Source organism: Virgibacillus sp. MSJ-26, from assembly GCF_018918075.1.
Classification (GTDB): Bacteria; Bacillota; Bacilli; order Bacillales; family Amphibacillaceae; genus MSJ-26.
Genome location: NZ_JAHLPW010000004.1, coordinates 1 through 115,343, shown reverse-complemented (window position 1 = coordinate 115,343; position 115,343 = coordinate 1). Strand labels below are relative to the sequence as shown.

Below are 115,343 nucleotides of genomic sequence, written 5' to 3'. Positions count from 1 at the left end.
AGTGGTATGGGTTTTTATCAATTAAGGTAATTTTTACATCGTCAGGAACTCCTTGCCCGAGTAACCCTAAAAGTGTCTTTAAACCACCATAGCCTCCACCTAGTATTACTAAGTTTTTCATTAGTATAATAACCCCCATCCTTACATATTAGTTAACTGTAAGGGCATTCTCCTTAAATCCTCAAAAACTATCCATCTCTAAGATTACCAAATATACCGCTATAAAACTAGAGAAATAGGCGAAAAAGATTATAATCTATCATAATCTGAGGCTTTATTCGGCAGGTGGTTGTAGTCAATTAGCTACTGATAAAATTGATAATAACCAAACACTCTAGAAAATGATTCGTTAACCATAGATATCGTTCACAATTTTATCAGAAGTTTAACTACCTTTATCATGTTATCAATGAAACATTTAAGGTATAATACAGGGTGGAAAGTAGGGAAATGAATGACAAGGATACTTTACTTTATTATAATCGTTTCATTTTTAGATACATTTATTCAGTTGCCAATAATTACGCCTTATGCTCTTGACCTGGGAGCATCACATCTTTTAGCAGGTTCTATTGTCGCTGTCTATTCGCTCACAAATATGGTGGGAAATATTTTCGGCGGGCATTGGATAGACAGATATGGCAGGAAACGTATGTTGTTTTTAGGAATGCTCTTTGCGGGGCTTATTCTTTTATTTTATCCAGTTGCACAAACAGGTTGGCAGCTTTTCTTTGTTCGTTTCTTTCACGGTTTAGCTGGCGGGATACTAATTCCTGCTGCTTTTGCTTATGTTGGGGATCAAACGAAAGCAAGTTCGCGAGGGAAAACCATGGCACTTACAGGTGCTTGTATTGGAACCGCAGCAATAATAGGGCCAGCTATTGGAGGAATTATGGCTGCCCGAGCAAAAGCTGATTATGTGTTTATTTTAGTAGCTGTTTTATTTTTTATTAGTTTATTTTTAATCTATAAATTTATTGAGGAGTCCTTTAAAACGACGGAAAAAGGGAAATTCAATTTCTCAGAATTTACGCCATTGTTAAAGCATCCATTAGTCATACAAGCATCACTTGCTGCTTTTGCCATTATGATTAGTAATGGGACACTTGCCTTTGCATTACCGTTAAAAGTAGATGAGATGGGCATGACATCTTCTACGACTGGAATGCTCCTGAGCACGTATGGGATTGTCGCTTTGATTGTTTTCTTAACCCCGTTGAATCGGATGTTTGATAAATTTTCTCCGGTCACTTTAGTCGTGACGGGAATAACTATCATTGGTTTTGTTCACATTATGCTTAATGTCATCTCGGTTTACGGATTAGTTATTGTGTTGATGGTTATTTATGGTGTTGGGTTTTCACTTGTTTTTCCGTCAATGAATCAAATTGTTACTGAAGCTTCCACTAAGGTGGACCGAGGGAAAGCTTATGGTGTCTTTTATGCCTTCTTCTCGCTAGGGTCTGTCGCAGGGTCGTTTGTTTCAGGTGCAACCAGTGATGCTTTAGGTCTGCCATTTTTATCAAGTGCCGTCACAATGTTGTTAGTAGGATTAATTGTTTTCTTGATAGCGAAAAAGTATAAGAAAAAGGAATCATAATAAAAAGAACATCAGCTGAAGTAAATTTCAGTTGATGTTTTTTTATGGTTAGACGTTTTATCTCTACTAATTATAGATTAACCATTTATCCCTAGGAGAATATTCTAAAATTACTGAAAGGGTAAAGCAGTTCATGATATACTTAAACAAAAAGGGAGGCTAGAAGTTGATGAGCGACGTAAAAAAGGCAGTGCAAGACTTTTATGCAGATGATTATTCATGGTGTTATGGATGTGGTCGTCTTAATGAAGAGGGACTTCATTTAAGAACAGGGTGGGAAGGTGAGAACACAATCACCATTTATGAACCACGTCCCGAACATAAAGCGATTCCTGGATTTATTTATGGTGGATTGATTGCATCGTTGGTTGATTGTCATGGAACAGGATCAGCGTCAGCGGCATTACATAAGAAAAATGGGCATGAACTGGGTGATGGGACGGAGCCACCTCGCTTTGTAACTGCTTCTCTTCATGTGGATTATTTAAAGCCAACTCCAGCAGGGGTTCCTTTAAAAGCCATTGGCACACCCGAAGAAATTCATCCGAAGAAGTGGAAAATACACACAAAAGTGTATGCAGGTGATGAGTGTGTTGTTAAGGGAGAAGTCGATGCTGCAGTTATGCCGGATACATTTATGAAAAAGTAATGACGAGAGGATCCTTTAAGAGACGTGGATTATTATTCTATGAAAGGACTTTTATATGACCGTTTTATTACGGTAATCAAAAGAAATGGACATTAAAAGGCTTTGGCTGGTTTTTAGGTGCGTTAGGGGTATTATTGACCATATATTTGGATGTATATTTAAAGGGAACCATCACTCCGTTATTATTAATTATCCAACTTTTAGCAGTATTGACGAGTGTTTATCAAGGGATCCACAATATGAATAAGCCTCAAAAAGCGTATGTTCGAGCACATGACGATCACCTTTCAATTTATCGGTCTTCGTGGACACCGCGAGAGAGGATAAGGTACGATAAAATAGAAGATTATTATACAGTAAGTTCGTTACTCGTTCTTCAATTGAAAAGTGGAAGAGAATCTCAATTTGATCTTGATTTGTTTTCAATGTCAGATGTAGAGGGTATAAAGAGATTAATTGAAACAAAGATTGAAAAGTAATGAAGGGGCGATAACTAATGAGCAAAAAAGTTAGAATTGGAAAAACTGATTTAGAGGTCACACCAGTCGGACTTGGAGCTAATGCTGTAGGAGGCCATAACCTTTATCCTAATTTAGATGAAGAGGAAGGGAAAAATGTAGTTAGAACAGCTATTGAACAAGATATGGACTTTATTGATACTGCCTTTAGTTATGGAAAAGGACGTTCTGAGGAACTTATTGGTGAGGTATTAAAAGAAACGGGCAGACGCCAAGATATTGTTCTCGCAACAAAAGGTGCACATATTTATAAAGGTGATCAAATCATTAAAACGAATGATCCTGATTTTCTAAAAGAAACAGTGGAAGCAAGCTTAAAACGACTTCAGACTGATTACATCGATTTATTTTATATCCATCATCCTGATGAAGAAACCCCGAAAGATGAGGCGGTAGGAGCATTGAAGGACTTGAAGGATGAAGGGAAAATCCGAGCAATCGGTGTATCTAATTTTTCAATAGAACAATTAAAAGAAGCAAATAAGGATGGGTATGTCGATGTGATTCAAGATCATTACAACCTATTAAATCGTGAAGTGGAAGATACGCTTTTCCCATATGTTTTAGAAAATGATTTATCATTTGTGCCTTTCTTCCCGTTTGCTTCAGGAATCTTAGCAGGCCACTATACAAAAGATACAACATTTAATGATTTCAGGAAAGATATGCCTCATTTCCAAGGAGAAGCCTTTCTAAGAAACCTGGAAAAAGTGGACAAACTTCGCAATTTAGCGAATGCGAGGGAAACTGAAGTGGCGAATCTTGTGCTGGCATGGTACTTATCACAAGAAGTTATTGATGTTGTTATCCCAGGAGCGAAACGTACTGAACAAGTTGAAAGTAACTTACGGACAATGGATGTTTATTTAAGCGAAGAGGAAAAAGAAGAGATCAGTCAAATCTTTAATGAAAAATAATATACTACGTTAAAAAAGAAGCTGCACCTTTAGAGGGGGACAGCTTCTTTTTAAAGTTAATCCATCATCTCACTTAAAATTTCAAAGGAACGAAGACGCTCTTTGTGATCATAAATGGCTGAGGCGATCATGATTTCGTCAGCACCGGTTTGCTCAATAAAGTCTTCAAGTTGACGCTTAACAGATTCAGAATCACCGATAATTGTTGCAGGTGAATCTAATGTTTTCCCAACAGCGGCCTTTTCTGTTTCTGTCCAAACTTCTTCCATGTCACGTGGTGGTTGGAATTTGGACGGTTGATTACGACGTAGGCTTAGAAACTGTTGCTGTTGTGACGACGCTAAATACTCGGCCTTTTCCTGTGTATCAGCCGCTATGATATTAACTGCCGGCATGGCATGTGGCTTTTCAAGAGATTCGGACGCTTCAAATTTATCACGATAAAGTTTCAGTGCATCGAATAGATAGTCAGGTGCAAAGTGGCTTGCAAATGAAAAAGGGAGTCCTTTATGGGCCGCAAGCTGGGCACTGAATCCACTTGATCCAAGTAGCCATAGTGGGACATGTGCACCTTTTCCAGGGATTGCTTTAACATGAGTCCTTGGTTCATCTGAAAAATAATCCTGAAGCTCATTCACTTGCATTGGAAAATCTTCTACACCTTCGTTTAAATTACGACGCAAAGCAAAGGCTGTCATTTGATCGGTTCCAGGTGCTCGTCCTAGTCCAAGATCGATACGCCCAGGGAAAAGCGCCTCTAACGTACCAAATTGTTCTGCAATCACAAGTGTTGCATGGTTAGGCAACATAACTCCACCAGACCCAACACGGATGTCTTTTGTTTGACTAGCTACATGGCCAATAATGACAGATGTTGCTGAACTCGCAATTCCTGGCATATTATGATGTTCAGCGAACCAGTAACGATTAAACCCCCACTTATCTGCATGCTGAGCAATGTCAACACTGTTGAGGAAAGATTCTCTTGCAGTTCCGCCTTCATTGATCTGTGCTAAATCAAGAATTGATAAAGGTATATTGTTAAATTTTTTCACATTTTTTGATAGCATTTGAGCCCTCCTATAATGTTTCCTTAATAGAAAATGATATCGGGTTTATGAGTAACCGTCCAATAATCCGTTTTGAAACGAAGTAGGTATGACACGAACTAACTAGACCTAACTACTTTAAATTGATTTTATTTTCAAGAATCATTTATTCTTTCAATGTTTTAAGTAGGTCTTTAGCATCTGCCCAAAGATGAGCGTACCCCTGTGCATAAACAATGGCTTCTCTTTCATCTCCCAACCCGATATACTCAAACTCTTGCTCTGGGATTTGTTTATTGCCAAGCAAGTAATCAATAACGTATGGGTTTTGAGTATCTGCTTCTTTTAGTAAGCGAATGGATTGAGTCGACAAACCTTCAGTGAAATAGCTGACTAAAGCTTTACTGAACAGAAATGCAGCTGTAATATCATCTTTGTATGCATTGAACAGTTTGTTAATAGATTTAAAATCTCTACACTGAATATAAAGAGGTAATATTAGTTCTCGAATACCTTGATTATCATTTGGGTTTAGTTCTAACAACTCCTCATACTGTTTAACGGCTTCCTCATCAAAGCCTGCTTGTTCAAGCGAGATGCCATAGGCTGCTTTTGCCCGCATATAGGGACGAGTTTCAATCAACCCCCAAAAATGGCCTTTGTTTTCCTGGAAAAACTCTTCACCCAAATCCTTTTCTCCAGCCTTAACCGCTTGTTGTACTCGTTTACGATATGCCTGCGGTGTAGAAGCCTTTTCGGCTAAAAGTAAGTAGGCATCAGGACTATTAGGATAAATATCCAAAGCTTGTTCTATAAGTTGGTCCTGTTCATTTCCATGTTTACTGAGCGCCTCATGAATTATTTCCTGTGCAATATAGCGAGGCTCTTGAGGTGTAGAAGGCATTGTTCCGCTTGCAAGCAAGTCATTAATATAATCACTCGCTTCCTGAGACGTTGCAAATTCCTTTTCAGATAATAAGTTCTGAATAGCCAACAAATCTCGTTCACTATTCAATGTACCCATATTTCTAGGGTCGCTTGGGAAAGTGGCTGAAGGTGTGGGCTGCTCAATGGTGTCACTATTTAATAAATCAAATTCATCGATGTGACTTGCCATCACCTCGGCCATTTTTCGATAATTGGCTGAGACAGTGCCAGCGTTTGTGTTATATTCTTTGGCAACTTGGGACTGGGTGATTGTTTCACCTTCAACAAAGGTGAGTTGAATCAAATACTCAAGCGCAGCAGCATGTGCCCCAGGCTTTTTAATGTCAGGGTTTTTTCTAAGACAATAAACATTCCAAAAAAGAACGCCAGATTGAATCAACTGTTCACTAAAGTTCTTGGCCAGCATATGATCCGCAAAAAGTTGGGCGGTCATTTTGTGACGATCATCAAACCATCGTAGTGTAAAGTCATCTTCAGACTTCAGAACGTTCGCTAAAAACTCAGGGTATACCTCAGAGAGTTTTTCTTTATTCAATTCTATTTCATCTAACACTGCTAGTATGCTTCCTTCTTCTTCAGCAGGAAATTGAAGCATACTGTAAAGGAAATCATGCATATTTACGTAAGGAATTAGCGTACCAGCCACAATATTACCTATCTCATAATCTAAATCATCATTAAATAAAGATTGATAGGTCTGAAAGTTTTTAAGATCCTGTAGTATCATATGTGGTACAGGGTGATCCTTAACAGATTCAATTTTAAAAACACTACAATGGGCTTCACCACGCCATGAAGAAAAAACATTTTTGGTTCGAGGATGTTTTATTTTATCTTTTTTTGTATTATAAAACACGTCAAAAATAGTTTTGTTATTTTTAATGGGCTCTTTTAAGACAATCCAAGCCGTTAATAGAGAAAGATACGCATCGACTTCTTCTTCATCACCTTCACTTAAATATGCTTCTACATACTGGTGAGATAACTCGACTAATCTATCGTTAAAATGAGTCACGGCAAAATCCATCAATTCCATGTTTAATTGCTCGAGTTCATTATTATATAGCCCTGGATTAAACTCAATGACATTATTTGCACCGCAACATTTTTTGTATTTTTTGCCACTACCGCATGGACATGGGTCGTTTCTTTTTGGTTTACTCATTACGAACACCTCACAAGTTATTCATTAACTTTCATTATGAAGGATGAGGCAGATGTGGACAAGGCTTTTAATGAAAAAAGACTTGCTACTTTGCCTCTCATTTTGTATGATTGTTAGATGAGTATCATGAAAAGAGGATTGAAAATGAGTAAACCATCCATTTACGGATTAACATATGAACAATTGACTGATTGGCTTGTTGAACGCGGTCAGAAAAAGTTTCGTGCCCAGCAAGTGTGGGGTTGGCTATACCAAAAGCGCGTAAAGCATTTTTCTGATATGAAAAATGTCAATAAAGATTGTATCGCTATGTTGGAAGAGAACTTTGTTTTACATTCACTTGAAGAAGAAATAAAACAAGAATCAAAGGACGGCACAATTAAATTTTTATTTAAACTGGCAGATGGCAACTTGATTGAAACGGTATTAATGCGTTTTAATTATGGTCTATCTGTTTGTGTGACGACACAAGTAGGCTGTAATATTGGCTGTACTTTTTGCGCCAGTGGTATCCTCTCTAAAAGTCGTGACTTAACTGGCGGGGAAATTGTTGAGCAAATAATGAAAGTTCAAGAACACCTAGACAATCAAGGAAAAGATGAGCGTGTCAGTCATATTGTCGTCATGGGAATTGGTGAGCCATTAGATAATTTCACCAACTTGATGAACTTTATTAATGTTGTGAATGATCAAGAAGGACTATCGATCGGCGCGCGCCATATTACTGTCTCAACAAGTGGTCTCGCACATAAGATACGAGAGTTTGCAGATCAAGAGTTACAAATCAATTTGGCTATTTCTTTACACGCGCCAAATGATGAACTTCGCACAAGTATTATGAAAATAAATAGAGCCTTTCCGATTGAAAAGTTAATGGCTTCGGTCGATTATTATTTAGAAAAAATGAATCGACGCATTACATTTGAATATATTATGTTAAAAGATGTAAATGACCATGAAAAGGAAGCAGAGGAGCTTGCTAAACTATTGCATCCGATTCGCCATCTAGCGTATGTTAACTTAATTCCTTATAACCCTGTGAGTGAGCATATTCAATATGAACGCAGTGAATCAGATGTGATTCAGCATTTTCATGAAACACTGAAAAAGAACCGTGTGCAGTCAGGTGTCCGCTGGGAAAATGGTGCTGATATCGATGCAGCATGCGGCCAGTTAAGAAGTAAGCAAATTAAGAAGAAAAGCGTTAGCTAAGAACCGAGAGACCGCTCCTCACGTTCAAAAGTTTGCGTGAGTTGCGAATTTTAATCGAGAGATCGCTCCTCACGTTCAAAAGTTTGCGTGAGTTGCGAATTTTAACCGAGAGATCGCTCCTCACGTTCAAAAGTTTGCGTGAGTTGCGAATTTTAACCGAGAGACCGCTCCTCACGTTCAAAAGTTTGCGCGAGACGCGAAATTTAATCGAGAGGACGCCTCTCACATTCAAAAGTAAGTGTGAGACGTGATTTTTAATCGAGAGCCCTCTCTCGAAGTAAGGTACGACACATACACATTCAAAATCACACCGAACAATGGGGTGTTTTAATCACTCCTTGTTCGGTTTAATTTAGGCTTAATATCTGTTGCTTAACTCACATAAAGTAAAACTACTTCCGTATTCGTATTTGAATAGGCTTTTTGCAGTCCTTTGTCTTTAATATTTTGCTTTGAGACAATCTTCTGTTTTAAAGGAATGGTAGCAGGACTCGTGAACAGGTCTTTATTTAACTCAATAGTTTTATCTGTTTTCCAGTTTGGAGTTAGAATCCGGTTGTCAGCAAAAATTTGTGGCAGCTTAATCCCTTTTTTAAAAAAATAATGCTCATCCTCTTTTGCCACTCCTGGCTCGTTCAGACAAATGTATAAAGATAAGTTATCAAAGAACTGTAAGATTTCATAGTGCTTTAAAAATACATCTTCTTTCGTATTCAATTGATCTTTAATTCGTTCTTGTCTCGCTCTTTCTCTCTCAACGAACCCCGTGGCTGAAGCATTTGAACTATTATTTAAAAAACGTGTATAATGTTCGCTGCATAAGAGGGCGGCATACAAGTCATTTTCCTCAACCATATTAATTCCATACTCGTATATAACTGTTTTTGGTTCTGTCGGATAGTTGGTAAATGAAAAGGGGCTCTGTTGTTGATCGTTCCAAAAAGGAGCCTCATCAAAAGGTATCCAACCACAATCATGTTGAGCAATGGCATACTCTAGGGAGGAAGAGTCTTCTTCAGGAAGCAAATGATTATGCAACTGCTGATATAGTCTTTTTGATATTTGTGCGTGATCATGCTGTTTAATCATAATGAATGCATCATTTTGTTCACGAATAATCATGAGAATCATCCTTTTGCCATAAAAATATTCACTCATGCTATTTTTAATCTAGTCTACGCAATTTTGTCTTGTTCATCAAATGTAAAAGTCACACATTCCCTTTTCACATAATTAGCCTGTTTGCAGCCAAACTATATATTAATTAACTTAAAAAGGAGTTTGGCGCTAATGGACTGGAGTTTTATATGGAAAACAATATTGATTGTCGTAGTCGGAACTGCCTTATTACGCATTGCAGGAAGGAAATCCATATCCCAACTGACGATTGCCCAAACAGTCATTATGGTCTCTATCGGTACATTACTCATCCAACCAGTTGTCGGAAAAAATGTCTGGTTTACCTTATTAATTGGAGCAATAATGGTCGGCACACTTTTATTGATGGAATATGTAGAGCTTAAAAGTGACACTCTTGAAAAGGTTATTACGGGTAAGTCAAAGGTCTTAATTGAAAATGGAGAACTTAATGAGAAGACAATGAGTCAATTGCGCATGACTGTTGATCAACTTGAGATGAAGTTACGTCAAAAAAATGTTTCTAAAATAAGTGATGTGAAAACAGCTACATTAGAAGCGAACGGTCAATTGGGGTTTATATTAAAGGATGAGGCCCGTCCTGTTACGAAAAAAGAGCTACAGCAATTATCACAGCAGATTAATATGTCTTTAAGTACACTTCTAGCTAATTCAACCAATTATATGCAGCAACAGCAATCAAGTGCATCTTATAATCAAATGGATAGTCAAAGAAAACAAGCATCAAGCAAACAATCTCAACATCAAACACAAGATATTTTTAAAGAGGTTGAAAAGGGAGGGCATGAACAAGCGCCTCCGAAATATTTACAATAGGGAAATATAAAATCAGCAGATTCAGTGCTTTTGAATTTGCTGATTTTTTTGGTAAACATAATAATTTTTCTGAATAGTGTTGCATGATTGAATAGTTTCCATTATATTTAGAATAACTCGATATTACATACATATATTTCAAACAGAAGAATTTGATTTGAAAGCAGGTATGATTATGAACGAACACTTATTTTTAAAGCAATTAACGATTGAACTGCGAGGACTGCCCGACAATGAAATTGAGGCTGTGCTCGAAGACTATAGAGATTATTTTTCTGAAGCACGTGGCAACGGGTTATCTGAAGAAGACACTGTTAAATCTTTGGGTCGTCCATTTGATATAGCTCAAGATATTAAGACATCGCAGAAGCAAGCTACTCAACATACAGAATCTCATGTTTCCTCTTCAACGCAATCAATTATTGTTATGATTTCTTTAATTCTATTTAACCTTATTATCGTACTAGGGCCAGCTATCGGAGTGATCGGAGGCTTTTTTGGAATTGTTATTTCATGTGGATTATTTACGATTTTACCAATACTTGTTAGCTTAAAATTATTTTTTGGTGCTGGACATTTATTTGAGTTATTTCTCTCATTTATTTTATGTGGTATTAGCATTTTGGTCTTCCCTTTTTTATTGACCTTAATGAAAAAAGGAAAGCATTATCTTAATCAATATGTGTCTTGGAATATAAGGCTAATGAAAGGGGAGGTATCGTGAGAATTATGGCTACTTTACTTATTGTTGTTGGTGTTATTGGTGTTATTTTAACAGGAAAGACCTTTTTTGGTAGGGAAGAGGTTGAGGATGAAGTCTCACTCTCATCAGACCATTTCGAACATATTGTGGTAGATGGTGATATGGGTAATGTCAAAGTCATTCCTTCAACATCAGATAATATAGAAATTAGTTGGAAAGGTTCTCTATATAATGCAAGATCAACTGACGAACTGGTGAGCATTGAAGAAAATAATACGGAATTAAAAGTGAACATAGGTAAAAAACGCTTTTTTAATTTTTCATTTTTTAACTTAAACTTTCGCAATAAACTACAAGTCTATCTTTATTTACCAGATAAGCAATTTAATTCTTTAGTCGTTAAAAATAATGTTGGCAATACAGAGGTAAATGGTATTCGCGTTGAAAACTTAACTACAGAAACTGATGTGTCCAACCTAACAATCGAAAATGTCTCGGCTAATTCCATTGTAGCTGAGACTGACGTGGGAAATCTTACTTTAAATGATGTTCAAGGTAAGATATACGCTAAAAGTGATGTCGGTAATATTATGATTAATATTAATGAGATCCAAGATGATATGGAAATAACTTCAAATGTAGGGAAAGTTGGTTTAACTGTTCCTGAAGTGCCAAATAATGTTACCTTCAATGCTGATTCATCTGTTGGCAATGTAAGGGTGTTTGGTGAACGAGGGAGTTATATTAACAAAAATGCAGAATACGTTGTTTCTATGACAACAGATGTTGGTAATATAAGGGTTGATGAAAAATAACTTTAATATAGAAATAGTTTCTTTTCTTTAAATTTACAATGAATTGAGTGATAGAATGAAAGCTCTACTAGTAATAGATGTTCAAAATGGTATTGTTAACTTTAGCAATTTTGATAAACAGTTAGCAAAAATAGAGGGTATTATAAGAGATTTTAAAGCTAGTGATCTCCCTGTCATTTTTATGCAGCATGTTGATGATATTGAAGAGAGTCCATTATTTAAAGGATCAGAAGGTGCAGAGTTACATCCTTCATTAAGTGATTATCCAGACTATATTTTTGAAAAAAAAACACCGAGTTCGTTTCATGGGACTGGGCTATCCGCTTTGTTAGGAAACTTAGGAGTAACCCAGCTTTTTATCAGTGGATTTAATACAGAATTTTGTTGTATGTTTACTGCAATAAGCGCATTTGACCGAGGATATGAAGTCACATTTATTGAAGATGCCACAGGGACGGTCAATAACGCAGACACATATGAAATGAATGGGCTTGACATTCCAGACTTCGTGGGAACTGCCTTACACTGGTCAAATGCTATAGAAGTATTAGATTATGAAGAGTACGTTGAACATTATAAATTAAAACTATCGTAAAAAATCCTATTCTTGGATTCTTAGATCTCAAGAATAGGATTTTTAATACTATATCTTAAAGTTCAAGTTCACTTTCATCAATTGCTGCTTCTTCTACCTCTTCAGGAATTTCAATAGGATCAATTTCATTGATATTAGAATATGTCGATTCGATTGATTGCACAATAGCAACACTTTCATCATCGATTTCTAAATCCATGTCCATATCCATATTAAACTGGGTAAGGTCGAAGGTTTCTTTATCTAAATACATTTCATAATTCATGTGATTTATTTTCATATGTTCGAACATATCAACGCCTTCTTCAGCCATTCCTTCTACAATTTCAGGAGGCATAAAGTCTCCGACCATTTCTTCCATCATTGATGTAAACTCATCGCCATCCACATCGATTTTCAAGATGAATTCATCATCTGTTTGTTCAAAATCAAAATCAGAGACAAACTGTTCAAACATTTTCAACTGATCTGCAGGGTCTTCCTGATTAGCCAGTTCATTAATGTCACCCATCATTCCTGTGTCGAGTTTGATCCACTCATCTAGCTGTTCTTCATACATATATAAGGCTTCATCAGTTACATACATTTCCATGTTAGAATCCATGTCTTCTCCATCCATTTGTGCGCTAGTTTTCATATCCTGATACATAGTAAGTGGATCGACTGTCATTTCTGTTTCACTTTGAATACTAGTCGTTATATTTTCCTCCCCATCAGGTGAGGTCATTTCTTGCTCCATGTTCATTGTTAATGCTGTACTCTCTAATGATTCAGCAGCTTTAAGAGCCTCTTCATATACTTCCATCACTGTTAATTCACTAGCATTCTCTTCTTCGTCTTCTTCATCCTCTTCATTCTCATCTTCGTCCACTTCAGTGCCTTCAGTATTCTCTTCCTCATCGGCATCGGCACTTTCTTCCTCCGCACTTGCATCTTCCACTGGTTCCGCAGTATCATTACAAGCTGCAAGTCCTAAAGTTAAAATAGATAATAATAAGACGTATAACCACTTTTTCAAACTTTTCATCCCCTTTGTTAATATACACACTATTAGTACGATACAAGATTGTAAAAGTTTCATCAATAGGTTGAAAATACTATATTATTCATAAAAATGAGCATTTTGTAGGAGTGTTCAATTGGAGATAGTAAAAAAACGCTCATTCAATATTATTGAATGAGCGTTTAAGTGATTGTTAAGAAGTATCTCATTTTAGTGATGTTTCATTTTAATTTTTTTCAGCCAAAAAGTCTCCATTTTCAAGCGTAGCTAAGTGGTGAATAGGTCACCGAGCTGAGTAACCTCCATCAATAGCAAGTTCAGCACCAGTTATAAATGATGCTTCGTCACTAGCTAAAAATAGAATGGCATTAGCAACTTCTTCTGGCTCGCCAATCCGCTGTAAAGGTGTCATAGCTTCAATCTGTGCTAAAGTCTCAGAGCTCGATTCTAATCCCTCTGACATAGGCGTTCTAATAATCCCCGGGAATACCGCATTAACTCTTACACCTGCATGTCCAAATTCACTAGCAGCTGCTTTAGAAATAGCTCGTACAGCCCCTTTTGAGGCTGAATAAGAATTTAATCCCATGCCCACTTGTGCGGTGACAGAGGATAGGTTAACTATGGATCCTTTTTGTTGCTTTTTCATATATGAACCTACATATTTCAATCCAAGCATGGTTCCAAAGCTATTGATTTTAGATAGGGGCTCCCAATCATTATAAGTTACTTGGTCAATTGGCTTTTCAGATGTAATTCCTGCGTTGTTTACGAGAATATCAATTTTGCCAAATTTCTTATCAACATGCTTAACGAGCTTTTCCCAACCCTCGTCTGACGATACATCAAGTTTCAATCCATGAACATTATCTTCATTTAATTTTTCTAAAGCTTCTTCATTAACGTCAGCAGCAATAACCGTTGCGCCTTCTTGTTTGAATGATTGAACTATACGATATCCAATTCCAGATGCTCCACCTGTTATTATGGCTACTTTGTCATCTAATCTTCCCATTTCAATAACCTCCATATTTTGTCTTCATCTTAATTATACTATAATGAAAAAAGCTATTTTAGCTTTCCCCTTATTTGTGAATAATAATACAAACTTTAGTCGAAAATAAGACATAAAAGGTGTGATCGAACAGATTTGTTAGATAGAAACGGTCGAAAATTGAATTAGTGGTCACGATTATTTTTAATTCATCTGGAAACAAAGGCACTAATTCAATTTGATATCGAAAAATGAGATATACGAAAAATCTTGGATTGAGTTAGGTTTAGTGTGCAATTAATACTTTCTGTTAATTAAAAATACCGAACTATTCATCGGATGGAATAGTTCGGTATTTTTGTGTGAGAAATATAAGAGTTCCTGTCCACGTCTATCCGGCCGCGGCCGCTTATGCTTTTGATTGTCTAGCTTTATCGTCCAGCCCCTCGAGGTCTTAAGCAATTAGTCTCTGTGGCAAAAAACACCACGACGACTCCTTGCTTAAGCTTGTCGGGGCTACCCGGACGCTTACGCTTTTGATTGTCTAATTAACTTCTGCGATTCTTTCGGGATGGGTGTATACGTTCATTTTATCATTTCTCACAAATCCTATTGCGGTGATTCCTAGGTCATCTGCTAATTTTAGAGCGAGATCGGTTGGAGCAGACTTGGACACTAAAATACCTATCCCTATTTTGGATATTTTCAAAAGAACTTCAGATGAAATTCTACCACTAAATACGATAACTTTATCTTTTAATGGTCTGCGATTTTTTAAAATATCGCCATATACTTTGTCTAGTGCATTGTGTCGTCCAATATCCGTTCGTATCGTTAAGATGCTATCTACAGTGGCAAGCGCTGCATTATGAACCCCGCCTGTGTTTTTAAACTGCATGGATAGGTCCTGGAGCTGTTCCATTAGTGAATAACATTGATTTACTGATATAGACAGTTGGCTTCTCACTGTTTTGGCTGTTTTTACATCACTTTTAAAGTAAAATTGTCTGCTTTTACCGCAACATGAGCCGATAAATCGTTTTGAGTGGTCATGTTCGGTGAGTTCTAGCGGTTTATTTAGCTCAACATAAGCAAAGCCATTTTTCTCATCGATGGATAGTGATGTAATGTCATCATTGAAGAGAATCATACCTTCTGAGGCTAGAAAGCCAACGAGCAAATCCTCCAAATCTGTTGGGGAGCAGACCATCGTTGCAAATTCTTGCCCATTCAACATAACAGTAAGTGGAAATTCAGTTGCTATGATGTCATCTTGTTCGGATGGGTTATCGCCATTAAAACGGACAATTTCCCATCCTTTTTGAACTGTATTGTTCATCCTCTCTCACCTTCATTCTTAATTAACTAATTTCCATTTCAAGCTCCTCTACACGTTTTTCAACGTATTTTGTATCCTTGTGGGCGTAATAAGTTTCTGCCTTTTCAACGATAACAGCGGCATGATACTCCGGAATGCCCGCATATTTCTCATACACGCCTTTCGCAATTAATGAGTTTCCTTCTGGCCAATGGAGTTCGACATTTCCTGATTTAATTGGTTCGAATTTAGCCCGGCCATTAAAAGACCCATATTTATTATAAACCACAATAGCATCGCCTTCATCTATATCATGCTTATTCCCGTCTTCTTTGTTCATTAAAACGTCATATCGATCAGCATCATTGAAGGGATCCTTTTCACCGTATATCATCGAGTTGAATTGTTTTCCACGTCTAGTCGTGACATAAAAATGTCCTTCTGGTTTTCGTAATTCTGGAATTTCAACTGGGATTAAGTGTCCTTTGCCATCGGGTGTCGGACAAATGCCATCTTCGCATAGCCACGCGCCTCCCCATTGAAAAAGGTCTCCTTTTTCTTTAAGGTGTTGGATGCCGTCATAATTTGGTGCTGCAAGAGCAATTTCGTCACGAACCGCATAAGCATCCTTGAAATCAATGAGGTGACTATCTTCAGGCTTGACTCTCTTGGCAAGATCCACATAAATTTCCCATTCTGATCTCGCCTCTTCTATGCGGGGGCCTTTAATTTCAGGTGAAAAGTAGACCATCCGTTCAGTTGATGTGGATGTCCCACCACCTGGCTGCTCATACCTAGTCATAGCAGGTAAAACGATGACCGCTTCTTTGGCATCTACGAAGGTTGACGTATTAAAAATAATATCTTGATGAACACGTATGTCTACGCTTTCCAGACATTTCTTAACAAAGTCAGGTTCAGGCATTGTTTCTAAGAAGTTTCCACCTGACATATAGTAGAGTTTAAGTTTTCGTTCATGATCTTCAGGTAGTAAGGCATTTTCTAAAGAGACACCAACGATATCACCTTGCCAGTCAGGAATGTCAAAATTCCATACCTTTTCTACCCGGGTTCTTCCCTCGTCGTTCATGCTCCCACCTGGTAATGAAAAGGGATCGGCACCCATTTCGCCTGAACCCTGTACGCCAGAGTGACCTCGAATAGGCATGAGGCCACAATGTTCTCGGCCTAAGAAACCACGCAATAAAGCAAGATTTGCGACTTGAGATATATTATCCGTGCCAAAGCGATGTTGTGTCAGTCCCATTGACCAGACAAATACAGCAGACTTTGATTTAGCTAACAGTTCAGCAAGTTCAATCATACGTTCTTTGCTTAAACCGGAAGATTTTTCTAGCTGCTCCCAGTTATATTTGGTGACCTGCTCTTTTAAATCATCTATTCCATTTACATGATTTTTAATAAATTTATGGTCGATTGCTGACCCATGCTGCTTATCTTCCATATCAAACCAATGCTTCATGATGCCGTGCATAAAAGCAATGTCTCCACCTATATTGACTTGATAGACATCATCAGCAATTTGCGTTCCAAATAAGGCAGATTCAGCGACAGATGGAATCCAGTAATTATCCATTGATGGCTCGTGATACGGATTGATTATAATAATTTTCGTTCCTTTTCTCTTGGCTGCATACATATATTTTGTTGACACTGGCTGGTTGTTTGCAGCTACAGAGCCCCAAAAAATAAGGACATCGGTTCCAATCCAATCTTTGTAATTACAGCTTGATGCTCCGATACCAACCGATCTTGTTAACGCGGTTTTAGATGGTGAGTGACAAATCCTGGAAGCGTTATCAATATTGTTCGTATCAAGATATCGGGCCACTTTAGCAGCGACATAGTAAGATTCATTTGTAATGCCGCGGGATGTAAGGTAAAAAGCATTTTGTTTTGGTTCAATTGTTTTCATTTTAGACGCGATCTGGTTCATTGCATCGTCCCAAGAAATGCGGCTGAAACGTCGTTCGCCTGGTTTCCTGATTAATGGATATGGAATACGGCCAAGTTTTCTGAGTTCTGTACTGCTCATTTTACGTAAATCATCTATATCGGCATGGAGAATATCTTCATCCATTGGCCCCATTGTATTCAGACGCAAGACATTTAAACGTGTAGTGCATAAATGAGGGCCTGTAAGTGTTTGGTCTTTTAATCCTTGCACACCAAGAGCGCATCCATCGCAAACTCCTTGAGTTAGAATCCGTGTAGCATATGGGAGATTATCTTTATTTTCCCAAACGACTTTAGCAGTATCACGAATATGATGTGGTTTAATTTTACCTAAACCAAATGGTATCTTACTCGCCCATAGGCTGGGCATGGGCTTTTTTGATAACTTAATTGGTCCGGTATGTTTAGTTTTCATGAAACACCCCTCCATTATAATATAAAAAATAAAATATTTTTAATAGTTAGAAAAATAACTTCCTAATTTACGAATGAAACGTTAATCATCATCCTCTATAATAGCTTAAAAAGCAGGCCGCAACAACTATATCAGACTAGGATATCGTATAGCGGCCCCTTTCAAAATGTTCGATGAGTATTTTTCAAACTTTAACTGCTTTTTTAACTGTGCGTTGATTGTGTGCCTTTTCTTTTTCCGTCTGTAATCGTTTGATATCTACGCGAATCCAGAGTGATAGAGCTAAAGCAATAGCAAACATGACGCCAAATATAATTAATGTTAAATTATAGCTCTGCGTTGTGTCATAGATAAGTGATAAAAGGACGGGACCAACAACACCAGCCATTGCCCAAGCAGTTAAAATATAGCCGTGAATCGCACCAAGTTGTTTTGTTCCAAATAGGTCGCCAATATATGCCGGTACAGAAGCAAATCCTCCACCGTAGCAGGTAAGAATAGCAAATAATAAAATTTGAAACATAAATGCGTTCGTGGTTATCGGTAATAAGAAATAAGCAACAACTTGAATGACAAAGAAGGCTGTATAGACATTTGGACGGCCAATATAGTCTGATAAGGCTGCCCATCCAAGACGCCCTCCACCATTAAATAATCCTAATAAACCAACCATGCCTGCAGCAGCAATCGCTGACATACCCGTAATTTCCTGAGCCATTGGGGAAGCGACAGCAAGTATAGCGATTCCACATGTTATATTGATGAAAAGCATAAACCAAAGCATCCAAAAACGTCTTGTTTTAATCGCTTGGTTAGCGGTAAGTTGGGATAAGTCTTCCTTGATTTTGCTTGTCCCATTTTCTTTTGCTTCTTCAAACCCTTTAGGAACCCATCCTTCAGGCGGTGGTGCAAGATATTGAGCAGAGGCAGTCATGACGATAAAGTAAATACCACCTAAGATAAAAAAGGTTGCATTCAATCCAACACTATCAATTAATGCAGCAGCTGCAGGACCACTTATTAATGCAGCAAAACCAAAACCCATGATGGCTAGTCCAGTTGCTAAGCCGCGTCGATCGGGGAACCATTTAACAAGTGTTGATACAGGCGCAATATAGCCTATACCCAGCCCAATTCCTCCAATAACTCCGTAAAACAGATAAAGCAATGGCAATGAACCAAGCATTGTTGCAATACCTGAACCTGCCACGCCTACGCCAAAAAAAAGGGCAGACAACATACCAGATTTACGCGGACCATTTCTTTCAACAAAACGTCCCATAAAGGCCGCTGACATCCCCAAAAAGAAAATGGCAAGACTAAATGCAAAAGATACTTGAGTTGTATCCCAACCAAATTGATCGACCATTGGGTTTGTGAAAACGCTCCAAGCATAAGCTGATCCAATAGAAATATGGATTCCCACTGCAGAAGCAGCAATGAACCACCGATTTTTTACTTTACGCATTCATAAATTCTCCTTTCGATAATGAATTTTTTAAATTTTCTTTTTTATTACCGAGAATACTACCATGACAGCGGATACAAAGCAACTATAATTTTCACAAATGTGTCACATATATAAGGAAATGAAAATAGTCTATTCAGTATTATCTTATAGTAAATAGTTAGCAAGAATTTAAAAGATTATTTCAATTCATTAAGAATGTGCTTGACTAAGTTTCCTAGTATGGTATAATTCTTGCTAACTTTTTTAAAATTTTAAATATATAAACAGGAGGAAAAGACATTGAAAAAAAGGCTACAAGTCATGGGGATTATTCTCCTTAGCATGCTAGTATTACTGGCATGTGATTCAGATGAAGCAAGTGGAGATGGAAATAAGTTTAAGATAGGTGTCACGCAGTTTGTCGAGCACCCATCACTTGATCGAGCCTATGAAGGCTTTCAGGATGCATTAGCAGATGCTGAGGTGGAGGTCGAATATGATTATCAGAATGCACAGGGCGATCAAAATAATGTAAAACCCATTGCGGACAACTTTGTTGCAGATGGGGTTGACCTTATTTTTGCTAATGCAACGCCAAGTGCCCAAAGTGCAAAAAATGCTACAGGAGATATTCCGATTGTCTTTACTTCTGTAACCGATGCTGTTGGGGCTGAATTGGTAGAGGATATGGATGCTGCAGGAGAAAATATTACTGGGGTTGTTGATTTGCATCCTGATGCTATCAAAGAAACAGTGAACTTTATCGATAAATATTTTAATAATGCGACAGTTGGATTGGTTTATAATTCAGGAGAGCAAAATTCAGTCGCTCAAATAGAAGCAGTACAAGAGGCGGCTGAAAATACAAATCTTGAATTTACTGAACGCACAGTATCTACATCTGCTGAGGTACAGCAAGCAACCTCTACAATTGTAGATGAAGCAGATGTTATTTATATAATAACGGATAATACGGTTGTTTCTGCTCTTGATAGTGTTGTTGGTGTGGCCAATGATCAGGAAATACCTCTCATCGTAGGTGAACCAGATTCACTTGCCAAAGGTGGGTTCGCTACCTACGGCATAGATTATTATTCAATTGGCTACCGGACAGGTGAAATGGCAGTAGATATTTTAACAGATGAAGACAGTCCAGAAGACATGTCTGTTGAATACCCACCTGAGATTGAAATGTTTATTAATAAAGAAGCGGCAGAAGAACAGGGAATTGAGTGGGATGAAGATTGGGATGATGCGGAATTTGTTGAGACTGAATCAGAATAATATGCTAATAGTGTTTTAAAAAGTTAAAATATACAGTTTGGCAGGAAGGAGAATCTTATGTTTTATGCTTTATTTGGTGCCGTTGAATCAGGTATCATCTATGCTATTATGGCTCTAGGTGTCTACTTATCATTTCGCGTACTAGACTTTCCAGATTTAACTGTAGACGGAAGCTTTGTAACCGGAGCTGCTGTAGCAGTTGTTATGATTGTTAACGGTGTTCCTCCAGTATTGGCTAGTCTCTTTGCTGCTGTAGCAGGATTTATTGCAGGTTGTATAACAGGTATTCTCCATACAAAGGGTAAAATAAACGCTTTATTATCTGGGATTTTAATGATGATTGCCCTTTATTCCATTAATTTGAGAATAATGGGCAAATCTAATATCTCATTGAGTGACACAACTCTTTTTAAGCAGGTAGAATCAAAGTCTTTCATTCAAAGTATCGATACGTTTGTCAATAATGGTTTATCATCACTTGGGGTAACTGGCCTGCCCAAAACTTGGTCAATTGTTATCATGATGATCTTCATAACTTTAGCGATTAAGCTCTTGATAGATTACTTTTTGAAAACAGATATCGGACTCGCTTTAAGAGCAACAGGTGATAATATCAAGATGATTCGCAGCTTCTCAGCTAATACCGATACTTTGATTATACTTGGCATTGGAATTTCAAATGCGCTCGTAGCATTATCTGGAGGATTGATTGCTCAATTAGGAGGTTTTGCTGATGCCCAGATGGGAGTCGGAATGATTATTATTGGCCTTGCTTCTGTTATCATTGGAGAGGCATTATTCGGTAAAAAGACAATTCCAAGAATCACTTTAGCTGTGATTGGTGGAGCAATCATTTATCGTATGGTCGTGACTCTAGCCTTACGTGTTGATTTCTTGGAAACCGGGGACATGAAAATGATTACTGCTGTTATAGTGATAGCCGCTTTAGTTGCTCCTAAAATAATGAGTACTCGTAAAGAGAAAAAGCGACGATTGGAAAAGCAAGCAATCTTAAAAAAGCAACGGGCAGGTGAGGTATAAATAATGCTTCGTTTAAGAGATGTATCAATGACGTTTAATGAAGGGACCTTTGATGAGAAAAAGGCTTTGCTTAATATTAATTTAAACTTACGAGAAGGAGAATTTGTCACAGTTATTGGAAGTAATGGTGCCGGCAAATCAACATTGATGAATGTTGTCTCAGGAAATTTATTCCCTGACGTTGGAGATATCTACATTAATAAAAAACAGGTTCAGACGTTGCCTGAATATAAACGATCAGCTTTAATTGGTCGTGTTTTCCAAGATCCGATGGCGGGAACGGCTCCTTCCATGACAATTGAAGAAAACCTAGCTATGGCATACACCCGCAATAAAAAGAGGAGTTTAAAGCTCGGAGTCACAAAGAAGAGAAAGGAACTCTTTCAAGATTATTTAAAAACTTTAAATTTAGGATTGGAAAATCGTCTAAAAGCAAAAGTGGGGCTTCTTTCAGGTGGAGAACGGCAAGCTCTCTCCTTGCTAATGGCAACCTTTACTGATCCTGATATTCTCTTGCTTGATGAACATACGGCTGCACTTGATCCATCTCGTGCTGAGTTAATTACTGCATTGACTAAAGAAGTGATCGAAGAATTCGGTTTAACCACTTTGATGGTAACCCATAATATGCAACAAGCGCTTGACTTAGGTGACCGATTAATCATGATGGATAAGGGTCAAATCATTTTGGATATTCACGGGGAAGAAAAGAAACAGTTGTCTATTGAAGACTTACTAAAAGAATTCCAACGTATTCGCGGAGAACAATTCGAAGATGATCGCGCTGTTTTAGGTTAATGTAATTAAAATATTATATCTTTTAACTCAAATGCGGTTGATATAAACTGCGACATAGTTGCTTTCTTTCCGCTCTGTTAAAGTAGGTGATAACACCCTCGCTACGGAAAAAACGCTACGCTTTCCGTGGGCGGCTGATGAGCCTCCTCGAGCTACGCTCTGCGGGGTCTCATCTAGGCCTCTGGGACTGCGCTAAATGCTCGTCCCACCGAAAACATTAGCTCCCACAAAGATTTTCGGTGGGGCGAAGCTTGCTGCAGCCCCAGGAGTCTCTGCGTTTTTCCTTCGCTGTTTTCAGCGTACTATCATTGTAAAGAATAATCTTATAACTGAAACAAATGACTTTAATAGTCTGGGTGAGCGCAGGGCGGTGACTCTTGCGGAAATAGCAAATGGTCTTCGATGGGGCGAACGATAGTGCAGTCCCACGTGCCTGAAGACCCCGCAGAGTGGTTTTCTCGAGGAGGCTGAAGCCGTGCCCGCGGAAAGCATCCGCCGGAGCGATTCCAGACGGTCGCGATTACGCTTGCTTTGAATGCAGTCCGTTAGTTACTGCACAGTTTATGGATTATGTGAATTAGTTTAACTTAATAAATACGATAGTACTGTAAAAGGCACATAACCTTATTGTTAATGGTTAGGTTATGTGGCCTTTTTTTGTGGAGCAAAGGTTATTAACTTTTTAAAATTTGATTTGTTTCCATTAAAACGTCTCTAATTCCTGTGTCTTGGATAACGCATGTTGCGTGAGAGTCGAATGGTGTTGGTTCGCGATTGACGATGACGAGATTAGCACCGTTTTGTTCTGCTAACATAGGAAACATATTGGCTGGTGTGACAGAGAGTGATGATCCTAGTACGATGAATAAATCAGCTTGCATCGTTATTTCTTCTGCTTTTAAAAAAGTGTCCTGTGGTAATGTTTCGCCAAATAGAACGATCCCTGGACGGATGGGTCCACCACAAGAACAGTGCACAGCACCTTCTCGATAGGCCTCATGATCCTGTTCCTTACCACAATCATGGCAATAGAGGGATCTGAATGTCCCGTGGATTTCCATAACGTTTTCACTTCCAGCATCATGGTGGAATCCATCAACATTTTGTGTCACAATACCATCGATTAAACCTTCCTTCTCCCATTCAGCTAAAATATAGTGACCTTCATGTGGGCTAATGTCTTTTATGTCATTTAAACGATAACGATAGAATTCCAAGAATTCATCTTGATTTGTTTCCAATGCATCAATATTTGCAAGTTCATCTGGATTAAATCTAGCCCATAATCCCCGTGACGGTGAGCGGAAGTCGGGCAGCCCACTCTCGGTAGACATACCAGCTCCCGTGAAAACGACAGTATGCCTTGACGACTTTAATAGATCAGTAAGTTTATTCAATCTAATCACTCCTCCTAAATAGTAAAAATAGAAGTCAAAGTTGAACACATCAATTGAAATGTCATTAAAAAACATGGTTTCACTTTGAGTGAAAACCATGTTTATATAGATCATCTATCTGTATTATACTACACCTTGGTCAATCATTGCATCCGCCACTCGTTTAAACCCTGCGATATTAGCACCAACTACGAGGTTACCAGATTGATTATGTTCTTCAGCGGCTTCAATACAACTTCGATAAATACTTTTCATAATGCGTTGCAGCTTCGTATCGACTTGATCAAGCGTCCAGCTAGAGAAAGAACTGTTTTGACTCATTTCCAGTGATGAAACAGCCACGCCACCAGCGTTTACCGCCATAGCTGGAGCGAATATAATATCATTCTCCTGCAAAATGCGAATAGCTTCTTCAGTGGAAGGCATATTGGCACCTTCAGCGATAATTTTCACGCCATTTTTAATAAGGGTCTGAGCCATTGTTTCATCAATTTCATTTTGTGTCGCGCAAGGAAGTGCAATATCACAAGGAATTGTCCAAATACCTGAACAACCTTCAACATATGTTGCGCTAGGATGGTGGTCGATATATTCAAAAATACGTTTTTTCTCAACTTCTTTAATTCGTTTCACTGTTTCAAGGTTAATACCATTGGGATCATAAATATAGCCATTGGAATCACTGCAAGCGACAACTTTTGCACCGAGTTCTATAGCTTTTTCCATGGCGTAAATAGACACATTTCCAGACCCAGAAACGACAATATTTCTGCCACCTAAATAGAGTCCAAAGCTTTTGAGAATCTCTTGGACGAAGTAAATCACACCATACCCGGTTGCTTCCTTTCGACCGAGACTGCCACCATAATGAAGTCCTTTTCCTGTAAGGACTCCGGCTTCATACTGTCCACGCAAGCGTTTATATTGACCGAAAAGATAACCAATCTCTCTAGCTCCAACACCAATATCGCCAGCAGGGATATCTTTATATGGACCAATATGCTTCGAAAGTTCCGTCATAAAGCTTTGACAAAATCGCATAATCTCTTGATCTGACTTTCCCTTTGGGTCAAAATCAGACCCACCTTTACCCCCACCGATTGGCTGGTTAGTTAATGCATTTTTAAATATTTGTTGAAAGCCTAAAAATTTCACAATACTCATGTTTACTGTCGGATGGAAGCGTAAGCCACCTTTATAGGGGCCGATAGCACTGTTAAATTGGACTCTGAAACCACGATTGACTTGTGTCTTTCCGGAATCATCAACCCATGGAACTTGGAAGACAACTGTCCGTTCAGGCTCAACGAGTCGCTCTAGGATATTATGCTCGATGTAAGTGGGATTTTTAATTAGAGTAGATTTGATGGAATTGAAAAATACATGGATCGATTGGTGAAATTCCTCTTCATGAGGATCGCGTTCTGTAACCTTTTTATAAACATCATCCAAATAAGTCTGGGTGTGATGTTCAATTTTTGATACAGATTGATTATACAAACTCATATGTGCATCCTCCCCTCTCTTTTATAAAGTGAAAAAGTTTCATTATTTAGCTTGTGGTCGTTACAAATAAGTAGTAGTTCGGGATTTTCTATCTTAACTACATCACTCATTCATCGATCGTTCATCGTATTGCTTTATAAAAAAATTCCAGTTTACGAGTCATGTCACTCCCCGTGCTTTTGTTCTTTAATAATATTTGGAATTTTTTAGATACAATCTATTTTACATGATTGAACTCATCTAATCAATATTAATTATAGATATAATTGATGACTTTATGAGATAATAAAGGAAAGGAGCGGGAAAATATGGAGTTAAGACAAATTATATATTTTATTGAAGTTGCCAAGAGAGAACATGTGACAGATGCGGCTAACGCGCTTCATGTGGCTCAGTCGGCAATTAGCCGTCAGATTTTCAACTTAGAAGCTGAGCTTGGGGTCGATTTATTCATCCGGGAAGGACGTAATGTCAGGTTAACCCCAATAGGTAGAATCTTTTTGGATCATATGGAAGAAGCTATTCAAGTTATTAACCATGCTAAGCAAGTTGTTGAAGAATATACTGATCCGCAAAGAGGAACTGTTCGAGTTGGTTTTCCAAGTAGCTTGGCTTCATATATTTTACCTAATGCCATTTCAGCCTTTCGCGAAGAGTATCCTGATGTTAATTTTAATTTAAATCAAGGGTCTTATCATGACTTAATTGATTCTGTTGTTCGAGGAGATATAAATTTAGCAGTCCTTGGCCCAATTCCGCAAAATAAGAGAAAATTAACAACAAAAATCTTATTTACCGAAAGGCTTATAGCTTTACTTCCTTCAAGTCACCCATTAGCTAGGAGAAGATCATTAACGGTTGGTCAATTGCAGAATGATGCGTTTGTAATGTTCCCAAAAGGGTATGTATTAAGAGATCTTGCTGTTGATGCATGCGCACAGCAAGGGTTTCAGCCTACTGTATCTTTTGAAGGAAGGGATATTGATTCTATTAAAGGACTTGTATCTGCCGGTCTTGGTGTTTCATTGGTTCCTGAAATCACATTATTTGATAGTATCCCTCGGACGACTGTTCGTATACCTATTGTTGATCCTGAAGTCACTCGAACCGTTGGTGTCATCAAAGCAAAGGGGCGAGACTTGCTTCCGACTGAAGAAGTGTTTTATGATTTTCTAGTACAGTTTTTCCGTCGACTCGAGGATTTTCAAAACTAGTAATTAAAAATTTGAAAATGATAGTTACATATGTTAGGCTTAATCTACAATATATAGGAAAAATAATAATGTACACACTATATATAGTGTTTCAAGTGTTGGTAACAAAGCATGTTTTAAAAGGGAATTCAGTGTAATTCTGAAGCTGTCCCCCCAACTGTAAGTGCTAACGAACGGATAAACCACTGTATCATCATGAAAGTTTCATGATACGGGAAGGTTCCTAGTAGGTTTGATGCGCGAGCCAGGAGACCTGCCAGTACTTGTCGATTTCATTTCCGGGGTGAAGGAAACTGAAACGGTAGAAATTTTATTATACATATTTCTGTCGTTTTTTAGCCGTTCACTCTTAACTAGAGGGAACGGTTTTTTAGTTATCCTCCCGAATGGCAATAAGTCACCAAAACGCTGAGGAGGTTTATTAAATGACACAAACAATTACCAGTGATTTGAAAAAGCAAGATGTATTAGGTGAAAAAATTGATCGCGCTGCAGAAGGATTAAAAGTTGATACTCACGAATACAAGGAAAAATGCTTTAGAGCACTATCTAACGTGACGAATCAAAGCCATTTGACAGATATGTTAATTAAAAATGCCATTGAAAATATTGATGAGGCCAGTCCTGATTGGACATTTTTAGCTAGTCGCCTATATTTAGAACAGCTTTATGAGCAGGCAGCAAACAATAGAGGATATTCAGGAGATAAGTATGGAGGTCTGTACCAGCTCATCACGCAATTGACTCACATGGGAATCTATACACCAAAATTACTAGATACATATTCACCCGAAGACATTGAATATTTTTCCGGGAAAATCAAGCCTGAACGAGACTTATTGTTTGATTATCTAGGTCTTTATACTTTTGCGACAAGGTATTTGGCTACAGACCATGAGAAAAACGTCTATGAATTACCACAAGAGCGATGGATGATTATCGCCATGCATTTAATGCAAAATGAAAAATTAGAAAAGCGCCGTGAGTTAACAGTGGAGGCGTATTGGGCATTAAGCAATCTTTATATGACGGTAGCTACGCCAACAATGAATAATGCAGGAAAGACACATGGGCAGCTGTCAAGTTGTTTTATTGACACCGTGGATGATAGTTTGCAATCAATTTATGACAGTAATACAGATATTGCCAAGCTTTCAAAAAATGGAGGCGGCATTGGCGTTTATATGGGGAAAATTCGTGCGCGGGGGAGTGCTATTAAGGGATTCAAGGGTATGTCTAGCGGTGTCGTACCTTGGATTAAACAATTAAACAACACGGCGGTGAGCGTCGATCAGCTCGGAACACGTAAAGGAGCCATTGCAATTTATCTCGATGTATGGCATGCCGATATTGAATCCTTTTTAGATTTAAAACTAAATAATGGAGACGAGCGGATGCGTGCACATGATATTTTCACAGGTGTCACATTACCTGATTATTTCATGGAACAAGTAGAAAAAAGAGGCGAATGGTATTTATTTGATCCACATGAAGTGAGACAAGTCATGGGATTTTCACTTGAAGACTTTTACGACGAAGAAAAAGGAAGTGGAAGCTGGCGTGAAAAATATCAAGCTTGCATTAATGAGGAACAATTAACTAAAAGAAAAGTTCCAGCCATTGAAATCATGAAACGGATTATGAAATCACAGCTTGAATCAGGAACACCGTTTATGTTTTATCGTGATGAGGTTAATCGAAAAAATAACAATTCTCATGAAGGCATGATTTATTGTTCTAATTTATGCACGGAAATCACTCAAAATCAATCACCAACCCAGTTTCTCGAGGAGTATGTGGAGCAGGAAAATACAATTGTAAAAAAGTATCAAACAGGTGATTATGTCGTTTGTAATTTAAGCTCTATTAATTTAGGGAAAGCAGTTCCTGCCGATGTGCTAGAACGTCTCATATCCATACAGGTTCGCATGCTCGATAATGTGATTGATATTAATACACTTCCCATTAAACAAGCCATGTTGACGAATAAAAAATATCGAGCAATCGGACTTGGAACATTTGGGTGGCATCATCTTCTAGCTTTAAAAAATATTGAATGGGAGTCAGAGAAAGCCGTTAACTATACTGACGAACTTTATGAGGAAATAGCTTATTTGACCATTAAAAGCAGTATGGAACTCGCACGTGAAAAAGAGAGTTATCCGAAGTTTAAGGGTAGCAAATGGGCGACAGGTGAGTATTTTAAGGTACGTAATTATGAGGATGAAAAATGGAATAAACTTCAAGAGCAAGTAGGGGATTACGGGATTCGTAACGGTTATTTATTAGCTGTTGCGCCAAATTCATCTACCTCTATGATTGCAGGTTCTACAGCTAGTATTGATCCTATTTTTAAGCCTTTTTACAGTGAAGAAAAAAATGATTTTAGAATTCCGAAAGCAGCACCAGATTTGACACCTGAAACTTATTCAATTTACCGGAGATCCGCTTATATTGTTGATCAGCGTTGGTCTGTTACACAAAATGCGAAAAGACAGCGTCATATTGATCAGAGTATTTCATTTAACATTTATGTACCTAATACAATCCGTGCATCAGTTTTATTGGATTTACATCTTCAAGCTTGGAAGGAAGGGTTGAAGACAACCTACTACGTTAGATCCACGTCCAGTGATATTGAAGAATGTGAGTGGTGTGAAAGTTGAGGGTACTCATTGCTTATTTATCATATAGCGGCAACACTCAAGAGGTGGCCGAGTTAATCAAGGAAGATTGTAGGCATCATAATTTTATAGTAGATATACATCGAATTGGTATTGACGCACCTGTTAAACCGTCTGACTATGATTATATATTTCTTGGCACATTTACTTGGGGAGAAGGAACGACGCCTGATGAGGTGAAAGATTTTATCCTTGAAATCGGTTATAAACCAAATAATATTGCGGTTTTTGGAACAGGAGATACTCAGTTTGGTGGAGATGAGCAATTTTGTTTGGCAGTAGACAAACTCGTTAAGTTTTATAATAGCCCGTGGAGAGGGCTTAAAATTGAACAATCTCCACGAGGGTCACAAGAAAAGTTAATTTTTCAATGGTTAGGAGGCGTATTCAATCATGTCACAAACTTTGCTTGAAAAAGTGAAAACGTTAGAGCCACTGCACCCTAATAAATCAACAGGGGTGTTTGGTGGAAAGTCGAGTGGTATTTTAAACTGGAATGATATTGCCTATCCCCACTGGTATAAGATGTATAAACGCTTAATCGGGAATTACTGGCAAGCGGATGAAGTAAATATGTCTGCTGATGTAAAACAATTTGCCAAGCTTACCCAAGCAGAACAAGATGCTTATTTGAAAATAATTGGTTTACTGTCAACATTGGATGCACCTCAAACCCGTACGGCATTGTTGATTTCATTGTATGCCACAGATCCGTCAGTTCAGTCCATTATGGCGGTTATTGCTCAGCAAGAAGCAGTTCATAATGAAAGTTATTCGTATGTATTATCATCTGTTGTTTCGTTGGATGAACAAAATGAATCATTTCAACTTGGGCGAAAAGATCCAGTGTTACTCAAACGAAATGAGCATATTATGGAAGTATATAATAACTTTGTGGAAGAACCAACGATTGAAAATATCTTAAAAACACTCGTTTATTCAGCATTGCTTGAAGGCATGTTTTTTTACTCAGGATTTGCCTTTTTCTATAATTTAGCGCGTCATAATAAAATGGTTGGCACGTCAACCATGGTAAGTTATATTAACCGTGATGAACTTGAGCATGGTCGATTTATCGCTGAATTGTTCCGTGCTACTTTAGCGGAAAATCCCCAATATAATACGAATGAGTTTGTAGACTGGGTCTATCGTCATTTTAAAAAATCAGTTGAACTGGAAATAGAATGGTCTTCTTATGTACTGGCTGATCTCGAGGGAATTGATCTGGAGGAGATGGCTGGTTACGTTAAATATCGTGCTAATAAAATGCTCCGCATGATGGGTTTAAACGAAATATATCCTCAACATGTAGAAAATCCAATGAAATGGATTCGCGCTTACGTCGATAACTTCGACGGTACGAAAACTGATTTCTTTGAACAAAAATCAAGACAATATACAAAAACGAGTGATTTGAATGGGTTTGATGATTTGTAATTAAATATAAGTTAAATTAGAGAAGTCTCTTACAGGGGCTTCTCTAATGTTTTATCCTCCATTCTCTTTTTTAAAAAAACGAACCAATCCCCACTTAATAAGCAGTCCAATAATTATTCCAATAGGTATCGAGATAATTGATAGCCAGACAGGGCCAACGAGGTATCCGAAAATCCTAAGTACAGGTGAAAAGACAATCCCACCTGTCACAATATAAGCAGAAAACACTAACGGAAGATAGGCAAATGGTTTTTCTCCACCCCCAGCATCTTTATATGCATCCCATATGGCAAAGAAATATAAACACGGGTAAAACATAAACCAAAGGTAGTTCGTTTGATTAATTGCTTCTTGAATATGGCCATGGAAACTTAGCATAATAACCTGGTTGACATTACCTAAAACATTAACTGTAAATTCCAATACAACCAAAAGAATCCCTTTTATATATTTACGATTTAATAGCTGGCCAAACCCTGGAAATGCAATGCTCCATAGAAGCACCTCAAGCATTTTGCTTTTTCTCTCTATTCTTTTTGTCATAGGCTCATCTCTGTGCTAAATTTTTTCTATCAGCTGCAATTGGTGGTTGTTCCATCCAACCATTTTCAATCAATATATTTGCCCCTTCATTAGCATATTTCGCTATTTCAGCCATAAGTCGGGTATATTGAACGCCTAAATCATGTCTTGGACTTGCGGAAATTGCTGTTCCGTATTGTGCGATTCCTGATGCAATTAGAGTTGTAACTAAGTTCATCATGAGTTTATCTGAAAATGGAGCCTCAGTCGAATTTGTTACTTCTGATGTTTTCAGTAGCCCACCAGACAAATAATCCTGATTTAAAATCTCATTAAAAACATCCTTATGTTTTCCTGAAATATCTCGCCCTTTTTCTAGATATTTTCTTACCTCTTTACTTTCAGCTACTTGACTAAAGCCAGTAATTAATGCTTGTCCTATCGCATTTCGTTTCGATGCATATGCCAAATTTGCTATTTCAACTCCTAAAAGTGGCCTTCGGTCACCAAACCAGCCAGTTAAAAAGCTCTCTTTTTCCACAAATTTAATCTTATTGGCCTTTGGAATAGTTGGTACCCACACATAAATACCTTTTTGTTTTACTAGTTCAATGATTTCATTATGAAGTTTTTTTGTTATCTCTAAGTTCTTTGAGTAAAATTCAATAATATCGGGCCTAGCGGCCATTGTTAAAGCAGAAGAGTAAGCAATGAGATTTAAATCACTCATATTGAGTATATATTCTAAATAAAGTTCGTCGGAAAAAAGCTTAGGAGCATTGTAATTTACGTCTTTTTCGGAAAAAGCTTGTGGAACAGGATAATCTTCATACCTGAAGATCTGCTCCATTTGCTCTTTGACGTCTGTTGTAATATCTAAGGTTTTTTCAATAATTTGTTGTATTTCTGGGTCCTTCACATGAACTAAAAAAAAGCTTATACCACACATATCAACAGTGTTCGCTTGATAGACTGTCCAAAGACTTGAAATTTCCGCTGCAGATAATTGCTCATGACTGAAAGTATCTTCTGTCGTCACTTTGTATTCTTCCTCTCTAATTATATAGATAAATGGTTTTAGTCATAATTTCATTTACTAGTAGGTTATCTTTTATTACGTTTTATATTCGTGATTGTTACAGGTTTTGCTATTAAGAATAAAATACTTAAATAATGGGCAAAAGAAGAGAATAATGACTAGTTGTTTTCGGAGGAGGTACTCATGTCTCGACGTCGAATGAAAACACAACGCAGAAAACGTAAAACGAATAATCCAGAAGAGAATTTTTCTAAAATACTTCATAAAGATTTGGAAAAAAATATAATAAATTTAAAAAATATGTTGGATGAGCCAAATGATCTGGTAATTCGGAAGTTCATGGTTGGTGGAACTGATTATAAATGTGCTATTGCCTATATAGATGGATTAGTTAATGAAGATTTGGTATATAACAACATTATGAAAAATGTACAGCTTTTTGCTAATCAAAAACAATTGCCTAATGTGAAAACAGAACTGTTTGACGTTATTTATAAGAGAATAATTTCAACTGTTGATATGGATATAGGATACAATTTTGACGATTTATCGCTTGCTCTATTAAGTGGAGACACTATTTTTTACTTAGATGGCATTGAGCAAGTGTTGATTACAGATACGAAACAATGGGAAGCTCGTGGGATTGAAGAACCCATTTCCGAAACTCTTATTCGTGGTCCGAGAGACGGATTTGTTGAAAATATACAAACAAACTTAGTTCATTTACGTCGTCATATACGGGATCCAAACCTTCGCCTTAAAAAACATTATATTGGAAGACGCTCTAAAAAAACACTCGTTGTGGCTTATATAGATGGTGTTATTAATCCAAAAATAGTAAAAGAGATAAATCGAAGGCTAAAATCAATTGATATGGATGATGCACCAGAATCAGGTTATATTGAACAATGGATTGAAGATAGCTTTTTATCTCCGTTCCCTCAATGTCTCAATACAGAAAGGCCTGATAAGGTGTCAGCATCACTGATGGATGGAAAACTTGCTATTTTTTTGGATGGGACACCGTTTGTTTTAATATTTCCTGCTACATTAGCGAGCGGGTTGCAATCGCCTGAGGACTACTATGAACGTTGGGCCGTAGGAACATTGTTACGTGGACTTCGTTATCTTGCAGCATTTATTTCTATCTTTTTTCCAGCTTTATATGTTGCATTAGTTTCTTATCATCCTGGTATGATTCCACCAAAACTGGCTTTTTCCATTGCAGCGACAAGAGAAGGAGTGCCATTCCCCCCCTTTTTAGAGGCTTTACTAATGGTCATTACAATGGAATTGTTAAGAGAAGCGGGAGCCAGACTGCCTACAACGATTGGACAAACTATTGGTATTGTTGGGGGGCTCGTTATCGGGGAATCAGCCGTTCAAGCAGGAATTGTAAGCCCAATTATGGTTATCGTTATTGCCTTAAATGCCATTGCCTCATTTTCTATTCCAACCTATACTTTATCTATTTCTTTTCGCATACTTCTTTTTGGTTTTTTGTTTGCGGCCGCGGCATTTGGTCTTTTTGGGATTATTCTTTCTTATATTATGGTTAATATCCATATTGTTAATTTAAAAAGTGTTGGTATTCCTTATTCTACACCATTTTCCCCGACCTTCTTAAAGGATTGGAATGATCTTATTTTGCGCAGCCCGATTCCAACACTCTCTAAAAGACCACAATATTTGGAAACTGAAGATGATGAATCAGGTGATTTGAAAGGAGAAAAACAGTGAAACGTTTTGATTATGCTGATGAGTTTATTAGTGAGCGCGAAATTATGATAGCTGTACCTTCCATTGTTATAGGTGTAGGAGCCTTGTCTTTTCCTAAATCTTTAGCTTCAATGACCATAGCAGCTGACGGCTGGTTACCAATTTTGGTCGGTGGGGTGATTGCAGTTCTAATAACATGGTGTATTGCTAAAATGTCAGCAAGTTTTCCAAATCAGTCATTTTTAACCTATGCCTCACGTATAGTTACCAAACCATTGGCACTTGTTTTAACATTTATTTTCTCGATTCTTTCTTTACAAATTGCTATTTATCAAATGCGTCAAATTGCTGACATCTCAAAACAATATATCTTTGACCAAACACCAGTTGAAGTTATAGCCCTTGTTTTTTTGCTTGTTGTTATTTATGCAGTTGCGGGATCCAGAGTGGGGCTATTTCGTTTAAATGCTTTGTTTTTACCAATTATTCTGTTTATCTTATTATTGCTTATTGTATTTAGTTTGAACAAGTTTGAGAAGGAGCATTTATTCCCTATTTTTGAGACTAGTTTTATGGAATATGTGAAAGGGATGGATTCGGTGATTTCTTCTTATACAGGATTCGGGATTTTATGGTTCTATATAGTTCTTGTTAAACAGCCAAAAAAGGCTCCAAAAAGTGCAGCCATTGGTATGTGTGTACCAGTTATCTTATATATATTAATTTTCATAGTTTGTATTGGGGTGTTTGGAAATGAAGTGACACGTAATTTAATTTTTCCGACGGTTGAGTTAGCAAAAAATGCGGAAATTCCAGGTGAATTTTTTGAGCGATTTGATTCAGTTTTTTTTACGATTTGGATCATGGCTATTTTTAATACTGCCACATTAGCATTAGATGTTTCAGTTTTCGCACTAACGTCCATCTTTAAAAAGACACCAAAACATAAAATTTTATTTATATTATCACCAATAGTATATATAGTCGCCATGTTTCCGGAGAATTTCCTCGAAGTATCCACCTATGGCACGTATATTGGTTACACAGTGTTTTTGTATTCCATATTTGTAGTTATTTTATTATATACAGTTGGTAAGTTAAGAGGAGTGAGGTTTAGTGACTAAACGAAACCTTATCCAAATTATCATTTGTTTTCTTTTGCTAGTCTTATCAGCAGGGTGTTGGGACCAAGTTAATATTGAAGAAAACGGCTTTGTTATTGGAACAGCTGTGGATCTTTCTAATAATGATTCCGATGGGAATATAAACATATCATTAACAAATCAAATTGTTTCTCCCGATGAACTGGGAACTCCAACAAATGAAGGTAGTGAAAATCCACCTTTTATTAATTTAACAACTACTGGAGACAGCATATTTGAGATAAACAGAAAGATGTTGAAGGAAATAAGTCGTGTTCCATTTTACGGACATTCGAGGCTTGTGATTGTTTCAGAGAAGCTTGCCCATAATCCTGAACTATTTGCAAGTATGTTAGATGTATTTATACGTGATCAAGAAATGCGTAGAGGCATTAAAATAATTATAGCTGAGGGAGAAGCGAAAAATATACTCGATATTGACCCTAAGCCCGAAAAACTTCCTGTTATGCATATTGATATGATTACTGATAATTCCTATAAATCAATTGAAATAATCGAGCCCGTAACACTCGGTCGACTACATGATTATTTACTCCATAAAAACAGTTACGTACTTCCAAAAATATCGATTAATAATGATGGTATTGACTATAGCGGGGCAGCCGTCTTTGATGGGACAAATGATAAAATGGTTGGAACATTAAATGGTCTTGAGACAAAAGGAATGAATTTAATAAAAGGAGATACGAAAGAAGGGATGATCAAGTTTAAAGTGAATAACCATATCATGGCCTTTGACCTTGAAAGAGCAAAAAAAAGAATAGATATAAAGGTAGAAGATCCAAAAAATATGGAAATTTTTATAACTATCAAGGCAGAGGGTAAACTAGCTGAAATGTATGGGAGTAAAACACTTTCAAATCCTTCTTATATAAAAGAAATGGAGGATAAAATTTCAAAAAAAATAGAGCAACTCGCTGATTTAACGATAGATAAGGCTCAAAAGGAACTTAAACTTGATATTCTTGATATTGATAAAACACTAAAAGAAAAACATTATGGCACTTGGAGAAAGATACACAAGGATTGGGAAAATAAAAAGAATTATTTTTCTAATAGCCGTATTCATGTTTCAGCTGATGTTAAAGTACGAGAAGTAGGATCTACCGATCGCGTTAAGGAAAAGGAACATGAATAGGGTTGTCTAGACTTAAAAGCTTTGGTTTTGCAACATCGATATAATATGATGCTTTGTCTATAGTGCTGAGTAATTAATTCTTAGTGAGTATGACCCGGATTTCAATATAGAGGTTTTGTTTTTATCATTTTGTATTGGAGGGTATGTCATGTGGTGGGAAAAAATTTTAGGTCGATTACCTGAAAAAATGGTTTTAATTTGTACCATTCTAAGTTTCTTAATTCCATATGTTATTTATAAGATTAACGCCAAATTACATAAATTTGGAGATCCGTCTTGGAAACGTGAGGAGGAAGGGAAATCATCGTCTTCTAAATAATGTCTCAACGTTAAACGAGTTAAGGAAATACATGAAGGCTTAGCAGCCAAGAAGAATGCGTCTCCTCTGTGGGAAGTGTAGTGTATTTTCTTAGCGATGGCATACCACATTATATCATTTGTTTTTTGGAACCATATTGTCCTATGCAAATGTTCTGTTTATGTTTAACAGAACATTTGCTGGTCGAGCTTTTATTCTAATTCTCTCATATAAACGGTTTCTCCAGTGGTCGCATTAATCACGTATTCAGAGTCAATTTCTCCATATAAATAATAGGTGTCCTCGTTAGGATGGTACACATAAACTGGCTTGATTGTTATATGGTCCCACAACTTATTAAACGCGTCTTCTGCTGAGACGATTACATTATCCGAACTTGTGTATTCATTAAACATTTCAAGTAAGCCATTATTATCAATATAATTAATGGCTTGAAGAGTTGTTGGGCTAATAATGACACTTATCTTTCGTGAAATCACTTTTGCTGATTTTTGAATTGGTCTAAGTTCGGCTATGAGATAACTGTTTTTTCTATAAATGGTGTGGATAAGCCATTTGCTTGATTCTTTAGGATATTCTCTGCGCATAACATCTTTAGCTTGCTCTATAACTATTTTACTTTCAGCTTCTGTCACAGGTTTTTGATCAGGATGCGTCTCGTTTGCAATGGCTTGTTTTAATGTAACCTCTGTTGACAAATCAATATCTTCTTTTTTATGAAATGGTTCTTCAAGAGGTGACGACCACTCCAAGGGTAAGTTTATAACGCTTTTGTTTAAAAACGGATATTCCAATGTTTGTTCATCTCTATTTCTGACATACAGCTCTGCAATTCCAAGGACAGGCAACCACTTTTCGTCTTTCTCAATAGGTACTTCAAATAACTTTAAGTGTTGCTTGAATAGATGTTCCACTTTTTTAGGTAGTAGGGAGAAAGGTTCCCATACAACTTGATCTTCTGTTGGAAAAAGACCATCGATTGAAAACATCGTCAATTCACCTGAACTATTAAATTTTACTTGAATCGTTCCTAATGGCAAGACGGGAATATGATCGATGGCTGCTGAAAAACGAAATTCTTTTTTATTTTCATAGTTAATCATGAATTGTTTGCCAAATGTTAAGCCCGTAGTCTCTTCCACCCAATCAATCACCTCTGCTTTTTTAGGTGATGGAAATAATTCTTTGGCTTGGGGATGGGACACGTCACCAACGAAAACTAATTGATATAAAGTTTTATTATGAAAATCGATTTCTACCACAACGGTGCCAGTAGGGTTAAGATCTTGCTTATCATTGCCCCTTTCGTTACCTACCATTTCGGTAGGGAACCATTCCATTGATAAAACATATACAGCTTGCTTCGATTCTCCTTTTTCATGGAAGATATTGTATCTTTTCAAGAAATATTGGTCCAGTTTCAATCGTTGCTGAACCTCGCTAACAAGTAATTGAACATGTTGATCCATTTTAAAACCTCGCTTAATCCAATATCAGGTTCAGTATAACAAACGCAGCTATAGTTTGCTGAGCTTAAAAGCTTAGCATTTACAATTGATTTAACCTGTCACAATAAATTTCCAGTTGCATAAGTATTAAACGGAATTGTATGTTCCTCGGTAAGTATTGTTGTTCATTAAAAAAAGCTGCCCCAGAATAGGACAGCTCCGTTTATTGTGAAAAGTAATTAATTAAACCATTCGTAATAGCTTCGGCCGCTCCATTTTGAAATTCAGATGTTTGCATTGTTTGTAACTCATCTGGATTTGTAATGAATCCTAGTTCAATGAGCACAGCTAAATCTCTATTTTCACGTAATACTTTATAATCTCCTTTTCGAATACCACGGTCATATACGGAGTTTAAGTTGGTTAAAGATGATTGGATGTGCTGAGCCAAACGTCTATCTTCTCCGCCCGCGTAATAATAAGTGCTTGTCCCTCTTACGATAGGAACCGGAAAGGCATTATAGTGAATACTTACAAACGCATCTGTTTGATAGGTGTTACTAATAAGAATGCGATCGTCAAGCGAAATATAAGCATCCGAATTTCTTGTCAAAATAACATTGGCACCGGCGTCGCGTAAATGGCTGGCAACCTTATCTGTTGTAGAGTTAATAAGGTCTTTTTCATAAACTCCGTTAAACCCAATTGATCCTGGGTCTTTTCCTCCGTGTCCGGGGTCTAGAACGATATTATAGCCTGATAGTGTTCCATTGACATTTGATTTCTTGGTTGATTCTTCAACTGGTTGTGATCCTTGTTGTTGACTTTTGTTTGTAAAATCAGCAGCAATCCAGCCTTCATTTCCACTGGAAAGTAAAACTTTAACCCAGTTCCCGGATGTTTCTATTAATTGATATGTATCTCCTGATGTTGCTGCTCCAACAACCGAATGTTCTGTTCCAGGTCCTGAACGTACATTGACTCCAGACGCTGTAACTTGAACTTTTTCTTCATTTGAATGAGTCGTACTAGTCGAACTTTCTCCGTTTATGGGACTGAGATATTGGGATGCCACCCACACGACTTCCCCATCATAATAGGTTTGCACCCAACCATGTTGCTCACTGAAGGCTTCTACCCTTTCACCTGGTTGAAGATGTCCAACCACTGCAGCATCATGTGATGGTGCATTTCTAACATTTAGATTTGTTGTACCGACTTCATATGCTTGTTGACTTTCTGCGAAGCTTGCTGTAACAAATGTAAAGAAAAATAAGAGCATAAAACTTAGTAAAAACACTGTATGATGTCTGACTTTCATATGAACCTCCTTTTAACAGTTAGGTAATTACCTTATTTTATTAATAAGTATTAACCTTTTTAATAAGTCATAAACCAATTTTATGCTAAATAAGCATAAACAATTTAAAAGAACTAGTTCAATAGACTTATCACTTAGTAATATCGTCTGTTTTCTTAAAATGTCAATAGTTATTTAGAAAGAGGTGTGAAAATGAAAAAACGCTTGAATTAAGAAATTAATTCAAGCGTTTTTTATTAAGATGCTGACATAATTTAGGCGGTTAACCACCTCCAAATTTCTTTAGGTGTTGCATTTTTTCCGTACATTAATATGCCAACTTTGAAAATCTTGCCTGCAAGTTTCATAAATAGCCAGATACTAATAGCGAGAATGACGAGGGCTATACCAATTTCAAGCCAAGGCCATTCTTCCAACATTACTAAGCGGAGCATCAAGACACCTGGCGTAGAAAAAGGGAAATACGTGCCTACTTTCGCAATGAGGCCACTAGGATTTCCAATGACTGGCGTAATGAAGATAAATGGTAAGAACGGTAACATCATAACAAACCCTTGGAAATTACCTGCTGATCCCATATCGGTCATCGTTGCTCCTAAACCTACGAACAGTGATGCGAATAATAGATAGCCCATGATTGCGATTAAAATAAACAATAAAGTTTGTGGTACCAATAAATAATCTAGGACAGGGAAGTCGAGTTTCCATAAAGCTATTGGAACAGCAAAGCCAAGGATCACTGCCACTTGAATCAAACCAAGTACAAAATAGCCGACAATCTTACCTTGCATTAATTCACCAGGTGTTACTGACGATAAAATAATTTCAGCAATTTTATCTTTCTTTTCGTTTGAAGCACTTTGGAAAATATACATACCTGTTATACTGATGGAAAGCAGGATAAGGCCACCAAAGATACCTGGAACGGCTTGGGATAATCCTGTTGAATGTTCTTCCTTTTTATCAGATGAGCTGGGTTCTTTTAAATCATCAACTGACAATTCATCAAATGATAAAGGTGCAGTGACAACGGCTAGTTCTTCATCTGAGAGACCCAGTTTCTTAGCTTGCCATAATTTAATTGGCCCTTCTAAGAATTGAACCTCATTCATAAAATTAACAGGGATATCCTCGGACGTAAAAATCGGGATTTTATCTTGATTTATCGCCTCTTCAGTTAAGAAGAGATAAGCCGTATCTTCACTTGATGCAAGTACATGTTCAAGTGATGCTTTATCTAAATCTGTTTGATGAATTTGCCAATTTAAGTCATGTGTTTTAACTGTTTCTCCAATCTCATCAAACAATTTAACTTGGTCATTAACATAAACATCCGTTCTTTCTGTAGTCGTATTGTCTTCTGAACCAGACATGAAAGAACTGATAAGCATAAATACTAGTATAATGAGTGGTGTCATAAATAATCCGATAATATATGATTTGTTTTTTAGATTTCGTTTCATTTCCCATTTCGCTACTTTGATTGAGTTACGCATGGACTTCACCACCTTTTAATAGTTGCTTATCAGCGGCAATATCAATAAATATTTCATGCAAGGAAATGCGGTTTAAAGACATTTCTTGGATGGATAGCTTATCAGGTACTTGCTTCAGCCATTGTGTTGGTTGGATATCCTTTTCTAAGTAAAGAATTGAAGTTGCATCGGTTTGTTCGATACGTTGAACCCCTGGTATGACATCCAAGTCTGATAATTGATTTTGTCCTCGAATGGTACATTTAAAATTGGCATATTCCATCTTTACGTCATCAAGTGAACCGTAAATGACCTTTTGACCATCTTGCATCATGAATAGTCGATCACAGATTTCTTCAACTAAATTCATTTGATGTGATGATAGAAGGATGGCAGTTCCTTGATTGGCAAGTTCACGGATTTCATCTTTAAAGACATCTTGACTAACTGGGTCAAGGCCTGAAAATGGTTCGTCAAGTATTAAAAGGTCTGGTTCGTGAATAATGGATGAAATAAATTGAACTTTCTGACTCATACCTTTGGAAAGCTCCTCGATTGCAACATTTTCTTTCCCTTCTAAATCAAATTTTTTTAAATAATGGAGCGCTCGCTCTTTTGCCTTTTTCATTGGATAATCTTTTAGTTCAGCTAAGTAAAGGAGGATGTCCATGACTTTAACATTTTGATAAAGTCCTCGTTCTTCAGGCAGGTACCCTATTTTATGGCGAGGTATTTCTGAGTGATTTTCAAAATTAATTTCTCCGTGATCGGGATAGATAATGCCCATAATACTCCGTATAGTTGTTGATTTTCCAGCACCATTTGGACCTAAAATAGCCATGATTTCTCCTTTACAAACATCGAAAGAAATGGATTTAAGTACTTTCTTATCCTTAAAAGATTTACCTAAATGAGATACAGATAAAATTTTCTCCATAAATATATCCTCAACCTTTCAATTTTTAAGGTTATATCACTTAATGATATAGCGTGAATGAAGTATATCATTAAGTGATATAACAAGCAACATTTAATTTGAAAGATTCTCTTAGAAGTATGTGGGTAATCTGAGTTGACGATGCCTAATCAAATTTTAGAATGACAGTCACATTTCTGACAAAACTTTGTTGCGATTATGTGAAATGATGAGCAAATAAAACTTCCTTAGTGTTAAAAATGTTATTCTATAAATGTAAAAGATATCTTTTAATTAATTACTTATGTGAAATGTTTAACATTAATATTCAAGGAGATGAGAAGAATGATTATGAATTTCATCCGGAATAATAAAGTTTTTGCAGGTGTGTTAGCATTTATAAGAATATATATTGGTTATGCATGGATTACAGCTGGAATAGGCAAACTTGGTAGTGGATTTGATGCGAGTGGATTTATTCAAGGAGCGATTGCAAGCGCTGAAGGAGCAGATCCAGCTGTTCAAGGTTGGTGGGCAACATTTCTTGAAGCAGTTGCGCTACCTAATGCAGGACTTTTCAGCTTTATGGTTTGTTGGGGCGAAGTGTTAGTGGGAATTGCACTTATACTTGGTATATTTACTAACTTTGCAGCACTTATGGGTATTACAATGAACTTCGCATTTCTTTTTAGTGGCACAGTCAGCACGAACGCTCAAATGGTTTTACTTACAGTCTTCTTAATCGTTGCTGGATTTAACGCTGGAAGATATGGTCTTGATCGTTGGGTTATTCCATTTTTAAAAGAACAAATTAGTACAATGAAACATAATAAACATAAAAAAGAAGATGATTTGGTAACAGCCTAAGTATTAAATAACTTCTGAACCGGCTCTTTTGAAAGAGTCGGTTTTTTTGTAGTTAAGGAAACTATAACACTAAAACTCCTGTGGATAACTTTATACTGAAAATTGGCCCGTCCAGCTTCAGCGCCCACCCCGCCTGAGGTCTTAAGCAATAATCCTACGTGGCAAAGATCGCCACTGAGGTTTTTTGCTTAAGCTGTGCCTGAGACTAACTGGGCGCCCCGAGCTTTTGTTCTAGAGTTATAATAACTTGTAATAGGTTTAACTTGTGCCTGTTATGTAAATAAATAGAGTAAGAAAAACTTTGGAGGGTTGAATTTTGAAAAAGACAAATTGGGTACTTACTCTATCTTTTTTTGTTTTATTCCTATTTTTAAGCGCCTGCGGAAGTACGAATGATGGGGCAGGAGACGATGATGACGTGGAATCAGGAAATGAAACAGATACAATGGAACAAGAGAATAGGTCAGTTGAACCGATTGATGTAACACTTAAAAATAGTGATGGTGATAATGTGGGAACAGCGGAGTTAGAAGGAGTTGATGAAGGTGTTAAGATGACGCTTGATGCAACACATTTACCACCGGGAACACATGCCATTCACTTTCATGAAACAGGATCATGTGAAGCGCCAGACTTTAAATCGGCGGGCGATCATTTTAATCCAACGGAAGCTGAACATGGACTGGAAAATACAGAGGGACCTCATGCTGGTGATTTGCCAAATATCGAAGTTGCCGAGGATGGCACTGTAAAAGACGAAATAGTCGCTGATATGGTGACGCTAGAAAAGGGAGAAGATAATTCTTTACTTGATGGGGACGGGACTGCCCTAGTGATTCATGCTGATGAAGATGATAATAAATCACAACCTGCTGGAGATGCTGGCGATCGCATTGTTTGTGGTGAAATTGCAGAATAAGGAAATGCCTGGTCACTAATGATCAGGTGTTTTTTTGTCTAAGTTGAAAGAACTAAAGAGATTTCCTATCCCTCTATACGTTGTCAACCGGGAATTTGCGCTTTTGTTTTTGCAATAAAGTATGGTAGCATGATGATATTCTTAAAAGAAATAGGTGTCAGGAATGTCAGTGTTTATCTTTATATTAATTATATTATTTGCTTCCGTCTTGCAAACTAGTACGGGTTTTGGATTTTCAATTATGGCAACACCTTTTTTATTACTTCTTTTTGACCCGCGTGAAGCGATTCAGCTTAATTTGATTCTGTCACTGTTTATTTCGAGTATGTTAATAGTCAATATTAGAAGAGATGTCAATTGGGGAGTTTTTAAGCGTTTTGTCATAGGTGGGCTTTTCGGTCTTCCGCTTGGAATAACCATTTTCCTATTACTTGATATGACACTGCTCAAACTAGGGGTAAGTTTGCTGATTATAAGTTTGACCATTTTATTGATTACGAATTGGCGTACGAACCAGACAATCCAGCGAGATTTTTTAGTGGGAGGACTGTCTGGCTTATTAACGACGAGTATTGGTATGCCAGGACCACCTCTATTACTCTACTTTTCAGGAACCAATACTAAAAAAGCGACTTTGCGAGCAACAACACTCGCCTTTTACTTGTTTATCTATTTAGCAAGTCTCATGTTTCAAGTGTTATTTGCTGGCACATCGACTGAGATATGGTTATCAAGTTTAAAAGCCTTGCCGATTGTCTTGGTTGGTTTAATGGTCGGACAATTGTTGTATAAGCGAATTAGTCAGAAAATGTTTCAGATTTTAACATATATCTTATTATTTATATCGGGTGGTTATTTACTTTTTGAACAGTTTTAACAAATAGATGAATACAACTAATATCAACTGTCGCATCAATAGAATAAGAAAATGGTGAACGGGGTTAAGCTTATAGTGACGGGCGCATAGATCGAAGCGACGACGCATAGCCGAGGGCGAAGACATTCATTACTATGAAGCAAAAAACTATAGTGCGTATCGATTTAGCTGTATAATATACTTCGAGTACCGAAAGGAAAGGTGATTGGATGGAAGAACAAGCGGCAAAAAAGGTAGAACGGGACGATAAAATTTGGACGAAGGATTTCGTTCTTATTTTTATGGCTAATTTTTTTGTGTTTCTCGGTTTTCAAATGACCTTACCAACCATCCCTTTGTTTGTTAAGGAGCTCGGTGGAAACGATCAATTAATAGGTATAGTTGTGGGAATTTTTACTTTTTCCGCTTTACTTCTACGTCCATACGCGGGTCACGCCCTTGAGTCGAGAGGACGAGGTTTTGTTTATTTGACTGGTTTATCGATATTTGTCGTATCTATTGGGGCATATGCATTTATAGGAAGCATTATTCTCTTATTTGTTATTCGTTTTGTCCAAGGTGCAGGTTGGGGATTTTCAACGACAGCGGGAGGAACGATTGCTACAGACTTAATTCCACCGAAACGACGTGGGGAAGGGATGGGCTATTTTGGCTTGTCTGGAAATATGGCACTCGCTTTTGGTCCTGCACTTGGCCTAAGTCTTGCTGGAGTTATCTCTTTCTCCAAACTTTTCTTGATTTGTGCAGGACTGGGTCTGATTGCCTTTTTATTAGCCTCTCAAATCAAATATCGTAAGGTAGAAAAGTTGCCGGACAAAACAACTACAGTCAAATTTGATATTTTTGAAAAGACAGCTCTTCAACCTTCCATGTTATTATTTTTTATTACAGTAACATTTGGTGGGATTGCCACATATTTACCCTTATATGCGATAGAAAAAAATATTCATGGTATTGAATTTTACTTTTTAGTCTATGCTATATTTTTAATTATCTCACGAACATTTGCCGGCAGGATATATGATCTGCGAGGGCATATCTATGTTTTTTTACCAGGAGCTCTGCTGATATTCATTGCAATGATTTTATTATCCTGGCTTCCTAATATGGGGGTTATGTTAATTGCTGCTGCTTTATATGGACTGGGATTCGGTAGTGTCCAACCAGCATTACAAGCGTGGTCTGTGGAAAAAGCACCGAGTAACCGAAAAGGTATGGCTAATGCGACCTTTTTCTCCTTTTTCGATTTAGGAATCGGTGTTGGTGCTATGACTTTCGGGCAGTTAGCATTTTTATTTGGTTACGGTTCAATCTATGCCACAGCAGCGGGTTCAGTCTTTTTATCGATGCTGCTATATATTTACTTATTATTCCGTACCCGTAGAAGACAAATTTAATTTTGAATAGATGTCTGTCCTTAATAAAAGTATTTCAATGAAACAATTAAAAAGTCATTGGTTTAAAAATGTGGGTAATTCGTTTACAATAGGAGTATTGATATTTTAAAAGGCAGGTTAATAATACGTTGAAAAACTTGAGTGAAGTGAATATCCAAAATTTATTTCCAGCTCACATCTCCAGGAGAGGGTTGGACTATTATAAACGTAACCGAGTCAATGATCTTTTGTACGATATAAATCATCAAGTTTGGACAGCTATGGTACAAGGGACAGAAGCCTATTTTGTTGAATTAGACATGAAACACTTTGAGTCGGGTTCAATTGGAATGTACTGCGATTGTCCCGCCTTTCATACGTATGAAACATGTAAACATATTGCAGCTACTTTATATGCAATTAAAGATAAAGAAGCTCAAGGAACTAATCAACCACTACCTCATAAACTTAACTACCGTGCAGCCAATCACTTTATCAATACAATCAGTGCCATCAAGCAAGGAGAGTCAGTTGTTGAACTCTTATCAGAAAAAGATCCACTTCATATCGAATATTATTGTAAGTGGTCATACGATAATAAATTGCTGATAGAATTAAAAGCAGGTGTCAATCGATGCTATGTCGTTAGGGATGCTGAAGAATTTTTGGAAAGTGTCCTGGAAGATAATGATTACTTTTTCACTAAAAACTTTACCTTCTCACCAGAGAATCATTATATATCCAAACAAGACCTAGCTATATTCGAGTTGCTTTATTCAGTGTTCCGTAACGAAGAGGTTTATCAAGGATATACCTTTTATCCGCAACGGAAAAATGCTAATGAGCGTCGGTTTATTGTTATTCCACCTATCATTGTTCGCGACTTACTTGAAAGATTGGTTGATCGCGATTTTACTGTCGAAGCAGAAAAGAGGACTTACGCGAAACCTCTCCTAGCTGAAGGTAGCTCACCGTTCACATTTGAGATATTATTAGATCAAGAAAATGATCTGATGTTAAAAGTAAATGGTGCCGATGATGTCGTCTATTTTGAACTTTATCAATTGCTTTTTCATGATGGGATGTTTTATTTCCCGGGAAAAGAACAAATCCCCATTTTAGAACAAATGGTTTTGCTCAAAAATCATCAAGAATTACCAGTCGAAAAGAGTCAGGCTGATACATTTATATCTGACGTGCTTCCTTCATTGAAGGAAGTGGGCGAAGTGGCGATTGATCAACAAGTAGAATCAAAGATAATTGATGTTCCACTTCAAGCAAAATTATATTTGGAGATAAAAGAGGACTATTTAATAGGTGATTTGACGTATCACTATGGTACTGAAAAAATCAGCCCATTTAATGGTCGTATACAGCATGATCATTTAATTAGCCGTGATACGGATAAAGAACGACAAATCATGGGTTTAATTGAGTATGCCAATTTTCACTATAACGGAAAAGAACTTTATATTCAGGCTGATGACGAAACGCTTTACCATTTTATATACGACATTTTGCCTTTGTTGGATAAATATGTTGATTTATATTTAACTTCTGAGATTCAAAATCTGATTGTCGAGCGCGACCTTACCCCAAGTACGAATGTTCAAGTTGAGTCGTCATCAAATTTACTAGAGATAGGTTTTGATATTGAAGGAGTCAACAAGGATGAAGTGACGGATATTATCAACGCTGTTATTGAAAGAAAAAGATATTATCGACTAAATAGTGGAGAAATATTGTCGCTTGAAAATGACGAATTCACTTCAATTCAGCAAATGTTAGATGACCTTGAAGTTGATAAATTAGATGTTCAAGAGGGCAATATTCAGATGCCAGTTTATCGTGGTACACAGATTGATGAACTTATTGATACAAAGAAGAAGTACGATCCTTCTTTTGAAAAACTCTTAAATCAATTGAAATCACCCGAGGCTCAGCACTATAACATTCCAAAAAATTTGAACGCTTCATTAAGAAGTTATCAAGAGACGGGATTCCAATGGTTTAAATCACTGAGCCATTATCATCTTGGGGGCATTTTAGCTGACGATATGGGACTCGGAAAAACGCTACAAAGTATCGCTTATATTTTATCTGAACCAAGTGATATGCCACATTTAATCATCGTTCCATCTTCTGTGGTATATAACTGGAAAAATGAATGTGAAAAGTTTGCGCCTGATTTAAGCGTGGAAATTATACGAGGGACGCCACTTGAAAGGGAGCAGAAAATTAAAGAATCGAGCGAGGTCGACGTTTGGATAACATCCTATGCTACATTAAGGCAAGACATTGAGCATTATGTGGACGTTAATTTTCAAACAATGATTTTAGATGAAGCCCAGTTTATAAAAAACTATGCTACAAAAACATCAAAAGCAATCCGCCGAGTCAAGGCAAGTCGTCGCTTTGCTCTTAGTGGTACACCAATTGAAAATTCTATCGATGAATTATGGGCGATTTTCCAAGTTGTTTTACCTGGTTTAATGCCGAGTCAAAAGAAATTCAAACAATTATCTCATGAAAAAATAGCGTCGATAACAAAGCCGTTTATTCTTAGACGTCTAAAGCAGGACGTTTTAACCGAATTACCAGATAAAATAGAATCTGTTTATGTATCTGAGCTGACGAAAGACCAAAAAGATCTTTATGTCGGTTACTTGCAAAAACTTCAACACGAAGCGACGGAATCTATTCATACAAGTGGTTTCAATCAAAATCGAATGAAAATTCTCGCCGGATTGACACGCTTACGGCAATTATGTTGTCATCCAGCATTATTTATTGAAAACTATGCCGGTAAATCTGGAAAACTGGAACAACTCATGGAAACCATTGAACAAACCCGTGAAAACGGCGGGCGTATGTTAATCTTTTCCCAGTTTACGAGTATGCATGAAATAATTCAAAGAAAGCTTGAAGCTGAGGGAATCGATAGCTTTTACCTACATGGTCAAACCCCTTCTGAAGAGCGAGTGAAAATGAGTGAGCGCTTTAATAATGGTGAAAAAGACGTCTTTCTTATATCATTAAAAGCTGGCGGAACAGGCCTAAATCTTACGGGAGCTGACACTGTCATTTTATATGACTTATGGTGGAATCCAGCAGTTGAAGACCAGGCAACAGGGAGAGCCCATCGCTTTGGACAAAAAAATGTGGTTCAAGTCATTCGAATGATTACAGAAGGAACGATTGAAGAAAAAATTTATGAATTGCAGCAGAGGAAACGGGAACTCATTGACCAAGTCATCCAACCTGGTGAGACAATGCTGTCGAGTTTAAGTGAAGAAGATGTTCGTGAATTACTAAATATTTAACAACCTTTAATAACACCGCCGGCTGGAAACATAGACGAAGAGCTGGCGGTGTTATTAGTTTTTGTGATTGCTAACACGCTAAAGGTTGATGGTTAAACATTAATTTGAAACAGTTTTCTTGGACGTCCTTGTAGATATGGTTTTTCTTCACCAACCACTTTAATCACTTCACCGGTGAGAAGTTTGTTAACCGTTCGCTCTGCACTTCGCTTCGTCACTTGGTAAAATGTTGCAATATCATGTGACGAAAACGGCTCATTGTTTCGTGTTGTGATAAACTCAATGAAATTATAGGATAAATCATTGTTCAGGCGGGCTTTATGGATAAGTGCTTGATATAATTCTGAGGCATCAATTTGTTTTTCAACCCCAATAGGTCCAATTATTTCTTGTTGATCGTTAACGATATAACAATGACCAATCTCTGACTCCCTACATTTGTCCAAAGCAATTAAAGCATTCGCTTCTGCTTGCTTTGCAGTTAAACCGAAACCAAAACCGATATCGACTTCCAAACTTGTAAATTCCTTGATCTGCTTCAGTAAAGGTAGGTCACGATAATGGTTTGTAATGTGATCAAGGATTCCTCTTGTTCCGAATAAAATAAAATGGTTTTCTTTCAAAGATAAAATGGAAGTATGTGTTTTCTTGCTGAATTCTTGTAAAACTCGGTGGAAATGGTCGATGGCTTGTTGTTTATAAGTATCTTCTTTAATATGTTTTATGCTGATGTGCCCAGCGACAATTTGAGCACTTTTGTTTTTGTTTAAAAGTATAATTGATTTTGCTTGTTCAATGACTTCTGTTATGTTTGATTGGGGTATGTGCATAGATCTTACGGGAATCCCGATAGTTTGAAGTTTTTGTTCCATATCTTTAATGGAAGTCAACACCATATCAATTTTGCCTTTTTCCCATAACTCTTGATGGAAGTTAAAAATGTCTTGAATACTTGGGGGTTCTTTATTTAGAGTGTTATAGCTGTATGTATAAATTTCATTTTCATGAATGTGTAATTCATTTAATACTTCATTAAGATGTGTCTCATTTGAAACGTCGATTGATAAGCGATTAAGTTTTGGCTTGTTCGAAAATCTTAATTGATAAAAGGATGTTAAAATCATATATTCATCGACTGAAATATATAAAGAAGGTACCCGTTTTTTATCAAGTTCACTTTTTACGGTTAAATAGGCAAAGGGTTCAAGAAATACATATACATCACATGTGAAAGCATGATTAAGTAAATGAGTCACTTCCCTTATTTTAGAATACTTAAAAGCTAAAATCTCAAATTCATCAGAAATGTTTATTATGTTTTGCATGCGATTTATTAACTCACTTCGACCAAATACTGCTATTTTAATAGTCATAGCTATCCCCCTTGAGTATCAGTATGCATTAAAAAAGTTTCTATTTTCTGATAATTATTAGTAAACTATACTGTGGTTTTTAAAAGTCATGATGTTAGCATGTGATTTTAATTCACAAACCTAAAGGTAAATAATTATTGTTATTATACGCAATTTTCTTACAACAGTCAACTTAAGTTGTGAAGGTTATAATAACAATTGGTAAATAAGTAGGATTGTCACGTGTTATAGTGAAGTATGGACTAATTACTAAGGTGTCCTCCTGAACTTAGAATAATAAATTATTAAAAATGAACTATAAAGGATGAATGTTATGGCAGTAAAACAGCATGACTTTACACAAGGAAATATTTTAAAACAACTCATTGCTTTCTCGGCACCGGTCATGTTAACAAATTTGCTGCAAACTTCCTATCAATTTGTGGATAGTTTATGGATTGGTAATTTGCTAGGTGCGGAGGCACTTGGCGCGGTTGCCATCTCGAGCACCATTATTTTTACTGTCCTATCATTTGTGATTGGGATGAATAACGCAGCCTTAACGATTCTCTCTCAACAAAAGGGGAAGAAAAATGAAGAGGGATTAAAAAGATATTTAAATGCGTTTGTCGTCATATTGATGAGTTTATCGCTATTACTTGGTATGTTAGGGTTTGTCTTTTCAGAATTTTTATTAAATTTAATGGGCACGCCTGATTCTTTAATGGCCAACGCTAAGGACTATCTCCAAATAAACTTTTTAGGAATGCTATTTTTATTCGGGTACAATTTTATCAGTACAGTATTAAGAGCACTTGGGGATAGTCGGACACCAATGCGCTTTGTAACGATTGCGGTTCTTTTAAACATTGTGCTCGATCCTTTATTTATAGCCGTATTTAATCTTGGAATAAAAGGAGCAGCTTATGCGACAGTCATTTCTCAAGGTAGCGCTTTTTTATACGGTTTTATTTATGTGTTAGTCAAGCGGCTGGCGCCTTTTAGTATGCCGACATTGCCATCGAAATCAGAGGTCGGTTTGATTTTAAATCTCGGAATTCCTTCAGGTTTGCAAATGGCTGTTATTTCAGCTGGCTCTGCGGCGATTATGAGTGTTGTCACCTCTTTTGGTGGAGCCGTTGTTGGTGGTTTCGGGGCGGCCCAACGTCTTGATAAACTAATCACTCTTCCTGCACAAGCGCTCGGAACATCTGTCAGTAGTATGGCCGGGCAAAATATCGGTGTTGGAAATTGGAATCGTGTGAAAAGAATCGCTAAGAATGCAGTATTATATAATTTATCGATTATGGGTGCCATAGCAATTATTGTTGTGCTTGTAGCTGAATATGGTGTCAGGCTGTTTATCCAAGAGGAAAATGCCGTGACATTTGGGACGCAGTATTTACAGATTATTGCTTTATGTTTTCCGTTTTTAGGAATTAATTTTGTGTTAAATGGGATTGTCCGTGCCTCTGGAGCCATGTATCAAGTACTTATTTTAAATATTATTTCATTTTGGATTTTACGGTATCCTTTAACTGCTTTCTTCGCAACTGTTTCTGGGGAAATTGGCATAGCTATCGGAATGGGAAGCAGTTTTATTATAAGTAGTTTAGTAGCATTCCTGTATTTCCGGTATGGTAAGTGGCGTGAAAAAGAATTATTTAAAAAGAGTCGCAGTTAATTTGTTATATTTGCAGTAAGTATATTAAAATTGAATTAGGAATGACATTATTTTGAGAGGAGCATATTTATGGTTAAAGAAATTCACTCTAAAAATGCACCAGCAGCAATCGGCCCATATTCACAAGCTATCCAAGCAGGTGATTTTATTTACGTATCAGGTCAAATCGGGATGGATCCAGAAAATGGCGAGGTTGCCGACGGACTAGAAAACCAAACGAAGCAAGTTTTGGAAAATTTAAAAGCAATTTTAAGCGAAGCGGGTACAGACTTTTCTCAGGTTGTTAAGTTTACCATTTACTTGAAATCAATGGACACATTCGCAACTGTCAATGAAATCTATGGCAGTTACTTAGAAAAACCATACCCAGCACGCGCCACTGTTGAAGTAAGTCGCTTACCTAAAGACGTCCTCGTTGAGATGGATGTTGTTGTTTATACGGGATAGGTCGTTTTTATCTATAATAGTAGATCGTTTTGTTTTAAACTTTTTCTTTTTTTACTTAGCCGAGTCAGCTTATGAAAGATGACTCGGTTTTAGTTTGCATTAAAAAAGAGGAGTGCTAGCTGATTGTGCCCCCTAGTGTGAAAAATCTCGTTTAGGGTAACGGGTTTCAATTCTTAATGCCCCCTAGAGTAAAAATCTCGCTTAGGGGGCACGCGTCCCTATTCTTTGTACCGCCTAATATGAAGAAACATGCTCAGGGGTAACACGACATGCGATTTGGGTTTTTATATCATATAAAACTTGCCTTTCCTTATTCGCAGATTCAAGTCTATGTATAAATAAATGTAGGAGTAGTTGTTGTAAACACATAATAAGTGCTATTACCGTTTCCAACGGGAGTTAAATTATCTCGTAATGTATTTCTAATTACTCTTTTAGAAGCTATTGCATCACTCCATTCATGTATAAGAGATGTGGTTATTTTTAGATTAGGAAAAAGTAAATGCAATTCTTTTATATTTCGTAAAATGGCAGTTCGAATCTTCTCTTGTGTACCGCATGATGTGCACTTAATATTTGAGTTACTGATTAATGTATAAAAAGCAAAACAATTTTTACATACTATTCCTTTTTTCAATTTTTCGTATGTATATTCAGGTAGATGTGTATGAGAGGAATCAGTCAGATGAAGGTCAGTGAGTTGATTAGCTAGTTTTGTTCGCCTTCTGTTTAGGTTTGTAGGTTGATTGTTCAATTTTTTTATAAATCGATTGACCTGGGTTGGTAGGATAATCGAAGAGTTAATGGGAGCTTGGTACAAAGTGAATTCTTGATTGACAAAAATAACATAGGATTCAACCTGAATTTTATGGTCGAGCTTTTGAAGAAGTTCTTTTAACAAGAGCTCACTGCGTTTTAGTTGCATAAGAGGGCTTCTTATTTCTTTTCTCGTCTCAACAACATACCAATTATCATTATGGAAATAAAAATTACCTTCAAAGTTCTTAATTTCTAGTAGGAGTATTTTATAATTAAATATCGGTAGGCAATCAATTTGGAACTTGCTGTTATTTTGTTGAAGTGATAAGTCATAGAGGAGTAATGGTGGTTTTGTGAGAGTCTTTTCTAACATTCTGGAAAACTTTAGTTCGCCGAGATGTCCTTTTTTGAGATTTTTATAGGTTAGCTGGTCATCTGTAGATAAATTCATTCTCACATTTAAACATTCTAATATTTGTAATTCTACGGGTGGTCGTGGTTTATGATGTATTGACATAGAATCGTCCTTTCCATTTAGGTTAAAGGTAAAGAAGTAGGCTAATAAATGAAGACCGTTCCTAAAAAAAGACCGGTCTTCATTAAATAATCACCTCGTTGGTTGCATCAATCCTGACTCAATTTCTTCTATATAATGGCATGCAGTTTGATGGCCTTCTTTCATATAGTCTTCGTTTCTGAGCTCAGGTACATCAGTGACACACTTTTCTGTAGCAAATGGGCAGCGTGTATGGAATCGGCATCCGGTAGGTGGATCTATTGGAGAAGGGACATCTCCTGATAAAATAATTCGTTCTCTTTTTGCATCGGGATCGGTATTTGGGATAGCTGATAATAGTGACTTTGTATATGGATGTTGTGGGTTTGTGAATAATGATTTTTTGTCAGCTATTTCAACAATTTTCCCTAAGTACATCACAATCACTCGGTCAGATATGTGTCGAACTACACCAAGATCGTGTGAAATAAATAGATACGTTAAGTTGAGCTCACGCTGTAACTTTTTAAGTAGGTTAATAACTTGTGCTTGAATAGATACATCAAGAGCTGAAACTGCTTCATCACAAATGATAAGTTGTGGATTAACAGAGAGAGCGCGTGCTATTCCAACCCGTTGACGTTGCCCCCCACTAAATTCGTGAGGGAAGCGGTCAATTTGATGCGCTCCGAGTCCAACCGTCTCCATTAACTCAAGAATTCGGTCATTTCTATCTTTCTTAGGAACCACTTTTTGAATCTCCATTGCTTCATTTAAAATTTGTCTCACAGTCTGACGTGGATTAAGTGAAGCATAGGGGTCCTGGAAAATAACTTGCATATCTTTTCTGTTTTGACGCATCTCTCTTTTGCTAAATGAGAGTAGATTTTTTCCGTCAAATTTAACTTCACCACCCGTAGGTTCATCAAGTCGAAGAATGGCACGCCCAGTTGTAGATTTTCCACATCCGGATTCTCCGACAATGCTGACCGTTTCACCTTCATGAATGGTAAATGAGACACCATCAACAGCTTTAACATGGTTAATGGTGCGGCCAAGGAATCCCCCTTTAATTGGAAAATGTTGTTTTAAATTAGTTACTTTGAGTAGTTCTTTCGGCATGAACATTCACCTCCGGATCCCCATCCCATTCGTCCGAATAAATCCAACAACGAATTTGATTTTCATTTTCATCAGTTTTAAGATCAGGTAAAGTGTTGCATATTTCACTGGCAAAAGGACAACGCGGTGCAAAACGGCATCCCTTTGGTAATTCTGCTGGACTTGGAACATTTCCTTTTATAACCGGTAAATCCTCTTCAATATCCCGATCATGTGGTGGTAAGGAATTGAGAAGCCCCACTGTGTAAGGATGTTTTGGATCTTTGAAGATTGTCCTGACATCAGCGTACTCAACAATTTTTCCACAGTACATTACAGCAACGTAATCACAGGTCTCGGCAACAACACCAAGATCGTGTGTAATTAATAGTACGGACATATTCAACTTTTCTTGAAGCTCTTTAATGAGCTCTAATATTTGCGCCTGAATAGTCACGTCTAGCGCAGTGGTTGGTTCATCGGCAATAAGAAGATCCGGACTACAGGCGAGCGCGATAGCAATCATTACCCGCTGTCTCATGCCACCTGATAGTTCATGTGGATACTGATCAATACGTTTTTCAGGTGAAGGTATTCCAACAAGTTTTAACATCTCAATCGAACGATGTCTCGCCTCTTTTTTTCGGAGTCCTTCGTGTATCTTATATGCCTCACTGATTTGTTGACCAACTGTATATGTTGGGTTCAATGAGGTCATTGGTTCTTGGAATATCATAGATATATCTTTTCCACGAATATCTCTCATTTGATTATTGTTTTTTTCTAGTAAGTTTTCATTATTAAATAGTATGTCGCCACCAATGATTTCTCCGGGCTGATCAATTAGACGCATAATTGAAAGGGAAGTGATACTTTTTCCAGATCCTGATTCCCCAACAATTCCGACAGTTTTCCCTCTCGGTAGGCTGAAGGTAACCCCATCAACAGCTTTCACTTCTTGTTCATTTGTAAAAAAAGATGTTCGTAAATCTTTAACTTCTAATATATTATCGTTCGCAGTTGATTCTGTGGCCATCTATTTTCACACCTTTCAATCTATCTTTTAAAATAGGGTTGATTTCGTTTTTCTTCTGTCTAGCTTAAACGACCAACAACTAGTAGGCTTCGTTTCACCTCATTACGATAAGTCGACATCGAATCGCTTCGCTTTTCGTGTCTCCTTTATCTCAATCGGTGTCACTCCAGCCTATACGTTGCTAACTGGTCGTTATCGCTTTTCTATTGTCTAGCTCGATGGACCAGCGACTAGTGAACTTCCTTCACCTCCGTACGATAAGTCGACATCGAATCGCTCCGCTCTTCGTGTCTCCTTTATCTCCTTCGGCTCAGTCCAGTTCATACGTCGCTAAACGGTCCAACTCGCTTTTCTTCCTTAATTCAAATCGATTCGTTTGTTTAGGAATCGATAGGCCATGTCAACGATGAGGTTGACGGCTACGAAGACTAGGGCAGCGACGAGGACTCCACCTTGTACGATTGGGAAGTCACGTGCACGGATTGAATCAATTATTAACTTACCAAGCCCATTAATCGCAAATACTGTTTCCGTTAATACCGCTCCGCCAAGAAGCGCTCCGAATTGTAGACCAACTACAGTGACGACAGGGATTAAAGCATTCTTTAATGCATGTTGATAAATGACTACTCGTTCTTTAGCTCCTTTTGCACGAGCGGTTCTTATATAATCCTCGTCAATCACATCTAGCATACTGGAGCGAGTCATACGAGCTATAATCGCGGCCCCTCCAGTACCAAGTGTTATCACTGGTAAGAGTACTTGTTGGAAACTGCCCCAACCGGATGGTTTAAACCAACTTGTATTTTCTAAAAAAGGAACCCAAGATGGCAGGTCAAACCCTATCGCGAACCAATTGATTAACATTAGGCCAAGCCAAAAGTTCGGCATGGATAGTCCAAATAAAGCTAGTATCATTAAACTTACATCTTGAAAGGAATATTGCTTCGTTGCAGAAACAATTCCTGCAATTAATCCTAAGAACACACTCAATATCGTACTATAGAACGCGAGCTCAATAGTTACCATTAATCGGCCGCCAATTTCTGATGATACAGACCGACCACTACGAATTGAACTGCCCAAGTCACCCTGAACTGCATTTGAAATATAGTTCCAATATTGAACAGGATAGGGATCATTTAAACCGAGTCGTTCTCGAATGTTTTCAACTTGTTCTTTAGGGGCACTCTCACCTGCCATAATTTGTGCAGGATCCCCGGGAATAAGATGCATCAAGCTAAAAACAATTATTGTTACGCCTATTAATACGGGAATAGTCTGGACTAAACGTCTGACAATATATGTAAACATTTACAGTGCACCCCTTTCTAATCTTTCATTTTAGGATCTAATGCATCACGTAATCCATCGCCAAGAATATTAAACGCCAATACAACGAAAACAATCATTACTCCTGGGAAAAATGCAACATGTGGAGCGTTGTATAAATAATTACGTCCATCCGCAAGCATCGCGCCCCATTCAGGTGTAGGTGGTTGAGCACCAAGCCCTAAAAAGGAGAGCCCACTGGCTGTAAGAACAGCTGTGGCAATGTTTAAAGTAGCTTGTACGATAATCGGTGAGGATACATTTGGCAAAATATGTTTAAAAATAATACGGAAATCACTGGCGCCAAGTGCTTTGATTGCATCGATATATTCTAGTTTTCTAGTTTCTAATGTAGAACCTCGTACAATTCTAGCGAAAACAGGAATGGAGAATACTGCTACAGCAATGATAACGTTTTGTAAGCTACCTCCCAGAACACTCACTATAGCTAAAGCCAATAAAATACCAGGAAAAGCTAAGAGAACATCCATACATCTCATAATGAATGCATCGATTCGGCCACCATAATAACCCGCTATAATACCAAGAACCACGCCAGCTGTCGCACCTAGAATAACAGAGAAAAACCCTACATATAATGTAATAGACATTCCGTGAATAATACGACTAAATATATCCCTGCCATGGTGATCTGTGCCAAACCAGTGATCAGCAGTTGGTGGCTGTAATTTATTCACGACGTCTGTTGTGTCAGGTTGATAAGGAGTGAAATAGGGTCCTATAAGAGCGACAACAATGAAAAATAAAATTAAAAAACCGCCAACCAAAGCGGCCTTGTTTTTACTTAGTTTTCTAAAGAAGTTCTTCCAACTTTGAAGTAAAGGGTGTGTCGTTTTATTCATAATTGTTGATTGGTTCTCAATCGCTGGCTCACTCATTTTTTGTTTACATCCTTTCTAAAAGTAATTGTTTACGGTTAAACAGATAGAGCATTTTTAAAGCATGGTTGAATAGACATTCAGGGGGTGCCAATTTTATATTATTATAACACTTATTTTAATTTTAACAATCGGAATTAAATTAAAATTTGCTTGTAATTTCAGAAAATTTAAGTTATGATATATAAAACAAAGTTAGATTGCTTGAATTTTGTATTAAAAGTAAGCAACTAAATACTATCCATGGGGGGTAATACGAAGTGAGGGTAACAAAAAAGTCTTTATTCTTTATTATGTTAACTTTGATGTTAGCACTTGTCCTGTCAGCCTGTGCGAGTGAGCCAGATGAGACTGCAGGTACACCAGATTCAGATGATGGTGAGGAAGAAACAGTAGACAATGAAGCAGAAGCAGCCGAAGAAGAAGGTGGCGACCTTGTAATTGCTAGCTCTGCTGACGCTGTTTCGTTAGACCCAGCAGGATCTAACGACGTTCCTTCAAGTAACGTGGCGGAAAATATCTATGAATCTTTAGTTAAACAAAACATGGACATGGAGTTAGAGCCAAGTCTTGCTACAGAATGGGACGCTATAGAGGATGACGTTTGGGAGTTTAAACTCAGGGAAGATATTAAATTCCATGATGGAACAGATTTTAATGCCGAAGTTGTAAAGGCAAACATAGAACGTGTCCTTGATGAAGAGGTTGGTTCCCCACGTGCTTTCTTGTACGAAATGGTTTCTGATATTGAAGTAGTAGATGATTACACTGTTCGCTTTGTTACAGAATATCCATTTGCCCCATTACCTGCACATTTAGCGCACAGTGGAGGAGCGATGGTGTCTCTAGATCTAATCGAGGAAGATTATGAGGCAATGGAAAATGGTGAGGAACCAGGTAGTGTCATAACAGAAAATCCAGTAGGAACCGGATTTTTTAAATTTGAAGAATGGCAGCCAGGCGATTATGTCCGTTTAGTAAAAAACGAGGATTACTGGGATGAACCAGCTAATCTTGACTCCGTTACATTTAAAGTCGTTGATGAAGATCAGACACGTGTTGCTGAACTATTAACAGGGGACTCACATATTATTGACCCATTAAGTCCTTCAGATGTGGCACAAATTGAGGGGGAAGAAGCTGTCGATCCTGCCAGACAAGCGAGTGTAAGCTTATCATACATTGGTTTTAATGCTGATAAAGAGCCATTTGACGATCCGAAAGTACGTCAAGCTATAAACATGGCCATTGATAAATCGGAAATAATTGATGGTATTTATGATGGCGCTGGTATTCCAGCTGTTGGCCCACTAGCACCTGATGTATTTGGATATGATCCTGATGCTGAAAGTTTAGATTATGATCCAGAAAAAGCAAAAGAGCTTTTAGCAGAAGCGGGTTATGAAGACGGCTTTTCAACTACAATCTGGACGAATGACAGCCGTGAAAGAATTGATGCTGCGACAAACGTTCAAGCTCAATTGAAAGAATTTGGTATTGAAGTAGAAGTAGAGATTCTTGAGTGGGGTGCTTATCTCGAGCAAACAGCAAATGGTGAACATGAGATGTTTGTACTAGGATGGTCTACAGTTACAGGGGACGCGGACTACGGATTATATGCTTTATTCCACTCCAATAACTTTGGTGATCCGGGTAACCGTACCTTTACAGACGAACCTGAACTTGATGATCTTTTAGATGAAGCTCGACAAGAACCTGATCCTGACAAACGTGAAGAACTATATAGTGAAATTCAAGAGTTGCTAGCTGAAAATGCGCCAATGCTTTATCTCCATCACCAAGAATACATTCTAGGAGTGAGTGATAACGTGCAAGGCCTAGAACAGTTACCAACTGGTGTTCTTCAGTTGAAAGATGTAACAATGAGTAACTAATGAAGTGAATGATGAATGATAGTTAGACAATAAATATAATAGAACAAAAAATCCGAGCAGGACTGTCTGTTCGGATTTTTTCGCTTATATTTAAAATATAAAATAGTACATTAATAATAGTAAGACCAGTAGAAAAAATTGCCAAAGCAGTTGAAAGGGCAGCATCGAGTAAAACTTTTCATTTACATTTTCTGAAGGAGGAGATTTTTCTTTCCAACTATCAATTTTACTTACATCTTTAGAAATGACACTTTTAAACCTACTAAATGAAAAGGCTATCCCATCAAAAAATCCACCCTTTTTAATATATAGAAATAACATGAATATAGAACACACCAAAAAAACATAAAAAACTGTATTAATATAATGTTCTAATGTGTAATCAGGTGCAAATATTAAAAATAAAATAGTAATAGTTGTGTAATTTAATAATAAAAGCATCCATTTGCTTGCTAATTTTTTCAATTTACTTTCACCTTTTCACTTTTTCTAAAATAATTATAGCATATTTTCAAACGATTCTTATTCAATAACTGCAAGATTTTGAGCTTTTTTAATATTTTAGCTAAACGATTAAAAAATTAAATTTTTTTAACTATTTTAAAAAAGCTCTTTACAAAACTATTAAAAAAATTGTATACTCTATAATATACTTCTATAAGTAATTACAAATTAAGGGGGATATTTCAACATGAGAAGGAAATGGACATTGCTTTTAGCGCTAGGTCTATTACTTAGCTTATTTTTAGTAGCTTGTGGCGGTAACGATGACGCTGCTGACAATGCAGGTGATTCAGAAGGGAATGACGACGCTACTGAATCAGAAGAGAATTCTTCAGACGAAAATGTTCTGAATTTTACTAATGGAGACCAAATACCGACAATGGATTCTTCAATGGCAACTGATGAATATGCGTTCCAATTCCTCGGTGCTACAATGGAGGGTCTTTATCGTTTAGGTGAAGACGGAGAGCCTGTTGAAGGAATTGCAGAAGACCATGAAGAGAGTGAAGACGGACTTACATGGACTTTCGATTTACGTGATGATGCAGAATGGTCCAATGGAGAGCCGGTTACAGCACATGACTTTGTTTATGCATGGCAGAGAGCTGTTGACCCTGATACAGGATCAGAGTATGGCCCATATATGATGGAAGGCGTTATTAAAAATGCAAGTGAAGTTAGTAGTGGTGACAAAGATGTTGATGAACTAGGTGTTAAAGCAGAGGACGATCATACATTAGTTGTAGAACTAGAAGCTCCAGTTGCATACTTTGAGTCATTAACAACATTCGGTACGTTCTTACCTATGAATGAAGAGTTTGTCGAAGAACAAGGTGATAGCTACGCACAAGACTCGGATTCATTATTATACAATGGTCCATTTGTAATGGATGATTGGGAGAGTACGAGTGACTCTTGGAATCTCGTGAAAAACGAAGACTACTGGGATGCAGATACTGTAGAGCTTGAAAAAATGACATATGAAGTTGTAAAAGATCCACAAACAGCTGTTGACCTATATGAATCTGGAAAAGTTGATCGTGCTGGACTTTCATCTGACCTTGTAGATGCTTATTCTACACATGATGACTATGAAACTGTCCCACAAACTTCTGTATTTCATATAAAAATGAATCAAACAAGAAATGAAGCACTTGAAAACACAAATATCCGTGCAGCTATTGCTCGTGCTTTTGACAAGCAAGCAATGGTTGATGAAATTTTAAATAACGGATCCACTGTCTCTAACGGATTAATTCCGAAAGAATTTGTAAACATGCCTGACAGTGGTGAAGATTTCCGTGATGTCAATGGTGACATGATTGAATATAACGTAGATGAAGCTAAAGAGTATTGGGAAAAAGGGTTAGAAGAATTAGGAACAGATTCGATTGAACTAGAATTCCTTGCAGGTGATAGTGAAACTGCAAAAACATCGAACGAGTACCTTGTAAATCAGTTGGAATCAAATCTAGAAGGTTTAGATCTAACTTTAAAACAAGTTCCTTTTGAACAACTTATAGACTTACAGACAGATATGGATTATGATCTACTTCTCACTGGATGGGGACCGGATTATTTAGATCCATACACTTTCTTAAGCCTATGGGTAACTGACGGTGGAAATAACGAAATGGGTTATTCTAATGAAGAATATGATGAACTACTAGAAGAAACTATGAGTGGTGACATTGCAAATGACAATGATGCACGCTATGAGAACTTCTTAGAAGCTGAAAAGATACTATTTGAAGATGCGGCTATCGCACCTGTTTACCAAAAATCTCTAGCATTACTTGTTTCACCAAAAGTTGAAGGCGTATTTGTGAATCCATTTGGCCCAACTTATGAATACAAATGGTCAAGTGTTGGTTCAGAAGAATAAATTTCATTTGAAATGAAATAAATATGCTAGTCACTTTTTTGCAAGAGAGTGTATGACCCTAAGGCATATACTCTCTTTTGTAATTTCTGGAAATTAACTTACTATACTGAAAACTTTCGAGTTTTTTCTACACTGAACGACAGACACACATAGGAGGTGCACATATGGCCCGTTACTTATTAAAGCGTGTTATATATATGCTAATCACATTATTTATCATTGCCACCATTTCATTCTTTTTAATGAAAATGCTTCCTGGTAGCCCACTAAGTGCTGCCGATAAATTGAGCCCAGAGCAACGAGAAGTCGTAATGGATAAATATAATTTAAACGATCCCGTCCCTGTGCAATATGTAAGATATTTGGCAAATCTCGCGCAAGGAGATCTAGGTTTATCTTTTGCTTTTGATAATACACCTGTAAGTAAAATATTAATGGATCGTATTGGTCCTTCTGCCCAACTGGGTGCTCAAGCATTAATTTTTGGGACCATTTTGGGAATCTTGTTCGGTCTGATTGCGGCTATTTCTCATAATGGGGTATTGGATTACACTTCTACAATCATAGCTGTTTTAGGTACATCTATTCCTTCGTTTGTGTTTGCAGGATTGCTTCAAAAATTCCTAGCCGTAGAGTGGGATTTATTTCCGGTAGCTTTATGGGGATCATTCTCTCATACTATTTTGCCCACTATCGCTTTAATGATTTTTCCATTGGCCACAGCAGCACGTTTTACTAGAACAGAAATGATAGAGGTCTTAGGCTCTGATTTTATAGAAACAGCTAGAGCTAAAGGGATTAGTGAATACGGGATAATATTTAAACATGGACTCAGAAATGCGTTGATTCCATTAGTAACAGTGATGGGACCAATGGCTGTCAGTCTTATGACGGGTACATTGGTTATTGAACAAATTTTTGCTGTACCTGGTATAGGTAAGCAATTCGTAGATTCTGTCATGGTTAACGATCCTCCTACAATTATGGGCACGACACTTTTATTTGCCTTTTTGTTTGTTGCCATTATCCTGATAATCGATCTCCTTTATGTAATTATCGATCCTAGAATAAGGCTGTCAGGAGGGAAATAATTAAAATGGACAAAAACAATAAAGTACCAAAAGATCTGCTTGTTCCAATGGAAAGAAAAGAAGATGAAAGTGAAAAAATATCTGGACCAAGTAGAACATTTATGCAAGATGCCAGAAGAACATTTTTCAAAAACATAGTAGCCATGATATCGGTTGTTCTCATGCTATTTATTGGTATTATGAGTATTTTTGGTCCTGGAATGAATGAGCATGGACTCGATGATCAGGACCTATCTCGTGCAAAAATGCCTCCATATGTATCAGCCTTGAAAAATATACCCTGGTTAGGATTTGACGGAACATTAAAAGGTAAGTACCGCGGGGCGGATGTTGAAGAAGCCACACAAAATGCATATGCCAGATATAGTAATAACGATGATTTTATCGATATTAAAGTACTGGACGAAGGTGATGGCACGAAAGATTCCGCGGTAGTAAAGGCAAAGTACCATGTTTATGAAGCTAAAGATATGACAGATGAGTATTTTTGGCTTGGAACAGATACACTTGGACGTGACCAGTGGACAAGATTATGGTTAGGTACGAGAGTTTCTTTGATTATTGCTCTTGTAGCTGCAGTAATTGATCTGTTTATTGGTGTCGTTTATGGTGGAGTTTCCGCTTATTACGGTGGAAGAGTAGATAACGTGATGCAACGAATTTTAGAAATACTCATTGGAATACCGAACCTTGTTGTGATTGTACTCATGATCCTGATTTTAAAACCAGGTATAACCTCCATTGTCCTGGCGTTAACCATCACCGGTTGGACCGGAATGGCGAGGATTGTAAGGGGAGAGGTTTTAAAGTTAAAGGAACAGGAATTTATCTTAGCTGCGCGAACGCTGGGTACTCCGGATCGACGGATTATTGGTAAGCATTTAATACCTAATATTAGTGGTATTATCATTATTAACACGATGTTTACAATTCCTAGTGCTATCTTTTTTGAAGCCTTCTTAAGCTTTATTGGGCTTGGACTAGTTCCACCTGAGGCCTCACTTGGTACATTAGTGAATGCAGGCTTTGAAAACATCAGATTATATCCCTATTTATTAGTGTTTCCAGCAGCATTGATTTCAATTATTATGATTGCATTCAATTTAATTGGTGATGGTTTACGAGATGCATTTGATCCGAAAATGCATAAATAATAAGGTAGGTGCTTTTAAATGAGTAAATTATTAGAAGTGAAAGATCTTAGAGTATCATTTAACACCTACAACGGTGAAGTACAAGCTGTTCGGGGTGTGAATTTTGAATTAAATAAAGGTGAGACCTTAGCTATAGTTGGTGAATCGGGATCAGGAAAATCAGTGACATCCAAGTCACTGATGCAACTTCTCCCTGCCCCACAAGGATTTATAAAATCTGGTGAAATACTATTTGAAGGCCAGGATATTACGAAATTATCAAATAGAGCGATGCAAAAGATTCGCGGTAGTGAAATTTCTATGATTTTTCAAGACCCTATGTCTTCATTAAATCCGACCATGAAAGTTGGCAGGCAGATTATGGAGGGATTAATAAAACACCAAGGGCTCAGCAAAACAAACGCGAAGAATAAATCGCTAGAATTGCTCAAATTAGTTGGTATACCAAATCCTGAAGTTAGAATGACTCAGTATCCACACCAATTTTCTGGTGGGATGCGTCAACGTGTTGTTATTGCTATTGCTTTGGCATGTAATCCAAAGGTTCTCATTGCAGATGAACCGACAACAGCGTTAGACGTAACAATCCAAGCGCAAATCTTAGAATTAATGAAAGGTATTCAAGACGAAACCGATAGTGCAATTATGTTTATTACACATGATCTTGGAGTCGTTGCGAACGTTGCGGATAGAGTAGCTGTCATGTATGCAGGGAAAATAGTTGAAGTTGGTACAACGGATGATATTTTTTATAATGCTAAACATCCATATACATGGGGGCTTTTAGGGTCGATGCCAACACTAGACGACGACGAGGAAGAGTTATTTGCAATACCAGGAAGTCCTCCTGATATGCTTAATCCGCCAAAAGGTGATGCGTTTGCACCAAGAAATGAATTTGCACTTGAAATAGATAAAGTGATGGAGCCACCGATGTTTAAAGTATCGGATACACATTATGCTGCGACATGGCTATTACATGAAGATGCACCACATATTGAGCCACCAGAAGCTGTAAAGCGCCGTATGCAAGGTTTTTCCAATACGGGTTCAAAGGATGATAAGAAAAAATGACACAAGAAAAATTATTAGAAGTAAAGAATCTAAAAAAACACTTTCCAGTAGGACGAAAAGAAGTTGTTACAGCAGTGGACGGCGTCTCCTTTGATATCCATAAAGGTGAAACATTTGGTTTAGTAGGAGAGTCTGGTTGTGGAAAATCCACGACTGGTCGAACTATTATCCGGTTATATGATGCAACCAGCGGAGAAGTTAAATTTAATGGGGAAGACGTTCACGGCAAAAAATCCAAAAAAGAATTACTAAAATTTAATCGTAAAATGCAAATGATTTTCCAAGATCCATCTTCATCACTTAATCCTCGTATGAATGTTATGGATATCATTGCAGAAGGATTGGACGTGCATCATCTTGTTAATAATGATAAGGAAAGAAGAGCACGAGTTGAAGAATTACTTGAAATTGTAGGCTTAAACAAAGAGCATGCCACTCGCTTTCCACATGAATTCAGTGGTGGACAAAGACAGAGAATTGGAATTGCACGTGCTTTAGCTGTAGAGCCTGAATTCATTATTGCAGATGAGCCAATTTCCGCTCTTGATGTGTCAATCCAAGCTCAAGTCATTAATTTGTTAAAACAACTTCAGAGAGACCAAGGTCTAACATACCTATTTATTGCTCACGATCTCTCTATGGTTAAATATATTAGTGACCGGATTGGAGTCATGTACTTCGGTAATTTAGTAGAGCTTGCAGATAGTGACGAACTTTATCACAATCCAATTCATCCGTATACACAGTCATTATTGTCGGCGATTCCATTGCCGGATCCACAATATGAACGTGCAAGGAAGAGAATGCATTATGACCCCACTATACATGACACAAGCGGACCGATGGAATTTAGAGAAGTAAAACCTGGTCACTGGGTGCGTTGTACGGAAAAAGAACTTGAACAATACAAAAAGCAGTTAAAAAATTAAATATGAAAAACTGTTCGAAACAATTCAAGAGAAATTAAAACCCCGGTTAGTCGACTAAATTCATAAGTCCCTAACAGGGGTTTTATATTTTTAAAGTTTAAATATAGTTGAAGTATTAACTGATTTAATCTATGACATTGAGTGCGTCTTTCGTCCAGAGAATTCATATCTATACCACGTGACAAACAGAATGGTGCCACTGATAATGAGCAATGCACTTGTGACATAAAAAACTGATGAAAATCCAAACATGCCAGAAAGCATACCTCCGAGTGCCGGTCCGATAATATTACCTAAAAATCGTAAACTTGTGTTATACCCAAGCACCTCGCCCTGCATAGAAAGCGGTGCTTCATGTCTTATATAGGCAACCCTTAATGGTACGATTCCGCCGATGGCAATACCTAGCAAGAAACGAATGCTGACGAGTTGCCAAATGTTTGTGACAAAAGCTGCTGGTAGATAGACGATTCCAGCCATAAATAATAAACCAATTAATATTTTAATATACCCAATTCGGTCACCTAATTTACCTAGTCGCCGGGTCATTAATAAGTTACCTAACCCTGCAGCTGAAAAGGCTATTCCCGAAAAGAATGCAATATTAGCTGTTCCGTGAATTTCACCTACATATAATGAAAGAATGGGTTGGACGCTGAAATGTGCCAACTGGATTAGTGTTGATAGCAACAGTACAATTAATAGTACTGGATGCCTTACAATATGCAAGATAACTTCCTTGCTTGAATACAGTTTATTAGCTTCCTCGGAGGTTGTTTTCAATTTCATTTCTTTAATGCCAAACATGACAATAAATGCTGAAAGAATAACTGTAATGGATGTTAATTGAAAAGTTGCTCCATAGCCAAAGATATCTGCCATAACGCCTCCAAACAAGGGACCCATTAAGTTACCAGTAATGCTTCCTGTTTGCAAAGTACCGAGAACTTTACCTGCAACATTTTCTGGTGTTTGTGTTGCGATGAGTGCCTGTGACATGGGGATGAAACCGGTAAAAACCCCCATCAATAAACGCAAAATAAAAAGCTGCCAAACAGATGTGGCAAACCCCATTAAAAAGATAGAAATACCAAGACCTGTGGCAAAAAAGATTAATAATTTTTTTCTCCCATACTTATCACCGATTCGACCCCAAATGGGAGCAAATAAAAAAGCAGCGACAAAAGTAATCCCAAATGTCCAACCTGCCCAATTTTGTACATATACATCAGAAAAGTTTCCAAACGTCTCGATAAATAAAGAGATAAATGGTAAAATCATCGTCATACTACTTGCAATAAAAAAGTTTGCAAACCACATGATGACCAGATTACGCTTAACTCCTATTTCATCATAACTAATAAAAATACGCCTTCTTTCTTATTGTGAAATTATTTCGATAAGCTAAATATATCGTACTTTTAAAGCAAGTTAAAGCTTTGTGCTCAAGGAAAACGCTTCCTTTTAAAAAAGATTAAAATGGTATAATAGATGTTCATATGCGTGAAAAAAAGGTATACTATAATAAATGAAATAAGTCTGCTGGTACAAGCATAAGCTATTGAATAAGAAGTCTATTTAAAAGGAGTAATCTATATGAAACGATTAATAAAACAAATACTGATGTTGACGGTGATTCTCGGCTTGGTCCTAGGAATAAGTCAGCCTGCATTTGCCGTTCAAGAAGATTCAGCGGTAAGTGAAACAATTGTTGTCTACGGTGATGCACTAACAGCTGATCAAAAAGAGCAAACACGCCGATTGTTAGAAGTGTCAGATCCAGATGATGTCAAGGAATACACGGTCACAGGAGAAGATATAGCTAATTATATTAATGGTGACCCAAATTCCAACATGTATTCATCGGCAAAAATTACAAGGCAAAAAGAAGGTGAAGGGCTGACAATTAATATTGTTACCCCTGACAATATCACTGAAGTGACCAGTGAAATGTATGCAAACGCCCTATTGACTGCTGGAGTGGAAGATGCAACTGTAGACGTCGCTTCTCCCGTTAAAGTAACGGGATCATCTGCACTATCCGGAATTTATAAAGCGTATGATGAAGAAGGCGTTGAACTTGATAAAGAACGGATGGAACTTGCAAATGAGGAACTCGATGTTGCTACAGAACTATCAGATAAAGAAGGTATGGATGAGAATAAAGTCAGTGAATTATTAACTGAGATAAAAAAAGAAATTGCCGAGCAAGATCCAGCCACGAAAGAAGATGTGGAGCGCATTGTAAAAGAACAATTGGACAAATTAGAAGTATCATTAAGTGAGGAAGACAGACAATTACTCATCAACCTATTTGAAAAAATGAAAGACTTAAATATTGATTTTGATAAGGTGAAAGATCAGTTGAATGACATTGCCTCTAAAGTTCAAGAAAAATTTGGTGATATATTAGAAGATGAAAGTTTCTGGGAAAAGGTTGAAGACTTTTTCCAACGATTGATTAGTTTCTTTAAAAATTTATTTAATTAAACAATTTATAATGCGTAACTCTTAAACAGATATAAATAGCAAAGATGCCTTTTATATCTGTTTTTTTATAGTTAAGGAACTATAACATTAAAACTCCTGTGGATAACTTTATACTGAAATTGGCCTTGTCTAGCTTCAGCGCCCAGCAACAAGCAGGCAAGTTTTGGCATTAAAAACTTGCGAGACTTCCTTCACCTCATGATACGATAAGTCAACATCGGCTCAAAACAATACAGAAGGCCGACTAAGTTCAGCCTTTGCGGCTAACGTCAGCATACCCCTTTTGCAGGGGCATGTTTCCTTCATCTCCTATGTAATGAATGGTCAATTAAAACCGATGCTCCTGGGCATCAACATTGACCCACCTCGCTTGGCGAGGCGCAGTCCGTACGTTGCTAAACGGGCGCCCCGCGCTTTTGTTCTACATAATTAAGGACTATTACAATTATTCAAGTCATATGTATTCGATAAATCAAGTCAAATATGCAAATTATTAAAAAATTTAATAAAAATTCAAAAAAGCCCTTGTTAAATTTCAGAAAATAATATATAATTTAAAAAACCGCATAAATATTACATTTCGATTACATAGGTATAAAAAGTATGTAAAAGGGGTATATTATAAAGTTACATAATATTAGTTTTTTGAATATTTTATTTTTGAAGGCTTTTTTGAAAAAGTGGTGGTTAATAGGTATACCAACTAGACTGCCACTTTCTTAATAAAGACTTATCAGTATAAAAGGCCCAATGCAGAATGCAGATAAAAATCAGACAAAGTCGTAAGGGGGATTAATTTGTCTAACGAATTGCTTCAAATTAAAAATTTAAAAACGTCATTTAGGATTGGGGATGACTATTACGCGGCAGTTGATGATGTCCATCTAACATTAAACAAAAATGAGACGTTAGCTATAGTCGGTGAATCGGGCTGTGGAAAAAGTGCTTTAGCTTTTTCTGTTATGGGACTTCACAACCGCGCAAAAATTGAAGGTAATATTTTGTTCAAAGATCAAGATATAGTCAACATATCATCTAACAATTTGAATAAGTTACGTGGCAAAGATATGGCGATGATTTTCCAAGATCCTCTAACAGCTTTAAATCCTTTGATGATGATTGGAGACCAAATAGGAGAAACAATTTTCCTACACGACAACCTTACAAAAGATCAGCGAAAAGCAAAGGTTATTGATCTGTTAAATAAGGTTGGGATACCACGTGCAGAACACACATATACTCAATACCCACATGAACTGTCTGGTGGTATGCGCCAACGTGTCATCATTGCAATGGCGATTGCGAATGATCCAGAATTATTAATTGCTGATGAACCTACAACAGCACTTGATGCAACGATTCAATCTCAAATTCTCGGTCTAATAAATGAATTAAAACAAGACATGCATGCTGGGATAATCTTAATTACCCATGATTTAGGCGTAGTAGCTGAGATGGCTGACCGTGTAGCTGTGATGTATGCTGGAGAGATTGTGGAAATTACCGATGTATTGACTTTATTTGAAGATCCTTTGCACCCTTACACAAAATCACTTTTAAATTCTATGCCGACTTCAGTTCAAGCAAAAGAAAAACTACATGTTATTCAAGGTATAGTTCCTTCCTTACAGCATCTGCCAAGAACAGGCTGCCGTTTTAGTGCAAGGATACCATGGGTACCTGAATCTGAACATGAGGAACACCCACAGCTTCATGAGGTAAGACCGGGACATTTCGTAAGATGTACGTGTTATAAGAGCTTTGAATTTCCGGAAGCTCATAAGGAGGAACAGCGTCATGGCATTTCTTGAAATTAAAGACCTAAAAGTTCATTTTCCAATTAAAGGTGGTATTTTCGGGAGGACTGTGGACCATATCAAAGCAGTGGATGGCGTTTCCCTCGCAGTGGAAAAAGGAATGACTTATGGACTTGTTGGAGAATCAGGATCTGGAAAAACGACAACTGGACGTGCGGTTCTTGGGTTGAATAAAGTGACGGATGGAAAAATCATATACAATGGGCGGGATATCACTTCATTACGAGGTTCCAAATTAGACTACAGGAAAGATATTCAAATGATTTTTCAGGATCCATATTCATCTCTTAATCCTAAAAAGCGCGTTCTCGATATCGTTTCGGAACCTCTTAAAAATTATGAAAAACTCTCAAGACAGGAAATAAAAAAGCGTGTTCAGGAGTTACTTGAACTCGTCGGATTAAGTCCTGAGAGTATTGTAAAATATCCACATCAATTTTCAGGTGGACAAAGGCAACGTATTGGAGTGGCCAGAGCCATTGCCTTGAAGCCAAAAATAATTATAGCTGATGAGCCTGTTTCAGCCCTAGATGTTTCGGTTCAAGCACAAGTCTTAAACTTTATGCAAGATATTCAATCTGAGCTTGATCTAACTTATATTTTTATTAGCCATGATTTAGGAGTTATTAAACATATGTGTGATCATATTGGCATTATGTATCGCGGTAGATATGTGGAAGAAGGGACAACCGAAGCAATTTTTAATGATCCCCAACATATTTATACAAAACGTCTTGTTGCTGCTATTCCTGATATTAACCCGCGTAACCGTGAAAAACAGCTTCACTTTCGTCAAGAAGTCGAAACCGAATACGAGCAGTCGTATAACGATTACTTTGATGAGGATGGCTTAGCTTTTCAATTACAGACTATTTCAGATAAACATTCAGTAGCTTTGCCGGAAAGGAGTTGACGATATGTGGAAATTTACAGTACGACGTATGTTAATCATGATACCGCAACTTATTCTGTTAAGCCTTTTGATTTTTATAATGGCCCAGATGATGCCAGGAGATGCTTTAACAGGATTAATTGATCCAAGTGTTGATCCAGAAACCATTGAACAACAGCGGGAGAAACTGGGCCTTAATGAACCATGGCATGTTCAATATGCTGATTGGGTGTCTGGTGCAGTGCAAGGAGATTTTGGTCAATCGTTTCGTTTTAAAATGCCGGTAACGGATTTAATGATGGAACGAATGATTAATACATTTTGGCTTTCGTTAGTAACATTAATTATAACGTATATTATTTCCATTCCATTAGGAATTACAAGTGGTCGTTATAACGATACATGGGCAGATCAGGCAATTACAAGTTATACGTACATAGGTTTTGCAACACCTCTATTTATTTTTGCTTTAGTAATGCTTTGGATATTTGGATTTTATTTCGGATGGTTCCCTACTGGTGGAAGTGTAAAACCGGGTCTAGAGCCGGGAACATTTGAATATATTCTTAGCAGGTTTAATCATTTGCTATTACCAGCCATATCCATGTCATTGATTGCTACTGTAAGTACTGTCCAATACCTTAGAAATGACATTATTGATACGAAACAAAAGGATTTTATTATTACTGCTAGATCGAAAGGAGCACCGGAATCAAGAGTCTATAATCGACATATATTAAGAAATTCATTGCTTCCGATTGCTGCATTTTTTGGCTATGAACTAACAGGTCTTATTGGTGGAACGGTATTTGTGGAAACTATTTTCAGTTATCCGGGAATGGGGCAACTGTTTATAGAATCAATTACATTACGTGATTACAGTGTCGTTACAGCTACAACATTATTGTTCGGTGTAGCGGCAGTACTAGGAACGCTAATTTCTGATATTATCTTAAGTATTGTTGATCCACGTATTCGTATTAAATAAGAACTTGATAGACTCTGAGGTGATTTAGATGGAAGTAAATAATATGGAAATGGAAGCTAAAACGCAAGAATCAAGTCAAAGTCCATCTGGTTTAATTATTCTTTGGCGTGAGATTGTTCGAGATAAGCTAGCGCTTGTATCTCTTATTTTTCTTGTACTTATTACGACTTTTGTTTATGGGATAGCTTTATTCCTTGATCAAAGTGAAATTATTAAAGTTGATTTATTCGCCATACATGAACCACCTTCAAAAGAATTTTGGTTAGGAACGGATTATGGTGGAAGGGATGTTTTTGGACAATTAATTATTGGAACAAGGAACTCTTTATCAATTGGTATACTCGTAACCTTGATGACGGGCGTTATAGCAATCGTATTCGGTTTAGTGGCCGGTTATTTTGGTGGAGCGGTTGATAATATATTAATGCGTATTTTAGATTTCTTTATGGTTTTGCCATTTTTGATGATTGTTATTGTATTTGTTTCTATTGTCCCGAAATACAGTATATTATCGTTTTCGTTAATTATGACAGCATTTTTATGGATGGGAAAGGCACGGTTGTTTCGGGCCAAAGCATTGCAAGAATCTGAACTGGATTATGTTCAAGCAGCTAGAACATTAGGAACTCCAAGTATTAAGATTATGTTTACACATGTTTTTCCAAATATATATTCCATTATTATTGTGGCGATGACATTAGCTCTGGCGAATAATATCGGTCTGGAATCAGGCTTGTCATTTTTAGGCTTTGGATTTCCAGAAAGCACTCCGAGTCTCGGAACATTGATGAGTTATGCAAGAAATCCACAAACCTTAGAATATAGATGGTGGATTTGGTTACCTGCAGCTATTCTTATCCTCTTAATCATGTTAAGTATTCGTAATGTTGGCGAGGCACTAAAACGTGCAACTGATGCTAGGCAGCGAAGAGGATAATGAGAATTAGAGTACTTAAAGGAGGTGAAGTTACATAGAATGTTTAAAAAATCTAACCCTAACTATTCCTTTAGTTTTCGGAATAATAGTAATTGAATGTTATAGTCGTTAGGTTAGTAATAAAATTAATACCTACATTAGCTAAGATAGCTATTGTTGAGTATAAAGATCAGTCACATACAACTTGTGAACTGAAAGAGAGGCAAAATAAAAGGGAGGGTACAAATAATGAGTAAGACAAGTTTAAGCAAGTTGTTTTTCGCATTAATGCTTGTTTTAATGCTGGCACTTGTCGCATGTAGCGATGAGACAGACGGGGATGGCGAAGCATCAGCAGGTTCTGATGATAATGGTTCAGAGCAAGATGATGACGGTGAAGACTCTGAGGAAGAGGATGATGGTCTCTATTCCATTGATGACTTCGATAATTTCAAAACGAATGAAGGCGAAGCAATCGATGGGGGAACACTTCAATATGGACTCGTTACAGATACTCCATTTGAAGGGACGCTGAACTGGAACTTTTACTCAGGTACGTATGATGCTGAAATTTTGAACTGGTTTGATGAAGGTATGCTGACATGGGATGAAAACTATGTTTATACTAATGATGGAGCCGCAACATATGAACAGGATGAAGATAATGAAAATGTATTTACCTTCACGATCAATGATAAAGTTAACTGGCATGACGGCGAACCAGTTACAGCTGAGGATTGGCTGTTTGCTCATGAAGTGATTAGTCACCCTGATTATGATGGAATTCGTTATGGTTCAGACTTTACTAACATTGAAGGTGTAGAAGAATATAGAGAACAATTTAAGGATAATGAAGGTTTAAGTATTGAAGATGCTGAACCGATTGAAGGAATTGAAGTTGTTGATGATAAGACAATGAAAGTAACGTATAAAGAGGTAACACCTTCTTTAGTGACAGGTAGTATTTGGACATATCCACTTGCTAAACATATCTTCGGTGATATGGAAGTTGCTGATATGTCATCTTCTCCAGAAGTAAGAGAAAATCCAATTGGCTTTGGTCCATTTAAAGTAGACTCGATTACTCCTGGTGAAGCGGTAACACTTACAAAGAACGAAGATTACTGGCGCGGTGAGCCAAATTTAGATGGTGTAACAATTAAAGTGATTGATCCATCTGTTGTAGTGAATGAGCTAGAATCAGGTGGAGTGGATATGGTAGATTCATACCCTACAGATCAATATCCAGATAATGCAGATATGTCTAACGTTGAATTCCTAGGTTTGACAGATCGTGCGTTTACGTATATTGGATTTAAACTTGGCGAATGGGATGAAGATGCTGGAGAAAACGTTCCTGATCCAGATGCTAAAATGGCAGATAAAAACTTACGTCAAGCCATGTGGCATGCTGTAGATAACGATGCAGTTGGAGATCGTTTCTATCACGGTTTACGTTGGAATGGGACCACATTAATTCCACCGTCTCACCCAGAATTCCATGATGACTCAAATCCTGGACGTGAATATGATCCTGATAAAGCAAATGAGCTTCTTGATGAAGCTGGATATGAGATGGGTGACGATGGATTTAGAACAGACCCAGATGGAAATGAATTAGTTATTAATTTCGCAAGTATGTCTGGTGGAGACACAGCTGAACCAATCGCTAAGTATTATATGCAAGCTTGGGAAGAAGTTGGTCTTAACGTTGAACTTCTAGATGGTCGTTTGCAAGAATTCAATACATTCTACGATCGCGTAGAGGAAGATGATCCAGATATTGATATCTATCAAGGTGCTTGGGGTGTAGGTATCGACGTTGACCCTCGTAGTCTGTGGGGGCGTCATTCAACTTCAAACTACACTCGTTGGGCAGATGAAGAAAATGATCGTTTGCTTGAGGAAGGTGTAAGTGACGAAGCATTTGATGTTGAATATCGTCAAGAGGTATATAATGAGTGGCAAGAATATATGGTGGAAGAAGTTCCAGTATTCCCAACTGTATACCGTGCAGCTTTATCCCCTGTAAACAACAGAGTTCTGAACTATGCAATTGGTGATGGAACTGAAATGTATAAATACGAAATTGCTGTAACTCAAGAAGAACCTATGGTAGATGAGTAAGTTTACTTTCTTGAATAAGAAGCCCATCCTTTTATGGATAGGCTTCTTTTTTTGATTTTGATATAATAGATTTCATTCAATTACGACTTGTAGATTATCTAGATTAAAAAATGCAGGGCGTCGAAGTGAGGAACAGACGTATTAATCGTAATCTTAATCTTTATTTTTATATTAAATAGAAATACATACTCTTATTTTAATAACAATATAAATATTCCGTAATTAAGTCCAAAATAATTAAATAATTACAAAGGGGCTATTTCCTGTAACAAAACTAGGTCTAAAGGCCCTTAATATGTCGAAAATAATCCTTTTGTCACAAATCTATTATATATGTAATATTTTTTAGTAGTCTTGGTAATCCTTGTAATAGACTCTTAAAAGAGTTGTAACTGCATTGCCCTTATTCCTGTGGTACGATAGGCAATGTTAGAAATCAAGGAGGGACAAGCTATGAAAAAACTAGTAGCGTCTTTAGCTACGAGTGTCGTCATTGCTGGCGCAAGTTTTATTAACGTATCAGCAGAAACATATGAGGTTGAGGATGGAGACAGCCTCTGGGACATAGCCAAAGAATTTAATACGACTATTCAAGATTTAGTAGATATAAATAATTTAGATACAACAACACTTCAACCTAAACAAGAATTGGTTGTTAATGATTATTATGAGGTTGAGAAAGGTGATACATTAAGTGCTATCGGAAAAGAGTTTAATGTATCCATATCACAAATCAAGGAATGGAATAACCTTGACTCAGACTTAATCATTGTTGGGCAAGAACTTGAAATTAAAGGTGCAAAAGTTTCAAATGAAACTAGTGATGAGGCTAAGCAAGCCACAGAAACAAATGATGAACAAGCTGAGAGCAACAAGTCAGAAGAGACAACAGCTCAAAATAATAATGACTCTAAAAAAGAAGCAAAGTCAGCTGAATCTAAACCAGATCAAGCACCAGAAGGAAAAACAATTAGTGTATCAGCTACAGCTTATACAGCAAAATGTGATGGCTGCTCGGGTGTAACATCCACAGGTGTTGACTTGAACGCTAATCCAAATGCTAAAGTAATAGCTGTCGATCCATCAGTTATTCCATTAGGTTCAGAAGTTTATGTTGAAGGCTATGGTTACGCAACAGCTGCTGATGTTGGCGGTGCCATCAAAGGGAATAAGATTGACGTACACGTTCCAACAAAAGGTGAAGCTACAAGCTGGGGCGTTCGTACAGTGAACGTCACCATTGTTGAATAGTCTGTTAGCAAAATGAAAAAGGAAAGCATCCTTAGAGGATGTTTTCCTTTTTTTTATTAGTTTGAAACATGTAATTATATTTAAATTTGAATTGGAGCCATTTGTAACGATACTTCATAGTTTTCATCAATCACTTTATCTGTCTTTTTGGTAAATTGATTATAACCTACGAAGGAAAAACTTAAAATAAAGAGAACAAATAAGACGATAAGTAATTTTTTCACGTAGTTTCCCCCTCATAATATCTTTCATAAAATATTATATTTAATTTATTAGCTAAAATCCATCCTTTTTTTCATAAAGTTAATGGAAAATATACCAACCAAAAGCTCAAGCGCCCGTTAATCCTCAGGCATAGCTTAAACAGAAAAACGTAGTGGTGTATTTTACACGTAGAATTGATTAATGAATAATATTCACCACTTAAACCAAAATATAGAAAATAACTATAGTATTAATATGTAGGAACAGCGGGTTACTATGTGTTTTTACGGTAAACAATTTATAATAAGTATGGTAGACTATAAGTAAATTAAGCGTTAAAAGCTAGTGATTGTCCTTCTCGTAAGGACAAATGTGTTCTTAACGCTAAATACACCTTCAAGGAGGAATTGGTAAGATGACAAGTAAGATTTTAGATAAATTTCTAACTGAAAATATTGCAGATTTAAAAGAAAAAGGATTATATAACGAGATAGACACAGTTGAAGGTGCCAATGGCCCTAAAATAGAAATCGAAGGTAAGGAATTGATTAACCTTTCATCAAATAACTATTTAGGATTAGCTACAGATGAGCGCCTTAAAGAAGTTGCTAAAGAAGCTGTTGAATCTCATGGAGTAGGAGCAGGTGCGGTTCGTACAATAAATGGTACGCTTGATTTACACGTTGAACTTGAAAAACGTATAGCAGAATTTAAAGGAACGGAAGCGGCAATTTCATTCCAATCTGGGTTTAATTGTAATATGGCAGCCATCTCCGCTGTGATGGATCGTGATGACGCTATATTATCAGATGCGTTAAACCATGCTTCAATTATTGATGGTTGTCGTTTATCCCGCGCAAAAATTATACCATTTGAGCATTCTAATATGGATGACTTGCGTGCGAAAGCGAAAGAAGCTGTAGAATCTGGTAAGTACAATAAAGTCATGGTCATTACAGACGGTGTATTTTCCATGGATGGGGACATTGCTAAGCTTCCAGAAATTGTCGAGATTGCTGAAGAATTTGATTTAATCACTTACGTTGATGATGCACACGGTTCCGGTGTACTTGGAAAAGGTGCGGGAACAGTCAAACATTTCGGATTACAAGATAAAATTGATTTTCAAATGGGAACACTTTCTAAAGCAATCGGTGTAATCGGTGGATATGTCGCAGGAAAGTCTAAATTAATTGATTGGCTCAAAGTTCGTTCACGTCCATTTTTATTCTCAACAGCAGTAACTCCGGCAGATGCCGTTGCAAGTACCAAAGCAATTGAACGGTTGATGGAAAGTAGTGATCTAGTCGATAAGCTCTGGGAAAACGGAGATTATTTAAAGAAAGGCCTTAAGGAACTTGGTTTTGATATTGGTGAAAGTGAAACACCGATTACACCATGTATTATAGGTGACGAAAATGCTTCACAAAAATTTAGTAAGCGTCTCTTTGAAGAAGGAGTCTATGCTAAAGCTATCGTATTCCCTACTGTCCCACGTGGAACAGGAAGAGTCCGTAACATGCCGACAGCAGCACATACTAAAGAAATGTTAGATGAGGCTCTTGCCATCTACGAAAAAATCGGTAAAGAAATGAACATTATCTAATAGACACTTTTTAAGCGAGGGATGACCATGAAGAAAATTCTTGTTACCGGTGCTTTCGGGCAAATTGGCTCTGAGCTTGTGACAAAACTAAGCGGTTTATATGGCAGTTCAAACGTTATTGCAACAGATATTAAAGAGAAAAACCAGCTAGATGGTCCATTTGAAATTATCGATGTCACCGACAAGCAACGTTTACATGATGTCGCTAAAAAATATGAAGTTGATACGATTATGCATTTAGCTGCCCTGCTCTCAGCCACTGCAGAAAAAGATCCTATGAAAGCATGGAATATTAATATGGGTGGACTCGTGAACGCTCTCGAAGTCGCTCGAGAACTTGATTTGCAGTTTTTTACACCAAGTTCAATTGGCTCTTTTGGACCATCTACCCCTAAAGACAATACACCACAAGATACGTTACAGCGCCCAACAACGATGTATGGTGTGAATAAAGTAGCAGGAGAACTTTTATGCGATTATTACCATGAAAGATTTGGTCTCGATACACGTGGAGTACGTTTCCCTGGTTTGATTTCATATGAAACACTTCCAGGTGGTGGAACGACGGACTATGCAGTAGAAATTTATTATGAAGCGGTGAAGAATAAAGCTTATACATCTTTTATAGGCGAAGGAACGAAGATGGACATGATGTATATGCCTGATGCACTAAATGCTATCGTCGATTTAATGGAAGCAGAACCTAGCGAGCTCGAACATCGCAATGCTTTCAATATTACCGCATTCTCCGCAGCGCCAGAAGATTTCGCTGCATCCATTCAAAAGTTTATTCCGGAATTTGAGTTGTCCTATGATGTAGATCCCAATCGGCAAGCCATTGCTGAAAGTTGGCCAAATCAGATTGATCCAACTGTCGCGGAAAATGAATGGGGCTTTAAAACGAATTACGATTTAGACAAAATGACGAAAGATATGTTGGAAAAAGTGAAGGATAAGTAATTGTAAAGGAAGACCCTAAAAAGCTGGTACAAAGTAGTTATGCTACTTTGTATCAGCTTTTTTTAGTTATTATTTTTAATGAACGATAAAATGGGTTTATATCTCGATTGAAGTTTCGTGAAAATGTTTAAAAATGACCGAGAGGAGTGACCATCAAGAATATAATTCCATTAATCTATGTAACCTCTTCATACTATAAACAGCATCCATAAAAAAAGACTCAGGCGGAATACCTGAGTCTTGGTCGTTAATTAAGCGTACATAGCACTTACCTTTTCTTGTAATTCATGATCTCGTACATACTCATCATAACTAATTTCTTTATCGATTAATCCCTGAGGTGTAATCTCAATTAAACGATTAGCGATACTGTTAATAAATTGATGATCATGAGATGTAAACAGCATTGAACCTTTGAACTTAATTAATCCGTTATTTAATGCGGTAATCGATTCTAAGTCGAGGTGGTTGGTCGGTTCATCTAGCAAAAGTACATTGGCATGACTTAACATCATTTTTGAAAGCATGCAACGTACTTTTTCTCCACCTGATAGAACATTGGCTTTTTTCAGTGCTTCTTCCCCTGAGAAAAGCATGCGGCCTAAAAATCCACGTAAAAATGTTTCTGTTTCATCTTCTGGTGAATATTGTCTTAACCAGTCAACAAGTGGTAAATCGACACCTTCGAAAAACTCAGAGTTATCTTTAGGGAAATACGATTGAGATGTCGTGACACCCCACTTATATGTGCCGGCATCTGGCTCCATTTCACCCATTAAAATTTGCATCAAGGTTGTTTTTGCAATGTCATCGGGTCCGATTAGAGCAATTTTGTCATCTTTATTCATGATGAAACTAACATTATCAAGAACTTTTTTTCCATTAATTGTTTTAGTAAGCCCATCTACGCGTAGCAGGTCATTTCCAATTTCACGTTCAGCTTCAAAGGCAATATACGGATACTTTCTAGAGGATGGTTTAATATCATCTAAAGTAATGCTATCAAGTAACTTTTTTCGCGACGTAGCTTGTCGGGACTTGGAAGCATTCGCGCTAAATCGAGCGATAAAGGCTTGCAAATCCTTAATTTTTTCTTCTTTTTTCTTATTCTCTTCTTGAGCCATTTTTTTAGCCAATTGACTTGATTCATACCAAAAATCATAGTTTCCAATATAGATTTCAATTTTTCCGTAGTCCACATCAGCAATATGGGTACAAACTTTATTTAAAAAGTGCCGATCGTGTGAGACAACAATGACAGTATTTTCAAAGTTGATTAAGAACTCCTCTAGCCACTGAATCGCTTGGATATCAAGACCGTTTGTCGGCTCATCTAGTAATAAGATATCAGGATTTCCAAACAAGGCCTGAGCAAGTAGAACCTTAACTTTTTCGTCACCAGAAAGTTCAGCCATTTGCTTAGTGTGAAGGGATTCGTCAATACCGAGCCCCTTTAATAAAACGGCAGCATCAGATTCTGCTTCCCAACCATTCATCTCTGCAAATTCACCTTCGAGTTCTGCAGCTCTCATACCATCTTCCTCAGAAAAGTCTTCCTCCATATATATAGCGTCTTTCTCTTGTTTTACTGCATATAATTTTTCGTGTCCCATCAACACAGTGTCAAGTACTTGCTTGTCTTCGTAAGCAAAGTGATCCTGCTTTAGAACGGCAAGACGCTCACCTGGACTCATTGACACCCCACCAGATTGAGGTTCAATTTCTCCTGATAGTATTTTTAAAAAAGTAGATTTACCGGCTCCGTTTGCACCGATAACCCCATAGCAATGCCCAGGGGTGAATTTTAAATTTACGTCCTCAAAAAGCTTTTTATCTCCAAATCTTAAACTAACATTAGATACTGTTATCATATATGTTCCTCCAAAAATAAAGCTTCATTTAGAAAAAACGCAACTATATTTATTATCTTCTAAATGTGTTCATACTCTTTGATTATACTAAATAAAAGCAATTAAAGTAAGCTTAAGTGATATAACTTAAGACGTCAATCTTTATTTCCCTAAACTAGTGACAATATCGTATTTTAATGGTCATTTTATATAAAAGTGTTTGTGATTTAATAGAAAGAGTTTTAAACTTGGGATAGGGGATATTAGGAGGGGTAAAAATGTCACGTGGGAATAATAACCGCTTGCTTAAATTAAAAGAAATACTATTTAATGAGACAGATGATGCTCATTCTTTAGACATAGATCAATTAATACATAAGCTCGAATCTTTTTCCGAAGATAAATATGACAAACGAACGATCAAAAGTGATATGGAGTCTCTTGATGAAGCGGATTTTGAGATTCAAACAACTACTGGTAAGTATGGAAAAATACTCTACAGTCATCAAGCTCGCTTATTCGAAACGTATCAATTAAGGCTGATTGTTGATGCTATTTTATCAGCACGCTTTATTACCACCAATGAAAAACAAAACTTAATTGCAAAAGTGAAGCAGCTTACGAGCAAACATATTGCCAAAACATTCCCTGGACCTGTGATGTTCAGTCAATCGTCTAATGATGACTATGAGCTAGTGAAGTACAATATCGATCAAGTTCATAGAGCGACATCAGAAAAAAAGGTGCTCACTTATCGTTATGGACGCTATAATGTTGATAAACGTTTTGTTTATGGGAGAGATGGCGATTTATATTATGTCGAGCCTTACGCATTGATTTGGCAAAATGATAATTATTATCTAATTGGTAGGTTTCAAGAAAACGATGAAATGAGGCATTATCGCCTTGATCGAATCAGAGACATATCTATTAGTGAAGAATCGTTCGTGAAAAAAGAATTTCACCTGCAGGAATATGTCAATCAGAGTTTTATGATGTTTGCAGGTGAACAAATTCGGATTAAAGTTCGTTTTAATAATGAATTGATCAACGTTGTACTCGATCGCTTTGGTCTTGAAGCAGATATACGAAAAGATGGCGATAATCATTTTATTTTATCTTCAAAAGCAAAGCTGTCTGATGGACTTGTAAACTGGATTTTAACTTGGGGCGAGCAGGCTAAAGTCTTATCTCCAGACCACCTCGTTAATCGGGTGAAAAGGGAAATAGAGAATATGGTTGCGTTGTATAAGGATAAATAGGAAGTTGGGAACAAAAACAAAATAACCTATTTTAAATATGAACAATTGCTACATTAGCGTAGGAAAAATGTGTAGACTCCTGCGGGAGCGAAGGCCTCGATGAGACCCCGCAGAGGATAGCTCGAGGAGGCTCATTAGCCGCCTGCGAAAAGCGAAGTATATTTTCCGGAGCGGATGTAATAACAACACTTAGTTCAGATAATCCCATGATAAAACACTTAAATCCAAGACTTCGTTTATTTCAAACTCTATCATTCTTCCACTTCTAATGGCTCCGCTGGGTCTATTCCTAAGGATTCATATGGTACTTTAATTTTTAACGCTAAATTGTTCACTTCTAAATCAATATGCTCAATGGCCACTTCAAAATTACTGCGAATATCCATCTCTGTCACAGCGACGTAAACTTCCTCTTCACTTGGATTCACAATCACCCAATCGGGCATGGGTAAATATTTATCAATATACTCCATGATCTTTTTATTCGGTAGCTCTAAAAGTCCGAGCGAGATTGATTTTTGTTTAAGTACCACATCGCCATTGTCTTGAACAATCGGCTCTAAATGAACTGAAAGAGGCACAGTGCTCGAAAAAACAGGAAGTTCGCCAATTAAGTGAACATCGTCTTCAAGTGAAACACGGTATTGGTGATCCGTGTTTTTTAGCCATTCGCTTAAATAAGCATTCATTAACTCATTGAGGTTTTCCTTTGTTGTTCGAATGACAAATTCGGAACTTCTCTGCTCAGTGGTTTCAGTTTGTTTTGGTAGGTCTTTTTCAGGAACTGGCCAAAAGATAAGAGCAAACAGCACAATAACTACTGCAACATTAACAGTGAGCAAGATGTAAAATAAACGTTTCCAACTCATTTTCTTGTTTTGTTCAGTCATATGCTCACCTATCCTCTACAGTTATATAATTCAATACCCGTTTTGCCATTCGTTCATACCCACGATCATTTGGATGAAAGTGGTCATCTGCAAATAATTCAATATCTTCATCAACAAATAAATCTTTTGTCGGGATATAGGTTGCCTGGTTATAGTCTTCGGTGACTTTTTTGCCCACAGCATTCCAGTCATCGACAATAAGGCCTAATTCATCAATATCCGGAAAGAACTTTGCAAATGGGTTATAAAAGCCAATGAGATAAACATCTGCTTCGTCATTAAGCGATTCGATTCTGTCGAAAACATCACGCAGCCGTTCTTCATAATCTACTCGTTCTTCAGCAAATTTACTGTAAGTGAGATGGGTGAAGTTTTCCTTAACCACTTGCATAATATCATTTGCTCCGATTGTAATGAGAACCATATCAGCATCACTAATGGACGTCGCCACCTTTGGATCATCTAGGCGGATTAAGAGTTGATCTGTCCGGTCGCCACGCTTACCAAAGTTTTGAATATGGGCGTGTTGTTCATCTTCATTAATCGTTCGGTCAATAATCCCGACATAACCACCAGCATTTTCACTGTCACCAACCCCTTGAGTTAAAGAGTCACCAACAGCGACGATTGATAAGTTTTTATTTGAAAAAAAGTTTACTGTACCTTGAACAACTTCAGTTAAGATATTTTTAACTTTACTTGTAGATTCATCCTCTTGATCAGCATTATCCGTTTCGTCATCAGTTGAATCATTTTCTGCTTCATTTTCATCTTTATCATCATGCACATTTGTTTTGTCATCATTATCTTCACTTTGTTCTATTTTATGTTGACTAACAGGCTCTGTATGATTTGTTGAAAAAATAAAAAAGAAAAGTCCTGTGGCAACGATTAGAATAAAACTTAGGCTGATAAGCAACCTTCTTTTCATGATAACCACACCTATACAAATATATTCTGCAAATTTCAAAGAAGTTAATAAGGAAAAAAAGTGGTGTAGAAATATATAGTTCCTACCTATTATTCCTACCCATTATTATACACTTTTAAAAGATGAATTAGAGTATAAGTATAACTTAACAATGAATTCGATGTCTAGAAAAGATTTTTGAGTATAAAAAAAGAGAATGGGACATAAGTATTTTAGTTAATGTAAAAGCGAACGTATTAAAGTGTATTTCTTTTAATATACACTTTTAAAATCAGCGTAGGAAAAATACGTAGACTCCTTGAAAAAACCGCGATGAATCGCTGTCGAAGTATTCCTTGTCCAGCAGGATGAAAAGCTTAGATGAGACCCCGCAGAGCGTCATGAATGATGGAAGGCTAAATTCGCGACGTCCTGTGGGGGCGCCTTCATGACCAACATCCTGTTGGCTCGAGGCTCATCAGCAAAGAAGAATGAACTGCAATTCTTCTCCCCTGCGGAAAGCGAAGTATTTTTCCGAAGCGAATAACGCTCGCTTAAAATTGTTCGTCTTTTAATTACTAATACTTAGTTTTGTCCCAGTCTCTAGTCTAAGACTTTTTCAACTTGTTTCGTAAGTTGTGTTTGTTGCGAGGTTAAAATCGTGCTTAAATCTTCAATCATGGCGCTTGCTGTTGGAAATGCACCAGCTCCCGGTCCTAATAAAGTAAGCTCTCCAACAATGCTTCCTTCAATAGTTATTGCGTTATCGACGCCTTCTATAGCAAACAACGGGTGACGTTCATCAATTATCATTGGTTCAACACGGGCCTCAATCTGTCCGTTTACTAACTCAAGTGTTCCTATAGATTTGATACGCCGATGTTGTTTTTGCAACTCACTTATCTGCTCTTTCGTAATCTGTTGAATACCTTGTCGTTTCACAAAATGCCAGTGGGGTTGTTTGCCGTATATATGATCACTTAAAATCATAAGTTTATAGAAAGCATCGATAGCTTCAATATCGTTTGTCGGATCAGCCTCTGCATAGCCCAGAGCTTGAGCTTCGGCCAGTACACTTGTAAAAGTTAATTTTTTTTCTCTCATCTCACTTAAAATATAATTGGAAGTACCATTTAAAATAGCGGTTACTTTATTTATTTGATTGACTTGTAAAAGCTGTTCTATCGTTTGTATGATTGGTATTCCGCCGCCAGTTGTTGCTTCAAAGCCAATTTTAACATTATTTTCTTTGGCAATTGTCTTTAATTCCTTTCCGTGGTGGGCAAACATTTCTTTATTAGCTGTAATCACATGTTTCCCAGATTGGAGTGCTGCTTTCGCGTAGGAGAATGCAGGTTCAACTCCAACAATGGCTTCAAAGACGACATTAATGTCAGGGTGGGATAACACTTCTTGAAAATTGGTTGTTAACTGCCTTTTTCTCTTCAAATCAGAATGTTTATCTATATTTTTCACAACAATTTTGGTGATATCGACTGGCTTACCGAGCACTTGCATTAAATGTTTTTGATGTGTTTCGATTGTTTTAAAAATTCCCTTGCCGACCGTTCCGAATCCCAAAAGAGCAATATTTAGCTTTTTCAATCAAACACCTCCTATTTATTTAAAAAAGTCTTAATGAGCGGGCCCCACTTATCGAATTCCACCAAAAACCCATCATGTCCAAAATCTGTCTTAATATGACGATAGTCACCATTCGGTAGATACTCGGCACATGTATTCATTTGTTTCGGTTCATAAATTAAATCTTTATCGAAACTTAGCATTAAGATCGGCATAGATAACTTCTCACAAGCTTGTTGCCATGAACCATACTCTCTACCAATGTCATGCTGGTTCATGGCGTCAAGCAGGTAAAGATAACTATTTGCATCAAAGCGTTTTTTTAACTTTTGACCTTGATAGTTTAAGTACGACGTCACATCAAATTCAGTATCCGTTCTGCTTCGATTAAACCGTTGGGAAAATAAATCAGAACTGCGATAGGTTATCATGCCAATCATGCGAGCGACTTCTAGTCCGGTGATATTATCATGCGTTTCATAAAAGCCACCGTTCCAATTTGGATCATTTTTAATGACTGTTTTAGCAATATGGTTAAACGCAATTCCGTAATCGGAAAAAACAGGTGTCGTGGCAAGCATGATTAGTTTTTCTGTCACTTCGGGATAACATAGCCCCCATTCAAAAACTTGCATCCCACCTAACGAACCACCAATAATGGTGTGTAGTTTATCTATGTTTAACTTTTTCAATGCCAGATACTGAGCATTAACCATATCCCGGATTGAAATGTCCGGAAATGAGGCTCGGTAGACAGACTGTGTTTTGGGATTGATGGATAGGGGGCCTGTTGATCCATCACAGCCACCCAATACATTAAAGGTGATGATTTGAAACTTTTGTGTATCGATATAGTTTTTTTCGCTGATGAGACCGCTCCACCAACCTAATTGTTCCTCAGTCCCAACGGTAAGATGGTTTCCAGTTAAGGCGTGACAAGCAAGTATAACTGGTGCATTTCTTGGTCCCACACGCTCATAACGTAACGTGATATCATCAAGTACCTCCCCCGATGTTAACTGGAGCGGTCCTATATGAACATCTTCAACTTCAGAAATCATCTTTTGTTTAAATATCATAAAACCACTCCTTATTAACTATTAATTTTCAACCGGTTCAAGATGAAAAGTACCTTCACGTAGATGAAGCGCATCTTTATGAAGTGAACGATTGGTAAGTACGTGAATTCCTGTAACTTCTATATGACTTAAAGTAGGATTGGCTAAGCTTGCATTTTCAAGCCAAAGAGCATTAACTTGTTTGTTTATTAACTGTTCGGTTAATGTGGGCACGAGTTCGTTACCGTGAAGCCATGCTACGTCGACGTCATAAGGAATGTCTTTTAAGTCGCTGAATACTTCTTTAGTTAGCGTACTGATTTCATCTCCTATTGAAACAATATGGAAACCGAGGTTGTTTAACTCTTCAACTTGTGTGATGAGCTTATCTGATTCATTGTTTGCCCCAATGAGAGCAATGACTTTCTTTCGAACAATCCCGTCTTTTCTACTAAATGGCGATTGAAGCAGAGACTTTATAACATCTTCTTTTGACTGCTTGATACTTGGCTTTTCGTTCGTTGCTTTATTAATCGCCTGATCTAAATCTGCCAGGATATCATCAATTCCTTCTAAGCCGATAGATAGACGGATTAACTCTTCAGGTGTGCCGCTTTTTTCTAGATCGTCTTTACTGAGCTGCTGGTGAGTGGTTGAAGCAGGGTGAATAATGAGTGATTTCGCGTCCCCGACATTGGCGACATGTGAGAAAAGCTTGACGCTATCAATTAACTTACGCCCAGCTTCCCGTCCACCTTTAATACCAAATGTAATTACAGAACCGGCACCATGGCTAAAGTATTTCTTAGCTAGATCATATGACGGATGGTGTTCTAACCCTGGATAGTTGATCCACTCAACAGCCGGATGATTATTTAAAAAGGCGGCTACTCTTTCCGCGTTGTCATTATGGCGTACAATGCGTAGGTGCAATGTCTCTAAGCCCTGCAGTAAAAGAAAGGCACTTTGTGGGCTAAGGCTTGCTCCGATATCACGTAATAATTGGACACGAGCTTTTGTGGCAAAAGCAGCAGGACTCGTATCAACATAACGCAAACCATTATAACTATCATCGGGTTTATTAAATTCAGGGAACCGAGGATTATTCCAATCAAATCGCCCACCATCTACAATGACTCCGCCAATCGTTGTTCCGTGGCCACCAATCCATTTAGTCGCTGAGTGGACAACGATATCGGCTCCCCATGTGAGCGGCTTAGCAATATAAGGTGCAAATGTATTATCGATAATAAGGGGAACTCCGTGACGTTGCGCAATAGAGCCGATGCTTTTCACGTCAAAGACATGGAGGCTTGGATTTGTAATCATCTCGCCAAAGATTGCTTTAGTTTTTTCAGTAATAGCTTGCTCTACCGCATTCGGATCCGTTCCATCGACAAATTTGACATCAATGCCATATTTAGGAAGAGTTTTATTAAATAAAATATAAGTCCCACCGTATAAATTACTATCAGCAATTATTTCATCCCCGGCTTGTGCAATATTTAAAATAGCTAACGTAATGGCAGCCATACCGGAAGATGTCGCGACTGCTGCTGAACCATCTTCAAGTGCTGCAATCCTTTCTTCAAAAACAGCCACAGTTGGATTACCAAGTCTTGAATAAATGTTACCCGGTTCTTTTAAACCAAATAGATTTTGAGCATGTTCCGTGTCTTTAAATTCGTATGACGTTGTTTGATAAATGGGAACAGCACGTGATCCTGTGGCTGGATCAGCTGTTTGACCTGTGTGTAATAAAGTTGTTTCAGAGCTTTGAAAATTAAAGTTTGACATTTTTTATTCCTCCTAGTTAATTGGGATCTGGAGGAAGAGGAGAATATAAAAAGCCCTCTTCCTAAGAAGAGGGCTTTGCTAGTAGTTTCAAGCGTTCCTCCTCTTATCTTCCAGCTCATTTTTGACCTGTAGGATTTAGCACCTTTAAAAATGTGTTTTGCCACATTTTTCGGTTGCCGGGTTTCATAGGGCCTAGTCCCTCCACCACTCTCGATAAGAGATTCAATTTTGAATTTAGAGATAATTATATACTGAAGCTGAGATGATTGTCAACCATGAATTTATTGAAAAAGTATAAATTGGCTGAAAGTCTATGGATAAGGCATCTATTAGTTACTTCTGAAAGATGAGTAGGTGATTGACTCAAAGAACTTAGGCTATTATACTTAAAGTAATTAATTTATTGCCAATTAAAAATATTATGAAAGGTGAGTTGTGTATGCTCAAATACGTCCAAGGATCAACTCAATTACAGACATTTCAATATTTAAAAGCGAGGATGGAGTTTACCCCAGAACAAAATAAGACGTATAATCAGCTTTATAAAGGGTATTTGGGTGAGAGGAAATTTTCAGCAATACTAGATAAACGACTTACAAAAAATTGCATTATTTTATTTGAGTTCACTTTATACAATGCCCCGCAACATCCTTCAATTATTTTACCCACACAGATCAATCGCTTCGTTCAAAGGTTAAATCGAATATCCTCAAATATGGATTATCGACATCGCAAACTTGCGAATCAGCTCATAACATCTCATATAACAAAATCTCCTTATGAAAAATTACCTGAGTATCAATTTTCAGAATTAAACAGAGGTATCTTTTGTAAGTCATGCCGTAGTAAAATGTTTGAACTACAACCAGGAAAAATGCATTGCCAACAATGCAGTTACGTTGAATCGATTGATTCAGCGCTGCTCCGTAATGTCCTTGAATTTAACTTTCTATTTCCTGAAAAGGTGATAACTACAAGTGTCATACAGGAATGGAGTGGAATTCAGCGAACGAGCAGAACAATTAGAAGAATATTAAAAAGGTATTTAGGTTATGAGCCAAATTATAGACACTCGTATTTTTACTTAGAAAACAGAACGATTAAATTATGATATTAAGTGTGTCAAGTGAGTTTAAATGAAAATAGAATACATCCTTGTGGATTTTTATTTTTGATGTCTCATTGAAAATTCCAATGGGACATCAATTTTTGTTTTTCCGTGTTTCATGTCCAATAGCCGCTCTCAATCGGACATCGGAAGCTGTAATTCGTTAATTTATGTCCAATTGCCATGCCCACTTAGCGTCTTAAGCATATTCTAATACACCAATTTTAGAAAACGCTTTCATTTTATAAAGTAATGACTTAACATAGACATTAGGAAGTTTCTAATTAAAATGAGGGGGGCGTTTTAATGAAGAAGAAACGATTTGAAACAGCGGTTATTCATGAGGGGTATGACGAAAAGGTGCTTTTAGGCAGTCTCTCTACACCTATTTTTCAAACATCCACATACACTTTTGATTCGGCTGAGCAAGGGGAAAGACGATTTGCTGGTGAAGAAGAAGGCTATATGTATTCCAGGCTTGGTAACCCGACAGTCACTGTCCTAGAAAAAAGAATTGCAGCTCTTGAAGGAGGGGAGCGAGGGCTTGCATTTAGCTCAGGTATGGCGGCTGTTTCAGCAATACTTGTCGCATTAACAAAAGCTAATGATCATATATTAGCCTCAGAAGGGTTATACGGTTGCACATTCGGACTATTGACGATGATGAAAGAAAAATATAATATTGACCATGATTTTTCTTCTATGGCGACAAAGGAAGATATTAAAGCATTAATTAAACCAAACACAGCGTGTATTTATATAGAAACACCGATCAATCCGACGATGAAGTTAATAGATCTTGAACTCGTAGCTGAAGTAGCAAAAGAATACGATATACCTGTTGTGGTCGATAATACGTTTTCTTCACCTTATTTACAGCGTCCACTTGAGTTAGGATGTGATGTTGTTTTACACAGTGCTACAAAGTACATTGGCGGACATGGTGACGTGATTGCCGGCCTTGTCGTTGGTAAGAAGGAATTTTTAGATGATGTCCAGATGACCACACAAAAAGATATGGGCGGAGTGATGCCACCGTTTGATGCCTGGTTGTTAATTCGAGGTCTCAAAACACTCCCACTTAGAATGGATCGACATTGCATAAACGCGGAAAAGGTATTTGAAAAGTTAAAGAATCATGAAAAAGTAACAAATGTTTATTATCCAGGAGACAGCTCTCATCCTGATTACTTGATTAAGCAAAAACAAATGAAACATGGTGGCGGATTGATTTCTTTTGAAATTAAAGGATCTAAACAGGATGCTCAAAACTTTTTAAATAAATTATCGTTTATTAAATTAGCAGTCAGTCTTGGAGATACAGAAACTTTAATTGAACATCCAGCTACAATGACGCATGCTGTAGTGCCAGAAGATGAACGAGTAAACATGGGTATTAGTGATCAGCTCATTCGTTTATCTGTAGGACTAGAAGCTTGGGGAGATATTTGGGAAGATATCGAGCAAGCATTGAATAAAAAATAAACTATATAACTATTTTCTAACACATCTGCTCTAGCTATGCATGCGGATGTGTTTATTTTTTAAAAATATTATGTTTCGAATTAAACGATTTAACTCATACTAAACATGGTGTAATGCTAAAGCATATCCCTCTAAAACGGTATGCCAGTAACGAAGAAATGGGTTTTATGCTATGATTATGTTTATGTTGCAATATTACTATAATAGGGTAAAGGAAAACAAAAAGACGGTAATTTTGCAAGACTCATCTAGTGGCTACTTTTTAGGAAGGGGGATATGTGAATGGAAATGGAAATTATAACTTATTTATTTGGATTTATTATAATTTTTAACATAGCCCTAGGATTTTCCATTATCTTTTTGGAACATAAAGATGCTAGTTCCGCCTGGGCATGGCTTATGGTTCTCTTATTTATACCCATTCTAGGCTTCTTTCTCTATTTAATATTTGGAAAACCATTAAGCAACCGAAAGATATTCACTTGGGATACGAAAAGCAAACTCGGAGTTAAGAAAGCCGTTCAAGCCCAGATGAGAGACTTGGAAGAAGATCGCTTTCAATTTAAAGATGAAAGATTAGCCGAGTATAAGGACTTATATTATTTACATTTACGGAATGATGATGCCATTTTAACAATGGGCAACCAAGTTGAAATTTTCACCGATGGAAATGATAAATTTAATGCTTTAATCAAAGACTTGGAAAAAGCGAAAAATCATATTCATTTGCTTTATTATATTATTCGTCATGATGAACTTGGGCAAAGACTAGCAGATATACTGATAAAAAAGGCGAATGAAGGTGTTGAAGTTCGCTTGTTGTATGACGACATGGGCTCACGTCGATTAAGCAGAAAATACATTAGAAGATTACGAAATTCAGGCGCCCTTGTTGAATCATTTTTCCCTCCTAAAATACCTAAGATTAACTTGAAAATTAATTATCGAAACCATCGAAAACTAGCAATTGTTGACGGAAAAGTGGGCTATATCGGCGGTTTTAATATAGGAGATGAATACTTAGGGGAAAGTAAAAAATTTGGATACTGGCGTGACACCCACTTGAAAATCACTGGAGATGCTGTCTTAAATATGCAAACCCGATTTATTTTGGACTGGAATCAAGCGTCACGCAAAGATATATTATATGAGGATCGTTTTTATTCTGCAGAACCAAAAGGAAATGTCGGGGTGCAAATCGTTTCAAGTGGCCCTGAGTCTGATTGGGAGCAGATTAAAAACGGTTATATCAAAATGATTATGTCTGCCAAAGAAAGGGTTTATATTCAAACGCCTTATTTTATCCCTGATGAAAGTTTGCGGGATGCTTTAAGAATTGCATCTCTATCAGGAGTGGAAGTGAATATTATGATTCCTAATAAACCGGATCACCCTTTCGTTTATTGGGCAACGCTTTCCCATATTGGTGATATGCTGAATGCAGGAGCACGAGTGTTTATTTACCAAAAAGGCTTTATGCATGCCAAAACGATTGTTATTGATGGAAAAGTCGCTTCAGTTGGTACGGCGAATATTGACGTTCGAAGTTTTAGACTCAATTTTGAAGTGAATGCTTTTCTATATGATTTTGGACTTGCACGTCGCCTTGTCGACGCATTTCATGAAGATGTCAGGCATTCAACCCAAATGACAAAAAAGTTATATGAACGACGCTCCTTAGGTATTCGATTTAAAGAATCAATATCGAGATTACTCTCGCCAGTATTATAAAGTCTATCATGTATCGAGACGAAGGCGCATAGAACGATATTAAATTCTATATCAAAGTTTATATTCCACTACAGTTATTTAGAGCAAACAAAACAACAAGAACATTAAGGGAGTGTATATAAAATGGAAGGTAAATCTTGTTTGAATTCATTAGCGGTTAAAACAGCTTACGTTTTACCGCCAGATACAAATCAACACGGAACATTGTTTGGTGGTATACTTATGGCTTATATTGATGATATTGCAGGAATTTCGGCGCAGAGACATGCACGTAATCCTGTCGTGACAGCATCGACGGATTCTGTTGATTTTTTATATCCAGTCAAAGAGGGAGATTCAATTTGTGTTGAATCATTTGTAACTTGGACGCACCAAACATCAATGGAAGTCTTTGTCAAAGCTGTGACCGAAGATTTGTCTACTGGTGAGCGTAAAGTATGTACTACTGCGTTTTTAACGTTTGTAGCTGTGGATAAGAACGGGCGACCAATTCCAGTTCCACCTGTTTATCCAGAAACAGAAGAAGAGATGATTCTTCATGAAGGGGCAAAACAACGAGCTGAACGCCGTAGAGAAAGACGAAAAGAATCAAAAGAGTTAGCTAAAAACTTTGGGACAAGCTATCCATGGGGATGAAGTAGCGTTTCAAATTAAACTAGTTCATGAATATCACTTTAGAATATCCTATAAAGATAAAGAAAGAGTCAGCCATTTAAAGTCTGACTCTTTTAGGTTTTATGTGACTTTTTAATATAACACTAATTGTTACTGTTATACAATTATACCCTGTGATTAATAGAGTGTTTATTAATTATTTTTAATGGTTATTTACTTTTTAAAAGAACACAACGTCTTCAAAAATCATTTACATCCTTTTGATTTTTCAAATGTAATATTTTATCTTATATATATAGTGCAGAGCATGTAAAAAAGTGATGTATGGTATAATAATAAAAATGGGGTGAGGCATATGGAGAAATTATTTAATCAAATCATTTCTGAATTAAGTGGTTTTAGAAAAGAAACAAACAAGCGCTTTGATCGCTTGGAAGAAGGCCAAGAAGTTACGAATAAGCGCTTGAACAACTTGGAAGAAGGCCAGGAAGCTACGAATAAGCGTTTGAACAACTTGGAAGAAGGTCAGGAAGCTGCGAATGCTTCTTTTGATCGAATAGAAGACTGGCAAAAGACAGCGGACACTCGTTTTGACCATATAGAAGACTGGCAAAAGACAGCGGACACTCGTTTTGACCATATAGAAGACTGGCAAAAGACAGCGGACACTCGTTTTGACCATATAGAAGACTGGCAAAAGACAGCGGACACTCGTTTTGACCATATAGAAGACTGGCAAAAGACAGCGGACACTCGTTTTGACCATATAGAAGACTGGCAAAAGACAGCGGACACTCGTTTTGACCATATAGAAGACTGGCAAAAGACAGCGGACACTCGTTTTGACCATATAGAAGATTGGCAGAAGACAGCGAATACTCGTTTCGACCATATAGAGGACTGGCAAAAGACAGCGGACACTCGCTTCGACCATATAGAAGACTGGCAAAAGACAGCGGACACTCGCTTCGACCATATAGAAGATTGGCAGAAGACAGCGGATACTCGTTTCGACCATATAGAGGACTGGCAAGAGAAAGCCGATGATCGTTTCGATCGTTTAGATGGTGGCCTGGAAGAACTGAAAAATGTGATTAGGCATAACACCACATTAATGACTGAAAATTTCACTAGTATCAGAAAAGACATGCGTACAACAAATCAAGAAACCCAATCAGATATTGATTTACTATTTAAAGAGGTAGAGGGAATAAAAAGAAAGACTAATAAGATTGAAAAAAGCATTAATAAATAAGGACAATTAAATGTAATTAAATTGTTTCGTAAATATTACATGAAATTCTTTTAATTGACTCTAAATTTTTCTGTATGATTAAACTCAAAAAGTAATTATACAGTATGACTACATCATGTTGTTTTTTTGCCTCTTTTCAAAATGGCACTTTCTCACTAGTTTCCATTTATTGCTTCTGATAGGCAGTAAACTCCCCACAAAATACTTTATAATAAATTTTTATCATAAGTTATTATGTTATTGGATTCGTATTTTTAATCTTGCATTTCTTTTAGTAAACGCTTACAATGATAAATAGTAAGAAAATTAAAATATCAGGGGTGCACAAATGCTTAATGTATTATATCACCTAAAACATTCATATCAAAAGCAAGGAGGCTTAGGTTCTTAAACCAAAGCCTCCTTTCCTTTTGCGCTTTAGTCTATTAAAACAATACATTGGAGGTGTAAGATGATTACGTTAACTGGAACGTCACTTACAATTGAAGAAGTGAAGAAAGTCATTTTTCAAAAGGAAGAGGTAGGATTATCTCGACAAGCTGAAAATAACATTAACACCAATCGAGTAACAGTGGAAGATATGTTAAGCGCAGATCAAACAATGTACGGGATTAATACGGGGTTTGGAAAGTTTAGTGATATTATAATACGAAATGAGAATTTAGAAAATTTGCAACTCAATCTTATTTATTCTCATGCCTGTGGCGTAGGTGAGCCTTTTGCTGAAGAAGTAAGCAGAGCGATGCTTTTACTCCGGTCCAATGCACTGGCTCAAGGTTATTCTGGTGTGAGGGTGGAAGTGGTTCAACGATTAATTGACTTTCTCAACTTAGAAATTACACCGGTCATTCCACAGCAAGGATCCCTTGGTGCAAGCGGGGATTTGGCTCCATTGTCACATTTAGCACTTTGTCTCATTGGTGAAGGTGAGGTTTTTTATCAAGGAAAACGGATGGACGCATCACACGTATTAAGGGAACTAGGCATCTCCCCATTACAATTACAAGCCAAAGAGGGCCTAGCCTTAATCAATGGAACTCAGGCGATGACAGCAGTCGGCGTCATTGCCTATATCGAAATAGAAAAATTGCTTTATCAAAGTGAAATGATAAGTGCGCTGACCTTAGAAGGATTGCGTGGTATTATGGATGCTTTTGATTCTCATCTGCACCAAGCTCGAGGACATCAGGAACAAATTGATGTGGCTCATCGAATGCGAGAAAGATTAATAGATAGCAGATTAACAACTGACCAAGGGGAGCTACGAGTCCAAGACGCCTATTCTCTTAGATGTATCCCGCAAGTGCTAGGAGCCTCTTGGCAAACGGTTCATTACGTTGAGAAAAAACTATTGACTGAAATAAACGCTGTCACTGACAATCCGCTTATTTTTTCTGAAGAAAATAAAGTTGTTTCAGGTGGAAATTTTCACGGACAACCGGTGGCGCTGGCAATGGATTTTCTAAAGCTTGGCATAGCTGAAGCAGGAAATATATCTGAAAGAAGGATTGAACGGCTCGTCAATCCTCAGTTAAATGAAGGATTACCACCATTCTTAAGTCCCAATCCTGGTCTGGAATCTGGTGCTATGATCATGCAGTATAGTGCCGCCTCGCTTGTTTCAGAAAACAAAACACTCGCACATCCGGCGAGCGTAGATTCTATTCCATCATCTGCTAACCAAGAAGACCATGTCAGTATGGGGACAATCGCTGCTAGGCACGCTCTAGAGATGCTTGCGAATACAAGACGGGTTATCGCAATTGAACTCATTTGTGCCTTAGAAGCTGTCGAGTATCGAGGGGTTGAGAGAATGGGAAGCGAGACACGTAGGTTTTACGAGAAAGCAAGAAAAATAGTACCACAAATAACGAAAGATCGTATTTTTTCCAGAGATATTGAAAGCACAGCAAGTTGGTTAAAAGAATCAAATGAAAGTTGCGTTCAAACTAAAGTGGGGGGTTTTTCAATTGACTAATGTAAAACTGAAAGCAAAAAGAGGAATTGAACTGGAGTGTAAAGGGTGGGAACAAGAAGCAGCATTACGAATGCTTCACAATAATTTGGATTCTGAAGTAGCTGAAAATCCAGATGATTTAGTTGTCTATGGTGGCATTGGAAAAGCGGCACGTAACTGGGATGCGTTTCACGCGATTGTAAACACGCTGCGTGATTTGGAAAATGACGAAACAATGCTTATCCAGTCAGGCAAACCGGTTGGTGTATTTAAAACACATAATCAAGCACCGCGAGTCTTACTTTCAAATTCAGTACTTGTTCCAGAGTGGGCGAACTGGGAGCATTTTAATGAATTAGACGAAAAAGGATTAATGATGTACGGACAAATGACAGCAGGAAGTTGGATATATATTGGAACTCAAGGCATTCTTCAAGGTACCTATGAAACTTTTTCCTCTCTAGCTAAAAAACATTTTGACGGATCACTTAAAGGGACTATCACTTTAACTGCTGGCTTAGGGGGAATGGGAGGTGCTCAACCACTGGCTGTCACCATGAATGAAGGGGTTGTTATTGCTGTTGAAGTTGATGAAGACCGGATTAAGAAACGGATTGAAACAAAATACTGTGACGTCATGACAACATCGATTGATGAAGCTATCGAATGGGCTAAAGAGGCAAAGGAAAAAGAAAAACCATTATCAATCGCATTACTAGGAAATGCAGCAAAAATCCATCATGTATTATTAAAAAAGGATGTGAAGATTGATATCGTTACTGACCAGACATCCGCTCATGATCCACTAAATGGTTATATTCCTGAAGATTACACGATTGAAGAGGCAAATGGGTTACGGGAAACCAATCCAGATATTTACCAGACGTTGGCTAAAAAGAGTATGGCGACTCATGTCAAAGCGATGCTTACTTATCAACAGAGAGGCTCAATCGTGTTTGATTATGGTAATAATATTCGGCAAGTGGCGCGTCTTGAGGGCGTTGATAATGCATTCGATTTTCCTGGATTTGTACCAGCTTATATTAGGCCTTTATTTTGTGAAGGAAAAGGGCCTTTTCGTTGGGTTGCATTATCAGGTGATCCAGAAGATATTTACCGCACAGATCAGTTGATAAAAGAGCTGTTCCCAGAGAATGAAGCGCTCATTCGTTGGATTGACATGGCTCAGGAGCAAGTTGCTTTTCAAGGACTACCTTCAAGGATTTGCTGGCTGGGCTACGGTGAAAGAATGAAAATGGGATTAGCGATTAATGAATTAGTTCGACAAGGTGAAATAAAAGCGCCTGTCGTTATTGGTCGAGATCATCTTGACTGCGGATCGGTTGCGTCACCAAACAGGGAAACTGAGGCGATGAAAGACGGAAGTGATGCGGTTGGCGATTGGGCGGTATTAAATGCACTTATTAACACAGCAGCTGGCGGCTCATGGATATCTTTTCATCACGGAGGTGGTGTTGGAATGGGGTATTCTTTACATGCTGGTATGGTCGTTGTTGCTGATGGTACAGATGTAGCTGAAGAACGATTGAGACGTGTATTGACAACTGATCCTGGTATGGGAATCGTCCGTCATGTAGATGCTGGCTACAAAAAAGCAACTGAGTTTGCAGATGAACATCATATTCATATTCCAATGAAGAGGGAGGAAGAGGTGTAAAGATGGATTTATTGATTACTAATATTGGTCAGTTGGTGCCAATGGAGAACGCAGGACCTGTAAAAGGCCGACACATGAATAATTTGACTGTACATGAAAACGCAGCATTAGGTATTAAAGATAAAAAGGTTGCCTGGATGGGGACAGCAGCTGAGGCTGAAAAAATCAACCGGAAGAAAACGATTGATGCAGGTGGTCGGCTTGTAACACCAGGGCTCGTTGAAGCGCATACTCATCTTGTATTTGGGGGGGCACGAGAAAAAGAAATGGCTTTAAAACAACAGGGGGTTGATTACCTCGATATTTTAAAACAAGGTGGAGGTATTTTATCAACAGTACGTGCAACTAAAAAAGCTTCGTTTGATGAGTTGCTGGAGCGCGCTTTGTTCCATCTAGACCGGATGGCAATGTATGGTATTACAACTGTTGAAGCGAAAAGTGGCTATGGACTTGACAGAGAAACGGAAATGAAACAGCTGAAAGTGGTTAAAGAAGCAGCAAAAAAACACCCACTTGATCTTGTATCGACTTTTCTAGGCGCTCACGCTATTCCAGAAGAACATGAACATGACCCTGATGCTTTTTTAGATGAGATGAGCGATATGTTTGATGAGATAAAGGAAGATAATCTAGCGGAATTTGTTGATATATTTACCGAAGCGAATGTTTTTTCGGTGGAACAATCTCGACAATTTTTACAAAAAGCAAAAGATAAAGGCTTTCAAGTGAAGCTTCATGCTGATGAAATTGAACCTTTGGGCGGCACAGATCTCGCCGTTGAACTGGGCGCCATTAGTGGCGACCATCTGGCCGTGGCGACAGACGAGGGTATCCGGAAATTAGCGGAGTCAGATACGATTGGTGTTATTTTACCAGGGACTATTTTTTATCTAGGGACAGGGACATATGCTAGAGCACGGGAAATGATAGATGCTGGGGCGGCAATTGCTGTGTCGACTGACTTTAATCCAGGTAGCTCAGTGACTGAAAATTTACAACTCATTATGTCACTCTCTGCTTTACGATTAAACATGTCACCTGAAGAAATTTGGCATGCGGTCACTGTTAATGCCGCTCATGCGATTAATCGAGGGCATGCAGCTGGATCACTTGCCATTGGTAGGCAAGCAGACGTAGTGATTTGGGATGCACCAAACTATATGTATATCCCGTATCATTATGGGGTGAATCATGTGAATACCGTCATAAAAAATGGATCTGTGTTGTATGAAAGGAAGCTGAATCATCATGGATAATATTAGACATTTAAAACCTGCTGGAAAAGCTATCTTTGAAGATAGGCATACTAAAAAAGCTAAAGAATTATTAACAGAATGGTCGGAGGGAGCGAAAGGGGAGTTTGGACTTGTTGGACTTCCACTTTCTAAACCATCGATTAGTCATTCGGGTGCTTCATTGGCACCCGGAGCCATTCGCTCATCACTTCAAAGTTACTCAACCTATTCAAATGAAGAGGGTTTTGATCTTACTGCTCCTATTTTAGATTTTGGCGATTTAAACATGAGCCCGACTGATGTTTTAGGAAATCAAGAGCGATTGTATGAAGGAATGTCCGATATTTACCAGACAAAGGCTTCAACAAACTGGTTTATATTAGGCGGGGATCATTCTATTAGCTATTCCTCAATTAAAGCTTATGCTGAACATTACTCGTCTTTCGGTGTGATCCAGTTTGATGCCCACCATGATTTAAGAAATACAGAAGATGGCGGCCCGACAAATGGCACACCATTTCGAAGACTCTTGGAAGACGATATTTTGAAAGGTGAAAATCTCGTTCAAATTGGTATTCGAGATTTTACTAACGCTAAAGCTTACGATGATTATGCTAAAGAACAGGGAGTTACAGTGTATACGATGGGAGATGTAAACGAACAATCTCTTACCTCTATTTTGAATAAAGAAGTACAAAATTTAGCCGAAAAAGTGGATCATATTTATATTTCACTTGATATGGATGTGCTCGACCAAGCGTTTGCTCCTGGTTGTCCAGCAATTGGGCCAGGTGGAATGGATAGTACCTCTTTATTAGAAGGAATCCATTTTATGGCTAGACACGAAAAAGTAAATGCCTTGGACATAGTTGAAATAGACCCTACGATAGACTTTCGAAATATGACAAGTCGAGTCGCAGCCTATACTATGCTTCAATTTATGAAAGGGAAAAAATAATTAAAATCGACTGATTAATAAGCATAGCAAAAGCCCATCTAGGGAACTCTTAAGATGGGCTTTTTAATGAATGTTTTAAAATTAATTTCAACCTTACAGAGCGAATTGGGCATCTACCTTGATAAAATAAGTTTATCAAGAGTGGAATTAATATTAATTACTGCACATTATATATAAACTGCGACACAGTGAAAATTATTTACGTGGTTCTTTTAATCTAGCTAATTGAGTGCGTACACCTCGCTTCGGCAGAATACTCGCTTAGCGTTTTTTCCGCAGCGTTCGGATTATAGCTTTCTTTAACATAAGGGGAAAAGACTCTTCATTGAAACTACGTCGCAGTTTATATCTTATATGTAATAACCAAACATTATCCAATAAATAATTGTAGTCATGGGAATTTTGTGAAATAATAGCAAATAGATAAATATTTCAATTATATTCTTTATGGAGGTTTAATGATGGTCAACCAACAGATGCAAGATAAATACGCTGAATTAGCTTTGAAAACGGGAGTTAACTTACAAAAAGGGCAAGCGTTGATGATTAATGCACCTATTGAAGGTGCAGAGTTTACGAAGAAAGTTGTTCGAAAGGCATATGAAATGGGAGCGAAAGATGTACATATAAATTGGGTGGACGATGAATTGACCTTATTAAAATATGAAAATGCCCCCGAAGAAGTCATAGCTAACTATCCTGAATGGAAAGTGAAATTACATGACTATTATGCAGAAGATGGTGCGGCAGTGTTATCTATACGCTCAACGAACCCTGACTTACTTAAAAATATTGATCCGTCACTGGTTGCTAAAGCTAACCGAGCCGCTGCAAAAGCAATGGTTAATTTCCGTAAACATACAATGAACGATAAAATTACATGGTCGATTATCTCTATTCCGACAGGTGATTGGGCACAAAAGATTTTCCCAGACAAGTCACGTGAAGATGCGATGGAAAGTTTATGGGATGCGATTGTTAAAATTGTTCGTGTTGATCAAGATAATCCCGTAGCAGCTTGGGGTAAGCACAATAAAACATTAGAAACAGCACGTGAAATTTTGAATGAGAAGAGTTACAAAAAGCTAATCTTTAAAGCTCCGGGTACCGACTTAGAAATTGAACTTCCTGAAGGACATATCTGGAAAGGTGGTTCAGCTGTTTCTGAAAATGGGATTACGTTTAATCCGAATATGCCAACAGAAGAAGTGTTCACCTTACCACATAAATATGGTGTCACTGGAACGGTGGCGAGCACAAAACCTTTAAATTATGGTGGTAGCCTAATTGACGACTTTAGCTTAACGTTTAAAGACGGAAAAGTCGTTGATTATAAAGCCGCTCAAGGTGAAGGAACCTTGAAGCATTTACTTGATACTGATGAAGGGGCCACTCGACTTGGTGAGGTTGCACTTGTCCCACATGAGTCACCTGTTTCTCAGTCGGGTCTGATTTTTTATAATACACTATTTGATGAAAATGCATCTTGCCATATTGCGCTTGGTAAGGCTTATCCGACCAATCTTAAGGGTGGCTCTGAAATGAACGAGGAAGAGCTTGATAAACATGGCGTAAACGATAGCCTTACTCATGTTGATTTTATGATTGGATCCGAAAAGTTGGATATCGATGGTGTTAAAGAAGATGGTACGACCGAAGCTGTTTTCCGTAATGGAACATGGGCAATGGATGTTAAAGGAAAATAAGCGTGACTTTTATTGTTGATGATGTTTTAAGCGGCTTTAACTCTGCATTTTATAGAGCTAAAGCCGCTTAATTTTTCCTGATTCTGATAAATGTTTTTACTTTTTTTACAACAGGTCTTACATTCCCCATCGCACAATCGAGGTTTATTTTCCTGTTTTAGCTCTTACTAGCACCGACCGGTCACATAACATAACTAAGTTTATCTTTCCGTTCGAACACTCGTCGTTATCTTACCTACATCAGTCCATTTTTAACAAGGACTGCTTTTATCTTCGTGTAGTTATAATCCTCTGGAAGGGCTTCTCGTAACGGTTTGAGTTTTGGTACATCAATTTCTTCACGCGCCTTTAAAATATTTACTTCTTCATCATCATTAAAAAAGATATTCCAAGAGATGGGATGTCCACCTTTGAATGCTTTGAAAATATGACTCTCAATTGTTTGTTGAGAAAAATCTCGCATAGCTGCAATTTCTTTAATAGATTTTTCTGATTGGAAAAGGTGATAGCTGATCATATGACTTGGCCGATCATCTTTTGTCCGTTTCGGTTTGGCAACTGGACTCTCACTAGAAATTTGAATGCGCTTTTTAGCATCTGGATTCTCATTTCGCCAAGTTTGAATCGCCTCTAAAAACTTATCACCATATTGTTCATACTTTTTCTCGCCAATTCCTTTAATTTCTAGCATATCTTCTCTTGTTCCAGGAAAATAGCGGCTCAGTTCCTTTAAAGTCACATCTGAAAATAAAACATAAGGAGGCACGTTTTTTTCATCTGCTAATCTTTTTCTGAGGGCGCGTAAGCTTTCAAACAAATCCTCGTGATAGTCAATTTCTGTTTGAGTTGGCACTTTAGGAGTGAACATCCATACTTTTCGTTTACCTTTTAGTACTTCAACCGAATTATGATTCAGTTTTAAGGTGGGATATTTTCCTTCTTCTGTTGCAAGCACTTGTTCAGCAATTAAAAAATTGATCCATTCTGTCAGTTCACGTTCGGTATAGGCGGAAAGTAAACCATAGGTGGAAATACTATTCAATTTGAACTCGCGAATTTTTTTATCATTTGAACCGCGTAACACTTTCGCGGTCATGCCAACTCCAAAACGTTCTCCCATTCTCTTAACACATGACAGAATCATTTGTGCTTCTTCGGTCATATCTGTTTTTTCTTGTCGATCCACACAGTTGCTGCAGTGGCCACAGATTTCTTTTGTGGTTGTATTATTGAAATAATTAAGGATGAAGCTGGTAAGGCAGCTGTGTGTATGACAATAATTAATCATTGCTTGTAGTTTGCTGTATTCACTCTGCTTTGCTTTATCATCCATAAGTGATTGTTCAATAAGGAATTTTTGCAGTTGGATGTCTTGGGGTGAAAAGAGCAAAATACAGTCACTTGGTTCACCATCTCGTCCCGCTCTTCCCGCTTCTTGATAATAAGATTCAATGTTCATCGGCATAGCGTAATGGATCACGAAGCGTACATTCGATTTATCAATCCCCATTCCAAAAGCGTTCGTTGCAATCATAATATTTTTTTCATCATGAATAAACGCGGCTTGAGCTTGTTTACGTTCATCTTCAGATAACCCAGCGTGATACTTTTCTACCTTGGATCCCTTTAACTTCAATTGTTCATACAAACGATCGGCTTGTTTTCTGGTAGCGGTATAAATGATACCTGATTCGGACGCATGTTCTTTTAAAAATGAGTGAATATAGGCAGCCTTATCACGACCTTTAACTAAATGAAATGATAAGTTATCGCGCTTAAATCCCGTATTAACGACATCCTCACTTGAAATGCTTAATAGAGATTGAATGTCAAAAATGACTTCTTCTGTAGCCGTTGCTGTTAAAGCGACAAATACAGGAATATTATTTAGTCGTCTTAAATTTGGAACGATTGAGCGATAGCTTGGTCGAAAATCATGCCCCCACTGGGAAATACAATGTGCTTCGTCGAAAGCGACTAAAGAAATGGAAAGTCCTCGAACAGCATTTACAAATAAAGTTGATTCAAAACGTTCCGGAGCTACATAAACAAATTTATAATTCCCTAAAGCCATTTCTTGAAGCCGGGTTTGTTGTTCGGCCTGAGAAAGAGAACTGTTGATGAATGTAGCTGGAATACCGAGGGATAGCAGTGCATCGACTTGATCTTTCATAAGAGAGATAAGCGGAGAGATAATAATTGCGGTCCCTTCAAGGGATAGGCCAGGTATTTGATAACATAATGATTTTCCGCCACCTGTTGGCATGACGGCCAAGGTGTTTTTTCTATGTATAACATGGTCGATGACTTCTCTTTGACCTGGTCGAAATGATTCATAACCAAAATAAGTTTGTAGGATTTTTTCTTCTTGAGCAATCATTCCCATCCTCCTTTATGTGTATATCCTACCATAACTTATATCAGTAAGTGAGAAAAGTATATTTTTTAGCAAAGAAAATATATTTGTGCTTAGTTTTTGTAAAAAAACTAACAAAAAAGCTGGAAAACAGGATGAAAAAATCCGAGCAACGATTGAAAATCACCGTTCGGATTTATTGTTTTTTTATCAAGCAGCTCCATGCTTAGAATCTTTTGATTTAGTAGACAGTTGTCCAATCATTATTCCAAGCAGCCCACCAATAATAGCAGGGATTAACCAGCCTAGGCCTATTTCCAAAAATGGAATCACTTCCATATAGGGTGTAATGCCAGGCATTTCCAAACCAAATTCCGTCAGTCCATCATAAAGGCTGATAAAGAATGTAAAGAAGATTGCTCCTCGGTAAAAAGCTTTTCGCTGAGGAATGAATCTACTAATAAACGGTAGAATAATCAACACAATAGCGATGGGGTATATAAACACTAAGACAGGAACAGAATAACTTATAATTGTTTCGAGTCCCTGATTTGAAATAATGAAGCTCCCAGCCGTAACAATTAATGCGATTGATTTGTATGAGAAAGGTGTCACCTTTTCAAAAAATTGGCCCGCGGCGACAACTAGTCCAACGCAAGTGGTAAAACATGCTAGGGCAACGATAATACCTAATAAAAGGGCACCAAAACTACCAAACATATTATTTGCGGCAGCTGATAGAATTTCACCGCCATTCGTGTAATCACCATGACTGGCCATTTTAGAACCAATCCATCCTAGTGCCGAATAGACAATAATTAAGCCGATTGCTGTAATGACGCCTGCTTTACCGGTCGCTTTGACGAGTCCTTTTTGAGTCATCACACCTCTTTCTTTAAAGGCATTCACTACAACAATACCGAAAGCTAAAGCAGCAATGGCGTCCATCGTTAAGTAGCCTTCAATAAACCCGGTGAAAAAAGGAGCAGATGTATAACCATCAATGGGAGCCATCTGTGTCCCGCTAAGTAAAAATAAAGCACCTATGATTAACCCCAATATAGCAAGCAGTAGAATGGGAGTCAGCATTTGTCCGATTAAATCAACAATCTTACTAGGATTGAGGCTTACTAAACCAACGAGCACAAAAAAGATAATTGTAAAGATTAATAGAACAACAGCCGAGACGTCAGTAAATGGAACGATACTCATTTCATAGGCAACTGTTGCAGCTCTCGGAATTCCGAAAAAGGGGCCGATGGCAAGATAAACAATTGATGTGAAAATGAGGCCAAAAGTAGGGTGAACGACATTCGCCAGCTCTCTTGCGTCATCTTTCACAAATGAAATAGCCATGACGGCAAGAACAGGTAGACCAACTCCTGTTATCAGGAAGCCACCAATAGCTCCCCAATAAGATGTTCCAGATTCAATGCCGAGTGTAGGTGGATAGATTAAATTTCCTGCTCCAAAAAACAGTGCAAAAAGCATAAAGCCAACTATAAATGTGTTTTTATTCATAAGAACTCCTCGTAATACTTTATGTTTTTAGAATATACAGCTAATAAAAAGCGCAATTAACAAAACTTTTCAGAATTCAAGGTAATTTTACAAGTGATTGTCGAACTTTGTCAATGGAAAGGTTTTCAAATAAAAACAAGATCCCTTTAAGGTTAAAAAGTAAAATAAATTTCTTTGGGGAATGTTGATACCATCACCTTTATTGAGGTCAGACTAATATAAATATAAAATAACGGTTTACTTTTATAGCAATCCACTATAAACTGTTCTTTATATTTGAGTAAGAGTGTCGCTTTACTCGTCAAAAATAGGTGAACAGGAGGGAGAAATATGATCCCATCCATATTATTTGAGATTATGTTAATAGGTATTTTAGGTATCGGGTCTCAATGGGTAGCGTGGCGTTATCGTATGCCTGCTATTGTGATTATGTCTGCTACTGGGTTATTAGTCGGGCCTATTCTTGGTCTAATCAATCCAGAGCAAAGTTTTGGTGATCTATATGATCCGATTATCTCAATTGCGGTAGCTATAATTCTTTTTGAAGGAAGCTTAAGTCTTAACTTTAAGGAATTAAGAGGACTTGGTAAACCATTAGTCCGTATTTCCACCATTGGGGCTTTTATTGCCTGGATTCTTGGTTCTTTAACGGCCCATTATATTGCAGGGTTAGCTTGGGCAACTGCATTTGTTATCGGTGGATTATTTATCGTTACTGGTCCAACTGTCATCATGCCGTTGCTTAGACAGTCTAAACTGAAACCACGCCCCGCGAAAATCCTAAAATGGGAGGGTATCGTTGTTGATCCAATTGGAGCATTGCTCGCAGTATTTGCTTTTGAAATCATAACATTTTTAACTGCTAATGAGCCAGATGCCATGAGACTATTAATGTTCTTTGGAGTGTCCATTTTCTCTGCTGCCCTTGGTTGGCTTTGCGGACGGGGGATTGGCTGGATGTTTGAAACAGGGCATGTTCCCGAATTTTTGAAATCTCCCGCTGTGTTTACAGTAGTTATTCTCTGCTTTACGATTCCGGATGAAATCATTCAATCAACAGGATTACTATCAGTCACTGCGATGGGAATCACACTTGCAAATATGGGAATTAGTTCTGTTGCCGATATGAGGCATTTTAAGGAAAATATTTCGATTCTCCTCATTTCAGCAATTTTCATCATGCTTACAGCATCTTTAAAAATTGAGACGATCTTACAAATTTTCAGTCCGAATATTATTGGTTATGTACTTTTAATGATGTTTGCAGTACGACCATTATCTATATTCCTATCAACAATAGGTACGAATCTATCCTTAAATGAAAAAGTTTTAGTTGGTTGGATTGCACCAAGGGGAATTGTCGCGTTAACGGTGTCAGGCTATTTCGCAACGATTCTTGCAGAAGAGGGCTACCAAGGTGCTTCCATTTTAACAACCCTTACGTTTGCACTTGTAATATTCACGGTGGTGGCGCATGGGTTCTCAATTCGTGGATTAGCTAAGAAGTTAAACTTATCAATGGAAGGAAAGCCGGGTACTTTGATTGTAGGAAGCAATATTTTTACAGTTCAATTAGCTAAATCACTTGATAAGGCTAAAGCACCGGTCATTATTGTTGATAATAACTGGGAGCGACTGCGTATCGCTCGTGAAGCAGGTGTACCATTTTATCATGGCGACATGCTTTCAGAACAAACTGAATATAATTTGGATACCATCCCATATGAATATTTAATTGCTGCAACAGACAGTAATTCATATAATGCTCTTGTTTGTACAACGTTCATGCCAGAATATGGTCGTGCAAATGTATTTAAAATTAGTCCATTTGACGATGATGGCAAGCCGAAAGACATGGTATCCCAAGTTGGTGGACGAATTCTATTTGATAAACGATTTACAATGGAAGATCTAACGGATAAGATAAGGCAAAAATATATATTCAGGCAAACAACAATCACCGAGCAATTTTCATATGCTCGCTACGTTGAAGAAAAAGACAACTCAACTGTTTTCTTATATTTAATTAAGCCTTCTGGTCAGATAAAATTTTATTCCGAAGAAATGCGTACAGTACCAGGAGCCGGAGACAGGATTGTTAGCTTAACACCGCCTATTAAAGAACAAGAAAAAATCGAACAAAAACTAAAAAGCCAGCGCATAAATGGAAAACCTAATCTAAATACACGAAACTAATTATTGAAATCTAAAAGCAGTGAGGCATATTTTACTCACTGCTTTTAGATTATGTAGGAAACTATAACATTAAAACATCTGTGGATAACTTTATGCTGCAATTGGCCACGTCCAGTGCGAGGCGCCCAGCAACTATCAAGTTTCGAATGCCTTCCTACGATAAGTCGACTTTGAATCGCTCCGCTCTTCAAGTCTCCTTTATCTCGTCAGGCCTTCTTCAACTTGTACGTTGCTAACCGGGCGTCCCGCGCTTTTGTTCGTCCAGTGCGAGGCGCCCAGCAACTATCAAGTTTCGAATGCCTTCCTACGATAAGTCGACTTTGAATCGCTCCGCTCTTCAAGTCTCCTTTATCTCGTCAGGCCTTCTCCAGCTTGTACGTTGCTAACCGGGCGCCATGCGCTTTTGTTCTTATTCATCAAATTTATCTAATTCCTCATTCACATCAGCAATTTCTTTTTCAAGACGTATCAACTGCTCTTCCGCCGACGACACACGTCCACGGACATACTCTAATTTATCCATATCACTTTGTATGCGTACATAATCGGATTTTAATTCAATTAATTTAGATTCAAGTTCCTTCTTTTCATCGTTCATATATGATCACTCCTTAAAGACAGTCTAGCGAAAAAAGTATTCTGAAACAATTATAAGTTCCTAAATTAACGCATCCTCATCATTAGATTTAGAATCCCGATAGGTTCCATAAAAATGAACAATAATTGTCTTTATGACTGAATAAAACGGCACCGCAAATAAAATACCAATAAATCCAGCAATACTACCAGCCGCTAAAATAACCGTAATAATGGTTAACGGATGCATATTTAATGCGCGACCCATGACATTTGGGGAGATTAGATTACTCTCAACTTGTTGACCAATCAGCGTGACAATCGCCACCCAAATAATCATCATCGGGTCTTGGAATGCGCCCACAATAAGGGCTGGGATGACGGCTATGAAAGGACCAATGAATGGGACGACATTCATCATCATCGCAAACAAGCCAAGCGTTAATGAGTAATTAAGCCCGATGGCCAGATAACCAATAAAAAGCAACACCCCTAGAATAAAGCTAACGATCAGTTGCCCTTGGATGAACGAAGCTAATGTATGGTCAATCTTGCTTAAAAGGCTCCGAATATTTTCGGCTTTTTTCTTTTCAAAAATACGAGTGATAAAAGGGAGAAATTTTTCCCCATCTTTTAACATGAAAAATAAGAAAAAAGGTACAAGAATTAAAGATGTAACAAAACTGATTAATCCACCAATAAAATCAAAAATATAATTGAAGATATTTTCAATATACGTTTGTAAATTATTCGTCACATGTGTAATAGTATCATTGATTTCCTTTGGTATCGTTGTTTGGTTAGCTTGCCAGTAACTAATTAAATCTTGCGCCCAGTCTACCATTTTAGGAATATTGTTCATCAGATTCATAAATTGATATTGTGCAATCGGAGCAATATATCTAACGATAATGAGACCTACAAAAAGAATTAGAATAAATATTATGATAATCGCAATTGTACGGTGCACTTTGAATCTTTCAAGGAACGACAAAATAGGCCGTGTTAAATAATACAGAATGCCTGCAGCAATAAAGGGAAAAGCTACTGCGCCTATGTATTTAAACATCGGATCGAAAATAAAGTCTGTTACTGAAATCAGCCAGATTAATAGAAAAAGCATAATGAGAAAGGTGAGAAACTGAAACCAACGTTTATTAACCAACACTATCACAACCTACCTTTATATTATATGTATATATTACCGATTAAACTAAGGAAGTGAAAGTAAAGACACATCTCCTACTATATTTAACAATAATGGTTGAAATTAAACCGCAAAAAACTATTTTCATAGAAAAATAGTGTAAAGCGAATGTGGAGTGAGTAGGAGAAGTGTTCAAACGCTTAATCACTCCAAAAAAGTCAAAATAATGTTCAATTAAGCGGTTATAGGGTATATTGGCGGTGAGTCATTGGGTAGGAGTTGAGGCAATGCTTTATAAGTATGTCCTAGTTTTTATTGGTGCAGCTATTCCGTGGATTGAAGTGCTCGCTGTTGTGCCACTCGGTATTATTTGGGGTCTATCTCCAGCCATTGTCATGATTACAGCGTTTATTGGTAATATGGTTACACTGATTCCTGTCGTCATTGCATTTGACAGATTAAAATTGTGGTACGTTCGTCGTCGCCAAAAGCAAGATAAACCATCCAAGAAAAGCGTGCGTGCCGTCAAACTTTTTCAGAAATATGGAGTGATTGGACTTGCCTTTCTCGGTCCAATTTTGCTGGGGACTCATATTGCTGCTTTCATAGGTATGGCAATGGGTGCGAGAAGGCAGAATATGATTTTATGGATGGGCATTAGTATTGCCATATGGGTGTTTGCTGTTGGTTTATTAACTTCCTTAGGATTTAATCTGTTTGTTTAAATCGGACAATTTGAAGATCCCATTAAATTGGGACTAAGTTCATTTTAGAGTACAACTAAATAGAAAAAAGCCTAGACTTATGTTAAAATTTGAGCATATATATAATATGCTGAGGTGAACCTCATTATGACTAATTGGAAAAGCGCTTACGAACAATGGCTTCATTATAATAAACTTGATGATTCTTTGAAGGAAGAATTAAACCAACTTAAAAATAAAGAAGAAGAATTAGAGGATGCCTTTTATCAGGATTTATCATTTGGAACTGGTGGAATGAGAGGCATCATGGGGCCAGGGTCGAATCGGATGAACATTTATACAATTCGAAAGGCTGTTACTGGACTAGCGAACTACATATTGGTTAACAGTGTGAATGTAAAAGATCGTGGTGTGGTCGTAGCTTATGATACACGTTATAAATCGAGGGAATTTGCTGTTGAAGCGGCAAAAGTATTAGGGTATCACGGTATTAAAACACATGTTTTTGAATCAAAACGCCCAACACCACTTCTCTCGTTTGCTGTACGCTATTTAGGGACAGCAGCTGGTATTATGATTACAGCAAGTCATAACCCTCCTGAATATAATGGTTTTAAAGTTTATAATGAAGATGGGGGACAAATGGTTCCAGGCGAGGCTGATCAAGTCATTGCCGCAGTCGAAGAGATAGATAATCCGTTCCAAATACCAGTTATGGAAGAAAGTGAACTGGAGGATAAAGGGTTGATTGATTGGTTAGGTGCAGACATTGATAATGCCTATCTTGAGCAGCTTTCAAACATCTCTAAATTAGATTCAGATACATTTTGGCGAGAAAAGGACTTAGAAATTATCTTCACTCCTTTACATGGGACTTCCGAGAAACTTGTTATGGAAGGTTTGAAACAATTAAATTTTACTCAAGTTCACCTTGTAGAGGAACAAGCAACTGCAGATCCTGAATTCTCTACCGTGAGTTCACCGAATCCTGAAGAGCATCAAGCTTTTCAACTCGCTATTGAGCTCGGAAAAGAGAAACATGCGACTATTTTATTAGCTACCGATCCGGATTCCGACCGTTTAGGCGTGGCTGTTTTTGATAAACAAACGGAAGAATATAAAGTGTTGTCAGGCAACCAGCTCGGAATCTTACTGTTAAACTATATTCTTCTTCACACCGATCCATCGATTTATAAAAATGCTCGCCTTCTGAAATCCATTGTCACGACGGAGATGGGGCGAACTGTGGCAAAATCGTATGGTGTTCAAACGATTGATACACTTACAGGATTTAAATATATTGGTGAAAAAATTCATGAATTTGATACGACAGGCGAAACGTTTGTTTTTGGATTTGAAGAAAGTTATGGTTATTTGATAAGTAGTTTTGCACGTGATAAAGATGCTGTACAAGCTGCAGTGATGGCATGCGAGATGGCTTACTATTGGGAACAAAAAGGTAAAACGTTGCTTGAAGCATTAGATCTTTTATATGAACAACATGGGTATTATCAAGAGGGAATGACATCAATAACGTTGCAAGGTAAAGAGGGATCCGAAAAAATTGCTAAAATGATGGAGACCCATCGAAATGAGAAAATAACAACGATTGGTGGCCTCAGTGTTGTTCAAGTTGAAGATTATCTTGCAAGTGAGCATATTAATCTAGCAACAAATGAACGTAAATCAATAGAACTTCCGAAAGAAAATGTTTTGAAATTTTTGCTTGAGAATGATAGCTGGGTTTGCTTAAGACCTTCAGGTACAGAGCCGAAAATAAAATGTTATTATGGCGTCCGGGAAGATAGCCAGGAAAAAAGTGATACTCGACTTAAAACTTTGAAAAATGACATGGAAAGTCGGTTGCAGACAATCATTGATGCAAATTAGTGGAAATGCATCAATGATAAGGCATTGATTATACGATACACGATATCAATTCTTTCCTTTTGAGGAAAACATATGCTAATGTCATAGAATTGTTTATCAAAAAATGTTGACATTTATCTCAATACATTGTTTAATTAAATTACATTCCTAAAGGGGAGTAGCTGGACAATTTAAGTCGTCAATACGAGAGAATATATCTCCGGCTTAAGTTGGCAACGGATAATGTTGTTTGCGAGACCTTTACCATTATTTGGTAAGGGTCTTTTTGTCTTTTTTTAATTGGAATGGTCCTTACTTTTTAATGGGGTGGGACCATTTTTGTATTTTAAAAGGAGATTAGTTCAATGGAAGCAACATTATTACTTGAATATTTATGGGTATTAGTTATTTTAATAGGATTAGAAGGTTTGCTGGCGGCTGATAATGCACTCGTATTAGCAATTATGGTTAAACATTTGCCTCATTTGGAGAGGAGAAAGGCTCTATTTTATGGATTACTTGGAGCATTTGTCCTGCGTTTCGGTTCCTTATTCGTTATATCTTTTCTGGTAGACGTATGGTACGTACAGGCACTTGGAGCAGGGTATTTACTATTTATTTCAATTAAGCATTTATATGATCATTATTTCAACAGGGAGCAGGAAGAAATAGACATTGCAAAAGGGAATGGAAGTGGCTTTTGGATGACCGTTTTCAAAGTGGAAATTGCTGATATGGCATTCGCAGTAGATTCTATCTTGGCTGCTGTAGCCTTGGCGGTTGCTCTTCCACCTTCAGGAATAGGACATATTGGTGGACTTGATACAGGACAATTCGCTGTTATTTTAGCCGGTGGGATGATTGGTCTAATTATCATGCGGTTTGCAGCAAATGTCTTTGTTGAATTGCTCCAAAAACGTCCAAGCCTAGAAGTGGCTGCCTTTTTAATTGTAGGTTGGGTTGGAATAAAGTTAATAATTATCACCCTTGCCCATCCAGATATCAGTTTAATCCCAGAAAGCTTTCCTCATTCTATACTATGGAAATCTACCTTTTACATTGTGTTAATCGGCATCGCTGTCGTCGGATGGTTTGCATCAAATCGTGAAGCCAGGGAAGTGAACAGTCCGAAGTAGGAATAATATTTTATCTCTATCAAGGTATAGCTAATCGGCCAGATTTCTGCTGAAAGCGGGGTTAGCCTTTGTACAAACGGGAATGTTTAAGATATAGGAGGGATTTCTATGTCAGTAAAACTTAAAAGAATTTATGAAGACGCGAGTGATGATGATGGCTTTCGAATTCTAGTTGATCGTGTGTGGCCAAGGGGTATCTCGAAAGAAAAAGCAAAATTAGATGAATGGCTTAAAGAAATTGGCCCATCAACAGACTTGAGGAAATGGTTTAATCATGACCCTGATAAATATAAAGAATTCAAGAAAAAGTATAAAGAAGAACTAAAAAGTGGCGACCAGAAGAAAGACCTTGATCAATTAAAAGAAATTGTTAAAGACAAGCCTAACAAAACAGTAACCTTGTTATATGCAGCAAAAGATGAAGAGCATAACCAAGCCCAAGTTTTGAAGGAAATAATGGATTAGAAATTATCCTTCTAAGGTTAATGGAGAAGTAAAGCGTACTGAATACCCCTAGAGTTGAAAAATCTACTCTAGGGGTTACGTAAACTACTTACTCGTACCCCCTAAGATAGGGAATCTCGATTAGGGGTTACGCAACCTACTTACTCATGCCCCCTAGGCGCGAAAGTCTGCACTAGGGGTTACCACCATGAATTTGTTATCGGGAGTGTAAACTGAACTGTGTAAGTGAGAGAGCGTACGACTCTTGCTTCGCAGTTCAGTTTTTTTATTGTAAGATAAAAATATAACGATTGGGAGGTTATTCTATTGGCCAAGTCAAA

Annotated in this window: 94 protein-coding genes and 2 riboswitches (1 of these 96 running past the window's edge); of the genes, 58 read left to right on the top strand and 36 right to left on the bottom strand. The window is 37.5% G+C overall.

Annotated elements, in window-relative coordinates:
• A protein-coding gene (locus KQI49_RS04435; RefSeq protein WP_216487153.1) for an NAD(P)/FAD-dependent oxidoreductase crosses the window boundary here: on the bottom strand, window positions 1-121 show its 5' portion. The gene continues 941 nt to the left of window position 1, outside the view; only the first 121 of its 1,062 coding nucleotides appear in the window; the start codon lies at window positions 119-121; its stop codon lies off the left edge, out of view.
• Between the two features lie 333 nt (window positions 122-454).
• On the opposite strand from KQI49_RS04435, the gene KQI49_RS04430 reads away from it, so the two are divergent.
• The 4 genes from KQI49_RS04430 to KQI49_RS04415 all read left to right on the top strand — a co-directional run bounded on the left by KQI49_RS04430 (window position 455) and on the right by KQI49_RS04415 (window position 3,684).
• A complete protein-coding gene (locus tag KQI49_RS04430) occupies window positions 455-1,600 on the top strand; it encodes an MFS transporter (protein ID WP_216487152.1) in 1,146 nt (381 codons plus the stop codon).
• 169 nt (window positions 1,601-1,769) lie between these two features.
• Window positions 1,770-2,249, top strand: a complete 480-nt coding sequence (locus tag KQI49_RS04425) for a PaaI family thioesterase (protein WP_216487151.1) — start codon at window positions 1,770-1,772, stop codon at window positions 2,247-2,249.
• 239 nt (window positions 2,250-2,488) lie between these two features.
• Window positions 2,489-2,728 (top strand): hypothetical protein, encoded by a 240-nt coding sequence (locus tag KQI49_RS04420; protein ID WP_216487150.1) that lies wholly within the window; start codon window positions 2,489-2,491, stop codon window positions 2,726-2,728.
• Window positions 2,729-2,745: 17 nt separating this feature from the next.
• Window positions 2,746-3,684: an aldo/keto reductase gene (locus tag KQI49_RS04415; protein WP_216487149.1), complete on the top strand. Its 939-nt coding sequence runs from the start codon at window positions 2,746-2,748 to the stop codon at window positions 3,682-3,684.
• Window positions 3,685-3,740: 56 nt separating this feature from the next.
• Here KQI49_RS04415 and KQI49_RS04410 read toward each other — a convergent pair whose 3' ends face one another.
• The gene (locus tag KQI49_RS04410; RefSeq protein WP_216487148.1) at window positions 3,741-4,754 is read right to left on the bottom strand and encodes an LLM class flavin-dependent oxidoreductase; all 1,014 of its coding nucleotides are present in this window, start codon (window positions 4,752-4,754) and stop codon (window positions 3,741-3,743) included.
• A gap of 145 nt (window positions 4,755-4,899) precedes the next feature.
• Entirely contained in the window at window positions 4,900-6,846 is a 1,947-nt protein-coding gene (locus tag KQI49_RS04405) for an SEC-C metal-binding domain-containing protein (RefSeq protein WP_216487147.1), read from the bottom strand.
• A gap of 144 nt (window positions 6,847-6,990) precedes the next feature.
• Here KQI49_RS04405 and rlmN point away from each other — a divergent pair, with 144 nt between their 5' ends.
• Window positions 6,991-8,058: a dual-specificity RNA methyltransferase RlmN gene (rlmN, locus tag KQI49_RS04400; protein WP_216487146.1), complete on the top strand. Its 1,068-nt coding sequence runs from the start codon at window positions 6,991-6,993 to the stop codon at window positions 8,056-8,058.
• A gap of 372 nt (window positions 8,059-8,430) precedes the next feature.
• On the opposite strand, the gene KQI49_RS04395 is transcribed toward rlmN, so the two are convergent.
• Window positions 8,431-9,180: a DUF3891 family protein gene (locus KQI49_RS04395; protein ID WP_216487145.1), complete on the bottom strand. Its 750-nt coding sequence runs from the start codon at window positions 9,178-9,180 to the stop codon at window positions 8,431-8,433.
• Window positions 9,181-9,348: 168 nt separating this feature from the next.
• Between KQI49_RS04395 and KQI49_RS04390 the strand changes: the two genes are divergently transcribed.
• The 4 genes from KQI49_RS04390 to KQI49_RS04375 all read left to right on the top strand — a co-directional run bounded on the left by KQI49_RS04390 (window position 9,349) and on the right by KQI49_RS04375 (window position 12,145).
• On the top strand, window positions 9,349-10,032 hold the full coding sequence (locus tag KQI49_RS04390; protein ID WP_216487144.1) for a DUF421 domain-containing protein: 684 nt from the start codon (window positions 9,349-9,351) through the stop codon (window positions 10,030-10,032).
• Between the two features lie 175 nt (window positions 10,033-10,207).
• Entirely contained in the window at window positions 10,208-10,756 is a 549-nt protein-coding gene (locus KQI49_RS04385; protein WP_216487143.1) for a DUF1700 domain-containing protein, read from the top strand.
• Window positions 10,757-10,761: 5 nt separating this feature from the next.
• Window positions 10,762-11,550, top strand: a complete 789-nt coding sequence (locus tag KQI49_RS04380; protein ID WP_253286685.1) for a DUF4097 family beta strand repeat-containing protein — start codon at window positions 10,762-10,764, stop codon at window positions 11,548-11,550.
• Window positions 11,551-11,605: 55 nt separating this feature from the next.
• Entirely contained in the window at window positions 11,606-12,145 is a 540-nt protein-coding gene (locus tag KQI49_RS04375; RefSeq protein WP_216487141.1) for a cysteine hydrolase family protein, read from the top strand.
• Window positions 12,146-12,200: 55 nt separating this feature from the next.
• Here the strand turns inward: KQI49_RS04375 and KQI49_RS04370 are convergent, their stop codons facing one another.
• The 5 genes from KQI49_RS04370 to KQI49_RS04350 form a co-directional block, all read right to left on the bottom strand.
• On the bottom strand, window positions 12,201-13,163 hold the full coding sequence (locus KQI49_RS04370; RefSeq protein WP_216487140.1) for a DUF6612 family protein: 963 nt from the start codon (window positions 13,161-13,163) through the stop codon (window positions 12,201-12,203).
• Between the two features lie 268 nt (window positions 13,164-13,431).
• Complete coding sequence (locus tag KQI49_RS04365) at window positions 13,432-14,163, bottom strand: SDR family NAD(P)-dependent oxidoreductase (protein WP_216487139.1); 732 nt, start codon at window positions 14,161-14,163, stop codon at window positions 13,432-13,434.
• A 523-nt stretch (window positions 14,164-14,686) separates the two neighbouring features.
• Window positions 14,687-15,481 (bottom strand): formate dehydrogenase accessory sulfurtransferase FdhD, encoded by a 795-nt coding sequence (gene fdhD, locus KQI49_RS04360; protein WP_216487138.1) that lies wholly within the window; start codon window positions 15,479-15,481, stop codon window positions 14,687-14,689.
• 22 nt (window positions 15,482-15,503) lie between these two features.
• Complete coding sequence (locus KQI49_RS04355; protein WP_216487137.1) at window positions 15,504-17,852, bottom strand: FdhF/YdeP family oxidoreductase; 2,349 nt, start codon at window positions 17,850-17,852, stop codon at window positions 15,504-15,506.
• Window positions 17,853-18,036: 184 nt separating this feature from the next.
• Entirely contained in the window at window positions 18,037-19,320 is a 1,284-nt protein-coding gene (locus KQI49_RS04350) for an L-lactate MFS transporter (protein ID WP_216487136.1), read from the bottom strand.
• A 282-nt stretch (window positions 19,321-19,602) separates the two neighbouring features.
• On the opposite strand from KQI49_RS04350, the gene KQI49_RS04345 reads away from it, so the two are divergent.
• Genes KQI49_RS04345 through KQI49_RS04335 form a run of 3 tightly spaced genes read left to right on the top strand, consistent with a single transcriptional unit; the run spans window position 19,603 to window position 22,425 of the window.
• On the top strand, window positions 19,603-20,586 hold the full coding sequence (locus KQI49_RS04345; protein WP_253286671.1) for an ABC transporter substrate-binding protein: 984 nt from the start codon (window positions 19,603-19,605) through the stop codon (window positions 20,584-20,586).
• Window positions 20,587-20,643: 57 nt separating this feature from the next.
• On the top strand, window positions 20,644-21,627 hold the full coding sequence (locus KQI49_RS04340) for an ABC transporter permease (RefSeq protein WP_216487135.1): 984 nt from the start codon (window positions 20,644-20,646) through the stop codon (window positions 21,625-21,627).
• A gap of 3 nt (window positions 21,628-21,630) precedes the next feature.
• Entirely contained in the window at window positions 21,631-22,425 is a 795-nt protein-coding gene (locus KQI49_RS04335; protein WP_216487134.1) for an ABC transporter ATP-binding protein, read from the top strand.
• A gap of 674 nt (window positions 22,426-23,099) precedes the next feature.
• Here the strand turns inward: KQI49_RS04335 and KQI49_RS04330 are convergent.
• Together KQI49_RS04330 and gdhA are read right to left on the bottom strand one after the other, a co-directional pair.
• Window positions 23,100-23,822 carry an SIR2 family NAD-dependent protein deacylase gene (locus KQI49_RS04330; RefSeq protein ID WP_253286670.1) on the bottom strand — a complete coding sequence of 241 codons (723 nt, stop codon included), beginning with the start codon at window positions 23,820-23,822 and terminating at the stop codon, window positions 23,100-23,102.
• Window positions 23,823-23,945: 123 nt separating this feature from the next.
• On the bottom strand, window positions 23,946-25,328 hold the full coding sequence (gene gdhA / locus KQI49_RS04325) for an NADP-specific glutamate dehydrogenase (protein WP_216487133.1): 1,383 nt from the start codon (window positions 25,326-25,328) through the stop codon (window positions 23,946-23,948).
• A 308-nt stretch (window positions 25,329-25,636) separates the two neighbouring features.
• Between gdhA and gltC the strand changes: the two genes are divergently transcribed.
• From gltC to KQI49_RS04305, 4 genes are all read left to right on the top strand, one after another.
• Window positions 25,637-26,542, top strand: a complete 906-nt coding sequence (gene gltC / locus KQI49_RS04320; protein ID WP_216487132.1) for a glutamate biosynthesis transcriptional regulator GltC — start codon at window positions 25,637-25,639, stop codon at window positions 26,540-26,542.
• An 82-nt stretch (window positions 26,543-26,624) separates the two neighbouring features.
• Window positions 26,625-26,817: riboswitch (cobalamin riboswitch) on the top strand.
• 150 nt (window positions 26,818-26,967) lie between these two features.
• The gene (locus tag KQI49_RS04315; protein ID WP_216487131.1) at window positions 26,968-29,208 is read left to right on the top strand and encodes a ribonucleoside-diphosphate reductase subunit alpha; all 2,241 of its coding nucleotides are present in this window, start codon (window positions 26,968-26,970) and stop codon (window positions 29,206-29,208) included.
• On the top strand, window positions 29,205-29,639 hold the full coding sequence (locus tag KQI49_RS04310; protein ID WP_216487130.1) for a flavodoxin: 435 nt from the start codon (window positions 29,205-29,207) through the stop codon (window positions 29,637-29,639). Before KQI49_RS04315 ends, KQI49_RS04310 begins: the two co-directional genes overlap by 4 nt.
• Window positions 29,620-30,663, top strand: coding sequence for a ribonucleotide-diphosphate reductase subunit beta (locus tag KQI49_RS04305; protein WP_216487129.1), 1,044 nt, complete (start codon window positions 29,620-29,622; stop codon window positions 30,661-30,663). Before KQI49_RS04310 ends, KQI49_RS04305 begins: the two co-directional genes overlap by 20 nt.
• 51 nt (window positions 30,664-30,714) lie before the next feature.
• Here the strand turns inward: KQI49_RS04305 and KQI49_RS04300 are convergent, their stop codons facing one another.
• The gene (locus KQI49_RS04300) at window positions 30,715-31,206 is read right to left on the bottom strand and encodes a hypothetical protein (protein WP_253286669.1); all 492 of its coding nucleotides are present in this window, start codon (window positions 31,204-31,206) and stop codon (window positions 30,715-30,717) included.
• Between the two features lie 4 nt (window positions 31,207-31,210).
• Window positions 31,211-32,224 carry a DUF3231 family protein gene (locus KQI49_RS18730; RefSeq protein WP_216487128.1) on the bottom strand — a complete coding sequence of 338 codons (1,014 nt, stop codon included), beginning with the start codon at window positions 32,222-32,224 and terminating at the stop codon, window positions 31,211-31,213.
• Between the two features lie 183 nt (window positions 32,225-32,407).
• On the opposite strand from KQI49_RS18730, the gene KQI49_RS04290 reads away from it, so the two are divergent.
• The 4 genes from KQI49_RS04290 to KQI49_RS04275 all read left to right on the top strand — a co-directional run bounded on the left by KQI49_RS04290 (window position 32,408) and on the right by KQI49_RS04275 (window position 36,563).
• Window positions 32,408-33,964 carry a spore germination protein gene (locus KQI49_RS04290; RefSeq protein WP_216487127.1) on the top strand — a complete coding sequence of 519 codons (1,557 nt, stop codon included), beginning with the start codon at window positions 32,408-32,410 and terminating at the stop codon, window positions 33,962-33,964.
• Window positions 33,961-35,067, top strand: coding sequence for a GerAB/ArcD/ProY family transporter (locus KQI49_RS04285; RefSeq protein WP_216487126.1), 1,107 nt, complete (start codon window positions 33,961-33,963; stop codon window positions 35,065-35,067). Before KQI49_RS04290 ends, KQI49_RS04285 begins: the two co-directional genes overlap by 4 nt.
• Window positions 35,060-36,244, top strand: a complete 1,185-nt coding sequence (locus KQI49_RS04280) for a Ger(x)C family spore germination protein (RefSeq protein ID WP_216487125.1) — start codon at window positions 35,060-35,062, stop codon at window positions 36,242-36,244. The genes KQI49_RS04285 and KQI49_RS04280 overlap by 8 nt, the downstream gene beginning before the upstream one ends.
• Window positions 36,245-36,392: 148 nt before the next feature.
• Complete coding sequence (locus KQI49_RS04275; protein WP_216487124.1) at window positions 36,393-36,563, top strand: hypothetical protein; 171 nt, start codon at window positions 36,393-36,395, stop codon at window positions 36,561-36,563.
• A gap of 191 nt (window positions 36,564-36,754) precedes the next feature.
• Here KQI49_RS04275 and KQI49_RS04270 read toward each other — a convergent pair whose 3' ends face one another.
• The 4 genes from KQI49_RS04270 to KQI49_RS04255 form a co-directional block, all read right to left on the bottom strand.
• The gene (locus tag KQI49_RS04270) at window positions 36,755-38,032 is read right to left on the bottom strand and encodes a hypothetical protein (RefSeq protein WP_216487123.1); all 1,278 of its coding nucleotides are present in this window, start codon (window positions 38,030-38,032) and stop codon (window positions 36,755-36,757) included.
• A 202-nt stretch (window positions 38,033-38,234) separates the two neighbouring features.
• Window positions 38,235-39,332, bottom strand: coding sequence for an N-acetylmuramoyl-L-alanine amidase family protein (locus tag KQI49_RS04265; protein WP_216487122.1), 1,098 nt, complete (start codon window positions 39,330-39,332; stop codon window positions 38,235-38,237).
• Window positions 39,333-39,586: 254 nt separating this feature from the next.
• Entirely contained in the window at window positions 39,587-40,828 is a 1,242-nt protein-coding gene (locus tag KQI49_RS04260; protein ID WP_216487121.1) for an ABC transporter permease, read from the bottom strand.
• Entirely contained in the window at window positions 40,821-41,744 is a 924-nt protein-coding gene (locus KQI49_RS04255) for an ABC transporter ATP-binding protein (RefSeq protein ID WP_216487120.1), read from the bottom strand. Before KQI49_RS04255 ends, KQI49_RS04260 begins: the two co-directional genes overlap by 8 nt.
• Window positions 41,745-42,068: 324 nt before the next feature.
• Between KQI49_RS04255 and KQI49_RS04250 the strand changes: the two genes are divergently transcribed.
• From KQI49_RS04250 to KQI49_RS04230, 5 genes are all read left to right on the top strand, one after another.
• Window positions 42,069-42,590, top strand: a complete 522-nt coding sequence (locus tag KQI49_RS04250; RefSeq protein ID WP_216487119.1) for a DoxX family protein — start codon at window positions 42,069-42,071, stop codon at window positions 42,588-42,590.
• Window positions 42,591-42,906: 316 nt separating this feature from the next.
• A complete protein-coding gene (locus tag KQI49_RS04245) occupies window positions 42,907-43,509 on the top strand; it encodes a superoxide dismutase family protein (RefSeq protein WP_253286668.1) in 603 nt (200 codons plus the stop codon).
• Between the two features lie 163 nt (window positions 43,510-43,672).
• Window positions 43,673-44,386 (top strand): sulfite exporter TauE/SafE family protein, encoded by a 714-nt coding sequence (locus KQI49_RS04240; protein WP_216487118.1) that lies wholly within the window; start codon window positions 43,673-43,675, stop codon window positions 44,384-44,386.
• A 209-nt stretch (window positions 44,387-44,595) separates the two neighbouring features.
• Entirely contained in the window at window positions 44,596-45,783 is a 1,188-nt protein-coding gene (locus tag KQI49_RS04235) for an MFS transporter (protein ID WP_216487117.1), read from the top strand.
• Between the two features lie 128 nt (window positions 45,784-45,911).
• Window positions 45,912-49,085: a DEAD/DEAH box helicase gene (locus KQI49_RS04230; protein WP_216487116.1), complete on the top strand. Its 3,174-nt coding sequence runs from the start codon at window positions 45,912-45,914 to the stop codon at window positions 49,083-49,085.
• 92 nt (window positions 49,086-49,177) lie between these two features.
• On the opposite strand, the gene KQI49_RS04225 is transcribed toward KQI49_RS04230, so the two are convergent.
• The gene (locus KQI49_RS04225; protein WP_216487115.1) at window positions 49,178-50,458 is read right to left on the bottom strand and encodes a hypothetical protein; all 1,281 of its coding nucleotides are present in this window, start codon (window positions 50,456-50,458) and stop codon (window positions 49,178-49,180) included.
• A gap of 313 nt (window positions 50,459-50,771) precedes the next feature.
• Between KQI49_RS04225 and KQI49_RS04220 the strand changes: the two genes are divergently transcribed.
• Together KQI49_RS04220 and KQI49_RS04215 are read left to right on the top strand one after the other, a co-directional pair.
• Window positions 50,772-52,121, top strand: coding sequence for an MATE family efflux transporter (locus KQI49_RS04220; RefSeq protein WP_216487114.1), 1,350 nt, complete (start codon window positions 50,772-50,774; stop codon window positions 52,119-52,121).
• A gap of 69 nt (window positions 52,122-52,190) precedes the next feature.
• Window positions 52,191-52,568: a RidA family protein gene (locus tag KQI49_RS04215; RefSeq protein ID WP_216487113.1), complete on the top strand. Its 378-nt coding sequence runs from the start codon at window positions 52,191-52,193 to the stop codon at window positions 52,566-52,568.
• A gap of 328 nt (window positions 52,569-52,896) precedes the next feature.
• On the opposite strand, the gene KQI49_RS04210 is transcribed toward KQI49_RS04215, so the two are convergent.
• From KQI49_RS04210 to nikC, 5 genes are all read right to left on the bottom strand, one after another.
• On the bottom strand, window positions 52,897-53,844 hold the full coding sequence (locus KQI49_RS04210; RefSeq protein WP_216487112.1) for a nuclease-related domain-containing protein: 948 nt from the start codon (window positions 53,842-53,844) through the stop codon (window positions 52,897-52,899).
• Between the two features lie 90 nt (window positions 53,845-53,934).
• Window positions 53,935-54,945: an ABC transporter ATP-binding protein gene (locus KQI49_RS04205; protein WP_216487111.1), complete on the bottom strand. Its 1,011-nt coding sequence runs from the start codon at window positions 54,943-54,945 to the stop codon at window positions 53,935-53,937.
• The gene (locus tag KQI49_RS04200; protein ID WP_216487110.1) at window positions 54,917-55,960 is read right to left on the bottom strand and encodes an ABC transporter ATP-binding protein; all 1,044 of its coding nucleotides are present in this window, start codon (window positions 55,958-55,960) and stop codon (window positions 54,917-54,919) included. Before KQI49_RS04200 ends, KQI49_RS04205 begins: the two co-directional genes overlap by 29 nt.
• Before the next feature lie 357 nt (window positions 55,961-56,317).
• Entirely contained in the window at window positions 56,318-57,274 is a 957-nt protein-coding gene (locus KQI49_RS04195; RefSeq protein WP_216487109.1) for an ABC transporter permease, read from the bottom strand.
• Window positions 57,275-57,291: 17 nt separating this feature from the next.
• Entirely contained in the window at window positions 57,292-58,191 is a 900-nt protein-coding gene (gene nikC / locus KQI49_RS04190) for a nickel transporter permease (RefSeq protein WP_216487108.1), read from the bottom strand.
• A 260-nt stretch (window positions 58,192-58,451) separates the two neighbouring features.
• Here nikC and KQI49_RS04185 point away from each other — a divergent pair, with 260 nt between their 5' ends.
• Window positions 58,452-60,086, top strand: a complete 1,635-nt coding sequence (locus KQI49_RS04185; protein WP_216487107.1) for a glutathione ABC transporter substrate-binding protein — start codon at window positions 58,452-58,454, stop codon at window positions 60,084-60,086.
• 90 nt (window positions 60,087-60,176) lie between these two features.
• Here KQI49_RS04185 and KQI49_RS04180 read toward each other — a convergent pair whose 3' ends face one another.
• The gene (locus KQI49_RS04180) at window positions 60,177-60,551 is read right to left on the bottom strand and encodes a DUF3899 domain-containing protein (RefSeq protein ID WP_216487106.1); all 375 of its coding nucleotides are present in this window, start codon (window positions 60,549-60,551) and stop codon (window positions 60,177-60,179) included.
• Between the two features lie 226 nt (window positions 60,552-60,777).
• Here KQI49_RS04180 and KQI49_RS04175 point away from each other — a divergent pair, with 226 nt between their 5' ends.
• From KQI49_RS04175 to KQI49_RS04155, 5 genes are all read left to right on the top strand, one after another.
• Entirely contained in the window at window positions 60,778-62,475 is a 1,698-nt protein-coding gene (locus tag KQI49_RS04175; protein ID WP_216487105.1) for a peptide ABC transporter substrate-binding protein, read from the top strand.
• Between the two features lie 164 nt (window positions 62,476-62,639).
• Complete coding sequence (gene opp3b, locus KQI49_RS04170) at window positions 62,640-63,566, top strand: oligopeptide ABC transporter permease (protein ID WP_216487104.1); 927 nt, start codon at window positions 62,640-62,642, stop codon at window positions 63,564-63,566.
• Window positions 63,567-63,571: 5 nt separating this feature from the next.
• Entirely contained in the window at window positions 63,572-64,720 is a 1,149-nt protein-coding gene (gene opp3C / locus KQI49_RS04165) for an oligopeptide ABC transporter permease (RefSeq protein ID WP_216487103.1), read from the top strand.
• A gap of 18 nt (window positions 64,721-64,738) precedes the next feature.
• Window positions 64,739-65,794, top strand: a complete 1,056-nt coding sequence (locus tag KQI49_RS04160; protein ID WP_216487102.1) for an ABC transporter ATP-binding protein — start codon at window positions 64,739-64,741, stop codon at window positions 65,792-65,794.
• Entirely contained in the window at window positions 65,791-66,723 is a 933-nt protein-coding gene (locus KQI49_RS04155) for an ABC transporter ATP-binding protein (RefSeq protein ID WP_216487101.1), read from the top strand. Before KQI49_RS04160 ends, KQI49_RS04155 begins: the two co-directional genes overlap by 4 nt.
• Window positions 66,724-66,852: 129 nt before the next feature.
• Here the strand turns inward: KQI49_RS04155 and KQI49_RS04150 are convergent, their stop codons facing one another.
• Complete coding sequence (locus KQI49_RS04150; RefSeq protein ID WP_371817517.1) at window positions 66,853-68,004, bottom strand: MFS transporter; 1,152 nt, start codon at window positions 68,002-68,004, stop codon at window positions 66,853-66,855.
• 315 nt (window positions 68,005-68,319) lie between these two features.
• Between KQI49_RS04150 and KQI49_RS04145 the strand changes: the two genes are divergently transcribed.
• The 7 genes from KQI49_RS04145 to KQI49_RS04115 all read left to right on the top strand — a co-directional run bounded on the left by KQI49_RS04145 (window position 68,320) and on the right by KQI49_RS04115 (window position 77,204).
• On the top strand, window positions 68,320-69,213 hold the full coding sequence (locus KQI49_RS04145) for a DUF1002 domain-containing protein (RefSeq protein ID WP_216487099.1): 894 nt from the start codon (window positions 68,320-68,322) through the stop codon (window positions 69,211-69,213).
• A gap of 797 nt (window positions 69,214-70,010) precedes the next feature.
• Window positions 70,011-71,024 carry an ABC transporter ATP-binding protein gene (locus tag KQI49_RS04140; RefSeq protein WP_216487098.1) on the top strand — a complete coding sequence of 338 codons (1,014 nt, stop codon included), beginning with the start codon at window positions 70,011-70,013 and terminating at the stop codon, window positions 71,022-71,024.
• On the top strand, window positions 71,011-71,943 hold the full coding sequence (locus KQI49_RS04135; protein ID WP_216487097.1) for an ABC transporter ATP-binding protein: 933 nt from the start codon (window positions 71,011-71,013) through the stop codon (window positions 71,941-71,943). Before KQI49_RS04140 ends, KQI49_RS04135 begins: the two co-directional genes overlap by 14 nt.
• A 4-nt stretch (window positions 71,944-71,947) precedes the next feature.
• Window positions 71,948-72,910, top strand: coding sequence for an oligopeptide ABC transporter permease (gene opp4B / locus KQI49_RS04130; RefSeq protein WP_216487096.1), 963 nt, complete (start codon window positions 71,948-71,950; stop codon window positions 72,908-72,910).
• Between the two features lie 28 nt (window positions 72,911-72,938).
• Window positions 72,939-73,847: an ABC transporter permease gene (locus KQI49_RS04125; RefSeq protein ID WP_216487095.1), complete on the top strand. Its 909-nt coding sequence runs from the start codon at window positions 72,939-72,941 to the stop codon at window positions 73,845-73,847.
• A 228-nt stretch (window positions 73,848-74,075) separates the two neighbouring features.
• Window positions 74,076-75,953, top strand: a complete 1,878-nt coding sequence (gene opp4A, locus KQI49_RS04120; protein WP_216487094.1) for an oligopeptide ABC transporter substrate-binding protein — start codon at window positions 74,076-74,078, stop codon at window positions 75,951-75,953.
• 453 nt (window positions 75,954-76,406) lie between these two features.
• Window positions 76,407-77,204 (top strand): LysM peptidoglycan-binding and 3D domain-containing protein, encoded by a 798-nt coding sequence (locus tag KQI49_RS04115; protein WP_216487093.1) that lies wholly within the window; start codon window positions 76,407-76,409, stop codon window positions 77,202-77,204.
• Between the two features lie 80 nt (window positions 77,205-77,284).
• Here the strand turns inward: KQI49_RS04115 and KQI49_RS04110 are convergent, their stop codons facing one another.
• The gene (locus tag KQI49_RS04110; RefSeq protein WP_216487092.1) at window positions 77,285-77,428 is read right to left on the bottom strand and encodes a hypothetical protein; all 144 of its coding nucleotides are present in this window, start codon (window positions 77,426-77,428) and stop codon (window positions 77,285-77,287) included.
• A gap of 395 nt (window positions 77,429-77,823) precedes the next feature.
• On the opposite strand from KQI49_RS04110, the gene KQI49_RS04105 reads away from it, so the two are divergent.
• On the top strand, window positions 77,824-79,014 hold the full coding sequence (locus KQI49_RS04105) for a glycine C-acetyltransferase (RefSeq protein WP_216487091.1): 1,191 nt from the start codon (window positions 77,824-77,826) through the stop codon (window positions 79,012-79,014).
• 27 nt (window positions 79,015-79,041) lie between these two features.
• Entirely contained in the window at window positions 79,042-79,974 is a 933-nt protein-coding gene (locus KQI49_RS04100) for an L-threonine 3-dehydrogenase (RefSeq protein ID WP_216487089.1), read from the top strand.
• 251 nt (window positions 79,975-80,225) lie between these two features.
• On the opposite strand, the gene KQI49_RS04095 is transcribed toward KQI49_RS04100, so the two are convergent.
• Window positions 80,226-81,845, bottom strand: coding sequence for an ABC-F family ATP-binding cassette domain-containing protein (locus tag KQI49_RS04095; protein WP_216487087.1), 1,620 nt, complete (start codon window positions 81,843-81,845; stop codon window positions 80,226-80,228).
• Window positions 81,846-82,102: 257 nt separating this feature from the next.
• On the opposite strand from KQI49_RS04095, the gene KQI49_RS04090 reads away from it, so the two are divergent.
• A complete protein-coding gene (locus KQI49_RS04090; RefSeq protein WP_216487084.1) occupies window positions 82,103-83,086 on the top strand; it encodes a helix-turn-helix transcriptional regulator in 984 nt (327 codons plus the stop codon).
• 251 nt (window positions 83,087-83,337) lie between these two features.
• Here KQI49_RS04090 and KQI49_RS04085 read toward each other — a convergent pair whose 3' ends face one another.
• The 5 genes from KQI49_RS04085 to KQI49_RS04065 form a co-directional block, all read right to left on the bottom strand.
• Window positions 83,338-83,976: a YpmS family protein gene (locus tag KQI49_RS04085; RefSeq protein WP_216487081.1), complete on the bottom strand. Its 639-nt coding sequence runs from the start codon at window positions 83,974-83,976 to the stop codon at window positions 83,338-83,340.
• A gap of 4 nt (window positions 83,977-83,980) precedes the next feature.
• Window positions 83,981-84,907, bottom strand: a complete 927-nt coding sequence (locus KQI49_RS04080) for an SGNH/GDSL hydrolase family protein (RefSeq protein WP_253286667.1) — start codon at window positions 84,905-84,907, stop codon at window positions 83,981-83,983.
• A 582-nt stretch (window positions 84,908-85,489) separates the two neighbouring features.
• Window positions 85,490-86,491 (bottom strand): homoserine dehydrogenase, encoded by a 1,002-nt coding sequence (locus KQI49_RS04075; RefSeq protein ID WP_216487079.1) that lies wholly within the window; start codon window positions 86,489-86,491, stop codon window positions 85,490-85,492.
• An 11-nt stretch (window positions 86,492-86,502) separates the two neighbouring features.
• A complete protein-coding gene (gene metX, locus KQI49_RS04070; protein WP_253286666.1) occupies window positions 86,503-87,549 on the bottom strand; it encodes a homoserine O-acetyltransferase MetX in 1,047 nt (348 codons plus the stop codon).
• Window positions 87,550-87,570: 21 nt separating this feature from the next.
• Entirely contained in the window at window positions 87,571-89,325 is a 1,755-nt protein-coding gene (locus KQI49_RS04065) for a PLP-dependent aspartate aminotransferase family protein (protein WP_216487077.1), read from the bottom strand.
• Window positions 89,326-89,425: 100 nt separating this feature from the next.
• Window positions 89,426-89,545: riboswitch (SAM riboswitch) on the bottom strand.
• 219 nt (window positions 89,546-89,764) lie between these two features.
• Here KQI49_RS04065 and KQI49_RS04060 point away from each other — a divergent pair.
• The 10 genes from KQI49_RS04060 to KQI49_RS04015 all read left to right on the top strand — a co-directional run bounded on the left by KQI49_RS04060 (window position 89,765) and on the right by KQI49_RS04015 (window position 103,053).
• Window positions 89,765-90,436, top strand: coding sequence for a hypothetical protein (locus KQI49_RS04060; protein WP_216487076.1), 672 nt, complete (start codon window positions 89,765-89,767; stop codon window positions 90,434-90,436).
• A 303-nt stretch (window positions 90,437-90,739) separates the two neighbouring features.
• Entirely contained in the window at window positions 90,740-91,918 is a 1,179-nt protein-coding gene (megL, locus tag KQI49_RS04055; protein WP_216487073.1) for a methionine gamma-lyase, read from the top strand.
• A 288-nt stretch (window positions 91,919-92,206) separates the two neighbouring features.
• Complete coding sequence (cls, locus tag KQI49_RS04050) at window positions 92,207-93,649, top strand: cardiolipin synthase (protein WP_216487346.1); 1,443 nt, start codon at window positions 92,207-92,209, stop codon at window positions 93,647-93,649.
• 123 nt (window positions 93,650-93,772) lie between these two features.
• Complete coding sequence (locus tag KQI49_RS04045) at window positions 93,773-94,285, top strand: acyl-CoA thioesterase (RefSeq protein WP_216487071.1); 513 nt, start codon at window positions 93,773-93,775, stop codon at window positions 94,283-94,285.
• A gap of 334 nt (window positions 94,286-94,619) precedes the next feature.
• Entirely contained in the window at window positions 94,620-95,519 is a 900-nt protein-coding gene (locus tag KQI49_RS04040) for a hypothetical protein (RefSeq protein WP_216487069.1), read from the top strand.
• Window positions 95,520-95,970: 451 nt separating this feature from the next.
• Entirely contained in the window at window positions 95,971-97,497 is a 1,527-nt protein-coding gene (gene hutH, locus KQI49_RS04035) for a histidine ammonia-lyase (protein WP_216487067.1), read from the top strand.
• On the top strand, window positions 97,490-99,154 hold the full coding sequence (hutU, locus tag KQI49_RS04030; RefSeq protein WP_216487065.1) for a urocanate hydratase: 1,665 nt from the start codon (window positions 97,490-97,492) through the stop codon (window positions 99,152-99,154). The genes hutH and hutU overlap by 8 nt, the downstream gene beginning before the upstream one ends.
• A 2-nt stretch (window positions 99,155-99,156) precedes the next feature.
• Window positions 99,157-100,410, top strand: coding sequence for an imidazolonepropionase (gene hutI, locus KQI49_RS04025; protein WP_216487063.1), 1,254 nt, complete (start codon window positions 99,157-99,159; stop codon window positions 100,408-100,410).
• A complete protein-coding gene (hutG, locus tag KQI49_RS04020; RefSeq protein ID WP_216487061.1) occupies window positions 100,403-101,347 on the top strand; it encodes a formimidoylglutamase in 945 nt (314 codons plus the stop codon). The genes hutI and hutG overlap by 8 nt, the downstream gene beginning before the upstream one ends.
• 461 nt (window positions 101,348-101,808) lie before the next feature.
• Entirely contained in the window at window positions 101,809-103,053 is a 1,245-nt protein-coding gene (locus tag KQI49_RS04015) for an aminopeptidase (RefSeq protein WP_216487059.1), read from the top strand.
• A gap of 235 nt (window positions 103,054-103,288) precedes the next feature.
• On the opposite strand, the gene recQ is transcribed toward KQI49_RS04015, so the two are convergent.
• The gene (gene recQ / locus KQI49_RS04010; RefSeq protein WP_216487057.1) at window positions 103,289-105,433 is read right to left on the bottom strand and encodes a DNA helicase RecQ; all 2,145 of its coding nucleotides are present in this window, start codon (window positions 105,431-105,433) and stop codon (window positions 103,289-103,291) included.
• Between the two features lie 186 nt (window positions 105,434-105,619).
• Window positions 105,620-106,930: a branched-chain amino acid transport system II carrier protein gene (gene brnQ / locus KQI49_RS04005; protein ID WP_216487056.1), complete on the bottom strand. Its 1,311-nt coding sequence runs from the start codon at window positions 106,928-106,930 to the stop codon at window positions 105,620-105,622.
• Between the two features lie 330 nt (window positions 106,931-107,260).
• Between brnQ and KQI49_RS04000 the strand changes: the two genes are divergently transcribed.
• Window positions 107,261-109,126, top strand: coding sequence for a cation:proton antiporter (locus KQI49_RS04000; protein WP_216487055.1), 1,866 nt, complete (start codon window positions 107,261-107,263; stop codon window positions 109,124-109,126).
• A 409-nt stretch (window positions 109,127-109,535) separates the two neighbouring features.
• Here the strand turns inward: KQI49_RS04000 and KQI49_RS03995 are convergent, their stop codons facing one another.
• Entirely contained in the window at window positions 109,536-109,724 is a 189-nt protein-coding gene (locus tag KQI49_RS03995; RefSeq protein WP_216487053.1) for an SE1832 family protein, read from the bottom strand.
• A 60-nt stretch (window positions 109,725-109,784) separates the two neighbouring features.
• Entirely contained in the window at window positions 109,785-110,870 is a 1,086-nt protein-coding gene (locus tag KQI49_RS03990) for an AI-2E family transporter (RefSeq protein ID WP_371817516.1), read from the bottom strand.
• A 266-nt stretch (window positions 110,871-111,136) separates the two neighbouring features.
• On the opposite strand from KQI49_RS03990, the gene KQI49_RS03985 reads away from it, so the two are divergent.
• From KQI49_RS03985 to KQI49_RS03970, 4 genes are all read left to right on the top strand, one after another.
• Window positions 111,137-111,574 carry a small multi-drug export protein gene (locus tag KQI49_RS03985; RefSeq protein ID WP_216487050.1) on the top strand — a complete coding sequence of 146 codons (438 nt, stop codon included), beginning with the start codon at window positions 111,137-111,139 and terminating at the stop codon, window positions 111,572-111,574.
• Window positions 111,575-111,700: 126 nt separating this feature from the next.
• A complete protein-coding gene (locus KQI49_RS03980; protein WP_216487049.1) occupies window positions 111,701-113,443 on the top strand; it encodes a phospho-sugar mutase in 1,743 nt (580 codons plus the stop codon).
• 344 nt (window positions 113,444-113,787) lie between these two features.
• Window positions 113,788-114,558 (top strand): TerC family protein, encoded by a 771-nt coding sequence (locus tag KQI49_RS03975; RefSeq protein WP_216487048.1) that lies wholly within the window; start codon window positions 113,788-113,790, stop codon window positions 114,556-114,558.
• Window positions 114,559-114,666: 108 nt separating this feature from the next.
• Window positions 114,667-115,023 carry a DUF488 domain-containing protein gene (locus KQI49_RS03970; protein ID WP_216487047.1) on the top strand — a complete coding sequence of 119 codons (357 nt, stop codon included), beginning with the start codon at window positions 114,667-114,669 and terminating at the stop codon, window positions 115,021-115,023.
• Window positions 115,024-115,343 lie beyond the last annotated feature (320 nt).

Excerpts from the sequence above, each read along its gene's own strand:
- KQI49_RS04415 (WP_216487149.1), top strand. The coding sequence starts at position 2,746 with ATGAGCAAAAAAGTTAGAATTGGAAAAACTGATTTAGAGGTCACACCA.
- KQI49_RS04175 (WP_216487105.1), top strand. The coding sequence starts at position 60,778 with ATGAGAAGGAAATGGACATTGCTTTTAGCGCTAGGTCTATTACTTAGC.
- recQ (WP_216487057.1), bottom strand. The coding sequence starts at position 105,433 with ATGATTGCTCAAGAAGAAAAAATCCTACAAACTTATTTTGGTTATGAA.
- KQI49_RS04255 (WP_216487120.1), bottom strand. The coding sequence starts at position 41,744 with ATGGAGAAAATTTTATCTGTATCTCATTTAGGTAAATCTTTTAAGGAT.
- KQI49_RS04290 (WP_216487127.1), top strand. The coding sequence starts at position 32,408 with ATGTCTCGACGTCGAATGAAAACACAACGCAGAAAACGTAAAACGAAT.
- gltC (WP_216487132.1), top strand. The coding sequence starts at position 25,637 with ATGGAGTTAAGACAAATTATATATTTTATTGAAGTTGCCAAGAGAGAA.
- hutG (WP_216487061.1), top strand. The coding sequence starts at position 100,403 with ATGGATAATATTAGACATTTAAAACCTGCTGGAAAAGCTATCTTTGAA.
- brnQ (WP_216487056.1), bottom strand. The coding sequence starts at position 106,930 with ATGAATAAAAACACATTTATAGTTGGCTTTATGCTTTTTGCACTGTTT.
- KQI49_RS04420 (WP_216487150.1), top strand. The coding sequence starts at position 2,489 with ATGAATAAGCCTCAAAAAGCGTATGTTCGAGCACATGACGATCACCTT.
- metX (WP_253286666.1), bottom strand. The coding sequence starts at position 87,549 with ATGATATTTAAACAAAAGATGATTTCTGAAGTTGAAGATGTTCATATA.
- KQI49_RS04040 (WP_216487069.1), top strand. The coding sequence starts at position 94,620 with ATGGAGAAATTATTTAATCAAATCATTTCTGAATTAAGTGGTTTTAGA.
- KQI49_RS04215 (WP_216487113.1), top strand. The coding sequence starts at position 52,191 with ATGGTTAAAGAAATTCACTCTAAAAATGCACCAGCAGCAATCGGCCCA.
- KQI49_RS04085 (WP_216487081.1), bottom strand. The coding sequence starts at position 83,976 with ATGACTGAACAAAACAAGAAAATGAGTTGGAAACGTTTATTTTACATC.
- KQI49_RS03985 (WP_216487050.1), top strand. The coding sequence starts at position 111,137 with ATGCTTTATAAGTATGTCCTAGTTTTTATTGGTGCAGCTATTCCGTGG.
- KQI49_RS04105 (WP_216487091.1), top strand. The coding sequence starts at position 77,824 with ATGACAAGTAAGATTTTAGATAAATTTCTAACTGAAAATATTGCAGAT.
- opp3C (WP_216487103.1), top strand. The coding sequence starts at position 63,572 with ATGGACAAAAACAATAAAGTACCAAAAGATCTGCTTGTTCCAATGGAA.
- KQI49_RS04260 (WP_216487121.1), bottom strand. The coding sequence starts at position 40,828 with ATGCGTAACTCAATCAAAGTAGCGAAATGGGAAATGAAACGAAATCTA.
- KQI49_RS04225 (WP_216487115.1), bottom strand. The coding sequence starts at position 50,458 with ATGACTATTAAAATAGCAGTATTTGGTCGAAGTGAGTTAATAAATCGC.
- KQI49_RS04160 (WP_216487102.1), top strand. The coding sequence starts at position 64,739 with ATGAGTAAATTATTAGAAGTGAAAGATCTTAGAGTATCATTTAACACC.
- KQI49_RS04115 (WP_216487093.1), top strand. The coding sequence starts at position 76,407 with ATGAAAAAACTAGTAGCGTCTTTAGCTACGAGTGTCGTCATTGCTGGC.
- KQI49_RS04385 (WP_216487143.1), top strand. The coding sequence starts at position 10,208 with ATGAACGAACACTTATTTTTAAAGCAATTAACGATTGAACTGCGAGGA.
- hutI (WP_216487063.1), top strand. The coding sequence starts at position 99,157 with ATGGATTTATTGATTACTAATATTGGTCAGTTGGTGCCAATGGAGAAC.
- KQI49_RS03995 (WP_216487053.1), bottom strand. The coding sequence starts at position 109,724 with ATGAACGATGAAAAGAAGGAACTTGAATCTAAATTAATTGAATTAAAA.
- KQI49_RS04080 (WP_253286667.1), bottom strand. The coding sequence starts at position 84,907 with ATGAAAAGAAGGTTGCTTATCAGCCTAAGTTTTATTCTAATCGTTGCC.
- KQI49_RS04195 (WP_216487109.1), bottom strand. The coding sequence starts at position 57,274 with ATGTTTACATATATTGTCAGACGTTTAGTCCAGACTATTCCCGTATTA.
- KQI49_RS04100 (WP_216487089.1), top strand. The coding sequence starts at position 79,042 with ATGAAGAAAATTCTTGTTACCGGTGCTTTCGGGCAAATTGGCTCTGAG.
- KQI49_RS04095 (WP_216487087.1), bottom strand. The coding sequence starts at position 81,845 with ATGATAACAGTATCTAATGTTAGTTTAAGATTTGGAGATAAAAAGCTT.
- KQI49_RS04430 (WP_216487152.1), top strand. The coding sequence starts at position 455 with ATGACAAGGATACTTTACTTTATTATAATCGTTTCATTTTTAGATACA.
- KQI49_RS04200 (WP_216487110.1), bottom strand. The coding sequence starts at position 55,960 with ATGGCCACAGAATCAACTGCGAACGATAATATATTAGAAGTTAAAGAT.
- hutH (WP_216487067.1), top strand. The coding sequence starts at position 95,971 with ATGATTACGTTAACTGGAACGTCACTTACAATTGAAGAAGTGAAGAAA.
- KQI49_RS04390 (WP_216487144.1), top strand. The coding sequence starts at position 9,349 with ATGGACTGGAGTTTTATATGGAAAACAATATTGATTGTCGTAGTCGGA.
- KQI49_RS04305 (WP_216487129.1), top strand. The coding sequence starts at position 29,620 with ATGTCACAAACTTTGCTTGAAAAAGTGAAAACGTTAGAGCCACTGCAC.
- rlmN (WP_216487146.1), top strand. The coding sequence starts at position 6,991 with ATGAGTAAACCATCCATTTACGGATTAACATATGAACAATTGACTGAT.
- KQI49_RS04410 (WP_216487148.1), bottom strand. The coding sequence starts at position 4,754 with ATGCTATCAAAAAATGTGAAAAAATTTAACAATATACCTTTATCAATT.
- KQI49_RS04235 (WP_216487117.1), top strand. The coding sequence starts at position 44,596 with ATGGAAGAACAAGCGGCAAAAAAGGTAGAACGGGACGATAAAATTTGG.
- KQI49_RS04350 (WP_216487136.1), bottom strand. The coding sequence starts at position 19,320 with ATGCGTAAAGTAAAAAATCGGTGGTTCATTGCTGCTTCTGCAGTGGGA.
- KQI49_RS04210 (WP_216487112.1), bottom strand. The coding sequence starts at position 53,844 with ATGTCAATACATCATAAACCACGACCACCCGTAGAATTACAAATATTA.
- KQI49_RS04090 (WP_216487084.1), top strand. The coding sequence starts at position 82,103 with ATGTCACGTGGGAATAATAACCGCTTGCTTAAATTAAAAGAAATACTA.
- KQI49_RS04060 (WP_216487076.1), top strand. The coding sequence starts at position 89,765 with ATGCTCAAATACGTCCAAGGATCAACTCAATTACAGACATTTCAATAT.
- KQI49_RS04355 (WP_216487137.1), bottom strand. The coding sequence starts at position 17,852 with ATGAAAACTAAACATACCGGACCAATTAAGTTATCAAAAAAGCCCATG.
- KQI49_RS04365 (WP_216487139.1), bottom strand. The coding sequence starts at position 14,163 with ATGGGAAGATTAGATGACAAAGTAGCCATAATAACAGGTGGAGCATCT.
- KQI49_RS04300 (WP_253286669.1), bottom strand. The coding sequence starts at position 31,206 with ATGACAAAAAGAATAGAGAGAAAAAGCAAAATGCTTGAGGTGCTTCTA.
- KQI49_RS04335 (WP_216487134.1), top strand. The coding sequence starts at position 21,631 with ATGCTTCGTTTAAGAGATGTATCAATGACGTTTAATGAAGGGACCTTT.
- KQI49_RS04270 (WP_216487123.1), bottom strand. The coding sequence starts at position 38,032 with ATGGATCAACATGTTCAATTACTTGTTAGCGAGGTTCAGCAACGATTG.
- KQI49_RS04315 (WP_216487131.1), top strand. The coding sequence starts at position 26,968 with ATGACACAAACAATTACCAGTGATTTGAAAAAGCAAGATGTATTAGGT.
- opp4A (WP_216487094.1), top strand. The coding sequence starts at position 74,076 with ATGAGTAAGACAAGTTTAAGCAAGTTGTTTTTCGCATTAATGCTTGTT.
- KQI49_RS04205 (WP_216487111.1), bottom strand. The coding sequence starts at position 54,945 with ATGCCGAAAGAACTACTCAAAGTAACTAATTTAAAACAACATTTTCCA.
- megL (WP_216487073.1), top strand. The coding sequence starts at position 90,740 with ATGAAGAAGAAACGATTTGAAACAGCGGTTATTCATGAGGGGTATGAC.
- KQI49_RS04155 (WP_216487101.1), top strand. The coding sequence starts at position 65,791 with ATGACACAAGAAAAATTATTAGAAGTAAAGAATCTAAAAAAACACTTT.
- gdhA (WP_216487133.1), bottom strand. The coding sequence starts at position 25,328 with ATGAGTTTGTATAATCAATCTGTATCAAAAATTGAACATCACACCCAG.
- KQI49_RS04425 (WP_216487151.1), top strand. The coding sequence starts at position 1,770 with ATGAGCGACGTAAAAAAGGCAGTGCAAGACTTTTATGCAGATGATTAT.
- KQI49_RS04240 (WP_216487118.1), top strand. The coding sequence starts at position 43,673 with ATGTCAGTGTTTATCTTTATATTAATTATATTATTTGCTTCCGTCTTG.
- KQI49_RS04250 (WP_216487119.1), top strand. The coding sequence starts at position 42,069 with ATGATTATGAATTTCATCCGGAATAATAAAGTTTTTGCAGGTGTGTTA.
- KQI49_RS03970 (WP_216487047.1), top strand. The coding sequence starts at position 114,667 with ATGTCAGTAAAACTTAAAAGAATTTATGAAGACGCGAGTGATGATGAT.
- KQI49_RS04015 (WP_216487059.1), top strand. The coding sequence starts at position 101,809 with ATGGTCAACCAACAGATGCAAGATAAATACGCTGAATTAGCTTTGAAA.
- nikC (WP_216487108.1), bottom strand. The coding sequence starts at position 58,191 with ATGAGTGAGCCAGCGATTGAGAACCAATCAACAATTATGAATAAAACG.
- KQI49_RS04265 (WP_216487122.1), bottom strand. The coding sequence starts at position 39,332 with ATGAAAGTCAGACATCATACAGTGTTTTTACTAAGTTTTATGCTCTTA.
- KQI49_RS04145 (WP_216487099.1), top strand. The coding sequence starts at position 68,320 with ATGAAACGATTAATAAAACAAATACTGATGTTGACGGTGATTCTCGGC.
- KQI49_RS04045 (WP_216487071.1), top strand. The coding sequence starts at position 93,773 with ATGGAAGGTAAATCTTGTTTGAATTCATTAGCGGTTAAAACAGCTTAC.
- fdhD (WP_216487138.1), bottom strand. The coding sequence starts at position 15,481 with ATGAACAATACAGTTCAAAAAGGATGGGAAATTGTCCGTTTTAATGGC.
- KQI49_RS03975 (WP_216487048.1), top strand. The coding sequence starts at position 113,788 with ATGGAAGCAACATTATTACTTGAATATTTATGGGTATTAGTTATTTTA.
- KQI49_RS04135 (WP_216487097.1), top strand. The coding sequence starts at position 71,011 with ATGGCATTTCTTGAAATTAAAGACCTAAAAGTTCATTTTCCAATTAAA.
- KQI49_RS04340 (WP_216487135.1), top strand. The coding sequence starts at position 20,644 with ATGTTTTATGCTTTATTTGGTGCCGTTGAATCAGGTATCATCTATGCT.
- KQI49_RS04125 (WP_216487095.1), top strand. The coding sequence starts at position 72,939 with ATGGAAGTAAATAATATGGAAATGGAAGCTAAAACGCAAGAATCAAGT.
- KQI49_RS04380 (WP_253286685.1), top strand. The coding sequence starts at position 10,762 with ATGGCTACTTTACTTATTGTTGTTGGTGTTATTGGTGTTATTTTAACA.
- KQI49_RS04220 (WP_216487114.1), top strand. The coding sequence starts at position 50,772 with ATGGCAGTAAAACAGCATGACTTTACACAAGGAAATATTTTAAAACAA.
- KQI49_RS04405 (WP_216487147.1), bottom strand. The coding sequence starts at position 6,846 with ATGAGTAAACCAAAAAGAAACGACCCATGTCCATGCGGTAGTGGCAAA.
- cls (WP_216487346.1), top strand. The coding sequence starts at position 92,207 with ATGGAAATTATAACTTATTTATTTGGATTTATTATAATTTTTAACATA.
- KQI49_RS04375 (WP_216487141.1), top strand. The coding sequence starts at position 11,606 with ATGAAAGCTCTACTAGTAATAGATGTTCAAAATGGTATTGTTAACTTT.
- KQI49_RS04150 (WP_371817517.1), bottom strand. The coding sequence starts at position 68,004 with ATGATTTTACCATTTATCTCTTTATTTATCGAGACGTTTGGAAACTTT.
- KQI49_RS03980 (WP_216487049.1), top strand. The coding sequence starts at position 111,701 with ATGACTAATTGGAAAAGCGCTTACGAACAATGGCTTCATTATAATAAA.
- opp4B (WP_216487096.1), top strand. The coding sequence starts at position 71,948 with ATGTGGAAATTTACAGTACGACGTATGTTAATCATGATACCGCAACTT.
- KQI49_RS04395 (WP_216487145.1), bottom strand. The coding sequence starts at position 9,180 with ATGATTATTCGTGAACAAAATGATGCATTCATTATGATTAAACAGCAT.
- KQI49_RS04000 (WP_216487055.1), top strand. The coding sequence starts at position 107,261 with ATGATCCCATCCATATTATTTGAGATTATGTTAATAGGTATTTTAGGT.
- opp3b (WP_216487104.1), top strand. The coding sequence starts at position 62,640 with ATGGCCCGTTACTTATTAAAGCGTGTTATATATATGCTAATCACATTA.
- KQI49_RS04065 (WP_216487077.1), bottom strand. The coding sequence starts at position 89,325 with ATGTCAAACTTTAATTTTCAAAGCTCTGAAACAACTTTATTACACACA.
- KQI49_RS04275 (WP_216487124.1), top strand. The coding sequence starts at position 36,393 with ATGTGGTGGGAAAAAATTTTAGGTCGATTACCTGAAAAAATGGTTTTA.